This window comes from Sphingomonas sp. TZW2008 (assembly GCF_002117915.1).
GTDB lineage: Bacteria > Pseudomonadota > Alphaproteobacteria > Sphingomonadales > Sphingomonadaceae > Sphingomonas.
Genome location: NZ_BDJB01000014.1, coordinates 113,368 through 227,264 on the forward strand (window position 1 = coordinate 113,368; position 113,897 = coordinate 227,264).

The 113,897-nt window shown below is 67.3% G+C and carries 106 protein-coding genes and 2 tRNA genes (2 of these 108 only partly in view); 33 read left to right on the forward strand and 75 right to left on the reverse strand.

Translation table 11 applies throughout. From position 1 onward, the window contains the following. The 15 genes in view from B7L05_RS14850 to ndhC are tightly spaced (at most 39 nt apart) and all read right to left on the reverse strand, a layout consistent with a single transcriptional unit that may run on beyond the window. On the reverse strand, positions 1-1,067 hold the 5' portion of the coding sequence (locus tag B7L05_RS14850) for an NADH-quinone oxidoreductase subunit M (RefSeq protein WP_085811058.1). It extends 487 nt beyond the left edge of the window; the window shows 1,067 of its 1,554 coding nt (coding positions 1-1,067); the start codon lies at positions 1,065-1,067; the stop codon falls past the left edge of the window. Next, the gene (locus B7L05_RS17745) at positions 1,064-1,195 is read right to left on the reverse strand and encodes a hypothetical protein (RefSeq protein ID WP_256926779.1); all 132 of its coding nucleotides are present in this window, start codon (positions 1,193-1,195) and stop codon (positions 1,064-1,066) included. Before B7L05_RS17745 ends, B7L05_RS14850 begins: the two co-directional genes overlap by 4 nt. After that, entirely contained in the window at positions 1,192-3,297 is a 2,106-nt protein-coding gene (gene nuoL / locus B7L05_RS14855) for an NADH-quinone oxidoreductase subunit L (protein ID WP_085811059.1), read from the reverse strand. Before nuoL ends, B7L05_RS17745 begins: the two co-directional genes overlap by 4 nt. A gap of 7 nt (positions 3,298-3,304) precedes the next feature. Continuing rightward, positions 3,305-3,607, reverse strand: coding sequence for an NADH-quinone oxidoreductase subunit NuoK (gene nuoK, locus B7L05_RS14860; RefSeq protein ID WP_082746336.1), 303 nt, complete (start codon positions 3,605-3,607; stop codon positions 3,305-3,307). Positions 3,608-3,615: 8 nt separating this feature from the next. Then, positions 3,616-4,227: an NADH-quinone oxidoreductase subunit J gene (locus B7L05_RS14865; protein WP_085811060.1), complete on the reverse strand. Its 612-nt coding sequence runs from the start codon at positions 4,225-4,227 to the stop codon at positions 3,616-3,618. 39 nt (positions 4,228-4,266) lie between these two features. Further along, positions 4,267-4,752, reverse strand: a complete 486-nt coding sequence (nuoI, locus tag B7L05_RS14870; RefSeq protein ID WP_085811061.1) for an NADH-quinone oxidoreductase subunit NuoI — start codon at positions 4,750-4,752, stop codon at positions 4,267-4,269. Position 4,753: 1 nt separating this feature from the next. Then, the gene (nuoH, locus tag B7L05_RS14875) at positions 4,754-5,800 is read right to left on the reverse strand and encodes an NADH-quinone oxidoreductase subunit NuoH (RefSeq protein WP_085811062.1); all 1,047 of its coding nucleotides are present in this window, start codon (positions 5,798-5,800) and stop codon (positions 4,754-4,756) included. Position 5,801: 1 nt separating this feature from the next. After that, a complete protein-coding gene (nuoG, locus tag B7L05_RS14880) occupies positions 5,802-7,802 on the reverse strand; it encodes an NADH-quinone oxidoreductase subunit NuoG (RefSeq protein WP_085811063.1) in 2,001 nt (666 codons plus the stop codon). After that, positions 7,802-9,121 (reverse strand): NADH-quinone oxidoreductase subunit NuoF, encoded by a 1,320-nt coding sequence (gene nuoF / locus B7L05_RS14885; protein WP_085811064.1) that lies wholly within the window; start codon positions 9,119-9,121, stop codon positions 7,802-7,804. Before nuoF ends, nuoG begins: the two co-directional genes overlap by 1 nt. Further along, on the reverse strand, positions 9,118-9,813 hold the full coding sequence (locus B7L05_RS14890; protein ID WP_085811065.1) for an NAD(P)H-dependent oxidoreductase subunit E: 696 nt from the start codon (positions 9,811-9,813) through the stop codon (positions 9,118-9,120). Before B7L05_RS14890 ends, nuoF begins: the two co-directional genes overlap by 4 nt. Beyond that, on the reverse strand, positions 9,806-9,943 hold the full coding sequence (locus tag B7L05_RS17520) for a hypothetical protein (protein ID WP_179187235.1): 138 nt from the start codon (positions 9,941-9,943) through the stop codon (positions 9,806-9,808). The genes B7L05_RS14890 and B7L05_RS17520 overlap by 8 nt, the downstream gene beginning before the upstream one ends. Before the next feature lie 38 nt (positions 9,944-9,981). Further along, positions 9,982-11,259 (reverse strand): NADH-quinone oxidoreductase subunit D, encoded by a 1,278-nt coding sequence (locus B7L05_RS14900; RefSeq protein WP_256926780.1) that lies wholly within the window; start codon positions 11,257-11,259, stop codon positions 9,982-9,984. Further along, positions 11,256-12,101 carry an NADH-quinone oxidoreductase subunit C gene (locus B7L05_RS14905; protein ID WP_085811067.1) on the reverse strand — a complete coding sequence of 282 codons (846 nt, stop codon included), beginning with the start codon at positions 12,099-12,101 and terminating at the stop codon, positions 11,256-11,258. Before B7L05_RS14905 ends, B7L05_RS14900 begins: the two co-directional genes overlap by 4 nt. After that, a complete protein-coding gene (locus tag B7L05_RS14910; protein WP_256926781.1) occupies positions 12,098-12,682 on the reverse strand; it encodes an NADH-quinone oxidoreductase subunit B family protein in 585 nt (194 codons plus the stop codon). Before B7L05_RS14910 ends, B7L05_RS14905 begins: the two co-directional genes overlap by 4 nt. A 2-nt stretch (positions 12,683-12,684) precedes the next feature. Then, positions 12,685-13,059, reverse strand: a complete 375-nt coding sequence (gene ndhC, locus B7L05_RS14915) for an NADH-quinone oxidoreductase subunit A (RefSeq protein ID WP_085811068.1) — start codon at positions 13,057-13,059, stop codon at positions 12,685-12,687. A 144-nt stretch (positions 13,060-13,203) separates the two neighbouring features. Between ndhC and B7L05_RS14920 the strand changes: the two genes are divergently transcribed. The 5 genes from B7L05_RS14920 (at position 13,204) to B7L05_RS14940 (ending at position 19,244) form a co-directional block, all read left to right on the forward strand. Next, positions 13,204-14,418 (forward strand): hydrolase, encoded by a 1,215-nt coding sequence (locus B7L05_RS14920; protein WP_085811069.1) that lies wholly within the window; start codon positions 13,204-13,206, stop codon positions 14,416-14,418. A 62-nt stretch (positions 14,419-14,480) separates the two neighbouring features. Further along, the gene (locus tag B7L05_RS14925; protein WP_375601267.1) at positions 14,481-15,446 is read left to right on the forward strand and encodes an arginine N-succinyltransferase; all 966 of its coding nucleotides are present in this window, start codon (positions 14,481-14,483) and stop codon (positions 15,444-15,446) included. 34 nt (positions 15,447-15,480) lie between these two features. After that, a complete protein-coding gene (locus tag B7L05_RS14930; protein ID WP_085811071.1) occupies positions 15,481-16,734 on the forward strand; it encodes an N-succinylarginine dihydrolase in 1,254 nt (417 codons plus the stop codon). Between the two features lie 65 nt (positions 16,735-16,799). After that, positions 16,800-17,015, forward strand: a complete 216-nt coding sequence (locus tag B7L05_RS14935) for a hypothetical protein (protein ID WP_085811072.1) — start codon at positions 16,800-16,802, stop codon at positions 17,013-17,015. Between the two features lie 93 nt (positions 17,016-17,108). Beyond that, positions 17,109-19,244, forward strand: coding sequence for a TonB-dependent receptor domain-containing protein (locus tag B7L05_RS14940; RefSeq protein WP_085811189.1), 2,136 nt, complete (start codon positions 17,109-17,111; stop codon positions 19,242-19,244). Between the two features lie 3 nt (positions 19,245-19,247). Here B7L05_RS14940 and B7L05_RS14945 read toward each other — a convergent pair whose 3' ends face one another. The 4 genes from B7L05_RS14945 to hemB all read right to left on the reverse strand — a co-directional run bounded on the left by B7L05_RS14945 (position 19,248) and on the right by hemB (position 23,534). Continuing rightward, on the reverse strand, positions 19,248-21,440 hold the full coding sequence (locus B7L05_RS14945) for a fused MFS/spermidine synthase (protein ID WP_085811073.1): 2,193 nt from the start codon (positions 21,438-21,440) through the stop codon (positions 19,248-19,250). Then, positions 21,437-21,982, reverse strand: a complete 546-nt coding sequence (locus B7L05_RS14950; protein WP_307718270.1) for a GNAT family N-acetyltransferase — start codon at positions 21,980-21,982, stop codon at positions 21,437-21,439. The genes B7L05_RS14945 and B7L05_RS14950 overlap by 4 nt, the downstream gene beginning before the upstream one ends. Beyond that, positions 21,979-22,479, reverse strand: a complete 501-nt coding sequence (locus B7L05_RS14955) for a GNAT family N-acetyltransferase (protein ID WP_256926782.1) — start codon at positions 22,477-22,479, stop codon at positions 21,979-21,981. The genes B7L05_RS14950 and B7L05_RS14955 overlap by 4 nt, the downstream gene beginning before the upstream one ends. A gap of 62 nt (positions 22,480-22,541) precedes the next feature. Continuing rightward, a complete protein-coding gene (gene hemB / locus B7L05_RS14960) occupies positions 22,542-23,534 on the reverse strand; it encodes a porphobilinogen synthase (RefSeq protein ID WP_085811190.1) in 993 nt (330 codons plus the stop codon). Between the two features lie 76 nt (positions 23,535-23,610). Between hemB and B7L05_RS14965 the strand changes: the two genes are divergently transcribed. Continuing rightward, positions 23,611-24,507, forward strand: coding sequence for a diacylglycerol kinase family protein (locus B7L05_RS14965; RefSeq protein ID WP_085811192.1), 897 nt, complete (start codon positions 23,611-23,613; stop codon positions 24,505-24,507). Here the strand turns inward: B7L05_RS14965 and B7L05_RS14970 are convergent. From B7L05_RS14970 to B7L05_RS17025, 3 genes are all read right to left on the reverse strand, one after another. Continuing rightward, positions 24,504-25,961 (reverse strand): MATE family efflux transporter, encoded by a 1,458-nt coding sequence (locus tag B7L05_RS14970; protein WP_085811074.1) that lies wholly within the window; start codon positions 25,959-25,961, stop codon positions 24,504-24,506. The two genes, B7L05_RS14965 and B7L05_RS14970, sit on opposite strands and share 4 nt — an antisense overlap. A 373-nt stretch (positions 25,962-26,334) precedes the next feature. Further along, complete coding sequence (locus tag B7L05_RS14975) at positions 26,335-28,998, reverse strand: valine--tRNA ligase (protein WP_085811075.1); 2,664 nt, start codon at positions 28,996-28,998, stop codon at positions 26,335-26,337. Positions 28,999-29,182: 184 nt separating this feature from the next. Further along, positions 29,183-29,908, reverse strand: coding sequence for a hypothetical protein (locus tag B7L05_RS17025; RefSeq protein WP_144037318.1), 726 nt, complete (start codon positions 29,906-29,908; stop codon positions 29,183-29,185). 211 nt (positions 29,909-30,119) lie between these two features. Between B7L05_RS17025 and B7L05_RS14980 the strand changes: the two genes are divergently transcribed. After that, positions 30,120-31,001, forward strand: coding sequence for a hypothetical protein (locus tag B7L05_RS14980; protein WP_144037319.1), 882 nt, complete (start codon positions 30,120-30,122; stop codon positions 30,999-31,001). Between the two features lie 69 nt (positions 31,002-31,070). On the opposite strand, the gene B7L05_RS14985 is transcribed toward B7L05_RS14980, so the two are convergent. The 4 genes from B7L05_RS14985 to B7L05_RS15000 form a co-directional block, all read right to left on the reverse strand. Continuing rightward, positions 31,071-33,131 carry a S9 family peptidase gene (locus B7L05_RS14985; protein WP_085811077.1) on the reverse strand — a complete coding sequence of 687 codons (2,061 nt, stop codon included), beginning with the start codon at positions 33,129-33,131 and terminating at the stop codon, positions 31,071-31,073. Between the two features lie 67 nt (positions 33,132-33,198). Beyond that, entirely contained in the window at positions 33,199-33,714 is a 516-nt protein-coding gene (locus tag B7L05_RS14990) for a DUF2497 domain-containing protein (RefSeq protein WP_085811078.1), read from the reverse strand. A 39-nt stretch (positions 33,715-33,753) separates the two neighbouring features. Continuing rightward, entirely contained in the window at positions 33,754-35,259 is a 1,506-nt protein-coding gene (locus B7L05_RS14995; RefSeq protein ID WP_085811079.1) for a TolC family outer membrane protein, read from the reverse strand. Positions 35,260-35,313: 54 nt separating this feature from the next. Next, entirely contained in the window at positions 35,314-35,982 is a 669-nt protein-coding gene (locus B7L05_RS15000; protein ID WP_085811080.1) for a protein-L-isoaspartate O-methyltransferase, read from the reverse strand. 142 nt (positions 35,983-36,124) lie between these two features. On the opposite strand from B7L05_RS15000, the gene B7L05_RS15005 reads away from it, so the two are divergent. After that, positions 36,125-36,198, forward strand: a tRNA-Cys gene (locus B7L05_RS15005). A 126-nt stretch (positions 36,199-36,324) separates the two neighbouring features. Here B7L05_RS15005 and B7L05_RS15010 read toward each other — a convergent pair. From B7L05_RS15010 to dnaK, 5 genes are all read right to left on the reverse strand, one after another. Then, positions 36,325-36,915 carry an NADPH-dependent FMN reductase gene (locus tag B7L05_RS15010; RefSeq protein ID WP_085811081.1) on the reverse strand — a complete coding sequence of 197 codons (591 nt, stop codon included), beginning with the start codon at positions 36,913-36,915 and terminating at the stop codon, positions 36,325-36,327. 245 nt (positions 36,916-37,160) lie between these two features. Further along, positions 37,161-37,237 (reverse strand) — tRNA-Arg (locus B7L05_RS15015). Positions 37,238-37,293: 56 nt separating this feature from the next. Continuing rightward, entirely contained in the window at positions 37,294-37,665 is a 372-nt protein-coding gene (locus B7L05_RS15020) for a hypothetical protein (protein ID WP_085811082.1), read from the reverse strand. A gap of 35 nt (positions 37,666-37,700) precedes the next feature. Then, complete coding sequence (gene dnaJ, locus B7L05_RS15025; RefSeq protein ID WP_085811083.1) at positions 37,701-38,819, reverse strand: molecular chaperone DnaJ; 1,119 nt, start codon at positions 38,817-38,819, stop codon at positions 37,701-37,703. 185 nt (positions 38,820-39,004) lie between these two features. Further along, positions 39,005-40,909 carry a molecular chaperone DnaK gene (gene dnaK, locus B7L05_RS15030; protein WP_085811084.1) on the reverse strand — a complete coding sequence of 635 codons (1,905 nt, stop codon included), beginning with the start codon at positions 40,907-40,909 and terminating at the stop codon, positions 39,005-39,007. 224 nt (positions 40,910-41,133) lie between these two features. Between dnaK and B7L05_RS15035 the strand changes: the two genes are divergently transcribed. The 3 genes from B7L05_RS15035 to B7L05_RS15045 all read left to right on the forward strand — a co-directional run bounded on the left by B7L05_RS15035 (position 41,134) and on the right by B7L05_RS15045 (position 42,578). Next, complete coding sequence (locus B7L05_RS15035) at positions 41,134-41,583, forward strand: copper chaperone PCu(A)C (RefSeq protein ID WP_085811085.1); 450 nt, start codon at positions 41,134-41,136, stop codon at positions 41,581-41,583. A 9-nt stretch (positions 41,584-41,592) separates the two neighbouring features. Beyond that, positions 41,593-42,051, forward strand: a complete 459-nt coding sequence (locus tag B7L05_RS15040) for a vgr related protein (RefSeq protein ID WP_085811086.1) — start codon at positions 41,593-41,595, stop codon at positions 42,049-42,051. Between the two features lie 62 nt (positions 42,052-42,113). Continuing rightward, positions 42,114-42,578, forward strand: a complete 465-nt coding sequence (locus B7L05_RS15045; protein ID WP_085811087.1) for a hypothetical protein — start codon at positions 42,114-42,116, stop codon at positions 42,576-42,578. 64 nt (positions 42,579-42,642) lie between these two features. Here the strand turns inward: B7L05_RS15045 and gorA are convergent, their stop codons facing one another. After that, a complete protein-coding gene (gorA, locus tag B7L05_RS15050; RefSeq protein WP_085811088.1) occupies positions 42,643-43,995 on the reverse strand; it encodes a glutathione-disulfide reductase in 1,353 nt (450 codons plus the stop codon). Between the two features lie 101 nt (positions 43,996-44,096). Further along, a complete protein-coding gene (gene pgi, locus B7L05_RS15055) occupies positions 44,097-45,590 on the reverse strand; it encodes a glucose-6-phosphate isomerase (RefSeq protein WP_085811089.1) in 1,494 nt (497 codons plus the stop codon). 175 nt (positions 45,591-45,765) lie between these two features. On the opposite strand from pgi, the gene lepB reads away from it, so the two are divergent. Genes lepB through era form a run of 3 tightly spaced genes read left to right on the forward strand, consistent with a single transcriptional unit; the run spans position 45,766 to position 48,302 of the window. Continuing rightward, positions 45,766-46,644, forward strand: coding sequence for a signal peptidase I (gene lepB, locus B7L05_RS15060; RefSeq protein WP_085811090.1), 879 nt, complete (start codon positions 45,766-45,768; stop codon positions 46,642-46,644). A 4-nt stretch (positions 46,645-46,648) separates the two neighbouring features. Next, positions 46,649-47,368 (forward strand): ribonuclease III, encoded by a 720-nt coding sequence (gene rnc, locus B7L05_RS15065; RefSeq protein WP_085811091.1) that lies wholly within the window; start codon positions 46,649-46,651, stop codon positions 47,366-47,368. A gap of 43 nt (positions 47,369-47,411) precedes the next feature. Continuing rightward, on the forward strand, positions 47,412-48,302 hold the full coding sequence (gene era, locus B7L05_RS15070) for a GTPase Era (protein WP_085811092.1): 891 nt from the start codon (positions 47,412-47,414) through the stop codon (positions 48,300-48,302). A gap of 20 nt (positions 48,303-48,322) precedes the next feature. Here the strand turns inward: era and B7L05_RS15075 are convergent, their stop codons facing one another. After that, on the reverse strand, positions 48,323-49,024 hold the full coding sequence (locus B7L05_RS15075; protein ID WP_085811093.1) for an NAD-dependent deacylase: 702 nt from the start codon (positions 49,022-49,024) through the stop codon (positions 48,323-48,325). A 110-nt stretch (positions 49,025-49,134) separates the two neighbouring features. On the opposite strand from B7L05_RS15075, the gene dapB reads away from it, so the two are divergent. Beyond that, a complete protein-coding gene (dapB, locus tag B7L05_RS15080) occupies positions 49,135-49,863 on the forward strand; it encodes a 4-hydroxy-tetrahydrodipicolinate reductase (RefSeq protein WP_085811094.1) in 729 nt (242 codons plus the stop codon). A gap of 10 nt (positions 49,864-49,873) precedes the next feature. Beyond that, on the forward strand, positions 49,874-50,533 hold the full coding sequence (nth, locus tag B7L05_RS15085; protein ID WP_085811095.1) for an endonuclease III: 660 nt from the start codon (positions 49,874-49,876) through the stop codon (positions 50,531-50,533). A gap of 9 nt (positions 50,534-50,542) precedes the next feature. On the opposite strand, the gene B7L05_RS15090 is transcribed toward nth, so the two are convergent. The 4 genes from B7L05_RS15090 to B7L05_RS15105 are packed head-to-tail and all read right to left on the reverse strand — an operon-like array spanning position 50,543 to position 54,935. Further along, positions 50,543-51,310: an SDR family oxidoreductase gene (locus tag B7L05_RS15090; protein WP_085811096.1), complete on the reverse strand. Its 768-nt coding sequence runs from the start codon at positions 51,308-51,310 to the stop codon at positions 50,543-50,545. A gap of 21 nt (positions 51,311-51,331) precedes the next feature. After that, on the reverse strand, positions 51,332-52,531 hold the full coding sequence (locus B7L05_RS15095) for an acyl-CoA dehydrogenase family protein (RefSeq protein ID WP_085811097.1): 1,200 nt from the start codon (positions 52,529-52,531) through the stop codon (positions 51,332-51,334). Beyond that, positions 52,528-53,601 (reverse strand): acyl-CoA dehydrogenase family protein, encoded by a 1,074-nt coding sequence (locus B7L05_RS15100; protein ID WP_085811098.1) that lies wholly within the window; start codon positions 53,599-53,601, stop codon positions 52,528-52,530. The genes B7L05_RS15095 and B7L05_RS15100 overlap by 4 nt, the downstream gene beginning before the upstream one ends. Then, a complete protein-coding gene (locus B7L05_RS15105; protein WP_085811099.1) occupies positions 53,598-54,935 on the reverse strand; it encodes an NAD(P)/FAD-dependent oxidoreductase in 1,338 nt (445 codons plus the stop codon). Before B7L05_RS15105 ends, B7L05_RS15100 begins: the two co-directional genes overlap by 4 nt. Positions 54,936-55,042: 107 nt before the next feature. On the opposite strand from B7L05_RS15105, the gene B7L05_RS15110 reads away from it, so the two are divergent. Both B7L05_RS15110 and B7L05_RS15115 read left to right on the forward strand, forming a co-directional pair. Next, complete coding sequence (locus B7L05_RS15110) at positions 55,043-55,822, forward strand: SDR family NAD(P)-dependent oxidoreductase (protein WP_085811100.1); 780 nt, start codon at positions 55,043-55,045, stop codon at positions 55,820-55,822. Continuing rightward, entirely contained in the window at positions 55,819-56,709 is an 891-nt protein-coding gene (locus B7L05_RS15115; RefSeq protein ID WP_085811101.1) for an alpha/beta fold hydrolase, read from the forward strand. The genes B7L05_RS15110 and B7L05_RS15115 overlap by 4 nt, the downstream gene beginning before the upstream one ends. A 10-nt stretch (positions 56,710-56,719) precedes the next feature. Here B7L05_RS15115 and B7L05_RS15120 read toward each other — a convergent pair whose 3' ends face one another. The 3 genes from B7L05_RS15120 to B7L05_RS15130 are packed head-to-tail and all read right to left on the reverse strand — an operon-like array spanning position 56,720 to position 59,412. Further along, positions 56,720-57,550 carry an acyl-CoA thioesterase II gene (locus B7L05_RS15120; RefSeq protein ID WP_085811102.1) on the reverse strand — a complete coding sequence of 277 codons (831 nt, stop codon included), beginning with the start codon at positions 57,548-57,550 and terminating at the stop codon, positions 56,720-56,722. A 33-nt stretch (positions 57,551-57,583) separates the two neighbouring features. Then, positions 57,584-58,651: a phosphotransferase gene (locus B7L05_RS15125; RefSeq protein ID WP_085811103.1), complete on the reverse strand. Its 1,068-nt coding sequence runs from the start codon at positions 58,649-58,651 to the stop codon at positions 57,584-57,586. Continuing rightward, positions 58,651-59,412, reverse strand: coding sequence for an SDR family NAD(P)-dependent oxidoreductase (locus B7L05_RS15130; protein ID WP_085811104.1), 762 nt, complete (start codon positions 59,410-59,412; stop codon positions 58,651-58,653). The genes B7L05_RS15125 and B7L05_RS15130 overlap by 1 nt, the downstream gene beginning before the upstream one ends. Before the next feature lie 214 nt (positions 59,413-59,626). Here B7L05_RS15130 and B7L05_RS15135 point away from each other — a divergent pair, with 214 nt between their 5' ends. After that, positions 59,627-60,316, forward strand: a complete 690-nt coding sequence (locus tag B7L05_RS15135) for a 50S ribosomal protein L25/general stress protein Ctc (protein WP_085811105.1) — start codon at positions 59,627-59,629, stop codon at positions 60,314-60,316. Positions 60,317-60,458: 142 nt separating this feature from the next. Then, positions 60,459-61,028, forward strand: coding sequence for an aminoacyl-tRNA hydrolase (gene pth, locus B7L05_RS15140; RefSeq protein WP_085811106.1), 570 nt, complete (start codon positions 60,459-60,461; stop codon positions 61,026-61,028). Between the two features lie 3 nt (positions 61,029-61,031). Here pth and B7L05_RS15145 read toward each other — a convergent pair whose 3' ends face one another. Further along, the gene (locus tag B7L05_RS15145) at positions 61,032-61,736 is read right to left on the reverse strand and encodes a ZIP family metal transporter (RefSeq protein ID WP_085811107.1); all 705 of its coding nucleotides are present in this window, start codon (positions 61,734-61,736) and stop codon (positions 61,032-61,034) included. Between the two features lie 110 nt (positions 61,737-61,846). Here B7L05_RS15145 and proB point away from each other — a divergent pair, with 110 nt between their 5' ends. The 7 genes from proB to lptG all read left to right on the forward strand — a co-directional run bounded on the left by proB (position 61,847) and on the right by lptG (position 69,889). Continuing rightward, positions 61,847-62,947 (forward strand): glutamate 5-kinase, encoded by a 1,101-nt coding sequence (gene proB, locus B7L05_RS15150; RefSeq protein ID WP_085811108.1) that lies wholly within the window; start codon positions 61,847-61,849, stop codon positions 62,945-62,947. Further along, a complete protein-coding gene (locus tag B7L05_RS15155) occupies positions 62,944-63,825 on the forward strand; it encodes an NAD(P)-dependent oxidoreductase (protein ID WP_085811109.1) in 882 nt (293 codons plus the stop codon). Before proB ends, B7L05_RS15155 begins: the two co-directional genes overlap by 4 nt. 78 nt (positions 63,826-63,903) lie before the next feature. Then, the gene (locus B7L05_RS15160; RefSeq protein WP_085811110.1) at positions 63,904-64,146 is read left to right on the forward strand and encodes an acyl carrier protein; all 243 of its coding nucleotides are present in this window, start codon (positions 63,904-63,906) and stop codon (positions 64,144-64,146) included. 114 nt (positions 64,147-64,260) lie between these two features. Next, positions 64,261-65,523, forward strand: coding sequence for an aminotransferase class I/II-fold pyridoxal phosphate-dependent enzyme (locus B7L05_RS15165; protein ID WP_085811111.1), 1,263 nt, complete (start codon positions 64,261-64,263; stop codon positions 65,521-65,523). A 128-nt stretch (positions 65,524-65,651) separates the two neighbouring features. Continuing rightward, positions 65,652-67,502 (forward strand): ATP-binding protein, encoded by a 1,851-nt coding sequence (locus tag B7L05_RS15170; RefSeq protein ID WP_085811193.1) that lies wholly within the window; start codon positions 65,652-65,654, stop codon positions 67,500-67,502. A gap of 123 nt (positions 67,503-67,625) precedes the next feature. Further along, the gene (gene lptF / locus B7L05_RS15175) at positions 67,626-68,801 is read left to right on the forward strand and encodes an LPS export ABC transporter permease LptF (protein WP_085811194.1); all 1,176 of its coding nucleotides are present in this window, start codon (positions 67,626-67,628) and stop codon (positions 68,799-68,801) included. After that, positions 68,798-69,889, forward strand: coding sequence for an LPS export ABC transporter permease LptG (gene lptG, locus B7L05_RS15180; protein WP_085811112.1), 1,092 nt, complete (start codon positions 68,798-68,800; stop codon positions 69,887-69,889). Before lptF ends, lptG begins: the two co-directional genes overlap by 4 nt. A 4-nt stretch (positions 69,890-69,893) precedes the next feature. On the opposite strand, the gene B7L05_RS15185 is transcribed toward lptG, so the two are convergent. Then, entirely contained in the window at positions 69,894-70,973 is a 1,080-nt protein-coding gene (locus B7L05_RS15185; protein ID WP_085811113.1) for a fatty acid desaturase, read from the reverse strand. Positions 70,974-71,081: 108 nt separating this feature from the next. Here B7L05_RS15185 and B7L05_RS15190 point away from each other — a divergent pair, with 108 nt between their 5' ends. After that, the gene (locus tag B7L05_RS15190; protein WP_085811114.1) at positions 71,082-72,236 is read left to right on the forward strand and encodes a GNAT family N-acetyltransferase; all 1,155 of its coding nucleotides are present in this window, start codon (positions 71,082-71,084) and stop codon (positions 72,234-72,236) included. A gap of 182 nt (positions 72,237-72,418) precedes the next feature. Here B7L05_RS15190 and B7L05_RS15195 read toward each other — a convergent pair whose 3' ends face one another. The 10 genes from B7L05_RS15195 to B7L05_RS15235 all read right to left on the reverse strand — a co-directional run bounded on the left by B7L05_RS15195 (position 72,419) and on the right by B7L05_RS15235 (position 81,299). Then, positions 72,419-72,655 (reverse strand): hypothetical protein, encoded by a 237-nt coding sequence (locus B7L05_RS15195; RefSeq protein ID WP_085811115.1) that lies wholly within the window; start codon positions 72,653-72,655, stop codon positions 72,419-72,421. A 301-nt stretch (positions 72,656-72,956) separates the two neighbouring features. Continuing rightward, positions 72,957-73,727: an exodeoxyribonuclease III gene (gene xth, locus B7L05_RS15200; protein WP_085811116.1), complete on the reverse strand. Its 771-nt coding sequence runs from the start codon at positions 73,725-73,727 to the stop codon at positions 72,957-72,959. A 10-nt stretch (positions 73,728-73,737) separates the two neighbouring features. Continuing rightward, on the reverse strand, positions 73,738-74,076 hold the full coding sequence (locus B7L05_RS15205; protein ID WP_085811117.1) for an iron-sulfur cluster assembly accessory protein: 339 nt from the start codon (positions 74,074-74,076) through the stop codon (positions 73,738-73,740). Positions 74,077-74,116: 40 nt separating this feature from the next. Continuing rightward, complete coding sequence (locus B7L05_RS15210; RefSeq protein ID WP_085811118.1) at positions 74,117-75,313, reverse strand: M23 family metallopeptidase; 1,197 nt, start codon at positions 75,311-75,313, stop codon at positions 74,117-74,119. 127 nt (positions 75,314-75,440) lie between these two features. Then, positions 75,441-76,241, reverse strand: coding sequence for a ferritin-like domain-containing protein (locus B7L05_RS15215; RefSeq protein ID WP_085811119.1), 801 nt, complete (start codon positions 76,239-76,241; stop codon positions 75,441-75,443). Then, positions 76,238-76,684: a peroxiredoxin gene (locus B7L05_RS15220; RefSeq protein WP_085811120.1), complete on the reverse strand. Its 447-nt coding sequence runs from the start codon at positions 76,682-76,684 to the stop codon at positions 76,238-76,240. The genes B7L05_RS15215 and B7L05_RS15220 overlap by 4 nt, the downstream gene beginning before the upstream one ends. Continuing rightward, positions 76,647-79,253 carry a bifunctional [glutamate--ammonia ligase]-adenylyl-L-tyrosine phosphorylase/[glutamate--ammonia-ligase] adenylyltransferase gene (gene glnE, locus B7L05_RS15225; protein WP_085811121.1) on the reverse strand — a complete coding sequence of 869 codons (2,607 nt, stop codon included), beginning with the start codon at positions 79,251-79,253 and terminating at the stop codon, positions 76,647-76,649. The genes B7L05_RS15220 and glnE overlap by 38 nt, the downstream gene beginning before the upstream one ends. A 313-nt stretch (positions 79,254-79,566) precedes the next feature. Beyond that, positions 79,567-80,208: a sigma-70 family RNA polymerase sigma factor gene (locus tag B7L05_RS15230; RefSeq protein WP_085811122.1), complete on the reverse strand. Its 642-nt coding sequence runs from the start codon at positions 80,206-80,208 to the stop codon at positions 79,567-79,569. Between the two features lie 105 nt (positions 80,209-80,313). Then, positions 80,314-80,457 carry a hypothetical protein gene (locus B7L05_RS17525; RefSeq protein ID WP_179187237.1) on the reverse strand — a complete coding sequence of 48 codons (144 nt, stop codon included), beginning with the start codon at positions 80,455-80,457 and terminating at the stop codon, positions 80,314-80,316. 44 nt (positions 80,458-80,501) lie between these two features. Continuing rightward, the gene (locus B7L05_RS15235; protein ID WP_085811123.1) at positions 80,502-81,299 is read right to left on the reverse strand and encodes a response regulator; all 798 of its coding nucleotides are present in this window, start codon (positions 81,297-81,299) and stop codon (positions 80,502-80,504) included. Positions 81,300-81,578: 279 nt separating this feature from the next. Between B7L05_RS15235 and B7L05_RS17530 the strand changes: the two genes are divergently transcribed. The 3 genes from B7L05_RS17530 (at position 81,579) to B7L05_RS15245 (ending at position 83,724) form a co-directional block, all read left to right on the forward strand. After that, entirely contained in the window at positions 81,579-81,710 is a 132-nt protein-coding gene (locus B7L05_RS17530; RefSeq protein ID WP_256926783.1) for a NepR family anti-sigma factor, read from the forward strand. Between the two features lie 10 nt (positions 81,711-81,720). Then, entirely contained in the window at positions 81,721-83,307 is a 1,587-nt protein-coding gene (locus B7L05_RS15240) for a sensor histidine kinase (protein WP_085811124.1), read from the forward strand. A 282-nt stretch (positions 83,308-83,589) separates the two neighbouring features. Next, complete coding sequence (locus tag B7L05_RS15245; RefSeq protein WP_085811125.1) at positions 83,590-83,724, forward strand: entericidin A/B family lipoprotein; 135 nt, start codon at positions 83,590-83,592, stop codon at positions 83,722-83,724. Positions 83,725-83,784: 60 nt separating this feature from the next. Here the strand turns inward: B7L05_RS15245 and tatC are convergent, their stop codons facing one another. The 8 genes from tatC to argS all read right to left on the reverse strand — a co-directional run bounded on the left by tatC (position 83,785) and on the right by argS (position 90,094). Next, the gene (tatC, locus tag B7L05_RS15250) at positions 83,785-84,555 is read right to left on the reverse strand and encodes a twin-arginine translocase subunit TatC (protein WP_085811126.1); all 771 of its coding nucleotides are present in this window, start codon (positions 84,553-84,555) and stop codon (positions 83,785-83,787) included. Then, on the reverse strand, positions 84,552-84,956 hold the full coding sequence (gene tatB / locus B7L05_RS15255; protein ID WP_085811127.1) for a Sec-independent protein translocase protein TatB: 405 nt from the start codon (positions 84,954-84,956) through the stop codon (positions 84,552-84,554). The genes tatC and tatB overlap by 4 nt, the downstream gene beginning before the upstream one ends. 29 nt (positions 84,957-84,985) lie before the next feature. Continuing rightward, the gene (locus B7L05_RS15260) at positions 84,986-85,228 is read right to left on the reverse strand and encodes a twin-arginine translocase TatA/TatE family subunit (protein ID WP_085811128.1); all 243 of its coding nucleotides are present in this window, start codon (positions 85,226-85,228) and stop codon (positions 84,986-84,988) included. A gap of 26 nt (positions 85,229-85,254) precedes the next feature. Continuing rightward, positions 85,255-85,824: an SMC-Scp complex subunit ScpB gene (scpB, locus tag B7L05_RS15265; protein ID WP_085811129.1), complete on the reverse strand. Its 570-nt coding sequence runs from the start codon at positions 85,822-85,824 to the stop codon at positions 85,255-85,257. Next, entirely contained in the window at positions 85,821-86,546 is a 726-nt protein-coding gene (locus B7L05_RS15270; RefSeq protein ID WP_085811130.1) for a ScpA family protein, read from the reverse strand. Before B7L05_RS15270 ends, scpB begins: the two co-directional genes overlap by 4 nt. Further along, entirely contained in the window at positions 86,543-87,550 is a 1,008-nt protein-coding gene (locus B7L05_RS15275; protein ID WP_085811131.1) for a glycoside hydrolase family 3 N-terminal domain-containing protein, read from the reverse strand. Before B7L05_RS15275 ends, B7L05_RS15270 begins: the two co-directional genes overlap by 4 nt. 82 nt (positions 87,551-87,632) lie before the next feature. Continuing rightward, complete coding sequence (locus B7L05_RS15280; protein WP_085811195.1) at positions 87,633-88,364, reverse strand: SPOR domain-containing protein; 732 nt, start codon at positions 88,362-88,364, stop codon at positions 87,633-87,635. A gap of 5 nt (positions 88,365-88,369) precedes the next feature. Next, entirely contained in the window at positions 88,370-90,094 is a 1,725-nt protein-coding gene (gene argS / locus B7L05_RS15285; RefSeq protein ID WP_085811132.1) for an arginine--tRNA ligase, read from the reverse strand. A gap of 189 nt (positions 90,095-90,283) precedes the next feature. On the opposite strand from argS, the gene B7L05_RS15290 reads away from it, so the two are divergent. Further along, positions 90,284-90,559: a hypothetical protein gene (locus B7L05_RS15290; RefSeq protein ID WP_085811133.1), complete on the forward strand. Its 276-nt coding sequence runs from the start codon at positions 90,284-90,286 to the stop codon at positions 90,557-90,559. Between the two features lie 42 nt (positions 90,560-90,601). On the opposite strand, the gene B7L05_RS15295 is transcribed toward B7L05_RS15290, so the two are convergent. From B7L05_RS15295 to B7L05_RS15325, 7 genes are all read right to left on the reverse strand, one after another. Then, positions 90,602-91,753, reverse strand: coding sequence for a DUF1501 domain-containing protein (locus B7L05_RS15295; RefSeq protein WP_085811134.1), 1,152 nt, complete (start codon positions 91,751-91,753; stop codon positions 90,602-90,604). A gap of 3 nt (positions 91,754-91,756) precedes the next feature. Further along, positions 91,757-93,154 (reverse strand): DUF1800 family protein, encoded by a 1,398-nt coding sequence (locus B7L05_RS15300; RefSeq protein ID WP_144037321.1) that lies wholly within the window; start codon positions 93,152-93,154, stop codon positions 91,757-91,759. A 106-nt stretch (positions 93,155-93,260) separates the two neighbouring features. Continuing rightward, positions 93,261-94,040, reverse strand: coding sequence for a metallophosphoesterase (locus tag B7L05_RS15305; protein ID WP_085811197.1), 780 nt, complete (start codon positions 94,038-94,040; stop codon positions 93,261-93,263). A gap of 67 nt (positions 94,041-94,107) precedes the next feature. After that, complete coding sequence (locus tag B7L05_RS15310) at positions 94,108-94,362, reverse strand: hypothetical protein (protein WP_085811135.1); 255 nt, start codon at positions 94,360-94,362, stop codon at positions 94,108-94,110. A 59-nt stretch (positions 94,363-94,421) separates the two neighbouring features. Next, positions 94,422-95,987, reverse strand: a complete 1,566-nt coding sequence (locus tag B7L05_RS15315) for an efflux transporter outer membrane subunit (protein WP_085811136.1) — start codon at positions 95,985-95,987, stop codon at positions 94,422-94,424. Between the two features lie 5 nt (positions 95,988-95,992). Then, positions 95,993-99,199, reverse strand: coding sequence for an efflux RND transporter permease subunit (locus B7L05_RS15320; protein WP_085811137.1), 3,207 nt, complete (start codon positions 99,197-99,199; stop codon positions 95,993-95,995). Positions 99,200-99,202: 3 nt separating this feature from the next. Next, positions 99,203-100,393, reverse strand: a complete 1,191-nt coding sequence (locus B7L05_RS15325; RefSeq protein ID WP_085811138.1) for an efflux RND transporter periplasmic adaptor subunit — start codon at positions 100,391-100,393, stop codon at positions 99,203-99,205. 164 nt (positions 100,394-100,557) lie between these two features. On the opposite strand from B7L05_RS15325, the gene B7L05_RS15330 reads away from it, so the two are divergent. Beyond that, positions 100,558-101,142: a TetR/AcrR family transcriptional regulator gene (locus tag B7L05_RS15330; RefSeq protein WP_179187239.1), complete on the forward strand. Its 585-nt coding sequence runs from the start codon at positions 100,558-100,560 to the stop codon at positions 101,140-101,142. On the opposite strand, the gene B7L05_RS15335 is transcribed toward B7L05_RS15330, so the two are convergent. The 7 genes from B7L05_RS15335 to B7L05_RS17535 form a co-directional block, all read right to left on the reverse strand. Continuing rightward, positions 101,125-103,200 (reverse strand): TonB-dependent receptor domain-containing protein, encoded by a 2,076-nt coding sequence (locus tag B7L05_RS15335; protein WP_085811140.1) that lies wholly within the window; start codon positions 103,198-103,200, stop codon positions 101,125-101,127. The two genes, B7L05_RS15330 and B7L05_RS15335, sit on opposite strands and share 18 nt — an antisense overlap. Next, positions 103,197-104,585 carry a trehalose-6-phosphate synthase gene (locus B7L05_RS15340; RefSeq protein ID WP_085811198.1) on the reverse strand — a complete coding sequence of 463 codons (1,389 nt, stop codon included), beginning with the start codon at positions 104,583-104,585 and terminating at the stop codon, positions 103,197-103,199. Before B7L05_RS15340 ends, B7L05_RS15335 begins: the two co-directional genes overlap by 4 nt. Continuing rightward, positions 104,582-106,378 carry a glycoside hydrolase family 15 protein gene (locus B7L05_RS15345; RefSeq protein ID WP_085811141.1) on the reverse strand — a complete coding sequence of 599 codons (1,797 nt, stop codon included), beginning with the start codon at positions 106,376-106,378 and terminating at the stop codon, positions 104,582-104,584. The genes B7L05_RS15340 and B7L05_RS15345 overlap by 4 nt, the downstream gene beginning before the upstream one ends. Then, positions 106,375-107,106: a trehalose-phosphatase gene (gene otsB / locus B7L05_RS15350; RefSeq protein ID WP_085811142.1), complete on the reverse strand. Its 732-nt coding sequence runs from the start codon at positions 107,104-107,106 to the stop codon at positions 106,375-106,377. The genes B7L05_RS15345 and otsB overlap by 4 nt, the downstream gene beginning before the upstream one ends. A gap of 57 nt (positions 107,107-107,163) precedes the next feature. Beyond that, positions 107,164-108,159: a bile acid:sodium symporter family protein gene (locus B7L05_RS15355; protein WP_085811143.1), complete on the reverse strand. Its 996-nt coding sequence runs from the start codon at positions 108,157-108,159 to the stop codon at positions 107,164-107,166. Between the two features lie 157 nt (positions 108,160-108,316). Then, positions 108,317-109,123 carry a hypothetical protein gene (locus tag B7L05_RS15360; protein WP_085811144.1) on the reverse strand — a complete coding sequence of 269 codons (807 nt, stop codon included), beginning with the start codon at positions 109,121-109,123 and terminating at the stop codon, positions 108,317-108,319. 64 nt (positions 109,124-109,187) lie between these two features. Beyond that, on the reverse strand, positions 109,188-113,897 hold the 3' end of the coding sequence (locus B7L05_RS17535) for a type I secretion C-terminal target domain-containing protein (RefSeq protein ID WP_085811145.1). The gene runs 13,836 nt beyond the window's last position; only the last 4,710 of its 18,546 coding nucleotides appear in the window; its start codon lies beyond the right edge, outside the window; its stop codon occupies positions 109,188-109,190.

Consider the following 113,897-nt stretch of genomic DNA (forward strand, 5'->3'; position numbering starts at 1 on the left):
TAGCGCGCGATCTCGCGAGTGTGTAGGCGATCGTAGATCACGCCGACGCACAGGAACAGCGCGCCAGAGACGAGCCCGTGCCCGAGCATCACCATCATCGCGCCCTCGATCCCCTGCGCGTTGAACGCGAACAGGCCGATCGTGACGATCGCCATGTGCGCGACCGACGAATAGGCGATCAGCTTCTTCATGTCCGACTGCACCAGCGCGACGAGGCTGGTGTAGATCACCGCCACCGCCGACAGCGCGAAGACGAGCCAGACGAGCTGCGACGACGCCTCCGGGAACATCGGCAGGCTGAAGCGCAGGAAGCCGTAGCCGCCGAGCTTCAGCAGCACGCCCGCCAGGATCACCGATCCCGCCGTCGGCGCCTGGACGTGCGCATCGGGCAACCAAGTGTGGACCGGCCACATCGGCATCTTCACCGCGAAGGAGGCGAAGAAGGCGAGCCACAGCCAGGTCTGCACGTCCGGCGGGAAATCATACGCCATCAGCGCCGGGATCGACGTCGTGTCCGCAGTGATGCTCATGTAGAGCATCGCGATGAACATCAGCAGCGAGCCGAGCAGCGTGTACAGGAAGAACTTGTACGACGCGTAGATGCGGTTCGCACCGCCCCAGATACCGATGATGAGGAACATCGGGATCAGGCCGGCTTCGAAGAAGATGTAGAACAGGAAGATATCCTGCGCCGCGAAGGTGCCGATCATCAGCACTTCGGTGAGCAGGAACGCCGCCATGTATTCGGGCACGCGTTTTTCGATCGCGTCCCACGATGCGCCAATGCAGATCGGCATCAGGAACACGCTGAGCGCAATCAGCAGCAGCGCATAGCCGTCGATGCCAAGCGCCCAGGCGAAGCGGCCGAACAGCGGCGCATATTCGACGAACTGCCACTGCGCGCCGCCGACGTCGAAGCTGAGCCACAGGATGACGCCGAGCGCCAGATCGGCGAGCGTCGCCGCCAGCGCGAGCCAGCGCGCGCTCTGTGCCGACAGGAAGAGGCAGGCGACCGCGGCGAGCGCCGGGATTGCGAGCATCAGCGAGAGGATGGGAAAACCGGTCACTTCGCCCCCAGCAGGCCGTTCGGGCCGCGCGCCGATGCGCCACGCCCTTCCCCGAACAGCGGGGCGATGAGATCAAGCGTTGCGGCGCGAGCGGCCGAAACGCGCGTGGTGGTGTCCGCGCGGATCATCCTGCGATCACCCAGGTCGCCGCGGCGGTGAGCCCGATCAGCATGACGAAGGCGTAGGTGTAGACGTAGCCTGTCTGCACCCGGCCGGCGACCCGGCTGGTCACCTGCGTCACCCAGGCCGCGCCGTTCGGGCCGAAGCGGTCGATCGTGCCCTCGTCGCCCTTGTGCCACAGCAGGCGGCCGATCGCGAATGCCGGCCGGACGAACAGCAGGTTGTACAGCTCGTCGAAATACCATTTGTGCGCGATGAAATCGTACAGCGCGTCGAACGTCGTCGTGAAGCGACGCGGCCAATCGGTACGACGGATATAGGCCATCCACGCGCCGAACAGACCGATCAGCATGACGATCGTCGCGGCGAGCTTCACCAGCAGCGGCACGGCGTGCATCTCGTGCATCAGATGTTCGTTGAACGCGAGGCTGCCGCGCCAGAACCGCTCGCCCGCCTCGGGCTCGATGAACCAGCCATGGAACACATAGCCGGCGAACACGGCGCCAAGCGACAGCACGATGAGCGGCACCAGCATCGACACCGGGCTCTCGTGCGGATGGTAGCCCGCGGTGCCCGTCGGCACGGACTCTATGTCGCGGCCGTGGGCGTGCGGCGCATGGCCGGCGTCCTCCGCGGCGGGATCATCATGCCCGTGCGCCTCGTGACCGTGCGCATCGTGGCCATGCGCGTCGGGGCCGTGACCATGCGCGTCGTGGACAGCGTGCTGGATATGCTCGGACCCGGCCCAACGCGGTGCGCCCCAGAAGGTGAGGAACATCAGACGCCACGAATAGAAGCTCGTCAGTAGCGCGGCGATCGTGCCGACCCAGAACGCGCCCTGCCCGCGCCCCGACGCCCAGGCGACCTCGAGGATCGCGTCCTTCGAATGGTAGCCGGCGAAACCGCCGACGCCGTAGATGCCGACGCCGGTGATCGCCAACGTACCGAGCAGCATCGCCCAGAAGGTGATCGGGATATGCCGGCGCAGGCCGCCGTAGAAACGCATGTCCTGCTCGTGATGCATCGCGTGGATCACCGAGCCCGCGCCGAGGAACAGCAGCGCCTTGAAGAAGGCGTGCGTGAACAGGTGGAACATCGCCGCGCCATAGGCGCCGACGCCCGCGGCGAAGAACATGTAGCCGAGCTGCGAGCACGTCGAATAGGCGATCACGCGCTTGATGTCGGTCTGCGTCGTGCCGATCGTCGCGGCGAAGATACACGTTGCGGCACCGATCGCAGTGACGACGTGGAGCGCAGTCTGCGAAGTTTCGAACATCGGCGATAGGCGGCAGACCATGAATACGCCCGCGGTGACCATCGTCGCGGCGTGGATCAGCGCCGACACCGGGGTCGGGCCTTCCATCGCGTCGGGCAGCCAGGTGTGCAGGCCAAGCTGCGCCGACTTGCCCATCGCGCCGACGAACAGGAGCAGGCAGAGCACCGTCATCGTATCGAAGCGGTAGCCGAGGAAGCCGATCGTCGATCCAGCCATGCCGGGCGCAGCCTCAAGGATCGCGGGGATCGAGACCGTGTCGAACACGAGATAGGTGCCGAAGATGCCGAGCATGAAGCCCAGGTCACCGACGCGATTGACGACGAACGCCTTGATCGCGGCGGCGCTGGCGCTCGGCTTCTTGAACCAGAAACCGATCAGCAGGTAGCTAGCGAGACCGACGCCTTCCCAGCCGAAGAACATCTGGATGAGGTTGTCCGCCGTCACCAGCATCAGCATCGCAAAGGTGAACAGCGACAGATAGGCGAAGAACCGTGGCTGATCCGGATCCTCCTCCATATACCCCCAGCTGTAGAGGTGAACGAGCGCCGAGACGCTGGTGATGACCACCAGCATGACGCTGGTCAGCGCATCGACGCGCAGCGCCCACGACACGTCGAAGCTGCCCGAGGTGATGAAGTGGAGCACCGGCGTGACGGAGGCCGAGAGGCTGCCCGTCATGAAGCCGATGAAGATCGGCCACGACAGCGCGCACGCGATGAACAACGCGGCGGTCGTCACACCCTTCGCAGCGACGTTGCCGATCGCACGATTGCCGAGCCCGGCAATCGCCGCCGCGAGCAGCGGCAGGAAGACGATGAAGAGGATCGAGGTCACGGGTCGTTCAGCCCTTCATCCGGCTGGGATCGTCGACCGAGATCGAGCCCCGACCGCGGAAGAAGATGACGAGAATGGCGAGCCCGATCGCCGCCTCACCGGCAGCGACGGTCAGCACGAACATCGCGAAAACTTGCCCGACGAGATCGTTCAACGCCGCCGAGAAGGCGACGAGATTGATGTTCACCGCGAGCAGGATCAGCTCGATCGCCATCAGGATGACGATGATGTTCTTGCGGTTGAGGAAGATCCCCAGCACGCCCATCGTGAACAGCAGTGCCGCCACGACGAGATAGTGGATCAGGCCGATCGCCCCGGTCACAGCTGCACCCCCTGCCCGATTTCCGGCCGCATGTTGCGTGTCGCATCCTGCGGGCGGCGTGCGATCTGCGCGGCGATGTTCTGCGGGCGCACGCCGTGTCGCTGGCGGTGCGTCAGGACGATCGCGCCGATCATCGCGACGAGCAGCACGAGCCCCGCGCCCTCGAACACGAACAGGTAGCGCGTGTAGAGGAGGTTGCCGATCGCCTGGATGTTGGGCAGCGTCGCGTCGGTCGGCGCCGCACGCCGCGCGAGATCGACCCCGCCCGCGCTCCATGCGCCGACGCCAATCAGGATCTCGCACACCAGCGCCACCGCGAGCACCAGCCCCAGCCCGAAATACCGCACGAAACCAGCGCGTAGCTCAGCGAAGTCGATATCGAGCATCATGACGACGAAGAGGAACAGCACCGCGACCGCCCCGACGTAGACGATGACGAGAAGCATCGCGATGAACTCAGCGCCCACCAGCACCATAAGCCCGGCGGCGTTGAAGAACGCCAGGATCAGCCACAGCACGCTGTGCACCGGGTTGCGCGAGCCGATCGTCATCGCGCCCGACACGAGCACGACGACGGCGAAGAGATAGAAGGCGATGGCCTGGATCATGCCATCACCACGGGGGTGCGGTGAATCATCGCGCGTCGCCTACCGATATGCCGCGTCGGCGGCAATGTTCGCCGCGAGCGCCCGCTCCCAGCGGTCGCCGTTGTCGAGCAGCTTGGCCTTGTCGTAGATCAGTTCTTCGCGCGTTTCGGTCGAATAATCGAGGTTCGGCCCCTCGACGATCGCGTCGACCGGGCAGGCTTCCTGGCACAGGCCGCAGAAGATGCACTTCGTCATGTCGATGTCGTAGCGCGTCGTGCGGCGGCTGCCGTCGTCGCGCGGCTCGGCCTCGATCGTGATCGCCAGCGCCGGGCACACCGCCTCGCACAGCTTACACGCGATGCAGCGTTCCTCGCCGTTGGGATAGCGGCGCAGCGCGTGCTCGCCACGGAACCGCGGAGAGAGCGGGTTACGCTCGAACGGATAGTTGATCGTCGCCTTGGGCTTGAAGAAATACTTCAAGGTCAGCGCGTGCGCCTTCACGAACTCCCAGAGGGTGAAGGCCTTGATCGTCGAAGCGATACCCATATCAGATCCCAACCCGGTTCAGCATCAGCACGCCGGACACGAGGAACACCCAGAACAGCGACACCGGCAGGAACACCTTCCAGCCCAGCCGCATCAGCTGGTCGTAGCGATAGCGCGGCACCGTCGCCTTCACCCAACTGAACAGGAAGAAGAAGAACAGGATCTTGGCGAACAGCCAGATGATCCCCGGCACCCAGTAGAGCGGCGCCCAGTCAAGCGGCGGCAGGTAGCCGCCCCAGAACAGCGTCGCATTGAGCGTGCACATCAACAGCACGTTGGCGTATTCGCCCAGCCAGTAAAGCGCGAAGCTCATCGACGAATATTCGGTCTGATAACCCGCGACGAGTTCCGATTCCGCCTCGGTCAGATCGAACGGCGCGCGCTGCGTCTCGGCCAGCGAGGAGATGAAGAACATCACTGCCATCGGAAACAGCAGCGGGTTGAGGAAGAAGCCGTTGATCGGCGTGCCCAGCACGCTGCGCTGCGCCTCGACGATCCCGGTGAGGTTAAACGTGCCCGCCCACATGATGACCGAGATGAGCACGAAGCCGATCGCGACTTCGTAGCTGACCATCTGTGCCGCGGCGCGGATCGCCGAGAAGAACGGATATTTCGAGTTCGACGACCAGCCGGCGAGAATGATGCCGTAGACACCGAGCGACGAGGCGGCGAGAATGTAGAGCAGACCGACGTTGATGTCCGCCAGCACGACGCCGACGTCGAACGGCACCACCGCCCACACGATCAGCGCGACGGTAAAGGTGATGATTGGCGCGAGCAGGAACAGGCCGCGGTTTGCCGCGGTCGGCACGATCGTTTCCTGGAGGAAGACCTTAAGACCGTCGGCGAACGACTGCAGCAAACCGAACGGACCGACGACGTTGGGGCCGCGGCGCAGCGCCATCGCCGCCCAGATCTTGCGATCGGCGTAGATGATCATCGCCACCGCCAGCATCAGCGGCAGCGCGATGACGAGAATACCGATGATCGTGGCAAGGAACCACGCCCAGCCGTAGTCCATGCCGTAAGAAGTGAAGAACTGCGTCATGTTATTCCGCGGCCTCCGCGAAGGTCTCGCCGTGAACGAGTTCGGCCGAGCAGCGCTGCATCGTCGGCGAAGCGCGGCAGATCGCGTTGGTCAAGTAGAAGTCCTTGATCGGATAGCCGTCGAGCACGCCCTGCGCCGTGGCGGACAAGGCCGGAGGGTTCCACGCAAAGGTCACCAGACCTTCGTACGCAAGATCGGGACAGTCGAGCGCCATCGCAGCGCGCAGCTCGCCGAGCGTGTCGAACGGCAGCGGGCGGCCAAGTGTTTCGGACAGCGCGCGGAAGATCGTCCAGTCCTCGCGCGCGTCGCCCGGCGCGAACACCGCGCGGTTGCCGCGCTGGACGCGCCCTTCGAGGTTGACCCAGGTGCCCGACTTCTCGGCATAGGTCGAACCCGGCAGCACGACGTCGGCCGCCGCGGCACCCTTGTCGCCATGGTGGCCGACATACACCTTGAAGCCGGTGAAGCGCGCGAAATCGCATTCGTCGGCACCTAGGAAGAACGCGAGCTTCGCGTCGTAAAGCGCCGATATACCGGCCTTTTGCGCGTAGCCGAGCATCAGCCCGCCCATCCGGCTTGCGGCCATGTGGACGACGTTGAACCCGTTCCACCCATCCTTGACGAGGCCGAGCGTGTCGACGAGCGAGAGCGCCGCGCCGTGCGCACCCTTGAGCGCGCCGCCGCCGACGATCACCATCGGCCGCTCAGACTTGCCGAACGCCTCGGTCAGGGCGTCCGGCAGATCGCCGAGTACCGCGAGATCGTTGCCGAGCCAGGTCGCCTTGTAGGTAAGGTCGGTCTCCGGGCCGATCGCCCACACCTTCGCGCCGCGCTTGATTGCCTTGCGGATCCGCGTGTTGACGAGGCTCGCTTCCCAGCGGAGGTTGGTGCCGATCAGCAGGATCGCGTCGGCGCGCTCCACCCCGGCGATCGTGGTGTTGAAATTGACCGCGGCAAGGCTCGACGTGTCATAGTCCATGCCCGTCTGCCGCCCCTCGAGCAGCGACGAGCCCATATCGCGCAACAGCGCCTTGGCGGCGAACATCGTCTCGCAATCGACGAGATCGCCGGCCACGGCCGCGACGCTGTCGCCGGCTGCCTTGGCGACATCGGCAATCACTGCGAATGCCTCGTCCCACGTGGCGGGGACGAGCTTGCCGTCACGCCGCACATAGGGCCGATCGAGCCGCCGCCGGACGAGGCCGTCGACCGCGTGACGCGTTTTGTCGGTCGCCCACTCCTCGTTGACCTCGTCGTTCACCCGCGGGAGCGCGCGCAGCACCTGCCGCCCACGGCTGTCGAGCCGGATGTTGGTGCCGACCGCGTCCATCACGTCGATCGTCAGCGTCTTGTTCAGTTCCCACGGCCGCGCCTCGAAGGCGTAGGGCTTGCTCGTCAGCGCGCCGACCGGACACAAATCGACGACGTTGCCGCTCAGCTCGCTCGTCACCGCCTCTTCGAGGTAGGAGGTGATCTGCATGTTCTCGCCGCGATAGATCGCGCCGATTTCCTCGACGCCAGCGACTTCCTCGGCGAAGCGGACGCAGCGCGTGCACTGGATGCAGCGGGTCATGATCGTCTTGACGATCGGACCCATGTACTTCTCGGTGACGGCGCGCTTGTTCTCCTGGAAGCGGCTGTGGCCGCGCCCATAGGCCATCGCCTGATCCTGCAGGTCGCACTCGCCGCCCTGGTCGCAGATCGGGCAATCGAGCGGGTGATTGATCAGCAGGAATTCCATGATGCCCTCGCGGGCATGCTTGACCATCGGCGAGGTGGTGAAGACCTCCTGGTTGTCCGCCGCCGGCAGCGCGCACGACGCCTGCGGCTTGGGCGGCCCGGGCTTCACCTCGACCAGGCACATGCGGCAGTTGCCGGCGATCGACAGCCGCTCATGGTAACAGAAACGCGGGATCTCCTTGCCGGCGATCTCGCACGCCTGCAGCACGGTGGCGCCCTGCGGCACCTCCACTTCGATCCCGTCTACCTTCAGCTTGGGCATTATTCTGCAGCTTCCTGCATGGGGGCAAGGCCGCCGCCCTGACGTTCGATGATACGGCGCTCGAGCTCGGGGCGGAAATGCTTGATCAGGCCCTGGATCGGCCATGCCGCCGCGTCGCCGAGCGCGCAGATCGAATGGCCTTCGACCTGCTTGGTGACCTGTTGGAGCATGTCGATCTCGCCGATCTCGGCGTCGCCGGTGCGCAGCCGCTCCATCACGCGCCACATCCAGCCAGTGCCTTCGCGGCACGGCGTGCACTGGCCACAGCTTTCATGCTTGTAGAAATACGAGATGCGGCTGATCGCGCGGACGACGTCGGTCGACTTGTCCATGACGATGATCGCCGCGGTGCCAAGCCCGGAGCCGACCGCCTTCAGGCCGTCGAAGTCCATCGGCGCGTCCATGATGTCCTTCGCCGGTACCAGCGGCACCGACGAGCCGCCGGGGATCACCGCGAGCAGGTTGTCCCACCCGCCGCGGATGCCGCCGCAATGCTTTTCGATCAGCTCGCGGAACGGGATGCTCATCGCTTCCTCGACCACACACGGCTTTTCGACGTGCCCGCTGATCTGAAACAGTTTGGTGCCGCGGTTGTTCTCCGCACCGAAGCTCGCGAACCATTCCGCGCCGCGCCGCAGGATCGTCGGCGCGACCGCGATGCTCTCGACGTTGTTGACCGTCGTCGGGCAGCCGTAGAGGCCGGCGCCGGCCGGGAACGGCGGCTTCAAGCGCGGCTGGCCCTTCTTGCCCTCCAGGCTCTCGATCATCGCGGTCTCTTCGCCGCAGATGTACGCGCCGGCGCCACGGTGGACGAAGACGTCGAAGTCGTAGCCCGAGCCGCAGGCGTTCTTGCCGACGAGGCCCGCGTCATACGCCTCCTGCACGGCGGCAAACAGCGTCTCGGCTTCGCGAATATATTCGCCGCGGATGTAGATGTACGCGGCGCGCGCACGCATCGCGAAGCCGGCGACCAAAGCGCCCTCGATCAGCTTGTGCGGATCGTGGCGGATGATCTCGCGGTCCTTGCACGAACCAGGCTCGGATTCGTCGGCGTTGATGACCAGGAAGCTCGGCCGCTCGGGGCTCGGCGTCTTGGGCATGAACGACCATTTGGTACCGGTCGGGAAGCCAGCGCCGCCGCGACCGCGCAGGCCCGACGCTTTGGTCACGTCGATGATCTTGTCCTGCCCGAGATCGAGCAACGCCTTGGTATTGTCCCAATCGCCGCGACCGCGCGCGGCCTGCAGCGTCCACGGCTGATAGCCGTAGAGATTGGTGAAGATGCGGTCCTTGTCCGTCAGGGACGTGATGACGCTCATGCGCTCGCTCCCACGGCAGGCGTGTTCCATTCGGAACGGTAATCGTGATTCTCGCTCACCATCGCGGTCAGCGTCGTCGGCCCGCCGAGCGGCTCGACGGTGTGGCGGCCAGGCTCCTGCGTGCCTGTCTTGGGCTGCTCGCCGCGCGCCAGCGCGTCGAGGATCGCGACGGTGCGATCGTAGTCGAGATCCTCGTAATTGTCGTCGTTGATCTGGACCATCGGCGCCGAGGCGCAATTGCCCATGCACTCGACCTCGGTCAGCGTGAACAGGCCGTCGGGCGTCGTCTTGCCCTTGATCAGCCCCTTGTTCTTGCACGCCGCCAGCACGTCGTCCGATCCGCGCAGCATGCACGGCGTAGTGCCGCAGACCTGCACGTGGAAGCGGCCGACGGGGGCAAGATTGAACATCGTGTAGAAGGTCGCGACCTCATAGACGCGCATATACGGCACGCCGATTTCGCGCGCGACGAATTCAATCACCGGTACCGGCAACCAGCCCTGCGTCTGCGTTTCTGCGCCCACTTGCCGCTGCGCGAGATCGAGCAGCGGGATCGAGGCGGACTGCTCGCGCCCGGCCGGATAGCGCGCGAGGATCGCGTTGCGCTTGGTAATGCTTTCCTCGGACCACTGGAACCCGTTCCAGCGGGCACGGACCTCGGCCTCGTCGGGGATCTGGGGGGCGTCAGCCACGGTACGAACGGCTCCTGAGGAAGAAGGCGCAGCCGATCGAGACGGCGCCCAACAAGACAAAGGCGATCAGGCTCTGCCGGCCGCCCAGAACATCATTCACCGCGCTGATCATGATCAGCACCAGCCCCATGATCCAGCACGCCTTTGCCGGCCCATGAAAGTTAAAATTCACCGGTCGCATTCCCCGAACACGATGTCCATCGCACCGAGGATCGCGGTGGTATCGGCGAGCATGTGGCCGCGGCTCATGAAGTCCATCGCCTGAAGATGGCTGAACGCGGTCGGGCGGATCTTGCAGCGGTACGGCTTGTTGGTGCCGTCGCTGACCAGATAGACGCCGAACTCGCCCTTGGGGCTTTCCGTCGCGACATACACTTCGCCCGCGGGCACGTGATAGCCCTCGGTGTAGAGCTTGAAGTGATGGATCAGCGCTTCCATCGATTGCTTCATCTCGCCGCGCTTGGGCGGCACCACCTTTCGATCGAGGCTGGCGATCGGGCCCTCGGGCATCTCCGCCAGACACTGTTTCATGATCCGCGCCGACTGGCGGACCTCCTCGACGCGCACCATGAAGCGGTCGTAGCAATCGCCGCGCGTGCCGACCGGCACCTCGAAATCCATCCGCGCGTAGACGTCGTACGGCTGTTGCTTGCGCAGATCCCACGGAATGCCCGCGGCGCGGATCATCGGACCCGAGAAGCCCCAGCGCAGCGCATCGTCGCGCGAGACGATACCGATATCGACGTTGCGCTGCTTGAAGATGCGGTTGTCCGCGACGAGGCTGATCGCATCCTCGAACAACACCGGCAGGCGGTTGTCGAGCCAGTCGGCGATGTCGGTCAGCAGCTTGAGCGGCACGTCCTGGTGGACGCCGCCGACGCGGAAGTAATTGGCGTGCATCCGCGCGCCCGACGCCCGCTCGTAGAAGCCCATCAGGTCTTCGCGCAGCTCGAACAGCCACAGGTTCGGCGTCATCGCGCCGACGTCCATCACGTGGCTGCCCAGGTTGAGCATGTGGTTCATGATGCGCGTCAGTTCGGCGAAGAACACGCGCAGATACTGCGCCCGCAGCGGCACTTCGAGGTCGAGCAGCTTCTCGATCGCGAGCACGAACGTGTGCTCCATGCACATCGGCGAGCAGTAATCGAGCCGATCGAAATACGGGATCGCCTGCTGATACGTCTTGTACTCGATCAGCTTCTCGGTGCCGCGATGCAGCAACCCGACGTGCGGGTCGATCCGATCGACGATCTCGCCGTCGAGCTCCATCACCAGCCGGAGCACGCCGTGCGCCGCGGGATGCTGCGGCCCGAAGTTGATCGTATAGTTCTGGATCGCGACCTCGTCGGCGGTCGGGCGGCCGTCCGCGTCGATGTGCGCGATGCGCTCGACCGCAGGGTCGATCCGATCGTTCAGCACGTTATCGGTCATCACCGTGTCGGTCACTGGTTCTGTCCTCCCTTGCCGGGAACGACATCGGGATCGGCAGGCTTGGGTGTGCCCTCCGGATGCGACTTCCCGGCGCCGGTCTCGGCGGTGCTCTTCGCGTCGGCCTTGGCATAAGGCTCGCTCGACGCGGCGGGCGCCTTCGCCTTGCTCTCGCTGGCGTCCGCCTTCTGGATCTGGTCGGCGGTGACGGGGGTCTGCGCGCCCTTCTGCTGCGGCAGCGCGCCCTTCTCGTCACCCGGCAGGACGTATTCGGCGCCGTCCCATGGGCTGGTGAAATCGAAGGTGCGGAAGTCCTGCGCGAGCGAGACGGGCTCGTACATCACGCGCTTGGCTTCCTCGGAATAGCGCATCTCGACGTGGCCGGTGAGCGGGAAGTCCTTGCGGAACGGATGGCCGCGAAAGCCATAGTCGGTGAGGATTCGGCGCAGATCGCGGTTGCCCGCGAACAGCACGCCGAACATGTCGTACACCTCGCGCTCGAGCCACCCTGCGACCGGCCACAGATCGGTCACCGACGATACCGGCGTATCCTCGCTCGCCGCGACATGGACGTGCAGCCGGTGGTTACGCGTCACCGACAACAGGCAGTAAACGACCTCGAACCGCTCGGGACGCGAGGGATAGTCGACCCCGGCAATCTCCATCAGCTGCTGGTATTCGAGCCCTGGCGTGTCACGCAGCGCGCTCAGCGCGGGCACCAGATGGTCGCGATGAACGTGCAGCTGCACCTCCCCAACCTTAGCGAACGCGTCGACCAGCCCCGCGGGGATCGCGGCGCGCGCCGCATCGATCGTCGCGTCGTTAAGGTCGGCGGCGAAAGCGGGAGCGGGCGCCCTCAACGCTCAATGCTCCCCGAGCGGCGGATCTTACGCTGCAGCTGCATGATGCCGTAGAGCAGTGCCTCCGCGGTCGGCGGGCAGCCGGGCACGTAGATGTCGACCGGCACGATCCGGTCGCAGCCGCGCACGACGCTGTAGCTGTAATGATAATAGCCGCCGCCGTTGGCGCACGAGCCCATCGAGATAACGTATTTGGGCTCGGACATCTGATCGTACACGCGGCGCAGCGCGGGCGCCATCTTGTTGCACAGCGTGCCCGCGACGATCATCACGTCCGACTGGCGCGGCGAGGCGCGCGGCGCGGCGCCGAACCGCTCCAGATCGTAGCGCGGCATATTGACGTGGATCATTTCCACCGCGCAGCAGGCGAGCCCGAACGTCATCCACCACAGCGAGCCGGTGCGCGCCCACTGGAACAGTTCCTCGGTCGAGGTGACGAGGAAGCCCTTGTCGGTCAGCTCGCCATTCAGATCGTTGAAGAAGCCCTGGTCGGGCGCGATCACGCTCGACGCGCTCGCGTCGCGCGGCAGCTCGACGGGGCCGGACGTCGGCAGGCCGGAATTAATGGGGCCGGAGTTCATGGTCATTCCCAATCCAACGCGCCCTTCTTCCAGGCATAGGCCAGGCCGAGCGCGAGTTCACCGATGAAGATCATCATGCTGATCCAGGCCGTCCAGCCGAGTTCGAACACGCTTACCGCCCAAGGATATAGGAACGCGGCCTCGAGATCGAAGATGATGAACAGGATCGCAACCAGATAAAATCGCACGTCAAATTGCGCGCGGCTGTCCTCGAACGCGGGGAAACCGCACTCGTATTCGGACAGCTTCTCCACCGTCGGCTTGTGCGCGCCCGTCAGCCGCGCGACTGCCATCGGCAGGAACACGAAGGTGCCCGACAGCAGCAGCGCGACGCCCAGGAACATCAGGATCGGCAGATATTGCGACAGATCGACCATGGGCGCTCTCGGGTTTCTCGCAGGTGCGAACGGATGGGGGGCGCTTTAGGCTCCGAGCGTCATGACGGCAAGGCGCAGGAGGGTTGAGAATCATTCGCAGACATGCGGGGTGGCCGTCACGACAGAGGTGCGCTAGCAACATTCATGGTCGTATCGCCTGAAACTGGATTGCGTTACGTTGAGAGGGCCGCGGTCGAGCGAACCGCCGCCGCACCCTCCCTTGAACGAACCTGTCGCTGGGCGGCGGTGAATAGCGGCACAGGCAATCTTTCCGGCCTCTCGACGGTCGCGCAGCAACTCGCCGACGCCTTCTCCACCCTCCCCGGCGACGTGCGGCTTGTGCCGCCGGCACCGGCGGAGCGCGTGCGGGAGGACGGCACGGTCGTGGCGCTCGATCACGGCCACCATCTCCACCTGTCGGTGCGTCCCCAAGCAACGCGGCGGCTGCTGCTGACCGGGCACATGGATACCGTCTACCCGGTCGATCACCCGTTCCAAACGATCACCGATCGCGGTGACGGGACGATCAACGGCCCTGGCGTCGCTGACATGAAGGGCGGACTTGCCGTCATGCTCGCCGCGCTTGAAGCGGTTGAGGCGGCGGGCAGCGCGATCGGCTATGACGTCGTCATCAATTCGGACGAGGAGACGGGCTCCTTCTCCTCGTCCGCACTGATCGAGCAAGCGGCGCGAGGGAAGCTCGCCGCGCTGACGTACGAGCCCGCGCTTCCTGACGGCACGCTCGCCGGCGCGCGTAGCGGCACGGGCAATTTCTCGATCGTCGTCAGGGGGCGCGCTGCCCATGCGGGACGCAACCCGGAAAACGGCCGCAACGCAGTCACGGCCGCCGCCGCGCTGACAATTATGCTCGAGCAGGCAAAGGGCCCGCGGCTCGCGGTCAACCCGGCGCGGATCGATGGCGGCGGACCGAACAACGTGGTGCCCGACCTCGCGGTATTGCGCGTCAACTTCCGTCCGAAGGATGCCGCCGAGATCGCCCGCGCACGTGCGGCGATCGATGCCGCCGTCGCCGAGATCGCGGCAACGCGCGACGTGCGGATCGCGGTGCACGGCGGGTTCAATCGTCCGCCCAAGCCGATCGATCCCGGCGCCGCGCGCCTGTTCGAGACGGTCCGCGTTGCGGGGGCGGACCTCGGCCTCGCAATCGCGTGGCGCGACACCGGCGGCGTGTGCGACGGCAACAACATCGCCGCCGCTGGCACCCCGGTGATCGACACGATGGGCGTGCGCGGCGGCGCGATCCACTCGTCGGACGAATTCCTGATCGTCGACAGCCTCGCCGAGCGCGCCGCGCTGTCAGCGATCACCATCCTGCGGCTGGCGGAGAACGGTTTGTGACGGCCCCGAACACATTCGTCGTACGCGCTGCGCGCGACGAGGATCTCGCGCACCTCTACGAGATGGCAAAGCTGACCGGGGGCGGGTTCACCAATCTTCCGCCCGACCGCCGCGCGTTGAAGGCGAAGCTCGATCGCAGCCACGCCGCCTTCGCGCGTGACACCGACAGCGTCGAGGACGAATTGTTCGTCCTCATCCTGGAGAACCTCGCGACGGGCGAGGTGCGCGGCACCTGCCAGATCTTCACCCAGGTCGGTCAGCGCCACCCCTTCTACAGCTATCGCATCAGCACGCTGACGCAGCACAGCAGCGCTCTCGACCGCACCTTCCGCGCGGAGATGCTGTCGCTGACCACCGATCTCGAAGGGTCGAGCGAGGTCGGTGGGCTGTTCCTTCATCCTGGTGAGCGCGCGGGCGGGCTTGGGCTGCTGCTGGCGCGCAGCCGGTACTTGTTCATCAAGGCGCACCGCGCGCGCTTCGGCGAGCGGATCCTCGCCGAATTGCGCGGCGTGATCGACGAGGCTGGTGGCTCGCCGTTCTGGGACGGGCTCGCCGGGCGATTCTTCGGCATGAACTTCCAGGATGCCGACGCCTTCAACGCCATTCACGGCCACCAGTTCATCGCCGATCTGATGCCCAAGCACCCGATCTATACCGCGATGCTGTCGGACAGTGCGCGCGCCGCGATCGGCCTCCCCCACCCCTCAGGGCGCGCGGCGATGCGGATGCTGGAGAACGAGGGGTTCGCGTTCGAGAAATACGTCGACATCTTCGACGGCGGGCCGACGATGACGGCGCGGATCGATCAGGTGCGCACCGTCCGCGACGCGCGCGCACGGCGGATCGTCGCGCTCGACCGTGACGGCGGCGGCGAGGCGCTGGTTGCGCACGGCAGCCTGCCCGATTTTCGCTGCGCCTACGGCACCGTCCGCGAGGTCGGCGACGAGACGATCGTCCTCGATCCGGGCTGCGCCGCGCTGATCGGCGCCACGGAGGATGCCGCGGTCCTGCACATTCCCAGACTGTGAAGGGGTTCGGCCAGTAAATGCAGGAGGGATTGGCGTGATCCGCGAGATCAACTTCGACGGCATCATCGGGCCGAGCCACAATTACGCCGGGCTCAGCCCCGGCAATCTGGCGGCGACGCACAATGCCGGCGCGACCGCCCGTCCGCGCGCGGCGGCGCTGCAGGGGATCGCGAAGATGCGCGCGAACCTCGCGCTCGGGTTGGTCCAGGGCATCCTGCCGCCGCATGCGCGCCCCGACGATCGCTGGCTCGCGGCGCTGCATACCAACTATGCCGCTGCGCCGGCGCACCTTAAGGCGCGGAGCTTCTCCGCCTCGCCGATGTGGGCGGCCAATGCGGCGACGGTCTCGCCGGCGCCCGATACGGCGGACGGCCGCTGCCACCTTACCGTCGCGAACCTCGTGACGATGCCGCATCGCAGCCACGAATGGCCTGAAACGCTCGCGCAGCTCCGCCTTGCCTTCGCGCATCCGGGCTTCGCGGTGCATCCGCCCGTCCTCGCGCCGTTCGGCGACGAGGGGGCAGCGAACCACATGCGCCTCGCCGCGTCGCACGATGCGCCTGGCATCGAGATCTTCGTATACGGCGAGAGCGGCGGGCGCTTCCCCGCGCGGCAGCATCGCGAAGCCTGCGAGGCGGTAGCGCGCGCGCACCGGCTCGATCCCGCACACGTGCTGTTCGTCGAGCAATCGCCCGAGGCGATCGCCGCGGGTGCGTTCCACAACGATGTTGTCGCGGTCGCGAACGAGCGGACGCTGTTCGCCCACGAACAGGCTTTTGCGGATCGTGACGGCTTATACGCGGCGCTGCGCGCGCGGATGCCGGCGGTGGAGATCGTCGAGGTTCCGGCGGTGCGCGTCAGCCTCGAGAACGCGATCCGCTCCTATCTGTTCAACGCGCAGCTCGTCACCGCCGCGTCGGGCGCGCAGACGCTGATCGTCCCCGCCGAAGCGCGCGCGAACGCCGCCGTCTGGTCGTGGCTGCAGGATCATCTGTGCGGCAACGGGCCGATCCGCGCGGTCGAGGTGGTCGACGTGCGCGAATCGATGGCGAACGGCGGCGGCCCGGCGTGTCTGCGGCTGCGCGTCGCCTGCGACCCCGCGCTGGTCGATCCGCGCTTCCTGGTCGACAATGGGAGGCTCGACGCCATCGCTGCCGTGATCGAGGCGCATTGGCCCGAGCGAATCGAGGCGGGCGCGATCGGCGATGCGGCGCTGATTGATCAGGTCGTCACCGCGCGGCGCGCACTGCTTACCGCGCTCGATCTTGTCGAGTTAATTGACAGGTAACCATGAATGGTAACGCCGGAATGGCGCAAATCCGCCGTTGGCGCGGGATTTGCGTAAGTTCCGGCATGTTCGATCGTATCGCCCGGCTGTTCACCATCACCACCAAGTTCGAAGCCTTCATGGTGATCTACGGGCTCGGGCTCGGCGCGACCGAGCGGGGAGCGCACTATCTTCGCGATTATCCCGGCGTCGGCGGTTGGATGCTGTTCGCCGTCTGCCCCGTCGCCGTTTTCATGGCGGGCGCGCGGATCCTCGAGTCGGTCGAGCGCAACGGTCAGTAGCCGAATGACGAAGCTCAACCGTCGTTCGACGAAAGAGGCTTGATACGATGTAACATCCTGCTTACCCGGCACATGTTCCTGCCGGAGATATCGATGCTTCTTCTCACCGCCAATCTTGCCGCACTGACGCTGGCAGCGAGCGCCGCGACCGCCGCCGCAGACGACGCCGCCCCCGACGTCGATCGCCCCGTCGGACGCGACATCATCATCACCGCGCCGGTGCGGCAGAGTGAGCGTGACGTCCTGCAGGGCACGTCGGTGCTCGATGGCGAAAAGCTGGATCGTGAGCTGCGCCCGACGATCGGCGAAACGCTCGCGCGGCTGCCCGGCGTCTCGGCGACATCGTTCGGCCCGGGTGCCTCGCGCCCGGTGCTGCGCGGCTTCCAGGGCGACCGGGTGCGCGTGCTGACCGACGGGATCGGCTCGTTCGACGCCGCGAACAGCTCGGTCGATCACGCAGTGGTGATCGACCCGCTCCTCGCCGACCGCGTCGAGGTGCTACGTGGCCCGGTAGCGCTGCTGTACGGATCGTCGGCGGTCGGCGGCGTCGTCAACGTCCTCGACGCGCGCATTCCGCGCACCGTCCCGGCGGAAGGATACCGGCTCAACGCGATCGCCGGCTACGGCTCGGCCGCGGACCAGCGGAACGTCGCCGGCTCGGCCGACGTGGCGGTGGGGCCGCAATTCGTCGTCAACGTCAACGGATCGTATCTCAAGGCGGACGATCTGCGCATCGGCGGGCGCGTCCTGTCGCGCCGCGCGCGCGAGGCGGCGCTGGCCGCGGGTGTGGAGGCCGGCGACCAGGCGGGCGTAGAGGAGCCGATCGACTACGTCGGCCCGACGCGGCTGCGCGGCCGGCTGCCCAACAGCGCGATCGAGACGTGGAACGCCGGGATCGGCGGCGCGCTGATCACCGACGGCGGATCGCTCGGCGTCGCCTACAGCCACTATGACAGCCTGTACGGCATCCCGCTGCGCTACGCGACGACGGTCGGCCAGGAGGTCGAGGCGCCGCGGATCGACGTCGCGCAGGACCGCGTCGATCTGCGCGGCGAGGTGAAGACCGGCGGCGGCTTCCTCGACGCGATCCGGCTGCGGCTCGGCCATGCCGACTATCGCCACTACGAGCTGGAACCCGACGGCGAGATCGGCACGACGTTCCTCAACAAGGGCACCGAGGGTCGGCTCGAGCTGGTGCAGACCGACAAGGGCGGCTGGTCCGGCGCAAGCGGCGTCCAGTATCTCGATCGCAAGCTGCGCGCGATCGGCGAGGAGGCGTTCCTGCCGCCAGCCGAGACCGAGCAGTTCGGCGTCTTCACGCTGCAACAGCTGACGCTCGGCCGCTTCCGCGCCGAGGGCGGCGCGCGCTACGAGCGGACCGGGCTCGACTCGCGTCCGCCGTTCGGCGACGATCGCTATCCGCGCGCCAAAAAGCGCGTCGACGCCTTCTCCGGGTCGTTGGGCGCCTCCTATGCAATCGGCGAGGAGACGCGCATCGGGCTCAACGCGTCGCGCACCGAGCGCGCGCCATCGGCGGAGGAGCTGTTCTCCAACGGCAATCACGCCGGCACGCAATCGTACGAGCTCGGCAACCCGAATTTCCGCACCGAAAAGAGCTGGGGCCTCGAAGCGACGTTCCACGCGCACTCGGATCGCTTCAGCCTCGACGCATCGGCGTATCACAATTGGTTCGACGATTTCATCTACGAGAGCCAGGTGCCGCAGGGCGTGTGCGAGGCGGCGGCCGGCCCTGACGCGGACGAGATCCTGCCGTGCTTCGCCTATTCGCAGTCGAAGGCGCGCTACTGGGGCTTCGAAGTCGACGCCTCTGCGCGGCTGGCGACGATCGGTGGCTATGCGATCAGCGCCGATGTCGTCGGCGATTACGTGCGCGCGACGATCACCGGGACCGGCCCCGCCCCGCGCATTCCGCCGCTGCGGCTGCTCGGCGGGATCGAGGCGCAGGGGGATCGCGCGACCGGCCGCGTAGAGGTGGAGCGCGTCTTCAAGCAGGATCGCATCGCCGCATTCGAGACGCCGACCGACGGGTTCACGATGGTCAACGCCTCGCTCTCGTTCCGTCCGTTCGCGGACAATCCGCGCACCGCGATCCTGGTGAGCGCCAACAATCTGTTCGACGTCGACGCGCGGCGCCACGCCAGCGTGCTCAAGGATTTTGCGCCGCTCGCCGGGCGCGATATCCGTGTCAGCCTGCGGCTCGCGATCTGATCCTCACCGGTGCAGCAGCGGCAGGATAGACGCATAATCGTCGCTCCAGCCGCTGTAGCCGGGAGAGTGAGCGAGGCTGACCCACCCGGTACCGATGCCGCGCAACTGCCGGATCGCGGCGGGATCGCGTGACAGGGCGATCCAATGCGATATCGACCCTGCCTCCTCGCGCGTCAGGGGACGGTCGACCAGTTGGATCGCGTGCCATCCACCTGCCGCCGCCGCGGCGGCGACCACCGGCGAAAGATCGAGATAGCGGTTCGAGATGTGCACCAGCAACAGCCCCTTGGGCTGGAGCGCGCGGCCGTAATCGGCGAACGCCTCGCGCGTCAGCAGGTGGATCGGCACCGCATCCGACGAGAAGGCATCGAGCGCGAGGAGGTCGAAGGCACCGCGCGGCGCCCGCGCGATCGACAGTCGCGCATCGCCGAGCGTGATCGTCGCGTCGGGCGCGCAGGTGCGGACGAACGAGAACCGCGTCCGGGCCAGGTCGACCATCGTGGGGTCGATCTCGAAGAACGTCCAGCGCTGCCCCGGCCAGGCGTAGCAGGCGAGCGTCCCCGTCCCCAGCCCGACGACGCCAATGCGGCTCTCCGGCCCGTAGAGCGCGGGCGCGAGCGTCATCGCGCGGCCGACCCCCGAGGAGGGCACGTAATAGGTCGTCGGCGTCTGCTCGCGCGCCGGGCTGCCGAGCAGCTGGACGCCATGCAATGTGGTGCCGTGCGCCAGCGTGCGTTTGCTCGCCTGCTCATCGACGCTGTAGACGCCGAAATAGCTGCGCGTGCGGATCGTACCGGCGAGCGAGATTTGGATCGCGGTGATCCCGCCGAACAGCAGCAGCGCGGTGCCGAGCACCATCATGTACGCGCGGCGTTGCCCGACCGTCAGCAATCCGACGATCGCGATCGTGACGAACACGATGCCGGTATGATCCTCGCCGAACAGCGCGTCCGGACCCCAGCGGCGCAGCGCGAGCAGCGCGGCGAGCACGATCGTGACGGCGACGAAGGCCGGTAGCCCACGGCCGCGGTTCCACAATGCGCGGACCGGATGCGCGAGGAACACCTGCGGCACCAGCGCGCCCGCCGCAAGGATCAGGATTGGATATTCCCACGTCCAGTCGAACAGCGCCGGCGCGACGAGCCCGGCGAACAGCCCACCAATCGCACCCCCGACCGACATCGCGAGATAGAAGCCCGTCAACCGCTCGGGCGCGGGGCGCAGCCGGTAGAGCGCGGAGTGCAGCGCGACCGACGCCATGAACAGAAGCACGATCGCCAGTGCGAGCCCGAAGAACGGCTGGACCGAGAAGCCGCCGATCATCACGCCGCCGAACAGCAGGATCGTCACCGGGGCGATGCGCACGATCAGATCGGCGACGCTGCGATCGTCGGCGAAGGCGATCGTGAAGCTGAGCAGATAGACCCCGAGCGGGATGACCCACAGCAGCGGCATCGCGACGATATCGGTCGTGATATAGGTCGATGTCGCGAGCATCAGCCCCGACGGCACGGCGGCGAGCGCGATCCAGTGCGCGACGCGCCATGGCCCGGCGGGGGTGGCAGCGACCCGCGCCGCCGGCTCGCTGGCGGCCGCTGCCGGGCCGCTGCGCGGCAGGCCGGTCGCGATCACCGCGACGAGCGCGACGAGCACCACGTAGCCCGCGCTCCACAGCCAGCGCTGCCCCGCGACGGGCAGCAGCGGCTCGACCGCGAGCGGATAAGCGATCAGCCCGGCGAAGCTGCCGAGATTCGACGCGGCGTAAAGCCGATAAGGATCCTCGTCGGGGCGGGCGGCGGCGAACCAGCGCTGCAACAACGGCGCCTGCGCCGAGACGATCACGAACAACGGGCCGATTGAGGCGGCGAGCAACCAGGGCACCCACCATTCGGGCGCGATCCCTTCCGGCATCGGCCAGGCGAGCACGCCGATCGGCAGCCATAGCATCGCCAGCAAAAGCAGCGCGAGGTGAACGCCCGCCTGCTGCCGGACGGCGAGCCGCCCGAGGCCGTGTGCGTAGCCGTAGCCCGCAAGCAACAGCGCCTGGTACACCAGCATCGCCGAGTTCCACACCGCCGGCGCGCCGCCAATCCGCGGCAGTGCGATCCGCGCCACCATCGGCTGGACGAGGAACAGCAGGAACGATCCGGTCAGGATCGTCGCGACGAACAGCCCGCGGCTCGACCGCGCGATCATTGCGGGCGATCGATGGTATAGTGGACGTGCCGGCGCAGCGGATCGCCTTCGGCGAGCGCGGGATGATCGAAATCGCCGTCGGTGACGCGGCGCATACCCAGTCGGATCATCAGCCCCCAGCTCTGCTCGTTCGCGGCAACGGTGATCGCGTGAACCCGCGCCGTGCCGCGATCCCATGCACGTGCAAGACACGCCGCGGCCGCCTCGCGCGCGTACCCCTGCCCCCAGGCGTCGCGCGCTAGCCGCCAGCCGATTTCCGGCGCGTCGGCGATCGGCGTGCCCGCCGGCCCGGGCTTGATGCCGCAGAAGCCGATGAACGCGCCGTCGGCGCGGCGTTCGAGCGCCCAGAAGCAATCCCCCGCGGCGTCGGCGAGCGCGTTCATCCGGGTGACGGTGGCGGTGCAGGCCGCCACGTCCATCGGCGGGCCAAGGTAGCGCATCACCGCTGCGTCCTGCCCCATCGCGTGGAACGGCACGACATCGGCATCGCGCCACCGCCGGAGCACAAGGCGCGGCGTCTCCATCACAATCGCCTCGGTCACCGACGATCGATCCGATAGGTGACCGTCCGCCGGCGCGGGTCGTCGAGCGCGAACGCCGGGTGATCGAACGTCATCGCCGGATCGTGCCGCATGCCCAGCCGCGCCATCAACGCGCGGCTCTTCGCGTTGCGCTCGGCCGTGATCGCGACGATCGCCGGCTCGTCGCGCGTGGCCCAACCCCAGGCGAGCGTCGCGGCGGCTGCCTCGCGGGCATAGCCCTGCCGCCAGTAATCCGTTGCGAGCATCCATCCGATCTCGAGCATGCCAGCGATCGGCGTGTCGGATGCGCCGGGCTTGAGGCCGCAGAAGCCGATCGCCGCGCCGCCATCGCGCAGTTCGACCACACGGAAGCCGAGCGGCGCGTAGGCGGCATGGCGGGCAAGCGCCGCGTCGCTCTCGGCCGCCGATTTGACTGGGCCTAGATCCGCCATCACTCGCGGGTCCGCCCACATCGCGTGCAGCGCGGCGCGATCACGCGGCTCGGGTACGCGAAGCATCAGCCGCTCCGTCACGATCGGGGCATCGTCGAGTGGCGGCATGATGGACAGACCCGCCGGGTTCACGCGCCCAGCAGACGCGCGGCATGCACCGCATGATAGGTCAGCACCCCCGACGTTCCCGCGCGCTTGAACGCGGTCAGCGTCTCTAACACGATCGCGTCGCGATCCGCCGCGCCGGCCGCGACGGCCGCCTCGATCATCGCATATTCGCCCGACACCTGATACGCGAACACCGGCACCTCGAAGCGCTGCTTCACTCGCGCGACGATATCAAGATACGGCAGCCCTGGCTTCACCATCACGCTGTCCGCCCCCTCGGCCAGGTCGAGCGCGACCTCCCGCAGCGCTTCCTCGGCGTTGCCGTGATCCATCTGATACGTTGCCTTGTCGCCTTTCAGCAGCCCGCGACTGCCAACCGCGTCGCGGAACGGGCCGTAGAAGGCGCTGGCGTACTTGGCGGCATAGGCCATGATCTGGACGTTGGCGTGGCCGTCCGCCTCCAGCGCCGCGCGGATCGTGCCGACGCGCCCGTCCATCATGTCCGATGGCGCGATGATGTCCGCCCCTGCCGCCGCTTGGTTGAGCGATTGGCCGACGAGGATCTCGACCGTGGTGTCGTTGACGACATAGCCCGCCGCATCGACCAACCCGTCGTGTCCGTGCGCGGTATAGGGATCGAGCGCGACATCGGTGAGGATGCCGATATCGGGTACCGCCTCCTTCACCGCGCGGATCGCACGGCATATCAGATTGTCGGGATTGAGCGCCTCACGCCCGTCCTCGCTGCGCAGATGGGCCGGCGTGTTGGGGAAGAAGGCGAGGCACGGAATGCCCAGCGCCTGCGCCTCGCGCGCGCGCGAAACGATGCCGTCGACCGACCAGCGCGACACGCCGGGCAGGCTGGCGATCGGCTCCTCGACGCCCTCACCCTCGGCGATGAACAGCGGCCAGATGAGGTCTGCCGGGGTCAGCGTCGTTTCGCGGTGGAGGCGGCGGCTCCACGCGGCGGACCGGGTGCGGCGTAGGCGTAGCGCGGGGAACGGGGCGTGCATGCGTCCGCCTTGCGCCGCGGCGTTCGCCATCGCAAGCGTTACGGGGGCGAAACTGCCGCTCGCGCGTTTGGCGGGCATGAACGAGATCAAGTCCGCCGCGCTGGTCGTCAACGCCAAGTCCCGCAAGGGACAGAAGCTGTTCAAGCGTGCCTGCGCCCGCATGCGCGACCTGCCCTTTCCGGTGGACGCGCATGCCGTGAAGAACCCCGAGCATCTCGAGCGCACGGTGCGCCGCGCACTGGAGAAGAAGCCCGATCTCGTCATCCTCGGCGGCGGAGACGGGACGATCAGCGGGCTCGTCGACCTGCTCGTCGGGCACGACGTGATCCTCGGCGTGCTGCCGCTCGGCACCGCCAACAGCTTCGCGCGCACGCTGGGCCTGCCGCTCGGCATCGACGGGGCGATCGACGTCTTTCGCACCGGCGTCCCGCGGCGGATCGATCTCGGCATGATCGACGACGATTATTTCGCGAATTGCGCCGCGATGGGCCTCTCGCCGCAGATCGCCGAGACGGTGCCGCACAATCTGAAGAAGGTGTTGGGGCGCGTCGGCTATCTCGGCTGGGCGGGCGTGCAGTTCGCCAAGTTCCGCCCCTTCATGCTCACCGTTGACGATGGGACAGGTGAGCAGCGCATGCGCGTGGTGGAGGTGCGCATCTCGAACGGACCGTATCACGGCGGCACCTGGCTGGTGGACGAGGCGCACGTCGATTCGGGCAAGATCGTCGTCCAGGCGGTGACCGCGCGCTACAAGCGCACCTTGTTCAAGAACTGGTTCACCAGCTTCTTCGGGATGGAGGCGCGGCATCAGGATACGGTGACCTTCACCGGCTGCGATCTGAAGGTCGACACGCGGCCAAGCCTGCCGATCTCGATCGACGGCGAGGTGCTGGCGCATACCCCGATCCGCGCGAAGATCGCCGCCGGGGTGATCCGCGTGATGGTCCCCGCGCCCCCCGAAGCCGCCGCCTAGCTTACCGGCTTCAACTGGCCGGCCGGCTCGATATCCGCGTGGCTGCGTTCCTCGCAGTGATCCTCCGGCACCAGCAGCCCGCCTTCGCGCCAGCCGCCGTAGCGATAATATAGCGCGGCGAGCGCGACGTTCGCCGCCGATCCGACCGGGAAGCTCCACCACAGAGCGTCGGATCCGAGCAGCGGCTGGAGCGCGAACGCGACGCCTAGCCGCACCGGGAACATCGCGATCGTCAGGATCGCGAGCGGACCCCACACCGCGCCGTTCGCGCGCACGACGCCGAACAGCACCATCGTGCCGCCGAACATGATGAACCCCCAGGTGGCGAGCAGGTTAATATGCTGCGCGATCGGCAGCGCCGGGCTGCCGCCGGGAATGAACAGCCCGATGATCGTGGTGTCGAAGAGCAGCACCAGCGCCACCGTTACCCCGGTCAATCCGATGTTGTAGAAAAGGCCGGATCGCGTGATCCGCGCGACGCGATCCCATCGACCCGCGCCGATATTCTGCGCCGCCATCGCCGATACCGCCGCGCCGATCGCCATCGCCGGCATCTGCACATAACCCCACAATTGTTGGACAATGCCGTAGGCGGCGACGGTATCGATGCCATTGCGGTTGACGAGGCCGACCATCGCCAGCGCGCTGGTCGACAGCACCAGCATCTGCGCACCGATCGGCAGCCCCTTGCCAACGATCGTGCGCACCAGCGTGCGTTCGGGCAGGATGTAGCGGATCTCCGCCCCCTTCAGCCGCAGCGGCAAATCGCGCCACGCGATCCAGCCGACCAGCGCGCCGAGCGCGACGATGTTGGCGATCAGCGTCGCGGTGGCAGAGCCCGCGATGCCCATCCGCGGAAACGGCCCCATGCCGGCGATCAGCAGCGGATTCATCCCCGCGTCGATCACCACGGCGAGCCCCATGAACCACAAGGGCGTCACCGAATCGCCCGTGCCACGCAGTCCCATGAACATCAGCACCAGCAGCATCGAGGCCGGCAGCGCGAGAAAGATGACGCGCAGGTAATCGAGCGCCGGGGTGAACGCATCGGCCGGTGTGGCAAGCGCGGTGAGGATCTGCGGCGCGAAGATCCAGCCAAGCGCGCCGACGATCACCGATCCCGCGAGCACGAGGCCGATCGCCGAGCCGAACGCGCGCCGCGCCGCCTCGATGTCGCGCCGCCCCCAGCTCTGCCCGACGATGATCGTCGCCGCCATGCCGAAGCCGAACACCGCGCCGAACATCAGGAACATGATGATGTTGGCGTTCGAGGTCGCCGCCAGCGCCCCTTCGCCCAGAAAGCGCCCGACCCAGATCGCGTTGATCGATCCGTTTGCCGATTGCAGCACGTTCGACGCCAGTGTCGGCAGGGCAAACATCAGCAGCGCCGATCCGATCGGCCCGGTGGTGAGATCGCGCTGGCCGGGGCGCAAATGGGGAACCGGTTCTTCCATCACGCTCCCCTAATCCCCGGCGCCGGCATTGTTCCGGTCGCGATCCACCTTGCGGCACGTGCGCGGGCACGACAAGCCGCAACTGGATCGCGGCGGCAGGCGGGAACGCCGGCGCCGCCCCGGGAGCGCGCGCGCCAGCTTCAGTCGCGCGTTGCGTCGAGCCGTCGCATCGTCGAGGGCCGGCGACACGGCCGCGCCGCCTATCCGGATCGGCTACCGATTGGCGGGACGCCCGCGGCGGCGCACGGACGATACCAATCTGTGCGAAGCTGAACCGGGGCGATGCGCGGCGACGCGCCACCGCGCACATCAGGCGCGATGGTGCAGTTGGCCCGCCATCGTCGTGAAATCGTCGGAAACGTTGCCCGCCGGCTTAGCCCAGCCGGTTAAGCGCAGCCGTCAACCGCTCAGCCTCCGCCGCCTTCTCGGCGTGGTCGGCGCGCGCCTTCTCGACCGCCTCGGGCTTCGCGCGCTCGACGAAGCTCGCATTGCCGAGCCGGCTAGCGAGCGCGTTGCGCTCCTTCTCCGCTGCGGCGATCGCCTTGGCGAGACGCGCGCGCTCGGCGGCGAGATCGATCACGTCGCCCAGCGCGAGGCGGAAGGTCGCCTCGTCCACCACAACCTGCGCGGTCCCGCCGACGACTTCGCCTGGATCGATCCGCGCCAGGCGCGCGATCGTTGCAGCGTTGCGATCGAGGCGTGCCTGCGTCTCGGCGTTCGCATCCGCCACCGCATAAGGCAGCCGCGCGCCCGGCGGCACATTCAGCTCGGTGCGGCTGGAGCGCACTTCGCCGACGAGGCGGATCAGCCAGTCGATCTCCTGCGCGGCGGCCGGATCGATCGCGCGTGCATCGGCCATCGGCCAGTGTGCGACGATCAGGTCATGATCGCGGTCGCTGAGCGCGTGCCACAGCTCCTCGGTGATGAACGGCATGAACGGGTGGAGCACGACCAGGATCTGGTCGAGCACCCAGCCGGCGACCGCTTTGGTCTCGTCATCGATCGAACCCTTGATGAGTTCGAGATACCAGTCGCAGAACTGGCTCCAGACGAATTGATAGATCGCGTTCGCCGCAGCATCGAAGCGATATTCGCCGAGCGCGAGGTCGACCGACTGGATCGCCTTGATCGCCTCGCCGACGATCCATTTGTTGACCGCAGAGGTTGCCGCCGGCGGCTCGAGCGTGGTCGATCCGCCGATGCCGTTCGCTTGGCAGAAACGACTGGCGTTCCACAGCTTGGTCGCAAAGTTGCGATACCCCTCGACCCGCTTCTCATCCATCTTGATGTCGCGGCCTTGGCTTTCCATCGCCGCCATGAAGAAACGCAGCGCGTCCGCGCCATATTTGTCGATCAGGCCGAGCGGATCGACGGTATTGCCCTTGGACTTGGACATCTTCGCGCCGTCCGCCGCGCGGACCAGGCCATGCAGGTAGAGCGTCTTAAAGGGCACGTCCTTCATGAAGTGCATGCCCTGCATCATCATGCGCGCATCCCAGAAGAACAGGATGTCGAAGCCCGAGATCAACACGTCATTGGGATACCTCCCGCCGAGCGTAGGGTCGCTGTTCTCCGGCCAGCCCATCGTGGCGAAGGGCCACAGCGCGGAGGAGAACCAGGTGTCGAGCACGTCGGGATCGCGCGTGAGGGCGACGCCCTCGCCCGCTTGCGCCTGTGCTTCGGCCTCAGTTTCGGCGACATAGGCCTTGCCGTTGGCGTCGAACCACGCCGGGATCTGATGGCCCCACCACAGCTGGCGCGAGACGCACCACGGCTGGATGTTCTCCATCCAGTTGAAATAGGTCTTTTCCCATGTCTTGGGGACGAGGCGGATCGCGCCGGACCGGACCGCCTCGATCGCGGGCTGCGCCAGCGTCTTGGCGTCGACATACCATTGGTCCGTCAGCCACGGCTCGATCACGACGCCTGAGCGATCGCCGAACGGCGTTTGGATCGTGCGCGGCTCGGCGTCGTGCTCGACGCCTTCCTTGTCGACGTGCGGCACGAGCACCCCGTCGGCCTTCAGCCGCGCGACGACCGCTTTGCGTGCTTCTGCCGTCGACAGGCCGAGCAGATCGGCTGGGATCAGCCCGTCGGCCACCTGGACGATGTTCGCCTTGGCATCGAGCATGTTGAGCATCTCGCCGGCCTTCATGCCTGCGCGCTTTCCCACCTCGAAGTCGTTGAAGTCGTGCCCTGGGGTGATCTTCACCGCGCCCGACCCAAGTTCCGGATCGGCGTGTTCGTCGGCGACGATCGGGACCAGGCGGCCGGTGATCGGCAGGCGCACGTTCTTACCGATCAGCGCAGTGTAGCGCTCATCCGCCGGGTGCACCGCCACTGCCATGTCGGCGAGCATCGTCTCGGGCCGCGTCGTCGCGACCTCGATGAACCCCGAACCGTCCTCGAGCGGATAGCGCAGCCGCCAGAAGTTGCCCTTCACCTCGCGCGTCTCGACCTCGAGATCGCTGATCGCGGTACCGAGGCCGGGATCCCAGTTCACCAGCCGCTTGTCGCGATAGAGCAGGCCCTGGCGGTGGAGCTCGACGAAGACCTTGAGCACGGCCTTCGAGAAGCCCTCGTCCATCGTGAACCGCTCGTTCGCCCAGTCCATCGAGCAGCCCAAGCGGCGCAGCTGGCCGGTGATCTGCCCGCCGCTCTCCGCCTTCCACTCCCACACCTTGGCGACGAATTCGTCGCGGGTGAAATCGGTGCGCTTCTGCTGGCGGAGCGCAATCTGCCGCTCGACCACCATCTGCGTGGCGATGCCGGCGTGATCGGTGCCAACCACCCACAAAGCGTCCTTGCCCTTCAACCGCGCGTGGCGCGTCAGAATATCCTGCAGCGTGTTGTCGAGCGCGTGGCCGATGTGCAGCGAGCCGGTGACGTTGGGCGGCGGATTGACGATCGTCCACGGCTCCGCGCCCGGGCGATCGGGGCGGAACAGGCCATTCTCCTCCCAATGGCTGTACACGCGGGATTCGATCGTGGCGGGGTCGAAGGTCTTGGGGAGACTAGATTCGGAAAGCGCGTTCATTCCGCTGGCCATAGCTGCGCGCCGCGTGGAACCCAAGCGTTGGATATCGGCTGCGACAATATATGACTAGAACGACAACGCTAATAAAAAGAAACATCGTCGCTCAAACCCACAATAACCAATATATCAAGGCGACTTATAAAGAACCGTATGCATCCAGCTGCCAGACTGCCTGATACACGTTTCATTCGTTCGCGTCCCAAGCCGCTTGGTAGTCACCTTGTTGGGGCCACCGCGCTTCGAATGGACGCACATGCTCAACTTTCCTTGCAATATAGTACATAGTCGTAAGCCAACGAGTTATGCCTATTTCTCCCCGCTTGCCTGCCGCACCCGCATCAAAGATTTCCTCGAGCGGTGTTCCATCCATATGCGACAGAAAAACTGCCTCGGCAACGAAGCCATTCGACGGTGCAAATATGCGAAAAACCCACTCAGGCGAGAATTGGTAGAAACCGTGGCCCAGCCAATTGTTTGCTGGCGTCATCCCCATGACATGCCCCCCGACGCGCGTCATTCGCATTAGATTGGACACCGCAACCGGAACGTTGAAAATGTGTTCTAGCGATCCCCCGTCAATGACAGTATCGAACCTTTCATCGAACTGATCCGGTATCGGATCATTAAAATCGTGAATGATCGCGGCTTGCTCGAATGTCGAAGCATCTAACGAAATCGTTTCGGACGCGCCAAAGCGCGAAAATAAACGATTATCGGCGTAGAGATCCTTGCCGCTAGCTTCCTCAAGCGAAATTCCGATGCCACTCGTCCTTATCATTTTATCTGCAAACGGGATATCCCCTTCCGAGAAATGCAGTCCCTGCCTACCGAGGGTAGCCAACTTCCGGAATGGACCTGTTCTTTTGTGAGCTTCAATCAAAAACTCTAGATTATATCTGTCAATACCCATCGCTTACCACCAATACGAGCAAATCGTGACCATCATAACGGCCTTCCAGTGCGCGTCCAATTAATGTCAAGGTTTATTGTACCCGCCTCAGACGCTACGTAATCTGCAATGACATCTTGATTTGATACTTCCACGAAAGAAGGGTTGCGGCGGTTCGGATTGCCGACCAGGACCATGTTACATGTGTTCAACGATCGATGTGGAACCTGCGATGGATATCACCTTCCTACAGACAGCCGATCCATTAAATTACAATGAAATGATGCTTGCAACCAGCCAGACAGTGATACGATTCTGCAAAACCAATGCCTGCCGCTATGAAAGTTATACAGGTATCAAAAAAGGTTATTTTTCCTGGCATTCTACGTTCAACCGTTGTTACATGCTGAAGGAGTTAATGGACCGTGGGTATAAAGGCTGGGCTGTATACCTGGATGCAGACGCCTATATTGCTGACTTATCGTTTGATCTTCATAGCTTTTTGGCAAGCAAGCATAACTTTGCCGCTATCATGGCAATATCCGATGACAACGAGCGGTCTTGGTGGGACGTTAACGCGGGTGTTGTCATGCTAAATTTTGCTGAGCCGCTTGCCCGTCTCATTGTTGAGCGATGGCATGCGCTGACTGAGGCGATTCCCGACTCCCGAATGCGGGCAGCCAGAAATTTCTCGCAGGACGGGTTTGACGATCAGATTTTTCTACAGTCGATTCTGCGTGACGAACCTTCGCTCGAAGAGTCTATCTACAACCCTCCGATTTCACTCATCAACTCTCCCACCGCTACCTTCATTAGACAGTTCTTCCGCGCAGCGGACAGCAATCTTGAACGCAGGACCGCAAACATCGCGCGCGAAGTACGCCAAATCTTGCAACATCACGACCCCGCAGCCGGCAACTATCGACAAAACGACGATGCCGAGACTGCTCTGACCCATGCGCTCTACAACGCTATACTTCACCGGCCGGCAGACACCTCGGGACTTCAATCCTTTGTACCGTATCTCCAACAGTTGGGACTGGTGGACGGCGCGGGCTTCCTTGCGCGTGAACTGGTCAACAGCCGCGAGTTTGCGAGTACCTATGGACGATAGGGTATGATCAGTATTCTATTGAATGAATTCCATTTCATACGCTAACTTATCGTCGTATTATTCCACGCTTTATCTTTGTTGTGGGGCCGTCCACTTGTCCACCCAACCAATAACCTCGCGATACCATTGCCGCGAGTTCTTGGGCTTGAGCACCCAGTGGTTCTCGTTCGGGAACACCAGCAGCCGCGACGGAATCTCGCGCCGCTGGAGCGCGGTGAACGCCGCCAGCCCCTGCGTATAGGGGATGCGGAAGTCCTTCTCACCGGTGATGACGAGCTGCGGCGTCTTCCACTTGGCGACATGGTTAACCGGGTTCCACTTCTCGAACGCGGCCGGATCCTCGTAGTACGTCTTGCCGCCGTGCTCCCACTCGTCGAACCACAATTCCTCGGTCTCGTACGCCATGGCGCGCGCGTCGAAGACGCCGTCGTGCTGGACGATACACTTGAACCGATCAGGCCACTGCCCCTCGATCCAGTTCATCATATAGCCGCCGTAGGAGGCGCCGAGCGCGCAGGCATTGTCGCCATCGAGCCAGGTGAACTTGGCGGTCGCCGCGGCAAGTCCCTTCTTCAGATCCTCCAGCGGCCAACCGCCCCAATTGTTGCGGATCGCGTCGGTGAAGGCCTGACCGTAGCCGGTCGAGCCGTGGAAATCGACCGCGACGAGGCCATAGCCGGCGCTCGCGAATACCGCCGGGTTCCAGCGATAGGACCAGCTGTTGTTGCTCGATCCCTGCGGCCCGCCGTGGACCATATAGGCGATCGGCACCTTACCCGCGGCATCTGCCGGCTTCACCGCATAGCCCCAGACGGTGTCGTTGTTCGCCCCAGTGAAACTGAACCGCTCGACCGTCGGCATCGCGATGCCGGCGAGCTTCGCGGCGTTGACGCTGGTGAGCCGCTGCGGCGCGGCGGTGCCCGCGACGCGGTAGAAATCGGCCGGGGCAATCAGCGAGTCGATCGCCACCACCGGCCCGGTCGGCGTCACCGCCACTGCCGACACATGTCCCTGCTGCGTCAGCCGCTTGACCTCGCCCGTGGCCGCATCGACGCGGAACAGCGGTGTTTCCTGCGTATCGTCGGCAGTGACGTAGAGGCTGCGCGAATCGGGAGCCCAGGCGATCGAGCCGACCGAGCGATCCCAGCGCGCCGTCAGCGAGGTGACCTGCCCCGACGCGAGATCGCGCAACGTCAGCACTTGGCGGTCAGCCTCGTACCCCGGCCGGCGCATCGCGAAATAGGCGAGCTTGCGGCCATCGGGCGACACGGTCGGCAGATTGTCAGTCGCGCCGTTCGCATTGGTCAGCTTGACCGGCGCAGCGCTGCCGTCCGCCGGCACCGCGAAAATATCGAGGTTGGTCGAGGTCGCCTCGATCCGCCCCGCCTCGCGCAGCGCGAAGTAGAGCGTGCGGCCATCGGGGCTCCACGCCACTTCCTCCGCCCCGCCGAACGGCTTGGACGGCGTATCGCCGACGAGCGCGCCGACGACCGCCTTGCCGTTGCCCGGCGCGCCCGCCGCGGTCAGCGGCAGGACGAAGAGCTGCTGGCGCGTGCCGTCCGCCCACGTATCCCAGTGGCGCACGAACAGCTTGTCATAGGTCCGACCCACGCCGGCATCGGCACGCTTCTTGATCATCGGCTGCTCGAGGCTCGGCGCACCGGGCAGGCGATCCGCCCACACGACGATCCGGTCACCCGTCGGCGCGACCTTGAAGCCGTTGAACCCGCCGGCGAAGCTCGTCAGCTTGCGCGGCGTACCGCCAGCGACGGGGACCGACCAGATCGCATCGTCCATCGTGAAATACACCATCGCGCCGACGATCTGCGGATCGTTCTCATCCTTCTGCGGGTCCGCCAGCAGCTTCTGCGGCGCGGCGCCGCGACGCGACAAGTCGAGGCGCCACAGATCGAAGCGGCCACGATCGGCGTCGATGTCGGTCTCGCGCTGCGCCCACACCATCCAGCGCCCGTCCTTCGAGACGGTCGGCGCGCCGATGCGGCTTAGCATCGTGACGTCCTCGATCGTCAGTGGGCGACCGGCCGTCTGCGGTGCAGTGACACCCGTCGTTTGAGCGGCAAGCGGGGCGGCGGCGAGCGCGATCAGGCTCGCGTAAAGGAGCATTCTCATGGCGCGCGACTAGAGCAGATCGTATCGGACGCGACAATCGCCGATCGCCGCGCGGACGCGCCGGAGCTTACTGACCGCGCGTGATCTTGGTGATCTCGCGTGCGACCAACGTTTCGACCAGCGACGGCAGGTTCGCGTCGAGCCACTCGCGCAGCATCGGGCGAAGCATCTCGCGCACCAGACCCTCGAGCGTGCCATCGCTCGGCGCCTCGGGCTTCACCAGCAGGCGGGAGAGCGAATCAAGCGTGCTACGCGTCGCCTGCGCGGTCTGTTCCGACACGATCGTCGGCTCGGGAGTCGCGGCAGTGGCAGACGAAGGCAACGGCGCCTCGCGCAGTGCCGGTTCGCGCGTCGGCGAAGCGGCGGCACGCGGTGCAGTGCGCGCGGTGGGCGGGCTCGGCGGCATAGGATCGCTCAGCTCGAGCACCTCCTCCGCCTCGTCGTCGACAGCATGGAGCGCGGCCCCGCGCGGCGGCGCCTGGCGCCGCGGGCGCGTGGGCCGATCGTCGCCGTCCTCGGCGATGATGCGTTTGATCGAGGACAGGATGTCCTCCATCGACGGCTCGGCGCTGACATCCCCCATGCGCGCAATCCACCCCAGGTCCCGCGAAGCCGCTGACGATCAGCGGTTCGGTGCGTTCTCACCTGTCGTCAACGCCGGCGTCCTGTCAACATCGCTCTTCAGCGCCGGGTCGAGCGGGCGGGTGACGGTGGCGTTCTGCGCCGGGATGTTGCGCGTGCCGGGCGCTTCCGCCTGCGGCTGCGGGCCGTCGCGGAAGTCGGAGATACTGCGGCGGACCTGCCCGTAGTTTACCGTCGGATCGTACAGCGGGCCTCCGTCGAGCCCGAGGTCGCGCGCCTCCGCTTCGCCCATCGCGGCGAGCAGGGCGAAGCCAGCGACATAGGCGTCGCGCCGCGCGGTAACGAGCGTCACCTGGCTGTTAAGCAGCTCCTGCTCAGCGTTTAGGATGTCGAGGATAGTGCGGTTGCCGACGCTGTTCTCGGCGCGCACGCCTTCGAGGCTGAGCTTGTTCGCGTTGACGGCGGTTTCGGCCGAGGCGATCACCTCGAGCGAGGAGCGCCAGATCGCATAGGCCGAACGGGCCGAGGCGATCACCTGCCGCTCGGTCGCGGTCGCGTTCTCGATCGCCTGCCCGCGCAGCGCGCGCGCCTGGCGGATCTGCGCCGAGACGCGCCCGCCCTGAAAGATCGGCAGCTGCAGCTGCAGCCCAAGGGTGGTCGCCGCACCAGACTGGACGGTGGTGAACCCCTGCCCCGCACCGAGCGACCCGAGAAAGTTGTTGTACTGCTCGCCAACCGTCACGCCCACCTGCGGCAATCGACCGGCCTGCGCCACGCGCACGTCATAGGCAGTGGCGTCGCGCGTCTTCTGCGCGGCGAGCAGCGCAGGGTTGTTCTGGAGCGCCACATCGACCGCCGCGTCGGGCGAGTTGGGCAGATTGGGCAGCGGCGGCGGCGGCTCGAGCACGCCCGGCGCCTGGCCGACGAGGCGCACGTAATTCTCGCGGCTCGAGACGAGGTTCGCCTGCGCCGATTGCAATTGCGCGCGCGCCAAGCTCAGCCGCGCTTCGGACTGGGCGACGTCGGTGCGCGTCAGATCGCCGACCTGGAACCGGTCGCGGCTGGCGCGCAAATTGGTGTCGAGCACGCGCACGTTCTGCGTGTTGAGGCCGACGATCGCCTCGTCGCGCAGCACGTTGTTATAGGCCGCGACGACATCGGTGAACGTCGTCGCCTCGGTGCTGCGCAGCCCCGCCTGTCCCGCCTCGACCCGCGTCTCCGCGGCGCGTACCGAATTCTTCACCGCCCCGCCCTGGTAGACGGGGACGGTCACGCCGGCGAACGCGGTCAGCTGGCGCGCCGGGTTGGTCAGCGAATTGCCGGTCTGCAGAAAATTCTCGTTGTAGCCCGCGTTCGTGCCGAGCGTCGGGATGCCGGCGGCGCGTGCGATCGGCACCGTTTCGTCGGTCGCGCGCTGCTGCGCGCGGCTGCCGGTCAGCGTCGGGTTCTCGCGATAGGCGCGCGCGAGCGCCTCGCGCAGCGTGTCGGCGGCCGCGGGCGTTGCGGCGAGCGAGAGCAGGGCAGCAAGGGGGACGGCGCGCTTCATCTTGGTCCTTACGCGGGCAGGCGAGGAGGGATCGACGTCAACCGAAAATCGACGTCAGAAGGTGAATTTGGGCGGAGTGGCGAAGCCGGGCAGGATCGCGCAATCGATGTCGGCAAAGTCGATCATCGCGAAACCGCCCTCGCTGCGGCGCCCGGCGGCGAGCCGCGTCACGCCGCGCTCGACCAGCCCACCGACGATCCGGCCTCCCGGCACGACCTGCGTTACCAGCGTCGACGGAATCTCCTCGACCGCGCCGTCGATGATGAGCACGTCGTACGGGCCGTCCGCAGCATGGCCGCGCTCAAGCGGCGCCTCGATCAGGGTGACGCGGTGCTCCCCCGCCAGCGTTCGCCGCGCGACCGCGACCAGTGCGGGATCGACCTCGACCGCCACGACGTGTGCGACGAGCCGCGCCAGCACTGCGGCGGTGTAGCCGCTTGCCGCCCCGATCAGCAGCACGCGATCGCCGGGCTGCAGCCGCGCTTCGGTGAGCAGCCGGCCGGTCGCGATCGGCAGATTGGCCGTCCGCCCCTGCCCCAGCGGCAACAGCGCGTCGCGATAGGCGACGCTCGCCTGCGCCTCGGGCACGAACCGCTCGCGCGGCACGTCCGCCATCGCGGCGATCACGCGCGGATCTGACACTGCATTGGGGCGCAACTGGCTGGCAACCATCGCGATGCGCATCGCAGCGAAATCTTCGGGGCGTTCGATCGTCGTCGTCATCGGTTCACCTGTCGCACAGCTGTTTTATCATGGCAATACACGTCGTCGGAGGGCGTGCTTTATCGCGGCGGCAGCGTTGCGCCAATGGCGCGCTTGACAGCGAAGCGCGCGCGCCGCATCAGCCCGCCCTCGCTCGCATCGAGGCCCGATGGCGGAGTGGTGACGCAGAGGACTGCAAATCCTTGCACCCGGGTTCGATTCCCGGTCGGGCCTCCATTCTCTTACCAGGCACGATTAACGACGCTTTGTGGTCGAAGTCGCCCGTTGATTACGGGTGGATGATCCGCCGGGACAATCGATGTTATTCCGCGCAGGGCGCTTCCGCCGCGATCGCGTGCCATGTCAATACGGCGGGTCGCGCCGGATACGCTGCGCGCAGGCCGCCTCGGTCCACCACGCGAGATCGTCGGCGAAGCGCGGAAAGGCACGAGCCAGCGACGCGCCGCCCTCGCCGGCGGGCTTGCCGTCCGCGTCAAAGACATGGCCAATCCCGCCGACCGCGAGCGCGCTCGATATCACCACCATACCCATCTCTGACAGCGTGCCGTGCCACTGCAACCCGGCCCGCGCGCCGGCGAACCGGCCCGCCGAGTAGCTGGCGATCGCGGCAGGGCGCCAGAACCACTCTTCCAGAAAGTGATCGGTTAGATTCTTGAGCCCCGGCTGGACGCCCCAATTGTACTCGCCGGCGACGAAGACGAACGCGTCGGCCGCCTTGATCTTGCCCGCCAGTGCCTCAAGTTTCGCCGGCGCGTCGCCGCTGGGATACTCCTTGTACATGCGGTCGAGCAGCGGCAGGTCTATTGCCTTCGCGTCGATCAGTTCCGCGTTTGCCCCGCGCGCGGCGAACGCGTCGACCAGCCACCGGGCGAGCTTGATCCCCTGCCGATCGGATCGATACGAGCCGTAGAAGATCAGGATGTTGTCGCTCATCGAACCTCGCGATTGGATTGACGTGGTGCAACGCCGGCATGGCGCAACGGGCAAAATTCTACCGATCAATCCCGCACGGCCAAGCCCACCTCACGCGCACCGCGGTGGCAGCGTCGTGATAGCTACCGCCGGTAGTTGCAGCGAGGTTTCGGTGAAGCCGTACATGCCGCGCGCAGCCGCGCAAGACACGCGCACGCACGGCCGCAACGTACCGCGGCCCGGGCCTCATGCGATTATACGAAACTTGGCGCACCCGACAGGATTCGAACCTGTGGCCTCTGCCTTCGGAGGGCAGCGCTCTATCCAGCTGAGCTACGGGTGCGTGGCGCTTCGCCTAGCAGGCGCGATGCGTGCGCGCCAGCCGGTTTTCGGGCAGCGTCACTTGGCGAGCGTCACCGGCTGGAATGGCGCGAGGCCGCAGCTTGGCCCCGCCATCACCGGCGTCGTCTGCAGCACGGTGATGATATCCTGCGCGCAGAGCTGGCTTAACGACGTCGCGTAACTGAAGCGCCGCTCGAAGCCGAGCTGCGGGCAGCCGCGGTCGAGCGTGACGCGATAGTAGCGATTGCCGTTCATCCGGAAATCGATGATCCGGTCGCTGCGCACCAGGCTCTCGCGGATGCTGCGGATCGGGATGCAGTTCTGCGGCTTGCCGACAGGCGTCGCCGCGGGGATCGCGTTACGATCCCGCGCGGCACCGGGTGCGGCGATGATCGCGACGGCGATCGCGAGAGGGAACAGCATACGCATCGGTCCAACTCCTTCGCGCCCTACCCTGATCGACGCTACTCGCCGGCGAACGCATTCTTCAAACGCGCGAAAAAGCCTTGCGATGCAGGGCATTCGTCGCCGGTCTCGGTCTCACGGAATTCCTCGAGCAGCGCGCGCTGCCGCGTCGTCAGCTTGGTCGGCGTCTCGACCTCGATCTGGATCACCAAGTCGCCATGGCCGCGGCCCTGCAGCACCGGCATGCCTGCGCCGCGCTGACGCAGTTGCTTGCCCGACTGGATGCCGACGGGGATGCGCACCTCGTGATTGCGCCCGTCGAGCCCAGGGATCGTCAGCGACCCGCCAAGGGCCGCAGTGGTGAAGCTGATCGGCGCGCGCGCGAACAGCGTCGTCCCCTCACGCTCGAACAGCGCGTGCCGCTTGACGTGGAGGAAGATGTACAGGTCGCCCGGCGGCGCGCCGCGCGCACCCGCCTCGCCCTCGCCCGTCATCCGTACGCGCGTCCCCTCGTCGACACCCGGCGGTATCTCGACCGTCAGCGTCTTGGTCCGCTCGACGCGCCCGTCGCCGCGGCAATCAGGGCACGGATCGTCGATCACCTGACCCGACCCGTTGCACACCGGACAGGCGCGCTCGACAACGAAGAAGCCCTGCTGCGCGCGTACCTTGCCATGCCCGCCGCAGGTGTTGCAGGCGTGCGGGCGGCTGCCAGCGCGCGCGCCCGATCCGTGGCACGTATCGCACGCGGCAGTGACATCGACGGTTATCTCCGCCGACTTGCCGTGATACGCCTCCTCGAGCGTGATCTCCATGTCGTAGCGCAGGTCGGCGCCGCGGCGGACCTGGCTGCGGCCACCAGCGCGCCCGCCCATGAACTCGCCGAACACGCTTTCGAAAATGTCGGAGAAGCCCGAGAAATCCTGACCATGGCCGCCGCCCCCGCCGCCGTTTCGGAACGCGGCATGGCCGAAGCGGTCGTAGGCGGCGCGTTTCTGCGGATCCTTGAGGCAATCGTACGCCTCGCTCACCGCCTTGAACTTCGCCTCGGAGTCCTTGCATCCGGCGTTCTTGTCCGGATGGTATTTCATCGCGAGCTTGCGGTACGCCGACTTGATCGTGCCCGCATCCGCGGTCCGCTCGACTTCGAGCAGTTCGTAGAAATCGACTTCGGTCACTGATCCGCCCCCGCAGATACGAGCAGCCGCCCGCCCCGATCCTGCCGAGCGCCGCTTCCGCGCGCCGCCGAAGAGGCGGAGAATGGGAACGGTGCGTCGACAGGCGCGGCACGGACGGGCTTATGCATCGCTTACGCCTTCACTTCGTTCGGCCGCCCCCTCCCTCACGGGAAGGGGCGAACGCCTTACGCCTTCTGGTCGTCGACTTCCGAGAATTCGGCGTCGACCACATCATCCTGCTTCGGCGCGTCGCCGGCATCGGCGTTCGGGGACGCCTCTGCCTGCTGCTGCTTCTCGTAGATCGCCTGGCCGAGCTTCATCGCGACCTGCGCGAGCGCCTGGCTCTTCTCGTTCATCGCATCGGGATCGCCACCCTCGACCGCCGCCTTGGCAGCGTCGATCGCGGTCTGGATCTCACCCTTCAGCGCTTCATCGACCTTGTCGCCATTGTCGGCCAGCTGGCGCTCGGTGGTGTGGATCAGGCTCTCGGCGTTGTTCTTCGCCTCGGCGCCTGCCTTGCGCTTCTTGTCCTCCTCGGCGAACTGCTCGGCCTCGCGCACCATCTTGTCGATGTCAGCGTCCGAGAGACCGCCCGACGCCTGGATGCGGATCTGCTGCTCCTTGCCGGTGCCCTTGTCCTTGGCCGAGACGTTGACGATGCCGTTGGCGTCGATGTCGAACGTCACCTCGATCTGCGGCACGCCGCGCGGCGCCGGCGGGATCCCGACGAGATCGAACTGGCCGAGCATCTTGTTGTCGGCCGCCATCTCGCGCTCGCCCTGGAAGACGCGGATCGTCACCGCACCCTGATTGTCGTCAGCGGTGGAATAGGTCTGCGACTTCTTGGTCGGGATCGTCGTGTTGCGATCGATCATGCGGGTGAACACGCCACCGAGAGTCTCGATGCCCAGCGACAGCGGCGTTACGTCGAGCAGCAGCACGTCCTTGACGTCGCCCTGCAGCACGCCCGCCTGGATCGCCGCACCCATCGCGACCACCTCGTCGGGGTTCACGCCGGTGTGCGGATCCTTGCCGAAAAAATTCTTCACGGCTTCACGCACCTTGGGCATGCGCGTCATGCCGCCCACCAGCACCACTTCGCTGATGTCGCTGGCCTTCACGCCGGCATCGGCGAGCGCCTTCTTCATCGGCTCGATCGTGCGCTGAATCAGGCTGTCGACCAGCTTTTCCAGATCGGTGCGCGTGATTGTCTTAACGAGATGCTTCGGCCCGTTCTGGTCGGCAGTGATGAACGGCAGGTTCACCTCGGTCGACGCGGCCGACGACAGCTCGATCTTCGCCTTCTCGGCCGCTTCCTTCAAGCGCTGCAGCGCAAGCTTGTCCTTGGCGAGGTCGATGCCCTCGTCCTTCTTGAAGCCCTCGGCGAGATATTCGACGACCTTGTTGTCGAAGTCCTCACCGCCCAGGAAGGTGTCGCCGTTGGTCGACTTCACCTCGAACACGCCGTCGCCGATCTCGAGGATCGAGACGTCGAAGGTGCCGCCGCCGAGATCATAGACCGCGATCGTCTTGCCGTCCTGCTTCTCCAGGCCATAGGCCAGCGCCGCCGCGGTCGGCTCGTTGATGATGCGCAGCACTTCGAGGCCCGCGATCTGGCCGGCGTCCTTGGTCGCCTGGCGCTGCGCGTCGTTGAAGTATGCCGGCACCGTGATGACGGCCTGCGTCACCGTCTCGCCGAGATAGCTCTCGGCGGTTTCCTTCATCTTCTGGAGCGTGAAGGCGCTGATCTGCGACGGCGAATAGTCCTTGCCGCCGGCCTGCACCCACGCGTCGCCGTTGCCGCCCTTCACGATGTGATAGGGGACCAACTCGGTGTCCTTCTTGGTGATCGGATCGTCGAACCGGCGGCCGATCAGGCGCTTCACCGCGAAGATCGTGTTGTCGCCGTTCGTCACCGCCTGGCGCTTCGCCGGCTGGCCGACCAGCCGCTCGCCGTCCTTGGCGAAGGCGACGATCGACGGCGTCGTGCGCGCGCCTTCCGCATTCTCGATCACCTTGGGCTTGCCGCCTTCCATCACTGCGACGCAGCTGTTGGTGGTGCCCAGATCGATACCGATAACTTTTGCCATGAGTGCTCTTCTAGCCCCTGCTTGAACAAAAAAACTGTGCCGCCGCGTCCCGTTACGGCGACGCAACAGCGTTGACGAAGCGCGATATAGGTGGCGCTTGGCGTGCCGCAAGACACGTGCCGAAGCGCGCGGCGTCCCTCCGCCGGACACCCCGGGCGCATCTTGTCGCACACCCGGCGCGGGCGTAGCGTGGCGGCTGTTCCAGCGCTTTTCAGGAGAGTTCCATGTTCCGCGCCGCCACCGCGCTTCTCGCCACCACAATCGCGCTGGCGGGCTGCGCGCAGGAAAAGCAGCTCTACGTCAGCGATGCGTGGGTGCGGCTCGCCGCGGTCGAGGGGCGGCCGGCAGCGGGGTATTTCACGATCTACGGCGGGCCGACCGACGCGACGCTGGTCAGCGTCAGCACCGATGTCGCGATCCGCACCGAAATCCACGAATCGATGGCTACCGGGAACGGCGCCATGACGATGAACGCGGTTCCCCAGGTGCCGGTGCCCGCCAAGGCAAAGGTCGCTTTCGCGCCGGGCGGCAAGCACGTGATGGTATTCGATCTCAATCCGGCGGTGAAGCCTGGCGGCACGATCACCTTCACCTTCACTTTCGCCGATGCAACGCGGATCCAGCAGGACGCGCGCGTCGTCGCCGCCGGCGATCCCCCGCCCGCCACCAAGTGATCTGATCCAATGGGGGCGCGGCCTCTCACCGCGGGCGAGGTGGCGCTCGCCCGCACTGTCTATGGCGACACGATCGACTATGCGCGCGTCGAGTTGTGCGATCACAAATGGGCGTTCTTCCAGCCGCGCCACGTCGTCATGGCGCCGCGCGGGCGGATCCATTTCCATCCGCACGGCGATCTCTACCGCGACGATTTCGCCGCCGCCCCGCTCGGCGAGCAGGGCCTGTTCATTCACGAGATGTGCCACATCTGGCAGCATCAGCGCGGCATCTTCCTGCCGCTCGCCCGCCACCCCTTCTGCCGCTACCATTACAGCTTCGTCCCGGGTCGCCCGCTTGCGCGCTATGGCATCGAACAGCAGGCGGAGATCGTGCGCCACGCCTTTCTGCTGCGCGCCGGGGCACGCGTGATCGGCGCGCCCGAACTCGCCCGCTACGAGAGCGTCCTGCCCTTCGGCACACGCTGAGCGGAACGGATCGCCCCGCGGCGGCTTTCCCCTGGCTAGCGGGCGATCGAGGAGAGCGGATCATGAACAGGCGCAACGCGGCGATCGCCGGCGGGATCATGGCGGGGATCGTGACGACGGCGGCGATGTGGGCAGGGCGGCGCAGCGGCGTGCTTGGCAAGACGCTCGATCGCGACGCGGTCGACTGGATCGACCGCACCACCGGCTCGCGCGAGGCGATCGGCGACACCGGCACGAGCGCGGTCGAGTTCGTCAATCACCTCGGCGCGTCGGCCGCCTTCGGTGGCTTCTACGCGCAGCTGCGCGAATGGGCGCCCAACGTGCCCCCGGCGGCGCTCGGCGTCGCCTTCGGCACCGCGCTCTACGCGGTCAACATCGCCAGCGTCGCGCCGCTGCTCGGCATCACCGAGGGCGAGGTGGAGGCAGGCCCACGCAAGGCGTCCGAACGCTGGGCGATCCACGTCCTGCAATCGGTCGTCACCGCGCTCGTCGCCGAGCGATTAACGACCGAGCCGGACGCCGCCTGACGCGGCGCGCCCCGCCCAACGCCGGAACCGGGCGGGGTCACGCCCCCGCCCACGTCGACACGCGCTATTTAAGCAGCACCAGTTCCTCGGCCATTGTCGGGTGCAGCGCGACCGTCTGGTCGAACTGCGCCTTGGTCAGCCCCGCCTTCACGCACACAGCCGCCGCCTGGATGATCTCGGGGCAATCGGGCCCGATCATGTGAATGCCGACGACGCGGTCGGTCTCCGCGTCGCACACCATCTTGTACAGCGACCGTTCGTCGCGGCCGGCGAGCACATTCTTCATCGGCCGGAAATCGGACGAGTAGATCCGCACGGATCCCAGCTTCTGCCGCGCCTCGCTCTCCGTCATGCCCACGCCGGCGATCGGCGGGTGGCTGAAGCAGGCGGCGGGCACGCAATCATAGTCGACGCTCGCGCCCCCCTTGCCGAACATGTTGTCGGCGAACGCCTGCCCCTCGCGGATCGCGACCGGAGTCAGCTGGATGCGGTTGGTGACATCGCCCAGCGCCGAGATCGACGTGCAGCTGGTGCGGAAATCGTCGTCGATCGGGATCGCGCCCTTCTCGTCAACCTCGATCCCGACGCGCTCGAGCCCGAGCCCCTCGGTGTTGGGCAGCCGGCCGGTCGCATAGAGCACGCAATCGACGATCACCGGTTCGTCCTGCCCGATCATGTGCACTTCGAGGCAGCCGTTGTCCTGCTTCACGATCTTCTCGAACGTCGAATCGAAGCGGAAATCGAGCCCCTTCATCATGCTGATCTGCAGCAGCCTGTCGCGGATCTGGAGATCGTAGCCGCGCAGGATGTCCTTCGTCCGGTTCATGACGATGACGTGGGCACCGAGCTGGTGGAAGATGCCCGCGAATTCATTCGCGATATAGCCCGCACCCGCGATCAGCACCCGCTTGGGGATCGCGTCGAGATGAAAGACGTCGTTCGACGTGATGCCGTGCTCGCAGCCCGGGAAATCGGGCACGTGCGGGCGTGCGCCCGTCGCGACGAGGATGTGGCCCGCGGTCTTGGTGGTACCGTCCGCCAGCGTCACCTCGTTCGGGCCCGTGATCGTCGCGCGCTGGTGGATGATCTCGGCGCCGTTCGATTCGAGCGTCGTCGTGTAAGCTAGATTGATCCGATCGACCTCGCTCAGCACATTCTCCTGCAGGCACTTCCAGTCGAACGCCAGATCGTCGGGCACGCGCCAACCGAAGCGCTGCGCGTCCTTCAGATCCTCGGCAAAATGCGCGCCGTAGACGAGCAGCTTCTTTGGCACGCAGCCGCGAATGACGCAGGTGCCGCCGACGCGATATTCCTCCGCCACCGCGACGCGCGCACCATGCGCGCCGGCGACGCGCGAAGCCCGCGTGCCGCCCGATCCCGCACCGATCGTGAATAGGTCGTAATCGAAATCGGGCATCGCTTCACTCCGGTGGCGTGGTGCGCAGGCGTCACGCTCGCGCCAGCCGCAGATATGGCCTCGCGCGGCAAGACGAAAGGATCAACCGTGCGCCAACGCCGTCAGCCGAGGCCAGCGCGGGCGATCAGGTCGGTGGTCGAAGGATCGAAGTCGCCGCCACCCTTGGCCGCCGCCTTCGCCATTTCCTTGCCCAACTCGACGCCGAACTGGTCGAACGAATTGATCCCCAGCAGCACGCCGTTCACGAACACGCGATGCTCGTAGAAGGCGATCAGCGCGCCGAGCGTGCGCGCGTCGAGCACGTCGAGCAGGATCGTCGACGACGGCCGGTCGCCCGGATAGGCGCGCGCGGGATCGTCGGGGTTCGCCTTGCCCTTCATCAGCGCGGCGCCTTGCGCGAAGGCGTTGAGCAGCAGCTGGCGGTGATGCTCCTCGGGCAGCGTGTCGCCCGCCTCGATCACTGCGAGGAATTCGACCGGCACCAGATGCGTGCCCTGGTGGAGCAGCTGGAACACCGCATGCTGCGCGTCGGTCCCCACCCCGCCCCAGGTGATCGCCGCAGTCGGCCGCCCGACCGGCTCGCCGTCGACCGTCACGCCCTTGCCGTTCGATTCCATTTCGAGCTGCTGGAGATAGCTCGGCAGCAGCCGCAGCCGCTCGTCATAGGCGAACGGCGCGCGCGTCTCGGCGCCGCGCACCTGCGTATAATAGAGGTCGGCAAAGGCGGCGAGTGCGGGCGCATTCTCGTGCAGCGCCGACAGGCGGAAGTGACGGTCCATCTCCGCCGCGCCTTCCAGCAGCTCGGCGAACTGATCCCAGCCGAGCTTGATCGCCGCAGGAAAGCCGATCGACGACCACAAGGAATAGCGTCCGCCGACACCTTCCGCGAACGGCAGCACGCGCGTCTCGTCGACGCCCCATTCGACCGCCTTCTCGGGCGCCGCGGTCAGCGCGATGACGCGGCCGTAGGGGTCGTCGACATCGTGCTCCTGCATCCAGGCGATGACGCTCTCTGCATTCATCATCGTCTCGGTGGTGGTGAACGTCTTCGACGCGACCAGCAGCAGCGTCGCACCGGGATCGAACCGCTCGAACACGTCCTCCAGCGCCATCCCGTCGACGTTGGAGACGATCGCCACCTCGTAGCGGTCGCTGTCGCGTCCCAACGCGTCGACCAGAAGATGCGGCCCCAGCGCCGATCCGCCGATGCCGACTTGCAGGACATAGCGTACGGGTCCGAACGCCTCCGCCTCGATCGCATCGACCATCACGCGCATCCGGGCGTGATAGTCGGCCGATCGCCGCACGCTCTCCGCCTTGCCCTCGCCACGCTCGGCGGTGTGCTCGACGGGGCGGTCCTCGGTCACGTTGACGTTCTGGCCGCCGAACATCGCCTCGCGCTTGCCGGCGAGGTCCTGCGCCTTCGCCAGTGTCTCGAACGCGGCGATCGCGTCGGGCGTCAGGTGCGTCTTGGACCAGTCGAAGTGGATCCCGGCGACGTCGAGCGACAGCTTCGCGAGCCGATCGGGATCATCGGCGAACAGTTGCTCGAGCGTCGTTCGGGGCAATGCTTCGATCGTCGACCAATCGGCCATGCTGCAATCTCCATTCGGGCGTCGCGCCGCCGCGCACGCGCGGGTTCGGCAGCGTCAAGACACAAAGCGTCAGCTGCGGCAAGCACGCGCCGCGGCCGGGTGAAGCGCGAACGGAAGCCGGGTTCGATCGTTCCCCAGCTTGACGCGCCGCAGCGCTTGCGCGACGCCGCGGTTCATGGCCGAAGTCGATACCAACGCCCCCGCCCCCGTTCCGCCGCAAGCGCGCGTCACGCCGCCGGCAAAGAAGCGGTCGGAGCTTTCCGAAACGCTGCGCTTCCTGCTGAAGCTCGCGCTGGTCGTCTGGCTGTTCCGCAGCTTCGTCTTCGCGCCCTTCTCGATCCCGTCGGAATCGATGCTGCCGCGGCTGCTGATCGGCGACTATCTGTTCATCTCGAAGTGGAATTACGGCTATTCGCGCTGGTCGATGCCGTTCGGGCAGCCCGCGGTGCCCGGCCGACTGTTCGGCAGCGTGCCTGCGCGCGGTGACACCGTGGTCTTCCGCTCCAAGGGCGCCGACGATCACGACGTCATCAAGCGCGTCATCGGCCTGCCCGGCGATACGATTCAGATGCGGCGCGGGCAGCTGATCCTCAACGGCCAGGCGATCCCCAAGCAGCGCATCAACGATTTCAGCGTGCCGCTTTCGCCGAACTTCACGACGCGCGAGTGCGACGCCGAATTCGTCCAGCCGACCCCCGGCGGCGCCGATTGCCGCATCCCGCGCTATCGCGAGACACTGCCCGGCGGGCGCAGCTACGAGGTGCTCGACCAGCGCTACATCCCCGATGCCGACGATACCGCCGTCTACACCGTGCCCGCGGGCAACGTTTTCCTGATGGGTGACAACCGCGACGATTCGGCCGACAGTCGCTTTCCGTCGGCGGAGGAGGCGCTGCCCGGCCAACCGCAGGGCATGGGGTTTATCCCGCTCGAACGCGTGCAGGGCAAGGCGGTGATCATCTTCTGGTCGACCGACGGCTCGGCGAACTGGCTGCTGCCGTGGACGTGGTTCACCGCGGCGCGCTGGGACCGGCTGGGGCGCGGCTTTGACTGATCGCATGGCCGCCGCGCAGGCCCGCGATCTGGCGGCCTGGGTCGAGCGGACGTTCGATCACCGTCCGCACGATCTTGCCGACTGGGAACGCGCGCTGACGCACGCCAGCCGGGCTGCACCCGATTACGAACGGTTCGAATTCCTCGGCGATCGCGTGCTCGGGCTGAGCATGGCCGAATGGCTGTTCGAGACGTTTCCGGCGGAACCCGAAGGTGCGCTGTCGAAGCGCTTCAACACGCTGGTGACGGGCGCCGTCTGCGCCGAGATCGCGCGCGAGATCGGCGCGACCGCGCATCTGCGGCTCGGCAAGCAGGCGCGCGACGACGGGGCGGGCGACAGCGACAATATCCTCGGCGACGTGCTAGAGGCGCTGCTCGGCGTCCTCTATCGCGAGGCCGGTCTCGACGCCGCCCGCGCGATCGTCCGCCGCCTGTGGGCCGATCGCATCCACGCCGAAGCCGCGGTACCGCAACATCCCAAGTCCGCACTGCAGGAATGGGCCGCCGCCAATCAGCGCAAGCCGCCGGTGTACGAGATCATCGAGCGCGCCGGCCCCGGCCACGCGCCGCGCTTCACCGTTCGCGCGAGCATCCCCAAGCTCGCCGAGACGACCGCAACAGGCGGCAGCAAGCAGGAAGCCGAGACCGCCGCGGCGACTGCACTGCTCAACGAAGTCAGCGTCGCCCCGCCGAAGAAGCGGCGCGCGCCCTCCGCCACCGGCTGATCGCGTGACGCCCGGCACCCCCCTACCTTCCGAAGGAACCCCGATGACCCGCTGCGGCCTCGTCGCCGTGCTTGGCGCCCCCAACGCCGGCAAGTCCACCCTCGTCAACGCGCTCGTCGGCCAGAAGGTCGCGATCGTCAGCCCGAAGGCGCAGACGACGCGTACGCGCCTGCTCGGCGTCGCGATGGAGGGCGAGGCGCAGCTGCTGCTCGTCGATACGCCGGGAATCTTCGATCCCAAGCGCCGCTTCGATCGCGCGATGGTCGCCGCCGCCTGGGGCGGGACGGAGGGCGCCGACGTGCTCGCGCTGGTGGTCGATGCCAAGGGCGGGCTCGGCCCCAAGGTGACCGATATCGCCGAGCGGATCGCCGACCGCCCCGAACGCAAGTTCCTCGTCCTCAACAAGGTCGATCTCGCCGACAAGCCCAAGCTGCTCGTCCATGCCGAGAAGCTCAACGCGCTGGTCGCGTTCGAGCACACCTTCTTCATCAGCGCGGCGACCGGCGACGGCCTGCCCGAGCTGAAGCGGACGCTGGCCGCTGCGATGCCGGAGGGGCCGTGGCACTTCCCCGAAGATCAGGTGTCCGACGCGAGCGAGCGCACGCTCGCCGCGGAAGTGACGCGCGAGCAGCTCTATCTCCAGCTCCACGCCGAGCTTCCCTATGCGGCAGCGGTCGAGACCGAGAAGTTCGTCGACCGACCCGACGGCGCGGCGGAGATCCACCAGCAGATCCTCGTCGAGCGCCCGACGCAGCGCGCGATCGTGCTGGGCAAGGGCGGCGCGCGGATCAAGGAGATCGGCGCCCGGGCCCGCGCCGAGTTGACGACGCTGCTCGACCGCCCGGTGCACCTCTACCTCCACGTCAAGGTGAAGCCCGGCTGGGACGAGGACCGCGGCGTCTACCGCGACCTGGGGCTCGATTGGGTCGACTAGCCACAGGGGTACTGGCGCAGTCAGGCCGCGAGCACCTCGTCGACCCAGGCCGGCACCAGCGCCGTCGCCGCACCGCGCCGGCTCTCGTCGAACCAGCCGCTGCCGCCCGACGGCTCGAGATTGAGCTCGAGCGTCGCGGCGCCATAATGGTTCGCGAGTTGCACGAAGCCCGCGGCGGGATAGACCGCGCCCGACGTACCGATCGAGACGAACAGGTCGCAAGCTGTCAGCGCGCGCTCGATCCGCTCCATCTGGTACGGCATCTCGCCGAAGAAGACGATGTCGGGCCGCAGCGCCGCCGCCCCGCACGCCTGGCAGATACTGCCCGGCGGCAGTGCAAGCGGCGACGGTGCACGCTCGCCGCACGCGGCGCACAGCGCCGACATCAGCTCGCCGTGCATGTGCAGCAGCCGGCGCGCGCCGGCGCGCTCGTGCAGGTCGTCGACGTTCTGCGTCACGATCAGCAGCTCGCCCGGCCACGCCGAATCGAGCCGCGCCAGTGCGGCGTGCGCCGCATTGGGCGCGACGTCGCGCAGCGCCGCACGGCGCAGATCGTAAAAGCGGTGCACCAGCGCCGGATCCGCCGCCAGCGCCTCGGGCGTGCACACGTCCTCCACACGATGCCCCTCCCACAGCCCGCCAGGCCCGCGGAACGTAGCGAGGCCGCTTTCCGCCGAAATGCCGGCGCCGGTCAGCACGACGATATTGCTTGGGTTCATCATGACGCCGGCATAGGCGATCGCGCGTCGGCAGGCGACCGCAGCGGGTCGCAGCCCCTCGACGCATTCCGGCGCGCCGGGTAACGGGGCGCGAACGAGCGGGAAGGACGCACATGGCCGCGATCGGCATCTACGGCAGCGCGGGGCGGATGGGTCGCGCCATCGCGACCATCGCGCACGACGACGGGGTCGCGATCGCCGGCGGTGCCGACGCGTCGGACGACGCGGTGGCGCTCGCGCACGCCGCGGACGTCCTGGTCGATTTCTCCACTCCGGCAGCGCTCGAGGCGCATCTCGCCGCCGCGACCGGCGCGCGCACGCCGATCGTCGTCGGTACCACCGGGCTTAATTCGACGCACCATGCGCTGCTCGATCGCGCGGCGGAGACGATCGCGGTGCTGCAGACGGGAAATACCTCGCTCGGCGTCACGCTTCTCGCCAATCTGGTACGTGAGGCGGCGGCACGGCTCGGGCCCGACTGGGACATCGAGATCGCCGAGATGCACCACCGCCACAAGGTCGATGCGCCGTCGGGCACCGCGCTGCTGCTCGGCGATGCGGCGGCGAAGGGCCGCGGCACGACGCTGGGCGAGGAGCGGGTCGACAGCCGCGCCGGGCTGGTCGGCGCGCGTACCGAGGGCACGATCGGCTTCGCGTCGCTGCGCGGCGGATCGGTGATCGGCGACCACATGGTGGTCTTCGCCGGCGAGGGCGAGCGGATCGAGCTCGGCCATCGCGGCGAGGATCGCACGATCTTCGCGCGCGGCGCGATCAAGGCCGCGCTGTGGCTCGCGGACAAGCCGGCCGGCCGCTACGGGATGAGCGAGGTGCTCGGCTTTTGAGGCAGCAGCCGTGAAGAAGGCGGACGTCTTCGAATTCTTCCGCCGCCTCGCCGAAGCGAACCCGCATCCCGAGACCGAGCTTGAATCGGGCAACACCTATCAGTTGCTCGTCGCGGTCGTCCTGTCCGCGCAGGCGACCGACGCGGGCGTCAACAAGGCGACGCGGCGACTGTTCGAGATCGTTCGCACGCCGGCCGAGATGCTGGCGCTCGGCGAGGACGGGCTGAAGCAGCACATCAAGACGATCGGGCTGTTCAACGCCAAGGCGAAGAACGTCATCGCGCTCAGTCAGGCGCTCGTCGATCGCCACGGCGGCGAGGTGCCGGCTGATCGCAATGCGCTAGAACAGCTCGCCGGCGTCGGGCGCAAGACCGCCAACGTCGTGATGAACACCGCATTCGGCGCCGAGACCTTCGCCGTCGACACGCACATCTTCCGCGTCGGAAACCGTACCGGGCTGGCCAAGGGGAAGACCCCGCTCGCGGTCGAACTGAAGCTGGAGAAGGCGGTGCCGCAACCGTTCCGCCTCCACGCGCACCACTGGCTGATCCTGCACGGGCGCTACGTGTGCAAGGCGCGGCGCCCCGAATGCTGGCGCTGCGCGGTCGCCGATCTGTGCGCGTTCAAACCCAAGACCCCTGCGCCGAAGAGCGCGACGCCCGCAGCGTAGGGCGATCGATCAGGAAGCGAACGCCGCCTTCATCCGCTTGCGTAGTCGGCCGGGCATGAAGCGGCGCGCGAAATGCGCCTGCCGCCCGGCCTTGCCGACGATATACTCGCGCTCGCGGCCGTGCACCGCGCGCCACACCATCTCGGCTGTCTCCTCGACGGTGTAAACGGGCGACTGGCCAATCGCGTCGCGGATCGTGCGGTTGCTGCCCTTCGAGCCTGCATCGAGGATCGGCGTCTCGACGAAGAACGGCATCACGCAGGTGACGTCGATGCCGTGCCGCGTCCATTCCGCGTCGAGCGCTTCGGTCAGCCCGCGTACCGCGTGCTTGGTCGCAGAGTAGGTCGCGAGCCCGGGCGAGCCGACGATCCCCGCCACCGACGCGACGTTGACCAACCGGCTGCCGCGCACCTGCTTGAGGTGCGGCAGCGCGGCATAGGCGCCGTTGACGACCCCCTTCACATTGATGTCGATCTGCAGATCAGATTCGTCGGGCGTCACTTCCTCGAACATGCCGTAGCGCGCAATCCCGGCATTGTTGAGCAGCACGTCGAGCTTGCCCGCGTGCGCGACGAAGCCGTCGAGTGCCGTGGCCCATTGCGCGCGGTCGCGCACGTCGAGCATTGCAGTGAACACGCCGAGCTCGCCGGCGACGCGCTTCATGCCCGCCTCGTCGATGTCGCCGATTCCGACCGTCCAGCCCTCGCGCTTGAAGCGGCGCGCGGCGGCGAGCCCGATGCCCGATGCCCCGCCGGTGATGAAGATCGTTCGCGCCATGCCGTGTCCCCCCTTGCCTGTTCAGCCCGCCCGCACGTCGCGGAACGGGATCGTGCGATCGATCTCGGGCTCCCTGGGCAGGCCAAGCACGCGTTCGCCGATGATGTTGCGCTGAATCTGATCGGTGCCGCCGCCGATCGAGGTGAAATAGGCGTTGAGCGACAGGAAGTTGGCGTCCTCCGCACGCGGATGCTCCGGCCCTTCGAGCAGGCTTTCCGGCCCAAGCAGCATCGTGCGCACGCGCGCCTCCTCGTGCAGGATGCGGCTCATCGCGAGCTTTCCGAGCGACATGATCGGCGAGGACGTGCCCTGCGCCATATCGGCCTTGGCGCGCTGCGTGTTGAGCTTGTTGAGCACGCGCCAGGCGATCACCTGCGCCACGTCCTGCCGCACGATCGGATCGTCAAGCCGCCCCGCCTCCTGCGCAAGACCGAGCAGCGAATAGTCGCCCTTCGGCCCGCCCGCCCCCGACCGGGGCCCGCGCGCGGCATCGCCCATCACTGACCGTTCATAGGCGAGCGCGGTCTGCAGCACCGCCCAGCCGCCGTTAAGCGGCCCAAGCAGATTCTCCTCGGGGACGAAGGCGTCGGTGATGAACACCTCATTGAAGTGCGATTCATCGGTGATCTGGCGCAGCGGGCGCACTTCGACGCCCTCCTGCTTCATCGGCAGGAAGAAGAAGCTGATGCCGCGATGCTTGGGCACGTCCCAATCGGTGCGCGCGATCAGCATGCCGTAATCGGCCACCGCCGCGCCGCTGGTCCACACTTTCTGCCCGGTAACGCGCCAGCCGCCCTCCACCTTGTTGGCACGCGTGCGCACCGCGGCGAGATCGGATCCCGCGCCCGGCTCCGAATAAAGCAGGCACATGCCGACTTCTCCGGCGAGCAGCTGCGGCACGATCGTCCGCTTGAAGCTGTCGGTGGCATGCGCAAGCGCGGTGTTCGCCCATAGGTTCGATCGGTCCTGCCCCGCGCCCGGCGCGCCGACCGCCGCGAAGGCGCGCTCGACGATCCTGGCCTGCTCGTTCGACAAGCCGCGGCCGTGCCATTCGGCGTCCCAGCGCGGCGTCGCCCAGCCGGCGTCGCGCACCTTGGCGAGCCATTCGCTGCGCGGATCGCGCCCGAAGCTCTCGTGATGCGCCGGCAGCCCGGTCCAATTGTCGGCGAGCCATGCCGCTACCTCGGCCCGCAACGCCTCGTCGGTGATCCCGCTGCTCATGCCTGCGCCTCCAGCGCCTGGATATATCGTTCGCGCCAGTGATTGCCGTCGCCCAGCAGCTGCGCGCCGGACCGCGCACGACGCAGATAAAGGTGCGCCGGATTGGTCCAGGTGAAGGCGATGCCGCCGTGCATCTGGATACCGTCCTTGGCGACACGGACGAAGGCGTCGGCACAGGCAAAGGCGGCGAGCGCAATCGCCGCATCCTTGGTTTGGCTGCCCTCGGCAAGCTGCCGCGCCGCGTCGCGCGCTGCGGAGGTTGCGGACTCGCTCTCCAACAACAGGTCGGCGGCCATGTGCTTGATCGCCTGGAAGCTGCCGATCGCGCGGCCGAACTGGTGCCGCTCGGTGGCATAGGCGACGGTGCGCTCGAGCATGCGCCGCGCGCCGCCAGCCTGCTCGCCGGCCAGCGCGACAATGCCGATGTCACGCGCGGTGGGGACGCATGAACTGTCACCAATCCGGGTCGCCGGCCCATGAAAGGCGACGTCCGCCATTCGGCGCGTCCGATCGAAGACGGGCAGCGGCGTGATCGTCACGTCGCAGCGCTCGACAACGAACACGCCGTCCTCACCCGCGACGACGATCAGGTCCGCGATCGCAGCATCGGGTACGAAGCGCGCCGTTCCCGTCAACCGATCGCCGGCGACGCGGACGTCGCTGCGCCCGGCCCAGTCGTACGCGCCGACGAAGGCGACGGCGGCGATCGTCGAGCCGTCGGCGATCTTGGCCAGTCGCTCGCCATCGAGCAGGACGCTCGCCATCGCGGTCGAGATCAGCGGCGCCGGCAGCAGGGCGGCGCCGGCCTCCTCCATCACCAGTTCGAGCTCGACCGGCCCCAATCCCGCCCCGCCGTGCTCTTCCGGCACCGTCAGCCCGACGACGCCAAGTTCAACCAGCGCGCGCCACAGCGCGGCATCGTGACCGCTCTCATTGTCCATGATGCGGCGTACGTCGGCTTCGGTGCAGCGATCGGCGAGCAGCCGCCGCACGCTATCGCCCAACGCCGCGCGATCGGCGGCGTCGAGCGTGGCCGGCGCCGTGTCGGGACGCACCAACGTGTCGGTCACGCCGCCACCTTGCCCGTCTGCGCCTTTGCGCGCCGCTCACCCTTGGGGATCTCCTTATGAAGATCGGCGACGTAGCGCGCGAAATCGACCTGGATCGTGTGACGCGTCGACTGATAATAGTCGCCGAGCTCGGTCGCCTCGTCCTCGGCGGTGATGCGGCGCATCTCGTCGACCGACGGCAGCGCGTAGCGTCCGGTCATGAAACCGGCGACGAGCTTCGACTGCTGCTCGGCGAAATTGACCAGCGTCGGCAGCGGCTGTGCCAGCCCCATGAAGAACAGGTCGTGGATGCCCGGGATCACCATCCGCTTGAACAGCGGGAAACGATTCTGCGCATCGGGCAACAGCGCCGGATCGTCGAAGAACGGGAAGCTGATCTTGTAGCCAGTCGCGTAGATGATCGCGTCGACTTCCTCGACGCTGTCGTCCTCGAAGCGGACGCGCGTCCCTTCCAACGCCTTGATGTTGGGCTTGAACTTGATGTCGCCGCAGCTCGCCCGCGTCAGGAACTCGCCCGAAACGCTGGGATGCGCGTCGAGCGGCTCGTGATCGGGCTTGGGCAGGCCGTAATCCTCCATCCGCCCGACCATCTTCTTGATCATGCGGCGGGCGAGCGCCTTGCCGAGCTTGCGCGGCATCCACGTCGGCATCGCGGATTTGTCCATCGGCTTGCCGCCCGCCATCTTGGGCAGCACCCACACGCCCCGGCGCGCCGCGACCCACAGGTTCTTCGCCAGGTGTCGCTGCGACAGTTCGCTCGCGACATCCATTGCCGAATTGCCCATGCCGACGACGACGACGTTCTTGCCGCGCAGGTCGACCGGGTCGTACGGATCGCGATAGCTGTGGACGTGGAAATGCGGGTTGTCAAAGCTGCCCGGATAGTCGGGGATCTTGGGATCCCAATGGTGTCCGTTGCAGACGAACAGCGTCTCATACTCGCGCGTTTCGCCGGTCGACAGCGTCACCTGCCACCCCCCGCCGGGCTTGCGCGTCGCGCGGGTCACCGCGGTATTGAACGTGATCAGCGGGCGCAGGCCGAAGTGATCGACGTAGTCGCGAAAATACTGCCACAGCTGCGCGTGGCTCGGGAAATCGGGCCAGTTCGCCGGCACCGGATAATCCTCGAACGCGAGCCGCCATTTCGACGTGTCGATATGCAGCGACTGGTAGCAGGCCGACTTGCCGTTGGGGTTCTTATAGTACCAGTTGCCGCCGATATCGTCGGACATCTCGAAACAGTCGAACGCGATGCCTTCGTCCTTCAGCCGCTTGGCGGTGGTGAAGCCCGAACAGCCTGCGCCGATGATGCAGGCGCGCTTGCCCGTCGTCATTGATCCCTCTCCCCGGCCTACCATTTCCCAGCAGCCATAACGAAAGTTATGATGGCCTGAAGCGCGCGCCGAATCAACCGGCGACCGGCGGACAGGGGAGAGCGACAATGCGGTTCACGGACAGGGTAGCGGTGATCACCGGCGGCGGATCGGGCATCGGCGCGGCGACCGCGCGGCTGCTGGCGCGCGAAGGCGCGAAGGTCGTGCTCGTCGATCTTAACAGCGACGCGGCGCAGGCGATTGCCGCGGAGACGGGCGGGCTGGCGCTCACCGCCGATGTTTCGGATCGCGAGCAGGTCGATGCCTTCGTGGCGCAGACCGTGGCCGCGCACGGACGGATCGATATCCTCCTCAACAACGCCGGGGTCGGCATCTTCGGCAAGACACCCGACGTCGATCCCGACACATGGGACCGCGTCGTCGCGATAAATCTTCACGCCGTCTTCTACGCCTGCCGTGCGGCCATTCCGCACATGACCGGCGGCAAGGCCGCGATCGTCAACACCGCGTCGATCTCCGGCCTTGGCGGCGACTATGGCTTCACCGCCTACAATGCCGCGAAGGCTGGGGTCATCAACTATACCCGCAGCCTCGCCGTCGACCATGCCCGCGACGGCATCCGCGTCAATGCGATCTGCCCGGGGCTGATCGTCACGCCGATCACCGCCGGGGTGCAGATGATGCCAGGGCTCGAATCGGCCTGGCACGACACGATCCCGATGGGCCGCCCCGGCCAGCCAGAAGAAATGGCGGAGGTGATCGCGTTCCTCGCCTCGGACGCCGCCTCCTACGTCACCGGCACCATCATGGTGGCGGACGGCGGGCAGACGGCGTGGACGGGCCAGCCCAACCTCTTCCGCTACGCTACCGAAGGCAGCAACGCGTGACGCCGAGCTGGCAGCCGCCGGCGGATAGCGGCATCACCGTACGCGAGGTCGCCGCCAACGGCCTCACCTTCGAAGTGGCCGAGGCGGGCAGCGGGGATCACCTCGCGCTGTGCCTCCACGGCTTTCCGGAGCTCAATTACTCTTGGCGCTACCAGATGCCGCTGCTGGCCGAGATGGGATATCGCGTCTGGGCGCCCAACCAGCGCGGCTACGGTGCCTCGTTGCGGCCCAGCGGCGTCGCCGCCTATAGCGCGGACCGGATCGTTGCGGATGCCGCCGCCTTGTTCGACGCGAGCGGGGCGACGAAGCTGACGCTGATCGCGCACGACTGGGGCGGCGCGATCGCGTGGCTGTTCGCGATCCGCCGCGTCCGCCCGATCGAGCGGCTGGTGGTAATGAACTTGCCCCACCCCGCCTGCTTCGCGGAAGCGCTGAAGCATGGGCCGCAGCGCCGCCGCAGCTGGTACATCGCCTTCTTCCAGATCCCGCGGCTGCCGGAATGGTCGATGGGGCGCCGCGACGCGCGCGGCATCCGCGAGGCATTCCGCGGCATGGCGGTGGACAAGAGCCGCTTCCCGCGCGACGTACTCGATGTCTATGCGCGCGCCGCGCAGCGCCCCGGCGCGCTCACCGCGATGATCAACTGGTATCGCGCCGCAGTGCGCCACCGCACCGCGCTCGACATCGGCGACGGCCGCGTCGACGTGCCGACGCTGATCGTATGGGGGGAGGAAGACAAGGCGCTGGGGCTCGAAACGCTCGACGGGACCGAGCGCTTCGTCGCCGACCTGACGATCCGCCGCCTCCCCGGCGTGTCGCACTGGGTTCAGCAGGAAGCGCCCGAGGCGGTAAACGCGATCCTCGCCGACTGGCTGCCGCGCGCTTAGCTGGCGCGGCTCAGCGCGGCTTGGGGATCGTCACCAGGCAGTGGCCGCTGCCCGTCGCCAGCGCGCGTCCGTCCGCGCTCCACATGCGCACCCGGCCGCTGATTAGCCCGTCACCCGATACGTCGCTATCCGCCTCGCTCAGCAGCCAGTCGCCCGCCGGGCGAAGACCGTGGAAATAGACGGTGAGATCGAGCGACGGCGCGAGATACGCCGCGCTCTCCGTCAAGCGATGCCAATGCCCGGGCCAGATGCCCAGATCGATCAGCAGCGCGCTGCGCATCGCGTCGAAGAAAAGATCGTCCGCACCGTCCGCTGGCCAATCGCGAAAGCGCATCCAGCGAAATTGCTGCGGTACCGGGGCGGGCGGATCGCTGTGCAGCCGGAAATGCACCGGCCGGCTTTCCAGATTGGTCCAGAAGCGATTGTTCGCGATCCCGCGCTCGGCCGCGATCGCCTCCTGATCGCGCAACGTCTCCGGGCGCGGCACGTCGGGCATCGTCGGCGTCACGGGAAGCGACGCGTCGGCGCGTGACGTCGTCCACACCTGCGCGAGAAAGACCGGCCGCCCCTCCTGCGACAGCGTAACGGCGTAGAGCGCGGACGCTCCCTCCTTGATCGCCTCGACGGCGACGTCGAGCGTCTCCCACCGCGCGACGCGCACGAACTGCCCGGTGATCGTCACCGGCCGATGCCCGGCGGCAGCGCGCTCGCGCACCGCACGCAGCGCGATCGCCGCGATATAGCCCCCGGCCGGCCCCCAGATCTCCCAGTCGCGATCGAGCGCGACGGTGTAGCCCGAGCCGCTCGGCGTCAGCGCCGTCGCAGCAACCAATCCGCCCATCGCTCGCCCTTCCCCTCGTACCAACCGTTCGCGTCAGGCGATCAGCGCGAGCGCGTCGCAGTCGATCGCCTGCGCGCAGCCGCCGCGCGCCATGGCAAGGAACATCGCGTCGCCGCGCTCAGTACGCTTGGTCGATGCCGACGCGAAGATCGCGGTCGACACGCCCGACAGCAGCGTCAGCCGATAGTCGCGATAGAGATCGTCGTAGCCGTAATCGCGCACGCCGTAGCCGCGCAGCTGCTCGAGATAATAGTCGAGCAGATGCTTCTCGTGGCTGCGGCGGTTCTCGATCGACAGCGCCATGCCGAGGAAATAGGCGACGTCGACCGCGCCCAGCCCGATCGCCGGCGATTGCCAGTCGAGCACCGCCAGCGGCACGTCGCCGCCGCGCGCATCGAACAGCATATTGTCGAGGCGGAAATCGCCGTGCGTCAGCGTGAAGCTCGTCGGCTCGTGATTGTGCGCGTTGGCGACGAGTTCGCCGTAGCGATCACACACCGCCATATATTCGGGCTCCAGCACGCCGTCGTAGCGGCGATGGAATTCTGCCAGGCAATCGGGAAACACCTGGATCACGAAATCGCGCGCGCCGGTCATGTTGAGGAACGCGTGGTCGCGCAGGCTGGCGTCGTTCCACCGCGGGCCGTGCAGCGCCGCCGCCTGTTCCATCGCGCGTTCAGCATCGGGAATGTCGCATCCCGTCAGCTGGTTGCCCGGTCGGGCCGGCGTCAGATCCTCCAGCAGCAGTGCGAAGGTCGCGTCGGCGGGATCGTATTCCGCCGAGACGCAAGCCGGCGAGCGGATCGCCACCGTATCGGCGAGGTGGCGGTAGAATCCCACCTCGCGTTCGTACAGGCCAAACCCGGCGCCCGTCTGCCGACTGGTCGGATCGGCGCTGGCGAACTTGCCGACGAACGAGCCCGGCGCGCCTTCCTCCCGGTCGTAACTGACGACGTAGCGGATCGAATCGCCGAGCATGCCGACGCCCACCGGCGTGGCCTCGACGTCCGTCACCTTTGCATCGCGCAACACGCCTGCGTCGCGCAGCCGCTTGGTGAGCCAGGCGGCGTCGACCGACTGCGCTTCCAGATCGGCGGCCATCAGCAGCCACCGTCGCAGCGGATGACGGTGCCGGTGACGAAGCTCGACGCCGGGCTCGCCAGGAACAGCGCGCTGGTGACGATCTCCTCCGGGCGACCGGGGCGGCCCGCGGCGCTGTCGGTCGTCTCGCGCGCTTCCTCGGTCCACGCCTTGGCAATGTCGGTCAGGAAGGGTCCGGCGGCGATCGCGTTGATCCGCACCTTGGGCCCGTATTCGTGCGCCATGCTCGTCACCATCGCGTTGAGCGCCGCCTTGGCCCCGGCATAGGGCACCACCTGCGGCGTCGGGCGCAGCGACGCGATCGACGAGGTGGCGAGGATCGTGCCCCCCTCGCCGTCATTGGCATCGGGCTGGCTCATGCGGTGCGCGATGTTCGCCATCAGCCGGAACGGCCCCTTGAAGTTCAGGCCGACGACGCTGTCGAACAGCGCCTCGGATACCTCGTGGCTCGGCACCAGCGGCCCCATGCCGGCATTGGCGACGAGGATGTCGAGCCGGCCGAAGGTATTCCACGCCGCCTCGGCCAGCGTATCCATCTCGTCCCACTTGGCGGCGTGCGCGGGGATCGCCGCGGCGCGCCGGCCCTTTGCCTCGATCTCCTTCACCACCGCCTCGCACGCGTCCGCCTTGCGGCTGGATACGATCACGTCGGCGCCGGCATCGGCGAAGGCCAGCGCCATCTCGCGGCCAAGCCCGCGCGAGCCCCCGGTAATCAACGCGACCTTGCCCGACAGATCGAACAGGGGGTGCGGTCCGGCCATCCTTCTCTCCTCGCATGTCGGCATCGTAAGCCGGCCGACTTAGCCGCTGTTATGCCGATTGACCGTCGCGCCGCAAGCACCGCGGCGCCGACCCGTCCGATCGGCGCGCTGCCTTGCCTTTCGGCGCCTCCGCCGCTATGCGCGGCCGCTTCCGGCCATGGTCATCCCTGGAGGCGTGGCGCGGAAGGCACATCTATTCGTTTCGGAGAATGCAATGAGCGACCAGTTGACGCTCGCAGCCGAGACGCGTGACCGGGTTGGCAAGGGAGCCTCCCGGGCGCTGCGTCGTGACGGCCGCGTCCCCGCCGTGATCTACGGCCAGAACAAGGAACCGACCTCGATCCACCTCGAGGAGCGCGCGCTCGTCAAGGCGCTCGGCACCGGCCACTTCATGAACACCGTCGTGATGATCAACGGCGAGCGCACCCTGCCCAAGGACGTCGCGTTCCACCCGGTCAGCGATCGCCCGGTTCACGTCGATTTCCTGCGCATCTCGGCGCACGCCACGGTCACCGTCGCGGTGCCGGTCGTGTTCACCGACGAAGAGGATGCACCCGGCCTGAAGAAGGGCGGCGTGCTCAACATCGTGCGCCACGAGCTCGAGCTGACCTGCGACGCGTCGGATATCCCCTCGGAGATCGTGATTTCGCTCAAGGGTCGCGATATCGGCGATACCGTGCACATCTCGGACGTCACGCTGCCCAAGGGCACCGAATCGGCGATCGACGACCGTGACTTCACCATCGCGACGCTCGTCGCGCCGTCGGCAATGAAGGCCGAGGCGCAGGAGCAGGCCGAGGAAGAGGCCGCGCTCGCCGAGGCCGCATCGGCCGAAGCCGCTGCCGAGGCGGAAGCCGACGCACCGGCGGACGATGCCGAGGGCGAGGACAAGGCCGAGGGCTGATCGCCTGTCGCCGCCCCGCGGGGCGGCCGGTTTGCGAAGCGGGCGGGAGGCGGCAACGCCACCGCCCGTTTTTCGTTGAGCGCGCTGGCTGGAAGCGGCCAGCGCCATTTCCGATACGTCGGTCGCTGATGGGAGACGCAACGTGCAGCTATGGGTCGGCCTCGGCAATCCGGGCCCGCAATATGCGATGCACCGCCACAACGTCGGCTTCATGGCGCTTGATGCGATCGCCGAAGTGCACGGCTTCGGTGCCGATGCGAAGAAGTTCCAGGGTTGGGTGCGCGAGGGGCGGCTCGGCAGCCACAAGGTGCTGCTGCTCAAGCCCGCGACGTTCATGAACGAGAGCGGCCGCAGCGTCGCCGAGGCGCTGCGCTTCTACAAGCTCGGCGTCGAGGCGCTGACGGTGTTCCACGACGAGCTCGACCTCGCACCGATGAAGGTCAAGGTGCGCCACGGCGGTGGGCTTGCCGGGCACAACGGCCTGCGCTCGATCGATCAGCATCTCGGCCCCGATTTCCGTCGCGTACGGATCGGAATCGGCCATCCCGGCCACAAGGATCGCGTCACCGGCCACGTCCTCGGCAATTACGCCAAGAGCGAGATCGATCCGCTCAGCGACCTGCTCGGCGCGCTCGCGGCGGAAGCACCGACGCTCGCGGCGGGGGACGAGGTGCGATTCATGAACGACGTGGCGCTGCGGCTGCAGGACTGAGGCTTAACCTCCACCGAGGCTGCCGAGCGCGAAGGCGAGGATCGCGCCAAGCGCGGTGGCGATGCCGGCCCAGTGCTGGTCTTCCTTGAACGCCTTGGGAAAGACTTCGGTCGCGAGGCTGGCGATCACCGCGCCGGCCGCAACGCAGCGGATCGCCGCGAGATGCGATTCACTCGCGCCTTCGAGCAGCAGGTTGCCCGCGATCGCCGCCGCGGAGAGCAGCGCCGCCGTCGCCGCCCACAACGCGAGCACCCTGCCCTTCGACTTCCCGTCCCCCGCCATGTCGCGCGCGCCGCCCGCCGCCTCAGGCAGGTTCGACAAGAGGATCGACCCGGCGAGCGCCGCGACCTCGCTCGGCCCTGCGCCGATCAGCGCGACGCCGAGCGCAAGGTTCTCCGGCACGCCGTCGAGCGTGATCGCGGCGAGCAGCCCGCCGCCCGAATCCGCGCCCCATTTCTCGTCGATCAAATAATCCGCCGCGGTGAACAGCGCGGCGCCCGCCGCCACGCCGAGCGCCGCTACCCACAGCGAGCTCTCCTCGATCGACGGCTGGATCAATTCGGACGTCGCCGATAGGAGCAGCGCGCCGCCCGCCATCGCCACCAGGAAGCCGTCGAGACCCGACGGCAGCTTGCCGTAGATGCCCCACGCCGCGCCGATCAGCAGCGCGCCGGAGACGATCAGCACGACGATCAACGTCATCAGCATGGCCGCACCAACCGAGCATCGCGCGCGCCGGTTCCGCCGCCCGGACTGCGCCAGGTGCCGCCTCCTCCCGCCTTTCGCGACCGCCGCGATCGCTCTAACGATGGCCGCCCATGCTTTTTCCCCCCGCCTCCTGTCAGCGCCTCGTCGTCAAGATCGGCTCCGCGCTGCTCGTAGACCCGGCGGGATCGGTGCGCCGCACGTGGCTGGAGGGTATCGCCGCTGACGTCGCGGCCCGCGTGCGTGCTGGTCAGCAGGTGGCGATCGTCTCGTCGGGCGCGATCGCGCTCGGCGCGCGCCGGCTGGGGCTGGCGCGTGGGGGCCGGGCGAGCCTGGAGGATGCGCAGGCCGCCGCGGCGACGGGGCAGATCGCACTCAGCCGGACGTGGGCGGACGTGCTCGACGCGCAGCAGATGACGGCGGCGCAGATGCTCGTGACGCTCGACGATCTCGAGGATCGCCGCCGCTACCTCAACGCCGCGGCGACGCTCGGCCGGCTGCTAAAGCTCGGCGTGGTGCCGATCATCAACGAGAACGACAGCGTTGCCACCGCCGAGATCCGCTTTGGCGACAACGATCGGCTGGCGGCGCGCGTGGCGCAGGTCGCGGGCGCGCACGGCGTGCTGCTGCTGTCCGACATCGATGGGCTGTACGATCGCAACCCCTCCTTGCCCGGCGCGACGCATATTGCGGAGGTGTCGAAGATCGATGCTTCGATCGCGGGCATGGCCGATACGGGATCCGCCTCCGGCATGGGATCGGGCGGCATGGTCTCCAAGATCGAGGCGGCGCGGATCGCGACGGGCGCAGGGGTCGCGCTGGCGATCGCCTCGGGTCGGGTCGATCGGCCGCTGTCGATCGCGGGGCGCCACACGATGTTCCGGCCGGAGCGGCGCTCCGGCGCGCGGCGCGCGTGGCTCTCGGGGCGATTGACGGTGAAAGGGACGATCCGCATCGACGCCGGCGCGGCTAGCGCGCTCGCCGCCGGGCGCAGCCTGCTGGCGGCGGGCGCGACGGCGATCGACGGGCGGTTCGTGCGCGGTGACGTGGTCGCGATCGAGGGGCCAGCGGGGGTTATCGCACGCGGCCTGGCGGAATATGACGCGGCGGAGGTGACGCTGCTGCTCGGCCGGCGGAGCGAGGAGCACGAGGTGCTGCTCGGCTACGCCCCGCGCGCGGCGCTCGTCCACCGCAACCACATGGCGCTGCTGTGATCCTGGCGATCACGGGGGGCACGGGCTTCGTCGGGCGGGCAACAATCGCGCGCGCGCTCACCAACGGCCACACGGTACGCGCGCTCGCCCGCCGCCCGCAGCCGGCACGATCAGGCGTCTCCTGGATCGCAGGCGCGCTCGACAATCCCACCGCGCTCGAAGCGCTGGTCGACGGGGCGGACGCGGTCTTGCACGTGGCCGGCGTGGTGAACGCCCCCGATCGTGCCGGCTTCGTCGCGGGCAACGTCGCCGGCACGAAGGCGATGCTGGCGGCGAGCGGCACGCGCCGCTTCGTCCACGTCTCGTCGCTGTCCGCGCGCGAGCCGCAGCTGTCGAACTACGGCTGGTCGAAGCGCGAGGCCGAAGCCTGCGTGATGGCGAGCGCCGCGGACTGGACGATTGTGCGGCCGACCGGCGTCTACGGCCCGGGCGATACCGAGTTGCGCGACATGTTCCGGCTCGCCCGCGCGGGGCTCGCGCTGCTGCCCCCTCCCGGGCGCGTCTCGCTGATCCACGTCGACGATCTCGCGCGGCTACTCGTCGCGCTCTCCGAGCGGCCGGGGGAGCGCGCGGTGTACGAAGCGGACGACGGTAACGCGTTGACGCATGCCGCGCTCGCCGCCGCGATTGGTCGCGCGGTCGGCCGCCGCGTGCTGCCGCTGCACCTGCCAAGAGCATTGCTGCAGGTCGGTGCCCAGCTCGACGGCGCGATCCGCGGTGCGGGCGCGAAGCTGACGTCCGATCGGGTCGGCTATCTGAGCCATCCCGACTGGACCGCGCACGCGGCGTGCCGGCCGCCGGCTGAGCTCTGGACGCCATCGATCGCGCTCGCCGACGGCCTTGCGGAGACCGCGCGCGCCTACGACATCGGGCGCTAGCACTCAGTTCCGCACGCGGCGACCACGCTTCCGCCGCATTCGATTGGCACCCCCGCCGCGAGCAGCTAAGGACCGGGCATGAGCGACCGCGACAGCATTCTCGACACGATCAAGAGCCAGATCGAACCCTTCAACAAGAAGGGCGCCACCGTGACCGAGGCGACGACGTTCCAGGGCGATCTGGAATGGGATTCGCTGACGGTGATGGATTTCGTTGCTGCGATCGAGGACGAGTTCGACATCATCATCACGATGAACATGCAGGCCGAGATCGAGACGGTCGGCCAGCTCGCCGATGCTGTCGCCAAGCTGAAGGGCTGATCACCACCAACCGCCGTTCGCCGTCCGCATCGCCGAGTGCGGATGGCAAAGGGTTCGGGAGCAGGCCTAGATACGCTCGGCCTTCCCCGCCCGGACGGGTGAAGGAATGAGACGATGACCGAGACCGGCCTCCAGGCTGAAACGCTGCCTCTCGATCCCGCGCCCGCCGCGGCTGAGCGCGACCTGTTCGACAAGTTCGATCCCTTGATCGCCGAGCGCCAGGCGCTGCGCGATTCGGGGCTGCGCGATCCGTTCAGCATTGTCATGGAGGAGGTGAAGAGCCCCACCGTCGCGACGATCAAGGGTCGCGAGACGATCCTGCTTGGCACCTACAATTACATGGGCATGACGTTCGATCCCGACGTGATCGCGGCGGGCAAGGCCGCGTTCGACCGCTTCGGCAGCGGCACCAACGGCAGCCGCGCACTGAACGGCACGTTCCACGACCATATGGAGGTCGAGCAGGCGCTGCGTGACTTCTACGGCACCACCGGCGCGATCGTCTTCTCGACCGGGTACCAGGCGAACCTTGGCGTGATCTCGGCGATCGCGGCGAAGGGCGAATATATCATCCTCGACGCCGACAGCCACGCCTCGATCTACGACGGTTGCGCGATGGGCAATGCCGAGATCGTGCGCTTCCGCCACAATTCGGTCGAGGATCTCGACAAAAGGCTCGGCCGGCTCCCCAAGGAGCCGGGTAAGCTCGTCGTGCTGGAGGGCGTCTACTCGATGCTCGGCGACATCGCGCCGCTCAAGGAAATGGTCGCGGTCGCCAAGAAGCACGGCGCGATGGTGCTGGTCGACGAGGCGCATTCGATGGGCTTCTTCGGCCCCAACGGCCGGGGCGTCTACGAGGATCAGGGGCTGGAGGATCAGGTCGATTTCGTGATCGGCACCTTCTCCAAATCAGTCGGCACCGTGGGCGGCTTCTGCGTGTCGAACCATCCCAAGTTCGAGATCCTGCGCTTCGTCTGCCGCCCTTATATCTTTACCGCCAGCCTGCCGCCCGCGGTGGTCGCGTCCGCCGCCGCGTCGATCCGCAAGCTGATGCACGCGCACGACAAGCGCGCCTCGCTGTGGGCGAATACGCGCCAGCTGCACGCCGGGCTCAAGCAGCTCGGCTTCCGCCTGCCGACCGAGACGCCGGAATCAGCGATCGTCGCGGTCGTGCTCGACGATCAGGAGCAGGCGGTGCGCATGTGGCAGGGGCTGCTGGAGGCGGGGCTGTACGTCAACGTCGCGCGGCCGCCGGCGACGCCCGCGGGGATGTTCCTGCTGCGCTGTTCGGTGTGCGCCGAACATACCAGCGCGCAGATGGCGCGCGTGATCGAGATGTTCGCGGCGGCCGGGCGCGCCACCGGGGTGATCGGCTGAGCGCCGGCGGGGGCGCGGCTTTTGTGGCCATCGGCGATCTGATATAGCGCCGGACCGTGGACGCGGACGCGAATTGGGACGCCGCCGGGGGGCAGGCCTGGGCCTGGCGCACCATCACGCTGGTCGTGATGGGCATCCTAGGCGTGGGCGTGCTGGTCGCGCTGATCCTGACGCTGGGCGAGGCCAATCGCCAGCGCGACCGTGCGATCACGCTCCAGTCGCACAGCTACGACGTGATGATCCTGTCGCGCACGCTAGCGGGCACGATCGCGCGATCGGAAGCCTCGCTCGGACGCTACGTCATTTCGGGCGACAAGCAGCTGGGCCGGCTCTACTATGAGGATTGGCGGCGCGCCGGCGATCAGCTCGCGCGGCTCGAGGCGCTGACGCGCGACAATGACGAACAGCAGCCGCTGATCGATCGACTGCGCGACGCCTATCGCTCGCGCGGCGGCGAACTGTCACTGACGGCGCTGTCGACCAATTACGGCAAAAACGCGCAGGCGCTGTCGCGCTACTATCAGTCGCGCAAGGCGGCCTCGCTGGCCGAAATCAACGACGTGCTCGATTCGATCATCGCGGGAGAGCGCCGGCTGCTCGATCGCCGCACGCGCGCGGCGATGGCGCTGGTCGATCGGTCAACGCGCGCGGCGTTCGTGCTGTCGGCGTTCGGCGTGCTGCTGCTGCTCGGCGCGATCGCGCTCGGCTGGTTGAGCGTCACCGCGCTGACGGAGCGTGCCACGGCGCGCGCCGAGGCGGATGCGGAGCGCGCGCGGGCGGAGGAACTGAGCCGCGCGGTCGCCGCCGCGACCGACGAGCTGCGTGTGCAGGAGGCGCGGCTGCGGCAGGTGCAGAAGATGGACGCGGTCGGCCAGCTGACCGGCGGCATCGCGCACGATTTCAACAACATGCTTGCGGTCGTGATCGGCGGACTCGAGCTGGCGCGGCGCGCCGCCGCGGCGGGGTCGGGCGAAGTCGACAAGCATCTGGCGAGCGCGAGCGAGGGGGCCAATCGCGCCGCCGACCTGACGCGCCGCCTGCTCGCCTTTGCGCGCGAGGACGCGATCAACCCAGAGCCGATCGAGGTCGGTGCGCTGATCGCCGGGATGCGCGATCTGATGGATCGCACGCTGGGGGACGGCATCCGCGTCGAGATCGTCGATCGCGCCGCCCGCGCACGTGTGCGCGCCGATCGCGTGCAGTTGGAGAACACGCTGCTCAACCTCGCCGTCAACGCGCGCGACGCGATGGAAGGTCGGGGTACGCTGACGATCACCGCCGCGGTCGAGCATGCCGAGGCGGCCGAGTTCCTCACCGTTGCGGTGGCCGATACCGGCTGCGGCATGACGCCAGAGGTGGCGGAGCGGGTGTTCGAGCCGTTCTTCACCACCAAGCCGGTCGGCAAGGGGACCGGGCTCGGGCTCAGCCAGATCTTCGCCTTTGTGCGCCAATTGCATGGTGAGGTGACGATCGATACTGCGCCCGGCGCGGGCACGGTCGTGCGGATGAAGCTGCCGCGTGACACCAGCGCCGCCCCGCTAATCGCGGTCCCCGCGGCTGACCATGCCGACGAGCCGGCGGTCGCCGCGCTGACGGTGCTGGTGGTTGAGGATGATCCCCGGGTACTCGCCGCGACGACCGGAGCGCTGGAAGAGCTTGGCCATGAGGCGATCCGCTGCGACGATCCGCTCGAAGCCCCGGCGCTGCTCGCCCGCCATCCGCACGTCGATCTCATCATCAGCGACGTGCTGATGCCAGTGCGGACCGGGCCCGAGATGATCGCCGCGCTCGATCCCAGCCACGCGCACGTCGCGGTGCTGTTCGTCACCGGCTTCGCGGGCGAAACCAACGAGGCTGGGCTATTCAACGGCCATCACGTCCTGCGCAAGCCGTTCACGCTGGTGGGGCTGGAACGCGCCATCGCGGAAGCACTGTCGCGCGCACGGCCCGAGGCGCCGCATCGCATCGCTGCCGAGTAGCCGCGGCGAAGCGCGGTCGGCGTGCGTAGGGGCTGGCGCGCGCACGCGGCTCGCCTATACCGACGCTCCCGCCCCACAAAGGAAGCCGCCGCGCCGCCGCCCATGAAATCGATCGACCGTTACATGGCCCGGCTGATCGCATTGCCGCTGTTCTCGACGCTGATCCTGTCGGCGATGCTGCTGGTGCTCGACCGCATGCTGCGGCTGTTCGATTTCGTCGCGACCGAGGGCGGGCCGGTCAACGTCGTGTGGAAGCTGCTCGCGAACTTGCTGCCCGAATATCTCGGGCTGGGCATTCCGATCGGGCTGATGCTCGGCATCCTGCTCGCCTTTCGCCGGCTGGCGACCTCGTCCGAACTCGACGTGATGCGCGGCGTGGGGATGAGCTACGGACGGCTGCTGCGCGTGCCGTACATGTACGCGACGGTACTCGCACTCGCGAACCTCGCTATCGTCGGCTACATCCAGCCGCGCGCGCGCTACGCCTACGAAGGCTTGCGGTTCGAGCTGCGCACCGGTGCGCTCGGCGCGTCTATCAAGGTCGGCGAGTTCACCCATCTCGGCGATCGGATGACGCTGCGGATCGAGCGCAGCCGCGACAAAGGGCGCGAGCTGTCGGGCATCTTCGTGCGCGCGCAGACGCCAAAGGGCGACTGGATCGGCGTCACGGCGCAGCGCGGGCAGTTCCTCGCCACCGACGATCCCAATACGATCATCTTCCGGCTGACCAACGGCACGCTGATCCACAACCGGCCCGAATTCGCGACGCCGCGCGTGCTGACGTTCAGCGCGCACGATCTGCCGATCGACCTCCCGCGGTTCGAGAGCTTCCGTGCGCGCGGTGGACGCAATCTCGAATATACCATTCCCGAGCTCGCGCGGCTGGGGAAGAGCGGTAGTAGCGAGCAGGCGCGCGACAGCAGCCAGGCCGAACTCTATTTCCGCCTGGCGGAGGTGCTGACGATGTTCCTGCTGCCGCTGCTGGCGGTCGCGCTCGGCGTGCCGCCCAAACGTTCGACCTCGGCGCTCGGCGTCTTCCTGTCGATCGTGATGGTCGTCGCCTATCACAAGGTAAACCAATATGCCGCGTCGATCGGCGAGCTAGGCCGGGTCGATCCGTTCATCGCCCTGTGGACGCCGTTCGCGATCTTCGCCGGGCTGATCGTCTGGATGTTCTACACGCTCGCCTATGTCCCCGGGGGGCAGCCGATCGGCGCGCTCGAACGCGTCGCGGGCAAAGCGCTGAAGGCGATCACGCGGCGGCTGCCCGGACGCCGCCGTCGGGAGGCGCGCGCATGACCTCGTTCTTTCCCTCGCGTACCGTGTCGCTTTACATGGGGCGCATGTTCCTGACGCGCACGTTCGGCATCCTTGCCGGGCTCGTGCTGGTGCTCCAGGCGCTCGATCTGCTCGGTGAATCGGGCAAGATCCTCGCGGTGCCGGGCAACGGGGACGCCGAAGTGTGGCGCTACATGTCGCTGCGCGTGCCCGAGATCATTGCGCGCTTCCTGCCCTTCTCCGTCCTGCTCGGCACGATCCTGACGCTGATCACGATGAACCAGAACAGCGAGATCGTGGCGCTCAAATCCTCGGGCATGTCGGCACACCAGGTGCTCGCACCGCTGATCCTCGCCAGCGTCGGTGTGGCGGTGCTGAGCTTCGCCTTCAACGACCGGATCGTCGCGCGTGCCACCGCGACGCTCGATCAGTGGCAGAAGGTGAATTATGGCGCGCTGCCGATCGATCGCGGCGATCGCGGCAACGTGTGGGTGCGCACGGGCGACGATCTGGTGCAGGTCGATCAGATCAAGGGGCGCGGCGATGCGGCGCAGCTCGGCAGCATCACGCTGTACGAGCGCGAAGGCGGCAGCCTACGCGGGATCGTCACCGCCCCCACGGGTCGACGCAGCGGCGACGGTTGGGCGATCGGCCCGGCACGCCGCTTCGACGTGGCGAGTGGCAAGATCAGTCAGCTGGGGACGACGGTGATCGCGCGCGGCGTGACGCCCGATCAGTTCACGCTGGCGACGGTCGATGCCGACGGCCTGTCGTTCCGCGCGCTCAACGCCGCGATCGACGATCTCGCCGCGGCCGGGCGGCCGACCAAGGCGCTCGAGGGCGCGCTATGGCACAAGCTGTCGGGGCCGCTGTCTTCGGTGCTGATGCCGCTGCTCGGCGCGGTCGCGGCGTTCGGTATCGCGCGATCGGGCAAGCTGTTGGTCCGCGCGGTGATCGGCATGGCGCTGGGCTTCGCCTATTTCGTCGCCGACAATTTCGCGCTCGCGATGGGCAATCTCGGCGCTTACCCGCCGTTCCTAGCGGCGTGGGCGCCCTTCCTCCTGTTCCTGCTGATCGGCGAAGCGGTGCTGCTGCGCACGGAGGAATAGCGCCTCAGCGCGGCAGCATCGTGCTCCGCGCGATCTTGGCGACGAGCCCCGGCATTCCGGCGTAGCTCGCGCGGTGATACGGCGAGGCGGGATCGAGCGCGGCGCTGATCCGGCGATGCGCCTCACCCAGCGCGTGATACGGTACGCCGGGGATCAGGTGGTGCAGCGCATGGTAGCGCAGTCCGACCGGTGCCCACAGTGCGGGCAGCGTCGCGGGCGGCGGCACGTTGACGGTGTCGAGATACTGGGCGGTGACGGTCATCGCCTCGCCCTCGTTCTCCCACAGGTGCGCAACCAAGGTACGCAGTTGGTTGACCACCGCTACGCTCGATGCGACCGCGATGACGATCGCGAAGGTCCGCAGCGGCATCGTGCCGCTCGCAACAAGCGCGATCAGCGTCATCGCCCAGACCGCGCAGGCCGCCTCAATCCGGTTCCACTGCGCCCTCGCCGCGCCCTCAGGCATGCGGCGGCGGAAATGCGGGTTGATCGCCAGCGCGGAGTAACGCTCCACCACGACGCGGCGCAGCGGCGGCACAATCACCGACAGCGGGGCGAGCACACCGAAGCGGACGATCAGCGCAATCGGCGCCAGCGCCGCGATCAGTACGAATAGCGGCAGCGACCACGGCTTCATCAGCGCGAGCGGCAGATATTCGGGATCTTCCGACGTGCCGTAGCGCGTGCGCGCGTGATGGAGGTTATGTACCCCTTCGTACATGAACGACGGCACCAGCATCGGCACGCCGATCAGGGCGTTGTAGCCGGTACGGAAGCCCGGCAGCGATGCATGTTTCACGTGCGTCAGCTCGTGGATGAAGCTCATCCCGCGATAGAGCGCGAGCATGGCGATTAGCGCGGCGAGCACCGTCGCCCACAGCGGCGTCGCGACGATCGCGACAACCAGCGCAGCGTATCCAACGACGGCGGAGGCGACGAGATCAGCCCAGTAGATCGCCGGGCGTGGCGCGGAGAGGTCGCGCGTCAGATCAGCCGCCGCCTTCAGCATCGCACGGTCGTCGGCGATCGGCGATCGCGGCGCGGCCGGCGCGGCACCCGCACGGTCGAGCGTCATCGTATTCATGGCTACAGACATAGACCAAAGATAGTGGCGAGAGCGTGACAGCAACAGACCCGGCGCGCGTGGAAAGGCCGCTCGCCATGATCGCCTGCGGCGATTACACGGCGACACATGGCAGCTGCGATCACCATCCGCCCGATATCCTCCAAACGCGACCGCAAGACGTTCGTCGACCTGCCGTTCCGCCTATATCGCGACGATCCCAACTGGGTGCCGCCGCTGAAGGGCGAGGCGCTGGGGCTGATCACGCCCGAGAAAAACGGCTGGTACAGTCACGCGAAGGCACAGCTCTTCCTTGCCGAGCGGGGCGGCCGCGTCGTCGGCCGGATCTCGGCGCATATCGACACGCTGGCGCAGCAGATGCCTGCCGCGCAAGGCTTCGGCCACGGCAGCGGCCAGTGGGGGCTGATGGAGGCGGAGGAAGATGATATCTTTCGCGCGCTTCTCAACAAGGCGGAGGAGTGGCTACGCGCGCAGGGCGTGACGCGCGTGCTCGGCCCCATTTCGCAATCGATCTGGGAGGAGCCGGGCCTGCTGATCGAAGGCTTCGATCATCCGCCGACGGTGATGATGGGGCATGCGAAGCCCGCCTATCGCGGCTGGATCGAGGCGGCGGGATATCACCCGATCAAGCAGGTGATGACCTACGAGCTCGACATCCGGCCCGATTTCCCACCGATCGTGCAGCGGATCATCAAATCGGGCGAGAAGAACCCGCGGATCGTCGTGCGCGAGGTGGACAAGCGGCGCTTCGACGAGGAGGCGGCGATCATCCTGTCGATCCTCAACGATGCGTGGGAAGCCAATTGGGGCTTCGTGCCGCTGACCCCGCCAGAGATCCGGGACGTGGGCGTCAAGCTGAAGCCGATCGTGTTCAACGACCTGATCCGCATCGCCGAACTCGACGGCAAGCCGGTAGCGTTCATGATCACCCTGCCCGATCTCAACGAACCGCTGGCAGGGCTCAACGGCTCGCTGCTGCCGTTCGGCTGGGCGAAGCTGCTCTTATGGCTGCGCAAGCCGAAGGTGCGCACGATGCGCGTGCCGCTGATGGGGGTGGTGAAAGAGCTGCAATCATCGCGCATGGCGAGCCAGCTCGCCTTCATGATGATCGAATACATCCGGCGGGCGTCGGTGACGCGCTACGGCGCGACGCGCGGGGAGATTGGCTGGATTCTCGACGACAATCAGGGGATGCGCTCGATCGCCGAGACGATCGGCAGCCGCGTCAACAAGACCTATCAGATCTACGGCAAGGAATTGTAGCCGAGGCGCCAATGCCGTTGAGGGTGAGCAGCGGCGAGCGCAGTCGAGACAGCAGATGCCGGAACGCCGGGGTGGCGGGCGGGGCGCTGCGGCCCCGCTTTCCTTCCGCTGCCGGGGCCGCGATGCCCCGGCGTCAGCATCAACTCATCGTGGGTCGTGCTTTCGTGGTATTGCAGCGCCACTCAGCGCGCCGACAGCGGGTCGGTGCCCTGCGCGACCCAGACGGCGCGGGTCTGGCAGGTCTTGCGGGCGATCGGCGTGCCGCTGCGCGTGTCGACGATGCAGACGCGGCGGTTGTCGCTGCCGGGCTCGAGATCGCTGGCCGACTGGGTGACGGCGACCTGATCCGACGAGGGGGCAACCGGTGCAGCAGCGGCGGTGCCAAGAGCAAGGGCAGCGGTGAGCGCGAAGAGGGTCATAGCATAGTCTCCTGGTCGGGCGGGGCTTGAGTGCGCCGCCTGCCAGATGCTTTGCATCGAGCGTGCCAGTTTTCTGATGCTTGTTATTTCAATGACTTAGCCCGACCAATATCCCCACGAGGCTTTCCGCCCGGTGCGATACGCCAAATGCCGGCGCATCTTGCTACGCCATGGGTGTCCGCAACCGAACGGCATGCACAATGCTGTCCGTAGCCGCACGCTGCGCCCCCGCTATGTCGACGCACACGAGCTTTCTTGTGGCGCCCCCGGACCATGACGACGAACGCCGCCGCGGCGTCGTTCAGCGCAGGCGCACCCAAGTCGGCGCGTGGTCGCTCGCCTTCTCGCGGCCGCGATAAGCCTTGTCGACTCCGGCCTCGATCAACCGGTCGGCGACAGCAGGCGACAGCAGCAGGTGATCGATGCGGAACCCCGCATCACGCTGCCACGCGCCCGCCTGATAGTCCCAGAAGGTCCACACGCGCCCGGCGGGATGCCGCACGCGCAGCGCATCGGTCCACCCCTGCGCGAGCAGCGCGCGGTAGCCGGCGCGGCTCTCGGGCTGCATCAGCGCATCGTCCGCCATCGCGCGCACCGAAAACGTATCGTCGTCATTGGCGATGACGTTGTAATCGCCCGCGAGCACCGCCGGCACTTCCGCCGCCAGCAGGACGCGCGCACGCGCCGCGAGCCGTTCGATCCAGCGCAGCTTGTAGTCGAACTTCGGGCCGGGCTGCGGATTGCCATTCGGCAGATAGATCGACGCGACCGTTAGCCCGTTCACCTCGCATTCGAGATAGCGGCTGTGATCGTCCTCGGGCTCACCGGCGAGGCCGCGCTGCCGCTCGACGGGATCAGCGCCCTTGGCGAGCACCGCGACCCCGTTGAACCCCTTCTGCCCGTGCCACACCGCACCATAGCCGGCGGCGCGAATCTCCGCCTCGGGGAAGGTCTCGTCGCTCGACTTGAGCTCCTGCAGACAGACGATATCGGGCTGCTGCTCGGCGAGATATTCGAGCAGGCGCGGCAGGCGCGCCTTGATGCCGTTGACGTTGTAGGTGACGATCTTCACGCCACGCTGCTTACACCGAGAAGCTGGTGCCGCAACCGCAACCCGATGCCGCGACGGGATTGTCGACTCGGAACGCCGCGCCGCCGAGCGATTCGACATAGTCGACCGACGCGCCGCGAACGAGATCGAGGCTGATGTCGTCGACGACCAGGCGGACGCCATCGGTTTCGGCGATCGTGTCGCCGGCCTCCGGCGCGGCGGCGAACCCGAATTTATACTGGAAGCCGGAGCAACCGCCGCCCTCGACCGACAGGCGCAGGATCGCGGGCTTGTTCTGCTTGGCGGCGATCGCCGCAACCCGCGCGGCGGCAGACGTGGTCAGCGAGATATCGGGTGCGAGCGTTGCCATGGCGTCGAGATAAGCGCGCCCTGCCCCGCCCGCAACCGGATCAGAGGCCGTCCTGCGCCGCCGGGCCAGTCGCCGAGACCGGGATCTGGCCGACCGAACGATCCTTCGCCGCGAGCAGGTAATCCGCGGTGGTGAGGAATGGCACCGGATTGACCGCATGGCCGTCGATGCGGACCTCATAGTGGAGGTGCGGGCCGGTCGAACGGCCGGTCGAGCCCATCAGGCCGATGATCTGCCCGCGACGTACCCGGCCGTTGGCAGTGACGATGATCTTCGACAGGTGGCCGTAGCGGGTGGCGATGCCCTTGCCGTGGTTGATCTCGACCATGTTGCCGTAGCCGCCCTGGCGCTCGGCGTGGCTGATGATCCCGTCGGCGGTGGCGTAGATCGGCGTGCCCGTCGGGCCGGGGATGTCGACGCCGGCGTGCATCGCCGCCGAGCCGCGGAACGGATCGCTGCGGATGCCGAAATTGCTGGTGAAGCTGAGGTGCTGGACCGGCTGGACCGAAGGGATCGCGATCACGCCCTGCTCGAGCGTATCGAGCTTCTTCCAGGTCATGAACAGCGACCGGAACTGAGCGTCGGCGCTGAGATCGGCGGTTGCCTCGGCGCTCGCCGCCGGGATCAGCGGGCCGCCCATCGCCGCGCTCTGCTTCACGATGCGGTCGGGACGCAGCCCGAGCTTGCGGATCTCGCGCGTCGCCATCGCGTAGCGCTGCTGCAATTGACGCGTGGCTTCGCCGGCGAGCGTCGCCTGACGCTGCTCGAGCTTGCCGAACGGCGCCACGACATAGGCGGCGAGGCGATCGTCGGTTGGCTGGAGCTTGAGGGTCGCCAACGCGAGCTTCTTCTCGTCACCCTCGCCCGTCAGCGCGGCGGCGAGCAGCGCCTGACGCTGCTCGATACGCGCGGCATGCTGCTCGGCGGTCTCGCGGATCGTCGCGACGCGCGCCTGCATGCGCACCAGCTTGCGCTCCATCGTCGCGAGGCGCTGCTCGCTTTGCACCGGAGCAGCGAGACCGGCAGCGACCGCTGCGTCACCAGTTGCGCTTGCTGCGCCGTAGCCGGCGAAGGCAACGACAGTAGCAGCCACGCCCGCTGCCAGACTCTGGGACACGCCGCCGAGGCGGATCCGGCGGATCGACTGGCCATCGTGGAAGATCACGTGCCGCGGGGCGAACACCGCACGGGCGCCGGCGGCAAAGCGGTTAACAGACGCGGTAAAAATCTTGGTCATCGAACCCCGGACGAAATCGTTGCAAACGACGTACGCCGAGGCGACCCGACGCGCTTAATTCCAATCACTGGTCTGGATTGCGGCCCCCCGCATCCCGACGCGCCATTACTGGGCCCGGCCCGGCGCTTTAGGCAAGGTCGGCGTAGAATTCGCGCGTCAGGCCGGCAGAGTCGCGCGCCGAGCCGTTGAACGGCGCTTTCACAATGCCGCGAAACCGCGCCAGGATGAGCGACCGCCAATGCGCGACAGGAGCGAATCCGTTCGCCTCGCACGCGATCGCGAACCACTTGGTGCCGAAGCCGACGTGGCGGATCTCGTCGTGGTAGATGCGCTGGAGGATTCGGGCACTGGCCACGTCGCCGGCCGCGACGAACCGCTCGACTGTTGCCGGCGTGACGTCGAGCCCACGCGCTTCGAGTGCCATCGGCACGACCGCGAGGCGCGCGACCACGTCGTCGCTCGTCGCATCCGCCGCTTCCCACAGCCCGGCGTGTGCCGGGAGCGCGCCGTAGCCGCTGCCGAGTGCGCGCAGCCGCCGGTCGAGCAGCGCAAAGTGGATCGCCTCGTCGGCACCTACCGAGATCCAATCGTCGACGAAGCTGCGCGGAAAAAGCGCTCCGAAACGCCCGACAAGATCGAAAGCGAGATCGATTGCGGTGAATTCGATGTGCGCCAGCGCATGGAGCAGCGCGATCCGCCCGCGCTCCGATCCTGCCTTGCCGCGTCGTGGCATCCTCCCCGGCGACAGCAGTTCGGGTCGATCTGGCCGCGCGGGCGCGGCGGGCATCGCCGTGTCGAAGCAATGCGCGAGATAACCCTGCCGCCAGGCCCGTGCCGCGCGCCGCGCCGCCTTGATCTTCGCGGCGGGCTCGGCGGTTTCCAGCACCGTGCGCGCCGCTGCTGCGACACTAGGCGATGCGATCGTCACAGTGCGCGAGCAGCCTCGAGCACCGCGGCGGCGTGGCCGGGCACCTTCACCTTGCGCCACGCCTGCACGAGCGCGCCGTCGGAACCGAACAGAAAGGTCGATCGCTCGATTCCCATATATTGCCGGCCGTACATCGATTTCTCGACCCATACGCCGAATGCGGTGCAGGCAGACCCATCCTCGTCACTCGCCAGCGGCACGGCGAGATCGTATTTGGCGGTGAAGTTGGCGTGACGCTTGGGCGTATCGCGCGAGATGCCGAGCACGCCGACTCCCGCATCACGGAAATCATCGATCAGCGCAGAAAATTCCTGCGCCTCGCGCGTGCAACCGGCGGTATCGTCCTTTGGATAGAAATAGATGACGATCGGGCGCGGCTGATCGTGCAGGCGCAGGGGCGCACCGTCAGTTGCGGTCACCGTCACGTCGGGCAGTTGGTCCATCGGTCACTTCCTTCCACGCGTCGATCACCTCCTGCCGGGCCGCATCGAAGGCCGCAACCACCGCGTCCCAGTCGGGCAGGCCGAGCGCGCGGGCGATCAGCGCGCGGGTCGCCGGCGCATCGGGGGCCGCTGCGTCGGGCGCGACGAGGCGTAGCGTGACGATGAGCCGTGTGAGCAGATCGTGCGCCTCGGCAATCCGGGATGGTAGGCCGAGCGCCGCGATCGCCTGTGTCAGATCGGGGTGGAAGCCGGTGCGGCGCGTCAGCTGCGCGACATGGACGGCAAATTCGAGATCGACGAGGCCACCGGGCAGCAGCTTGGCATCGAGCGCGCCCGCGGGCGGCTTGTGCGCCGCCATCTCGGCACGCATCGCGATCGCATCCGCGACGACATCGCGCTGCGGCCGGTCGCCGGCAAGCACATGGCCGATCACGTCCGTCACCGCATCGCGCGCCGATCGCGTGCCGAACACGACGCGCGCGCGGGTGAGCGCCATATGTTCCCACGTCCACGCGCTCTCACGCTGATACTGCGCGAACGACGCGAGGTTGACGACTAGCGGCCCCTGCGTACCAGACGGCCGCAGCCGCGTGTCGATCGGGTACAGCGGCCCGGCCGCGGTCGGCACCGACAGCGCCGCGGTCACGCGCTGCGCGAGCCGGTTGTAGTAGAGCGTCGCGCCGAGCGGCTTGGCGCCGTCCGACTCGCCCGCGAAATCGCCGGTGAAGAGGTAGACGAGATCGAGATCAGACGCGTGCGTCAGCGCGCCGCCCCCGAGCCGGCCGAGCGCGACGATGACGAACTCGCTGTCGGGCACGTGGCCGTACGCGCGCGCGAATTCCGCGATCGTGGCCTCGGTCAGCACGGCGATCGCTGCTTCGGCGACGCGTGAATAGCCGGCTGCGACTTCGAGTGGGTCGGAACTGCCCGCCACGATCTGCGCGCCAAGCGCAAAGCGGCGATCACCGACGACACGGCGCACGTGCTCGAGCTGCGCCTGATAGTCCGCGCCGCGCTCGCGCAGCGTCATCTCTCGCGCGAGATCGCCGACATCGCCGACCGGATCGAAGGCGGAAGCATCGATCAGCCCGTCGAGTAGATCGGGGCGCCGCGCCAGCTCGTCGGCAAGCGTCGTCGCGTGGCTGAGCAACTGCGCCAGCAGCGTCGCGAGTGCCGGGCGCGCTTCGAGCAAGCGAAAGATGTTCACCGCGCTCGGCAGTCGTTCGAGCAGGCGGTCGAGGCTCAGCAACACCGCCTGCGGCACGGCTGCCTCAGCGAAGGCCGAGACGAGGCCAGGCAGCACCGCCTCGAGCGCCGCCTGCGCCGCGGCGCTACGCAGCGCAGGGTAGCGCGCCGCACGCCACGCCGCGATCCGCGCCGCGGCTCCTTCGGGCGCATCGAAGCCGAGCGTGGCGAGGTGCGCCGTCAGGGTTTCCGTGTCGAACGACAGGCCGGCGGGCACGGGCGGCGCGAGCCGATCGAAGATCGCCGCGACGCGCGTGACGTGCGGACGAAGGTGATCGAGCAGCGCGGCCCCGTCCACGCGCCCATCGAGTTGCGAGACGCGGTCGAGCGCCGCACCGGTCGGCAGATGATGCGTCTGGCGATCGTCGATCATCTGGACGCGATGCTCCGCCGTCCGCAGCGCGACATAGGCGTCGATCAGCGCCGCTGCGTCGTCGGGCGCGATCCGCCCGGCGTCGGCGAGCGCGCGGAGCGCGGCGCGGGTGTCGGCGACGCGCAGCGCCGGCTCGCGACCGCCGTGAATCAGCTGGTGGATCTGCGCGAAGAATTCGACCTCGCGGATGCCGCCACGGCCGCGCTTCAGATCGTACCCCGGGCCGAATGCCTGTCCTTGCGCGTGATGATCGCGGATGCGGCGGGTGATCGCGACGATCTCACCGATCGCCCCGAAATCGAGGCTGCGCCGCCAGATGAACGGCCGGATGGCGTCGAGGAACGACTTGCCGAGAGCGATGTCGCCTGCCGCAGCTCGGGCGCGGATGAACGCGGCGCGCTCCCACGGCAGCGCCTGCGATTCGTAATAAGCGATCGCCGCGTCGATCGGGAGTGCGATCGGTGTCGCTTCGGGACTTGGACGGAGGCGCAGATCGACGCGCAGGACGTAGCCGTCACCATCGGGCTGTTGGAGAAGCTCGATCACCCGTCGCCCGATCCGCACCGCCGCATCGACCGGCTCTTCGTTGGCGCGGTGGGGCAGCGTTTCGGGGTCGAACAGGAAGATCGGATCGATGTCGGACGAATAGTTGAGCTCGCCGCTGCCCTGCTTGCCGAGCGCGATTGCGGCGAAGCCACGCGGCTCGGCATCGGGATAGCGTTCGGTGATCGCCGCCGTGATCGCGCGATCGAGTGCGAGATCGGCGAAGTCGCTCAGCGCGCGCGTGACGCCCGAAAGATCGAGGCAGCCTGCGAGGTCGCCGATCGCGACCTGAAGCGCGAGGCGCCGACGTGCGAGTCGCAGGGCCCGGGGGAGCGGCTCGGCGGGGTCGATCTCCACCGATCGCGCCACGGTCGCCGCAGAAAAATCAGGCTGGCGGCGAAGCAGCATCGCGAGAAACGGGGCGTGCAACGAGGCGCGGTCAATCGCACCGGCGACAGCAGCAGCCTCGCATTTTTTGCTTGACAAAATCCCAATAGCCATTCCGCGACGAAACCCTTCCCTCGTCGCGACGTTCTATCGCCCATGATGAGCAGTGACCATAAGACGCAGAATGCGCCGGCTGCCGGATATTTCGTCCGCCGGCCGCGTGCTACCGACGCACTTGGAGAGGCGCTACGGCGTGCTTACGGCGACGCGCGCCGTTCGCCGCCGGAGCTTGAGAGCTACCTTGCCGATCTAGATCACGCGACCACGCACTAGCTCAGCGGTCGCGGCTGAGCTCGTCGACTTCGTCCATGATTTCGTCGAGCGTCGCCTTGGTACCGACGACGGTGTGATCAGTCCGCGACGTCATGTCGCTGCCGCTCATCAGATTTTCCAGCGCGACGCGGCCGCGTGCGACGCGGCTCTTGATCGTGCCGACCGCGACGCCGCAGATCTCCGCCGCCTCTTCGTAGGCAAACCCGCCCGCGCCAACGAGGATCAACGCCTCGCGCTGCGGTTGCGGCAGATGAAGCAACGCGCGCTGCATGTCGGCAAGCTCGACGTGCTTGTCCTGGCTTGCCGGCGCGGCGAGCAGGCGATCGGCGACGAGATCGTCCCACTCGCCCTTGAAGCGCGCGCGGCGCATCTGTGACAGATACAGGTTGCGCAGGATGATGAAGGTCCAGGCGCGCATGTTGGTGCCCGCCTGGAAACGCTTGCGCGCAGCCCACGCCTTGAGCAGCGTTTCCTGCACCAGATCGTCGGCGAGATCGCGGTTGCCCGACAGCGAACGACCGAAGGCGCGAAGGTGCGGGATAACCTGCGCCAGCTGCGCCTTAAATTCGGGATCGGATAGCGCGACGTGCTCGACCGGCGCATCGACGGCCGCGACATCGTCGCGCGGTTCAGCTTGCGTCATGTGTAGTCGATCATTCCCCGCGCCGGGCGTTTCCGACGTTGTATTCGCAAGATAGGTGGAGCCAGCCCGATTTGCCAGCCGGTCGGTCAACATTGTCGAGCAGCCTTACTGCCGCGCGAACAGCAAGGCCGCAAATATGACGATCACTAGGATCAGCGAGATCGGGAGGATGTAGCGCGTCATGTGCGGGGTCGATCCCGCACGCGCCTCATCGGTGGTGACTTCGACCCGTTCGTTTTCATTCGCCATAATCGCTCAACCCCCCAACACCGTTTTGGCTCCGTATCGATTGATCACGCGCTCGGCGTGGTCGACTGGTCGAAGAACAGCGCCTGGCTGATCGCCGCCTTTACGGTGGACCGCTGGAACGGCTTGGTGATGAGGAAGGTCGGCTCCGGCCGCTCGCCGGTCAGCAGTCGCTCCGGGAAGGCCGTGATGAAGATCACCGGCACCTGGAATTCGGCGAGAATGTCCTTCACCGCATCGATCCCCGACGAATCGTCGGCGAGCTGGATGTCGGCGAGCACGAGACCGGGACGATCCTCCATCGCTAGCGCCACCGCCTCGTCGCGGGTGACGGCGACGCCGGTCACCTCATGGCCGAGATCGCGCACGATCGTCTCGATATCCATCGCGATGATCGGCTCATCCTCGATGATCAGCACGCGGGCGCGCGTCTGGTTCTCGATCTCGGCAAGTGCGTCGGCGACCAGCGCCTCTACCTCGGACGGCGTCACGTCGATCAGGTATGCCGCATCCTCGGTAGTGAAGCCTTCCATCGCGGTGAGGAGCAGCGCCTGGCGCGACAGCGGCGTCATCCGCGCAAGCCGCGAGCGCGCAACCGCTTCCTGATCGTCGACCTCGCCCGGGTCCGCCTGCTCGTCGTCGTTGGTCGAATTCCAGATCGCCTGAAACGTCCGGTAGAGCCCGAGCCGGGGATCGACGTCGCGCGGGAATTCGCCCGGCGCCGCCACGATCGCCTCGAGCGTCGCGCGAACGTACTTGTCGCCGTGCGACTGGCTGCCGGTCAGCGCGCGGCCGTAACGACGAAGAAAAGGCAGGTGCGGTGCGAGCTGTTGTCCAAGCGACATGAGACGGAAAGACTCCCTTGAAAGTATCGGCCCGACAGCTGCCCGCCGGCCGTGATTGATCAACTCCGTCGATGACCCCCGCAGGCGACCCGACCCCCGATGATGGTATTCATCGCCGGGCATGGAACAATCGAAGCGCTTTTTGGTTTCACCGTCGCTGGCACGCCCTGGCGGATCGGTTCATGGGCCCATATTCGGCCATGAGAGCCACAGTCTTGGCGCATTGGGTGATTCAGGGGGTTAGCGTTGAGTTCTGAACGGGAAGCGCCAGAGAAGCGGGTGAAAGCGAAGAAAGCCGCCGTCCAGTCCAAGGATCGCGACATGGGTGCGGCGCTGCGCTCGATCTACCAAAAGACCGTCGACGAGAATGTGCCGGACGAGATGATTTCACTGCTCGGCAAGCTCGGCTAGACACGATGCGATGACAAAGGCGGCGGACGATTCGCGCGTCGGCGCGACGGCGTCTTCGCTTATGATGCGCTGGCCGACCGGCGCGAAACTTCTGGTGATCATCTCGATCGCGCTGCTGCCGCTCGCCGTTATCGCGCTGTTCGCGACGCTGCGCATCACCCAGATCGCCGACAATGAGGCGCGCTCCGCGCTGCGCGTCGCCTCCGCCGAGAGCAGCCGGGCGCTGGCGATCGAACTGATCGGCGACATGACGGCGCTGCGTGTCGCGGTGGACGCGCTGGAAAACGATCCCAACGATACGCCCAGCTGCGCACGGGCGAAGGGCGTGTTCGCGCAGCAGGCGAGCAACGGCGCGGTCTTCGCGATCTTCAACGGCAGCGGGCGCGTGATCTGCGGAGCGGAGTTCATCGGTTCGCGCGATACGGCGCGGATGGCGCGCGACGCGGCCGTCTCGGCGCAGATCGCGCCGGGGCGCGGCCTGTTGCTCGGCGTACTCGGACGATCGCGCCGGGTCGCGGCCGCGGCCTATTTTCCGACCGGCCTGCTGACCGAGTTGAGCCGGCCGAGCGGCTTCACTCCGGCCTATTCGGCGACGCTGATACGCGACGGCGAGGCGCTTGAGCTGCACAAGCTGGAGCGGGAAAATGCGTTCGAGCGGCGCGAGCGTAACCAGATCGATCTGGGGATCGGCGAGCTGAAGCTGGCGATGGAGGTGCGCACCGCGCCGATCACCTCGCCGCTGGTGATCGCGCTGCTGCTGCCGCTGGTGATGTGGGTCGCGGCGGCCGGAATCGCCTGGTTCGTCGTCGATCGCCTGCTGATCCGGCCGCTACGCCAGTTGCGCGCGCACGTCGCGGCTTTCACCCCCGGCGACGAACCCGACATCGCGATGATCCGGGCGCTGCCCGCACAGGAGCTGCGTGAGCTGGGCGACACGTTCCGCGCGCTGACCCGTACCGTCGCGATCCACGAGGCGGGGCTCGCCGACGGGTTGGTGCGGCAGACGAAGCTGACGCGCGAAGTGCACCACCGCGTCAAGAACAACCTGCAGGTGATCTCCAGCCTGATCAACTTCCACGCGCGCGGCTCGAAGACGCCCGAGGCAACCGAGGCCTATTCATCGATCCAGCGCCGCGTCGATGCGCTGGCCGTGGTGCACCGCAATCACTTCGCCGAAATGGAGGAGAACCGCGGGTTGCAGCTGCGCCCGATGCTCGGCGAGCTCGCCTCCAACATTCGTGCCACTGCCGCCGAGGGATCGCAGCTGCGCATCCAGCTTGACATCGATCCGTATCTGGTGACGCAGGACGTCGCGGTGGCGGTAGCGTTCCTCGTCACCGAGATGATCGAGCTGGCGCTGACTTGCGACCCGGCCGCGCAGCTGCGCGTATCGGTGAAGGAGGGCGCGGACCCAAACCGTGCAACGCTGCGCGTCTCATCCCGCGCGCTGATTGAGAGTGCCGCGCTGCGCGATGGCCTGTCGACGCGGTTCGGCCGCGTGATCGAGGGCCTGTCGCGCCAGCTGCGCGCACCGCTGCACCACGATCCGCTCGCTGGGGCGTACGAGATCAGCGTTGCGGTCACGGGCAAGGATTGAACCGTCGACGCACCAGTCCGGAGGTAGCGAAAAAAATTCGCGCGGACACATCACAGCTCGGAACCGCCGCGGTTAAGCGTCGTTCTGTTCTTCGGATAGCGACTTTATGCCCCCCCGCTCTCGCTATCCACGACATAGGCCCGGAAGCGTCAACCCTCCCCCCCCCCGGTGACGCTTCCGGGCCTTATTCTTTTCCGGCGAGCTGTTCTTACGTTGACGGAACGATCCGCCTGACCACGCATTTGCGTGTCGGCAGCTCCGCCGTGTTCAGGAGAATTTCACATGAAGAAGATGATCGGGATGTTCGTGGTGGCCGGTGCGCTGCTGGTGTCGGCCTGCAACACCGTCGAGGGTGTCGGCCGCGACGTATCCTCGGCCGGCGATACCGTTGCCGATACGGCGAACGGCGCGAAGTAACCTTTCCCATCGATTGCCGACGACGGCGGGCGCGGCCTTGGGGCAGCGTCCGCCGTTTGCTTATTCGCCGACGACGGCCTCGGCAGTCTCGCGCGCGCGGCGGCGCTCGGTGAACCAGATACCGATCAGCGCGAGCTCGTAGAGGATACAGAGCGGGATCGCGAGCAGCAGCTGCGAGCCGACGTCGGGCGGCGTCAGCACCGCAGCGATCGCGAACGCGCCGACGATTGCGTAGCGCCGTGCGGAGACCAGCTGGCGCCGAGTAACGATCCCGCCGCGTTCAAGCAGCATCAGCAGCACCGGCAGCAGGAAGGCGATGCCGAAGCCGAACAGGAACTGCATGATGAACGACAGGTAATTGCCGATCCCCGGCAGCGCTTCCTGACTGATCCCGCCGACGTCGCCCTGAAAGCTGAGTAGGAAATGGAGCGCCATCGGCACGGCGATGAAATACGCCATCGACGCGCCCGCGACGAACAGGACCGGCGTTGCAAGCAGGAAGGGCAGGAGCGCGCGCTTCTCATTCCGGTACAGGCCCGGCGCGACGAACTGCCACAGCTGATTGGCGATCACCGGGAAGGCGATCATCATCGCGGCGAAGAACGCGACCTTCACCTGGACGAAGAACGCCTCAAAGATCTGTGTGTAGATCAGCCGCTTCTGCCCCGCCGCCAGCAGCGGCTGGACCAGGAACGAGAAGATGTCCTGCGCGAAATAATAACAGACCGCGAAGGCGACGATCACCGCGGCGATACAATATAGCAACCGCCGGCGAAGCTCGACGAGGTGATCAAGGAGCGGCGCGCGCGTGTCGTCGAGATCGTCGCTCACGAGGCGGCCTTGTCCTGCGGCTGCGGTTCGGCGGGAAGCTGGGCCGGCGTCACGACAGGCTTCTCCACCATCACCGGCGCGGCGTGATCGTCATGCGGCGTTTGGTCCGTCTCAGGCGCCGGATCGGCATCGGGAAGCGCGGGCGCGACGGCCGATGGCGACAGCGCAGGATGCTCGCGCATGATGCGCTCGTTCTCCGCCTGCCACTTCTTCTCCATCTCGGCAAGCTCCGCCTCGCGCACCATTTCATCGAAACCGGCGCGGAACTGGCGCGCTACACCGCGCGCCTTGCCGACCCAATAGCCGATGACGCGAAGCGCCTTGGGCAAATCCTTCGGGCCAATCACGATGAGCGCGACGAGCGCGACCACCGCCATCTCGGAGAAGTTGAAATCAAGCATGACGGATCAGCGACGCCGCGCCGTTCGAATTAGCGCGCGACCTTGTCGTCGTGCACCACCGTCTCGGCTGCCGGCCGGGCGGCCTGCTGCGCCTCGATCCGCTGCGCGGGCTTGCCTGCGGCAACGTCGTCGTCGTCCTCGGACATGCCCTTCTTGAAGCTCTTCACGCCCTTCGCGACGTCGCCCATCATGCTGGAGAAGCGCCCGCCGCCAAGCAGCAGAATGGCGACGATCGCGAGAATGAGGATATGCGGGAGGCTGAAGCTGCCCATGGGGATTCTCCTGAAGTCCCGTCCATCTAGTCGTCCTCGTTGGCCTTTTCTACTGCTCGTTCCACCGCGAGATCGACGGGATCGAGCAGGCCCGCCGCACGCAGATCGTCGATGCCCGGCAGATCGCGGCGCGTTTCCAGGCCGAAATGTGCGAGAAACGCTGGAGTGGTGGCGAACGTCAGCGGGCGACCGGGGATCTCGCGGCGCCCGGCGGGACGGACCCAGCCCGCCTCCATCAGCACGTCGAGCGTGCCTTTCGAAATCTGCACCCCGCGGATCGCCTCAATCTCAGCGCGGGTGACGGGCTCGTGATAGGCGATGATCGCCAGCGTCTCGATCCCCGCGCGGCTCAGCCGGCGTACCTCCTCGCGCTCGCGTCGCAGCAGATGCGCCAGATCGCCGGCAGTCTGGAAGTGCCAGCGTTCGCCGCGCCGGACGAGGTTGATGCCGCGGCCGGCATAATCACTCACGAGCCGATCGAGCGCGGCACGCACGTCACCCGCGACATAGGCGCGCATGCTGTCGACCGTCATCGGCTCGGCGGCGGCGAAGAGCAGCGCCTCGACCGCGCGCACGGTGTCGTCGAGCGGGGTCACGCGGGGGCGCGAAGGTAGAGCGGCGCGAACGGCGCCGCCTGTTGCAGCTCGACCCGACCCTGGCGCGCGAGTTCGAGCGCGGCGAGAAAGCTCGACGCCAGTGCCGAGCGCCGAAACGCACCGGTGGCGTCGTCGGGCAGGAAGCGCTCGATCGCCGTCCATGAAACATGCGATCCGACCATCGCGGCGACGCGCGCGATCGCCGCGTCGAGGGTCATCACCGCGCGATCCTGGACGACATGCATCACCGGCCGCGTTCGCGCGCTCACACGCCCGTAGCCGGCGATCAGATCGTAGATCTCCGCCGACCAGCGCGGCGTTCGGATCGTCCGCAAACCTTCGGCTGCCGCCCGCCTGAACACGTCGCGGCCCAGCCGATCGCGCGCCATCAGCCGCGCCCCGGCCTCGCGCATTGCCGCGAGCCGCTCGAGCCGTAGCTGCAGCCGAAGCGCGAGTTCCTCGGGATCGGCATCCGCCACCGGATCGCGCGGCAGCAGCAGCGCCGATTTTAAATAGGCGAGCCAGGCGGCCATGACGAGATAATCGGCCGCGAGCTCGAGCTGCAACGTGCGCGCGCGTTCGACATAGCCGAGATATTGCTCGACCAGCGCGAGGATCGAGATTCGCGTCAGATCGACCTTCTGCGCGCGCGCGAGGTTGAGCAGCAGGTCGAGCGGGCCTTCCCACCCGTCGAGGTCGAGCGTCAGCTGCTCGCCCGTCACACCGCCGCCAGGGCGAGTAGCGCGTCGCGCTTCTCGATCAGCGCGGCGAAATCACCTTCGGGCGCCGCGACGCTGGCCATTGCGCGATCGAGCCGCGCGCGCCCGATCGGCGTGATATCGCCCAGCCGCCCCGCGATCTCGACCATCTCGTCCATCCGCGCCCAGCAGTCGAGCACGACGTCGCACCCCGCGGCGATCGACGCCGCCGCCTTCTCGCCCGGCGTGCCCGACAGCGCCTTCATATCGATGTCGTCGGTCATCAGCAGGCCATCGAAGCCGATCCGGCCGCGTATCACCTGCTCGATCACCGTAGGTGAAAGCGTTGCGGGAAGGTCGCGATCCCACGCCTCGAAGACGATGTGGCTCGTCATTCCCATCGGCGCCCCGGCGAGCGCCCGGAACGGGGCGATATCGTCCTCGAGCTCGGCATCGGTCGCAGTGACGGTGGGCAGATGATGGTGCGTGTCGACGATCGCGCGGCCGTGCCCCGGCATGTGCTTGACGACGCCCACGACGCCGCCGGCGGCCAACCCTTCGAGCGTCGCGCGCCCCATCGCGGCGACGCGCATCGGCTCGTGGCCATAGGCCCGGCTGGTGATCGCCTCGGTCGTCTCGGGCCGTGCGACGTCGAGTAGCGGCAGACAATCGACGGTGATGCCGACCTCGGCGAGCATCAGGCCCAGCGCCGTGGCGTTGGCGCGTGCGGCCTCGATCGCGGAGATCGGCGCGCGTTCGTACAACGCGTCGAACGCCGGCCCGGCGGGAAAGCTCGGCCATTCCGGCGGGCCGAGCCGGGCGACGCGTCCGCCCTCTTGATCGACGAGAATCGCGACGTCGTCGCGCGCTTCGAGATCGCGCAACGCATCGGTGAGCGCGCGCAGCTGCGCCCGATCGACGACGTTGCGCTTGAATAGGATATAGCCGGCGGGACGCGCCTCGGCGAAGAAGGCGCGCTCGTCCGCCGTGAGTACCGGGCCAGACAGACCGAAGATGACGGGTTTCATCGCGGCGGATTAGCCCAAGGCTGCGCGATTTTCACCCCCGGGGTGCGCGAACCGCCGGCTGGACGGTCCGCCACGCTATCGATTAGCTAGTGACGAAACACTTCTCGCCCGCGACCGCCAGCCGGCCGCAGATATCCGCAGCAGCACCGGCGCTGCCGGCATTGACCTTGAGGCGGAAGACCTTGCGGCCGTTGACGTCCGCCTGCTGGACCGACTTGCCGAGCGTCGCAACATAGCCGAAGCGCTTGGCAATCGCGCTCCACGCCGCATTCGCCGCCGCCTCGCTCGGAAACGCGCCGAGCTGGACGAGCGACCCGCCCGATGCGGCGCCGGGCACGGGGCCCTTTGGCGCGGTCATCGGCGCCGCCGCAGTGAGCCGGCCGCCCGAGCCGGGGACTTCGGCGTTGGTGCGCGCGGCGCCCGCGGTCGTAGCAACCGACGGCGCGGCATTGGGCACACGACGCCCCGTGATCGGCGCCTCGGGCACGGCCTTCAAATCGATCGCGGCCGAGCCGTTCGCACCAGCGCTGGCGGCGATCGCCGAATCGCCCTCGCCCTCAACCTTGAGGCCACCGGGATCATCCGGCTTGATCTTATAGTCGCCTTCCTGCGCCGCGATCAGCTCGCCCTGCCCATCGGGCGCGCGGTTCTGCATCTTGAATACGCCGAAGACGATCGCGGCGAGCAGCGCGAGGCCAAGCAGCACCAGCACGACGACGCGCAGCACGCCGGGGCTGTCGGGCTCATCGGGTTCGACCGTCTCGAGCCACGGCAGACGATCCTCGTCCCTCAGATCGATTTCGTCGCTCGCCATGGCCATCACATCTCCGAAACCGCCTCCACGCCCATGATGGAGAGGCCGTTGCGGATAATTTGCCCGATCCCGTCCGCCAAGGAAAGACGCGCGGCGGTTGCGCCATGGTCGTCGACTTGCAGGAAGCGGCGATCGGGACGATCGTTGCCGACGTTCCACAAGGCATGGAATGCGGCAGCCAAGTCGTACAGATAAAAGGCAATTCGATGCGGCTCGCGTGCGGTGGCAGCGGTTTCGACGACCCGCGGGAACTGCGCGGCAAGCTTCACCAGCGCGAGTTCCTCCGTATCAAGCCGGGACAAATCGGGCGCGTCCACGGCGATATTCGCCTCAGCCGCGCGGCGGCGGAGCGAGGCGATCCGCGCGTGGGCATATTGGACGTAGAATACCGGATTGTCCTTCGACGCCTCGACCACCTTGGCGAAATCGAAGTCCATCTGCGCGTCGGCACGGCGCGTCAGCATCGTGAAGCGCACGACGTCCTTGCCAACCTCGCGCACTACGTCCGCAAGCGTGACGAAATTGCCCGCGCGCTTCGACATCTTCACCGGCTCGCCGTTGCGCAGCAGCCGCACCATCTGGACGAGCTTAACGTCGAAGCGCGTCTTCCCCTCGGTCAGCGCGGCGACCGCTGCCTGGATTCGCTTCACCGTGCCCGCATGGTCGGCGCCCCAGATGTCGATCAGTTCATCGGCCGATTGCGCCTTCTGGAAATGGTAGGCGAGGTCCGCGCCGAAATAGGTCCACTCGCCAGTCGACTTCTTGATCGGACGATCCTGATCGTCGCCGAATTGCGTCGAACGGAACAGCGGCAGTTGCACCGGCTCCCAGTCCTCGGGCGTCTCGCCCTTGGGCGCCTCTAGCACGCCGTCGTAGACGAGATCGCGCGCCCGCAGCCACGCCTCCGCCGCCTCGGGCTTGCCCGCCGCCTGCAACTCGGCCTCGGACGCGAAGACGTCGTGATGGATGCCCAGTAGCGCGAGATCTTCCTTGATCCGCGCCATCATCGCATCGACGGTGAAGACGCGGAACGTCGCCAGCCATTCGCTCTCGGGCGCGTCGACGTAGCGACCGCCGAACTCGGCGGCGAGCGCCGCGCCGACGGGCACGAGATAATCGCCGGGGTAGAGTCCTTCCGGGATATCGCCGATCGCCGCGCCCAGCGCCTCGCGGTAGCGCAGATGCGCCGACCGGGCGAGCGTCTGCACCTGGCTGCCGGCATCATTGATGACATATTCGCGGATCACGCGATGCCCGCCGAACGCAAGCAGGTTGGCGAGCGCATCGCCCACCACCGCGCCGCGGCAATGCCCCATGTGCATCGGGCCGGTAGGGTTCGCGGAGACGTATTCGACGTTGACGACGGTGCCCTGCCCACGCGTCGAACGGCCGTAGTCGTCGCCCGCCGCCGCGATCGCGGCAAGCTCGCCGCGCCAGCTGTCGTCGCTAAGGCGCAGGTTGATGAAGCCCGGCCCCGCGATCTCAACCGTGGCGACCTCGTCGATCCGACGAAGCGCGTCGGCGATCTTCTCCGCAAGCGCGCGCGGATTGGTCTTCGCTGCCTTGGCGAGCACCATGGCCGCGTTGGTGGCAAGATCGCCATGGCTCGCGTCGCGCGGCGGCTCGACGGTGACGTTGCGACGGTCGATCGCGGCATCGAGATCGCCAGTGGCGACGAGGCTGTCGAGCGCCGCATCGACGTGCGCGGCGAAACGGGAATAGAGCGTCATGGCAACCGATCGTGGGGATGGAACGGCGCCGATAGACGATGGTGCGCCCCGCGACAAATCGCCTGCGATGATTGCACCGATTGCATCTGGGCTACCGCTTTTTGCGTTCGCAATGCCGCAGCGCAGCAAATATCTTGTGCATAAGCGAAGAAAGGGAGGGGTGCCGGGGTTCCAACAGAGGAATTACCGATGCGCAATCTGATCACTGCCGCTGCCGCTCTCGCCGTCCTCGCCCCCGTTGCCGCGCAGGCGCAGGACCGGACGACCTTCGAACATGGCCGCAACACCTACGTCTACGAAACCGAAACGCGTGACGGCGCTACGATCATCACTGGCCGCCGCATGGGCGGCGAGCGCTTCCGCCTCGTTCACAAGGGTCAGCGAGTGACCGGCAACGTCGGTGGCACGCCGGTGTCGTTCCGCGCGCCGCAGAGCGGCGCGGTGACGGTGCTCACCGCCAACTGATCCATTGGAAGGGGCAGCTCACCCGAGCTGCCCCTTCGATCCTCAGGCGACCAGCCCCGCCAGCGGCGTACGCTGGCCTACGAGCGGGAACAGCGTCGCTGCCGTGCGCGCTGGATCGAGCGCAAAATGCTCGGCCACCGCGCCCGCAATCATGTCATCGAGCCGCGTCGTCGGGCGCAGATCGCGCCCCTCGTAGAGCGCGTTCGGCGCGAGGCCGGGCCAGTCGCCCAGCACGCGCCCGCCCTTAACCCCGCCGCCGAGAAGCATCGCCGCCGCGCCGGTGCCGTGATCGGTACCACCGGTGCCGTTGAGCGCGACGGTGCGGCCGAACTCGGTCGCGACGAGCACCAGCGTTTCGCTCCACACTGCGCCGAGCCCCGTTTGCAGCGCCGCGATCATCGCGTCGAGGCCCGTCAGCTGCGCCGCCAGCCGCCCCTTCTGCGCGCTGTGCGTGTCCCATCCCCCCGTCTCGATCATCGCAACGCGCGCGCCGTCCGCAGGAATCAGCAACCGCGCCGCGAGCGTCCCCGTCGCGGCGGCGTTGCGCCCGTTGTCCTGCGCCAGGTCGCCCGCCAGCTGCCGCGTTTCGAGTGCTTCCGCCCACAGGCCGTGGAGCTGCGCGTCTCCTTGGTACAGTGCCGTCACGCGCTGCAGCAGATCCTCCGACGCGTCGGGCAGCAGCGACGGTGCGTAGCTCGCGACCTCCCGCGCGCCGCGCAGCGCGGCGGGCACCGTCGCCGATACCGCGATCGCGCGCGCGCCGTCCTGCGGCAACAGCCCGAGCAGCCGGTTGAGCCACCCGTCCTTCGCTTGGAACGCCTGCGCCCCGCCCGTCTCAAGCACATTCTGACCGTCGAAGTGCGACCGGTCGCGATAGGGCGAGGCGACGGCGTGGACGAACAGCGCGCGTTGCTGGCGATAGAGCGCCGCGGCGTTCGCGAGCGCCGGATGAAGAGCGAAGGTGGCATCGAGCTTCATGCCTTGCGCCGCCTCGGCAAGGAAGGGCGCGCGCACCGCGGGAAAGGCCGGATCGCCGACCGGCATGATCGTCCCTAGCCCGTCCGCGGCGCCGCGCTGGATGATGAACACGAAGCGGCGATCGGTCGCGGCGCGCGCGAACGCCATGCGCGGCGCGAACCCGGCCACGAGCGTTCCCAGCGCGCCGCGAATCAAGAACGAACGACGGTCAAGCATCGTCTACCTCCGCAACATTTCGGGCGCGACGAGCAGCAGCGCGAGCGCCTGGCCCGGGCTGTCGGCGCGTTGAAACGCCGCCGCGGTGGGGGCGGTGAGCGCGTCGGGGAACAGCGACTGAGCGAGCGCGCGGGCATCGACTGGCCCGGCGCGCTGCGCGAGCCGCTCCGCCGCCTCGACGCGGCGCATCAGCGCATCCGGCCCCGCCCAAGTCGCGGCCGCATCGTCGAACCCGTTGGGCTGCCCGGGCTTCCACACCTGTTGCCCGAGCTGTGCCTGAAGGCCGCTGCCCGAGCCGGGCGCGATCGTCGTCGTGCCGAGCGCGCGTATAGCGGCGATCGACCATTCCCACGGCGTGCGGAACTTGAGCGGCTGCGGCACCCACGCTTCGGGCGAGTCGATGATCGCGCGATAGACCGTAGGCAGATCACCGCTCGAGCCGATGAACGCCGTTTCGAGCCGCGCGACCATAGTCGCGGGCGGCGTATCGCCCGCGAAGTGCACCGCGAGCTTCGTGGCAAGGTGACGCGCCGTCGCCGGATGAACCGCCAGATCGGCGAGGATCGCGTCGACCTGCGCCGCGCCGTCCTGCGCATAGCGCTTGCCGAGCAGCGTCCGCACCCCTGGTTCGTGGCGCTGCGACTGGAAGGCCGCACCGTCGGCATCGTCCATCGCGCGAATACCGGGGACCGTCCAGCCGGTCAGCGCGCGCGCAAGCTCGGTGACATCGGCCTGCGTGTAGCCGCTGCGCGCGCCGAGCGTATGCAGTTCGAGGATTTCGCGTGCGAGGTTCTCGTTCAGGCCGCGCTGCCGCCCAGCCCCGGCCTGCCGCTGTGCCACCGGGCTGTTCGGGCCGAGCGACCGGAACTGGTCGAGGTACAGCAGCATCGCCGGGTGCGTTTCGGCGGCTTTCAGCAAATCGCCGAAACGCCCCATCACGTGTGGGCGGATTGCCTCGAACTCGAACGCCCCGGCGAGCGGCACGACGTTGATCTTGTCCACCGAGATCGCGAAGTGATTGGCCCAGAAGTGCACCAGCCGCTCGGCGAACGGCGTCGGGGTGGTCAGCGCGGCGACGATCCGCGCGTCGACCGCGTCGTTATAGTGGCGGCGCAGCACGCCGCGGGCGTCGCGCCGCATGAGCAGTGCGGCCTCGTTGGGTGACGACGTGCCATTGGCATCCGCTGCGCGCTTGTCCTGCCGGACGTCGCGGTAGATCGTCTGCAACTCGCCGATATCGCGCAGGATCGCGGCGCTGCTCGTCGTCGAAGCGAGCGCCGCCGGCCATGGATCGTAGGCACTGATCTGGCGCGTCAGCCAGTCGCGACCCGCTTCGTCGCCGGTTCGCCTTGCCGATGCCCCGAGCCCGAAGCGGTTCAGCGCGATCGATCGCTCGTTCATCCCGCCCTCCTTCGCAGCACTGATCGCCGAAAATTGTCGCACGATTGTGCCAACCTCGGCTGAACGGATGTGCGGCGCGACGGCTCGATGCGCTGACGGGATCAGATCAGGGCGTGACGCCCGAATCGGCGGTTTCACTGATCGGGTGCTTCGGCTCGGACGACAGCGTGCGAGCGAGCGTCTCGAAGCGATTGCCGATGATGTGGATCTCGTTGAACGCGGGCGGCGACTGACGCGTCCGCTTCGACAGCGTGCCAGCTCCGATCAGGCGCACCGTCCAGTCGCGGCGATGATAGGGCACGTCGAACGGATCGTGAACGTGGCCGGACAGCACGGCGTGCGCACCGGCATCGGCGAGCGCAGCGAGCGCGACGTCGCCGTTGCGCGTCTTGGCGGTGCCCTTCGTCGGGCCCTCGATCAGCGGATGATGGCCCGCAACGAAGACGAGATTGCCCTTGGGCACCTGCGCGACGAGCGCCAGCGTCTTTTTCAACGCGCCGTCGCTGACGTTGCCCTTGGACCAGTTCCACCGCCACTGCGCTCGCGCCGTGGTCTTAAGGGGGATGATCGAGACACCGGGCAGATCGAGCGGCTTCTCGATCAGCCGCTCAGCGGCGCCGTATCGCTTATACGGGCTGAACAGGCGACGCAGCGGATCCCAATAATAGGGAATGTCATGGTTGCCGACCTCGATCGTGACCGGAACGCCGAGCGAGCGCAGCCACTTGCCACCGGCATCGAACTCGCTCGGTCGGGCGCGCATCGTTAGGTCGCCGGTCATGATCACTGCATCAGGGCGTTCGTCGGCAACGCACCGCTCGAACCAGGCGAGCGCAGCAGGATCCTCGGCACCGAAGTGCACATCGCTAACGTGGAAAAGCTTCATCGACATGGCGAACGCCGTGCCAGCGCATTGGTTCGCCGGCAATCGTCGTTGCCGCTATCGGCGGCGCTCAACCCCGGCGATGCTTCCCGCCGTAGGTCCGCCCAATATAGCCACCGATCCGCGCCATCTCGTCCGCCGCGGCGCGCGCTGCCTCGCTGCAGCAGGGCAGCGGATCGCGCTCCGCCTGCGTCGCGCGCATCGCGACGCGCTCGCACAATGTTTCGATATCGGCGCGGGTGAGCACGTTCTTTTCTCGCAGCAGGCACAACAGGCTCTGCAGGATGACGACGGCCTCATCGCTCGCGCTGCCTTCAGTCAGCATCGGCTCTCTCCTATTTATAGGACGAGAGAGTAGTCGATTCGTTCCGCCGTGCAAGCAGCTCAGTTCAGCCCGCCGCCAAGCCTGGTGTAGAGTTGGATGAGGTTGGTGGCGCGTGCCTGGCGCGTGGTGACGAGCTGCTGCTGCGCGGCATAGGCGACCCGCTGCGCATCGAGCGCGACGAGAAACGAATCGACGCCGGCGCGATAACGCGCGTCTGACAGCCGCGCGGCGACGCGCGCCGCTTCCGCCCGCGCAGTCTGCGCTGACACCTGCTCGCCGATAGTGCCGCGCTGCGCGAGCGAATCCGCCACTTCGCGGAACGCCGTCTGGATCGCGCGTTCGTAGGTAGCGACGGCGACCTGCTGTGACGCGCGGGCATAGTCGAGGTTGCCCGCCCGGCGGCCGCCGTCGAACAGCGGCAGTCCGATGGCCGGCGCGCCGGTGTAGGTGAAGCTGCCGCCGCCGAACAATCCCGACAGCGCGGTAGAGATCGTGCCGATCGTCGCGGTGAGCGAGATCGACGGGAAGAACGCCGCGCGCGCAGCGCCGATATTGGCGTTCTCCGCGATCAGCTGATGCTCCGCCTGCAGCACGTCGGGGCGCCGCAGCAGCACGTCGGATGAGAGGTTGCCGGGCAGCGCATCGCGCGTCACCGGCTGGGCGCCGAGCGTCGCGGGCAGCTGATCGGCGGGGACGGTGGTGCCCGCCAACAGGTTGAGCGCGTTCTGATCCTGCGCGACGCGTGTCTGCAGCGTCGCGATATCGTTGCGCGCCGCTTGGTAGTTGGTTTCCGCCTGCCGTGCCTCGAGCTCGGACGCGACGCCGATGCGGAATTGCGCGCGCGTCAGGTTGAGCGATTGCTCGAACGTCTTCAGCGTCTCGCGACTAAGACGGAGCAGCTCCTGGTCGGCTGCCATCGTCAGCCACGCGGTGGCGACTTCGGAGATGAGGCTGATGCGCGCTGCGCGCTGCGCCTCCTCCGAGGCGAAATATTGTTCCTGCGCCGCGCGCGAAAGGTTGCTGACGCGGCCGAACAAGTCGAGCTCGAACGCCGAGAAGCCGGCATTGACCGAGTAGAATTCGAGGTTCGACGACGACGAGCCGATCCCGGCGCCCGCACCGACCCCCGTGCCACCGCCGGCACCACCACCTACCCCGCCGCCAACGCCGCCATTACCGCCGCCGGTACCTGTACCAGTGCCGGTGCCCGTCCCGGTACCACCGCCGACACCGCCCGCGCCGGCTCCGCCGCCCGCCCCACCGGCCGCGCCGAAGGCGTTGTTGGTATAGGTAGCGGATCCCGACAGCGTCGTCGTGGGCACCAGATCGGCGCGTTGCACACGATATTGCGCCCGCGCCTGGAGCACGTTGCCCGCGGCGATGCGCAGATCACGGTTGTTAGCGAGCGTGGTCTCGATCACCTGCCGCAGCCGCGGATCAAGGAAGAAATCGCGCCAGCCGATCTGCGTGACGTCGGGGGCGTCGGTGGCTGCGCGCGGATAGACGCCGCCTTCGGGCAGCGCGGGGGGCACGGCGCCGCCCGGCCGCTCGTACTTCGGCGCGAGGTTGCAGCCGGACAGCGCGGTGGCGGCGGCCAGCGCGATCAGGAGAGGGCGACGGGTCATGGCAGTCAAGCTCCCTGCGGCGCGGGGCCGCGGTCGTCGTCGCGGCCGCGGTCGCGCAGCGGTTCGTAATTGTTGACGGTCACATCCTTGCCGTCGTCGTCGTCATGCTTGCCGTGGCCGAACAGCCGCGAGATCACGACGAAGAACATCGGCACGAGGAAGATCGCGAGCACCGTCGCCGACAGCATGCCGCCCACCACCGCGCGTCCGATCGCATTCTGCCCGCCGGCGCCAGCACCGGTGGAGATCGCAAGCGGCAGCACGCCGAAGATAAAGGCAAGGCTGGTCATCAAGATCGGGCGCAGGCGAAGCTTCGCCGCCTCCACCGCCGCGTCGAACGGGCGCATGCCTTCCGCGATCCGCTCCTCCGCGAATTCGACGATCAGGATCGCATTCTTCGCCGACACGCCGATCGTGGTGATGAGGCCGACCTGGAGGTAGATGTCGTTGTTGAGGCCGGTCAGCATCGCGGCGAGCAGCGCCCCGATGACACCCAGCGGCACCACCAGCAGCACCGAGATCGGCACCGACCAGCTCTCGTACAGCGCAGCGAGGCACAGGAAGACGATCAGCAGCGACAGTGCGTAGAGCGCTGGTGCCTGTCCGCCCGACAGGCGCTCCTCATAGGAGAGGCCGGTCCATTCGAGCTGCGTGCCCGGCGGCAGCTTGGCATGCATCTCCTCGATCGCCTCCATCGCCGCGCCGGTGCTGAGCCCCTGGCCTGGCGACCCCTGCAGCTGCATCGCGGGCTGGCCGTTGTAGCGCGTGAGCTGTACCGGCGCGTTGGCCCATTCGATCGTCGAGAAGCCGGTGAACGGCACCATTTGCCCCGCGTCGCCGCGGACATAGAAGGAGGCGAGATCCTCCGGACGCAACCGGTAAGGCTGATCGGCCTGCACATACACGCGCTTTACACGGCCGCGATCGATGAAGTCGTTGACGTACGATCCGCCCCAGGCTGTGGCGATGGTCGAATTGACGACGCCGAGATCGAGCCCGAGCGCGCGTGCCTTGTCCTGATCGACATCGATCTTGAGCTGCGGCGCGTCCTCCAGGCTGAGCGGGCGAACCTGCGCGACGCGCTTGTCCTGGCTCGCCATCCCGAGCAGCATGTTGCGCGCCTGGACCAGCTTCTCGTGCCCGATGCCCGCGGTGTCGACGAGCTGCACGTCGAAGCCCGTCGCGTTGCCGAGCTCCTGTACTGCCGGCGGCACCAGCGCGAAGATCATGCCGTCCTTGTACTGCGAGAAGACGCCCATCGCCCGGCCGGCGATCGTCTGCGCCTTATTCTCGACGCCCTCGCGATCCTCCCACGGCTTGAGGCTGACGAAGGCGAGACCGGCGTTCTGCCCCTGCCCGGCGAAGCTGAAGCCGTTGATCGTAAAGACCGACTGGACGCCCGGCTCGGCCAGAAAGTGACTGCGGATGAGGTCGAGCCCCTTATCGGTTCGCGCCGATGTGGCGCCCGCTGGCCCCTGCACGAGCGCGATCACCGTGCCCTGATCCTCGTCGGGCAGGAACGCACTCGGCAGTCGTGCAAAGAGCAGCACCATGCCGCCAACGATCAGGACGTAGACCAGCATTGAGCGCTTCCAGCTCCGCGCCGTACGCTTCACGCCCTTCTCGTACTTCGCCGTCCCCTTCTCGAAGGTACGGTTGAACCAGCGGAAGAAGCGCGCGAAGATGCCGTTGCCTTCGGGCTTGGTCTTGTCGTGGCGCTTCAGGATCGTCGCGCACAGGGCCGGCGTCAGGATCAGCGCGACCAATACCGACAGCACCATCGCCGAGACGATCGTGATCGAAAACTGGCGATAGATCACGCCGGTCGAGCCGCCGAAGAACGCCATCGGCAGGAATACCGCCGACAGCACGAGCCCGATGCCGATCAGCGCGCCTGAAATCTCGTCCATCGACTTGCGCGCCGCGTCCTTGGGGCTGAGCCCCTCGTCGACGATCAGCCGCTCGACGTTCTCCACCACGACGATCGCGTCGTCTACGAGCAGGCCGATCGCCAGCACCATGCCGAACAGCGTCAGCGTGTTGATCGAATAGCCTGCGAGCGCCATCACGCCGAACGTGCCGAGCAGAACGACGGGCACCGCGATCGTCGGGATGATCGTCGCGCGCCAGTTCTGCAGGAACAGGAACATGACGAGGAAAACGAGCACCACCGCCTCGACCAGCGTGTGGATCACCTGCTCGACCGACAGGCGGACGAACGGCGTGGTATCGTACGGATAGACGACCTTGACGTCCGCCGGGAAGCCGCGCGCGATCTCCGCGGTGCGCGATTTCACCGCCTCGACCGTATCGAGCGCGTTGGCCCCGGCGGCAAGGCGCACGCCGAAGCCGGCGGCGGGCTTGCCGTTGTACTTGGCGTCGAAGCCGTAATTTTCCGCGCCGAGCTCGACCCGCGCGACGTCCGAAAGGCGGACGACCGCACCCTGCTGCGACGTCTTGAGCCGGATCGCGCCGAACTCCTCGGGCGTCTGCAGGCGCGACTGCACCGATACCGTCGCGTTGAGCATCTGCTCCTTGGGCGCGGGCTGGGCGCCAATCTGGCCGGCGGAAACCTGCGCGTTCTGCGCCTGCACCGCCGCCGTCACGTCCGCGATCGTCAGCTGGTAGCTGTTGAGCTTGAGCGGATCGACCCAGATACGCATCGCATATTGCGAGCCGAACACCTGCAGCTCGCCGACGCCTGTCACGCGGCTGACCGGGTCCTGCAACCGCGAGACGACCATGTCGGCAAGGTCGGTGCCGCTGTGCGACCCGTCGGTGGAATAAAGGCCGACGACGACCAGGAAGCTCGCGGCGGACTTCTGCACCTGCAGCCCCTGCTGCTGCACTTCCTGCGGCAGCAGCGGTGTCGCGGCCTGAAGCTTGTTCTGCACCTGGACCTGCGCGATGTCGGGATCGGTGCCCTGCTCGAACGTCAGCGTGATCGTGAGATTGCCCGACGACGAGGAGGAGGAGGAGAAGTAGCGCAGATTGTCGATGCCGCGCAGCTGCTGCTCGATGATCTGCGTCGTGGTGCGCTCGAGCGTCTCCGCGTCGGCACCGGGATAGATCGCGCTGATCGTCACCGCGGGCGGCGCGATTTCCGGGAACTGCGCGACTGGCAGCGAGCGGATGGCGAGGCCGCCCGCCAGCATCAGGACGATCGCGATCACCCATGCGAAGATGGGTCGATCGATGAAATAGCGTGCCATGGCTTATTGCTTCGCCTGCGCGCCCTGCGGCCCGGCGCCCGGGGCTCCCGCCGCGGGCTTCGCATTGGGGTTCCAAGGGCTCGGCTGCACCGCCATGCCAGGCCGCAGCATGCCGCCGCCACCCTCGACGATCACGCGGTCGCCGGGCTTCAGCCCCGCGGTGACGAGCCAGTTGTCGCCGATCGTGCGAGAGGTGGAGAGCACGCGCGGCTCCACCTTGTTGCCGCGCCCGACCACCATCGTCGTCGCGCGGCCCTGTTCGTCGCGGCTCACCGCGCGCTGCGGGACCAGCAAGGCGTCGCCCTGCGTTCCCTCGACAAGTTCGGCGCGCACGTACATCCCCGGCAGCAGCAGGCCGCGCGGGTTCTGGAAGATCGCGCGGATCGCCTGCGTGCCCGTTGCCGGATCGACGCTGACGTCGGTGAACTGCAGCGTTCCCTCGATCGGATAGATCGAATTGTCCTCCAAGCGCAGCCGCACGCGCGCGGCATTGCCGCCGCGCGACAGAGCGCCGGCGGTAATCTGCTGGCGCAGCCGCAACAGGTCCGCGCTCGATTGCGGCACGTCGACGTAGATTGGATCGAGCCGCTGGATCGTGGTGAGCGCGTTGGTCTGCCCCGCCGTCACCAGCGCGCCGGTGGTCGCCTCGGCCCGCCCGATGCGGCCGGAGATCGGCGCGCGGATCGTCGTGCGGCCAAGATCGATCTGCGCCGAACGCAGCGCCGCCTGCTGTGCGGCGACGTCCGCCTGCGCCTGCTGCGCCGAGGTGATCGAATTCTCATATTCCTGGCGTGCGATCGCGTTGATCTTGACCAGTTCGCCGTAGCGCCGTTGCAGCGCCGCGCTCGACGCGATCGCGGCCCGCGCACGCGCCAGCGAGGCGCGCGCACTCGCCACCGCGGTGACATAGGGTTGCGGATCGATGCGGTAAAGCGCCTGGCCGCGGCTCACCTGATCGCCCTCGCGGAACAGCCGCTCGATGATCAGCCCGTTGACCTGCGGGCGAACCTCGGACGTCTCATAGGGCATCGTGCGACCGGGCAACGTCGTCGTCAGCGTCACCGCCTGCGGCTGCACCGCGACGAACCCGACCTGCGGCGGCCCCGCCGGCGCCTGCTGTGCTTGCTCGTTCTTCCCGCACGCGGCAACGGAGGCCAGCAGCAGCGCCGTGAGCGCGACCCTCTTGAATGACATTCGATTCTCTGTGATTATCGTGAGCGATCGTTCACTCACTTATTTGCTGCTACTGCGAAGTGCAATAAGCGTCAAGCAGGCGCGTTCATTGGAGAGCAATCATCGAAGACTGTTGTACCCTGCCAAGCGCGCGCGCTGACCGGGCCAACGCCCGACGCGAGAAATTGATCCAGGTTGCGCGCGAAGCCTTTGCTGCCAACGGATTCCACGCGACCGGCATCGCGCAGATTGCAGACGCGTCCGGGATCCGGGTCGGCCAGATCTATCGCGATTTCGCCAACAAGGAGGCGATCGTCGCCGTGATCGTGGCGCGCGACCTGGAAGATTTCCTGTCCGAACAGGGGCTGTGCGCGGCGGGCGCGAGTGGCGATACCGACGCGGTGCGCGCGTGGATCGCGCGGTTCGTCGCATGCGAGAATCCAGAAGGCGGCCGGCTGATCGCCGAGATCATGGCGGAGGCTTCGCGCAACGCGCGGATCGGCGAGATCGTGCGCGATGTGCACGACAGCATGGGGCGCGAACTCGCGGCGGCGCTGCGCCTGCTCGTTCCCTCGTCGGTATCGCCCGAACGCTTCGCCTGCGTCGCCGAAATGATCCAGACGATTGCGATGGGGGTGTTCCAGCGCCGCGTGACTGAGCAGGGGCATCTGTCGAACGACGTGATCGAGGCGCTGATTGGATGCATCAACGCCGCGATCGATCGCTTGCGCGATGAGGCAACCGAAGACGCGTCAGCCGCGCAAGCGTAAGCCGAGCCAGATCGTGCGCGGGGTTGCCCGCTCGATGATATCGGCACCGCTGATCCCCGCTTCGACACGCTCGTCAAAGAGGTTCTCGGCCCGCGCCTCGACGGCGATCGCCTGCGTCAATGGCAGCGCCAGATAGGTGTCGAGCGTCGTCGCCGGCGCGAGGCTGCGCGTATTCTGATCGTCCTCGAACTGGCGCGCGACGTGGCGCAGCGTGGCCGAGGCGGACAGCGCGTCGCGGCGCCAACCGAGCGTCGCCGACACCTGATCGCGCGGCGTCTGCGCCGGCCGCAGCCCGTCAAGTGGTGCGGCGGCGCCCGACGCGCGCACGCGCGGATCGACGTGGCTCCACGAGGCGAGCGCGAAGATCGGCCCCGATTGCCACCGCGCATCGATCTCGATCCCGCGCGAGCGGATGGCGTCGAGATTGCGCCGCACGCGATAGACGCCCCCCGCCGCGACGAATCCAACGCCAGGGAAGGTGCCCGCGCCGCGCCCGGCGGTGACGTTGGCGATCGCGTTGTCGAGCCGGTTCCAGAACAGCGTCGCGCCGAGCGAGAGGTTCAGCGCCGGCGTGATCGTGACGCCGCCGTCGACACCCCACAGTCGCTCGGGATCGAGCGCGGCGTTGGCCGCCGTCGCGTCTGCTCCCACGCGGAACGGGCGATAGAGTTCGTTCAGCGTCGGCAGCCGCCACCCGCGATAGCCGCTCGCCCGTAGCGTGATTGCCCCTATGGGAGCATAGGCGATGCCCACTCGCCCGGTCCATTCGGTGCCGCGGCGCGACGGAAAGGACAGGTCGGTCAGCGGAGCGCCCGTCGCCAGCGTATATTCGTCGAGTGCACCGTCGACGATCCGCCAGCGATCGACCCGCCCGCCCAGCGTCAGCGTGACGCCGCCCGTCTCGACGCTGGCATCGGCGAAGAGGCCCGCCGTCCGGCTGCTCCCGCCCGCCAGCCGTCGCCGCGTCGGCGCGCCGGCGACATAGGTGTAATTCTCCTGCGTCCGTCCGCTGACGTCGCGCACGTCGGCGCCGATGCGCAGTTCCCGCCCAGCACCGACCGGCGGCACCAGTTCAACGCGGGCACCGAGTCCAGTCGCCGGAGTATTGTACTGGTCCAGCGTTTGCGTGGCGGCGACGCGCCCGGCGGACACGCTAGCGAATTGCGAGGCAAAAGCGCGCGCCTGGACGTAGGCGAGCGCGGAGAAGCCCCAGCTGCCACGTCCGACGAGGCGCAGGCTGGCGTCCGCCCCCTCGCTGCGGTTGCGGGTGAAGGCGGTGCCGCGGTCGCGCGTATCGGTGAAGGCGCTGACATTGGCCTGCAGCTCGGTCACGTCAGCAACGCGGATGACGCCGCGCAGCGCCGCCGACGCCTGCTCGTACGCCGCCGGGCGATCGGCGGGGCCGCGCTGTGCGGCGATCACCGGTGTGAAGCCGTCGCCGCGCGCGTAGGCAGCGGAAGCAGTGGCGAAACCGGCGCCTGCGACGAGCGCGGCCGACGCGCGCGCGTCGAGCGAATCGCGGCTGCCATAGGCGACGCTGCCGAGCAAAGGTGTGTGATCGCGAGGATCGGCACTGTCGAGCTCTACCGTGCCGGCAAGCGCGCCCGGCCCGAAATAGCCGCTGCCCCCGCCCCGCGTTACGCGGATGCGCCCGATACGATCGGTGGCATAGGCGGGGAACGGCACCCAGCCACCGAAGGGGTCCGCCTGCGGCACGCCGTCGAGCACTAGCAGCGCGCGGCTCGACGCGTTACCGCCGATGCCCCGCAGCGAGATGCCCTGGCTGGTCGGATTGGCGGATCGCGAATCGGCGCGACGAAATTGCTGCAAGCCCGCCACGTCGGCGAGGACACTCTCGAGCCGACCGCTGGCGTTGGCCGCGATCTGCGCAGCGTCGATCGTGACCACGTCCGCCGTGCGATCGCCGGCCCGCTCGGCAAGACCGCGGCCGGTGACAACGATGTCGGGCGCGGCAAGCTGCGCCGCAGCGGGCGCGGCAAGCGCCGGAAACGGAAGCAACAGGGCGCCGAGCGCGGCGCGGTGCGGCGCGCTACTCACGCCTCCGCCTCGTGCAGCGCGACCGCCGCGAGAACGGCGGTGAACCGCTTGCGCCACCAGATCACGTCCTCCTGCCGCACGTTCTCGAACATCGGCCGCCAGCGTGCGATCCGCTCCTCGCGCGACATGGCGAGCGCCTGCTCGATCGCATCGGCCATTTCGTCGGGGCTGTAGGGATTGATCAGCAGCGCACGATCGAGCTGCGCCGCGGCACCGGCGAAGCGCGACAGGATCAGCACGCCCGGATCCTCGGGATCCTGCGCGGCGACGAACTCCTTCGCGACTAGATTCATGCCGTCGCGCAGCGGCGTGACGAGCCCGATCTTGGCCGCGCGATACACACCCGCGAGCACGCTGCGCGGCAGCCCCCGATTGACGTAGCGCAGCGGCACCCAATCTATTTCGGCGTGCGCGCCGTTGATCCGCCCGGAAGCGGCGTCGAGCGCGGCACGAATGTCGACGTAGCTCTGCACGCTCGCGCGCGACGGCGGCGCCACCTGAAGCATCGACACCTTGTTACGCGCGTCGGGCCGGGTTTCGAGGAAGCGCTGATAGCCGTTGAACCGCTCCTCCAACCCTTTGGAATAGTCGAGCCGGTCGACCCCGACGATGAGCCGGCGCCCGTCGATGCTGTCGACCATACGATCATGCGTGCGCGTCGCCTCGGCGCTGGTCGCGCTGGCGATGAACTCCTTGGCGTCGATCCCGATCGGGCAGGCGATCGCGCGGATCGTGCGGCCGCCGACGGTGACGAGATCGTCCGGTCCGATCGAGCCGCCCATCTCGCGCACGACATAGTCGTGGAACGTCTCGAGCCATTCGGCGGTCTGAAAGCCGACGACGTCATAGGCGAACAGCGCTTCGACCAACCGGCGATGCTCAGGCAGGGCGGTGAGCAGGCGCGTCGGCGGCCAGGGAATGTGGAGAAAGAAGCCGAGGCGGTTGCGCAGCCCCTGCTGACGCAGCAGCCAACCGAGCGGGATCATGTGGTAATCATGCACCCAGACGAGATCGTCCGGCTCGACATGCGGGCTGATGACATCCGCGAACAGCCGGTTGACGCGTTCGTACCCGCCCTGGAAATCGCGCTCGAACTCGGTCAGTCCGAGACGATAGTGGAACAGCGGCCAGAGCGTGCGATTAGCGTAACCGTCGTAATATTCTTCGACGTCCTGCTCGGGCAGATCAATCGTCGCCGAGGTGACGCCGTCGTAGGTCTTGAACGCGAGTTCGCCGGTCTCGCCGGTCGCGCCTGACCAGCCGAACCAGATGCCGTCCGCTTCGCGCAGCGCGGCGGTGAGCGCCACCGCGAGCCCGCCCTGCGCGGTCGGCTGCTCCGCCGTCGGCGCGGAAACGCGGTTCGAGATGACGATCAGCCGGCTCACCGTATCGCGCTCCACGGCTTGCTCAGCAGCACCGCGCAATTGATGACGCCGACGAGCGAGTAGGTCTGCGGGTAATTGCCCCACAATTCGCCGCTGACCGGATCGATATCTTCGGACAGCAACCCCGCCGGCGTGCAGCGCGCCAGCATCTCCTCGAACAACGCGCGGGCGTCGGCATCGCGCCCGGTGAAGTGCAGCGCCTCGATCAGCCAGAAGGTACACACGTTGAACGCGGTGTGCGGCAGGCCGAAGTCGTCCTCGGTCGCGTAACGCAGCATGTGCGAGCCGCGCCGCAGCCCGCCCTCGACCGCGTCGAGCGTGCGGCGGAAGCGCGGGTCGTCGGGCGACAGGAAGCGCAGATCGAGCAGTTGCAGCAGGCTCGCGTCGAGATCGTCGCCGCCGAAGGTTGCCGAGATGCGCTGCGTCTCGGGGCGCCATGACGCCGCCTCGATCCGCGCGCGCATGCGATCGGCGCGATCGCGCCAGAACGCTGCGCGGTCGGCAAGCCCAAGCGCGTCGGCCGCGTTCGACAGCCGATCGCACGCTGCCCAGCACATCGCCGCCGAATAGGTGTGGACGTGGCTCTTGGTGCGCAATTCCCAGAGGCCCGCGTCGGACTGATCGTATTTCTCCCATGCGCGGTCGCCAATCGGTTCCAGCGCCTTGAAATCGTCGATCCCCGCGACGCGCAGCAGGCGATGATCGAAGAAGGCCTGCGCGTTCGACAGGACGATCTGGCCGTAGGCGTCGTGCTGGATCTGCTCATACGCCTGGTTGCCGACGCGCACCGGCCCCATGCCGCGATACCCGCTGAGTGCGGGCGCCTCGCGCTCGACCAGCGTCGCCTCGCCGCCGACACCGTAGAGCGGCTGGATGTGCCCGCCCGTCGCATTATCGACGATGTTGCGTAAGTATTCGAGATAGCCCTCAAGCACGTCGAGCGCGCCGAGCCGGTTGAGCGCCTGCACGGTATAATAGGCGTCGCGCACCCAGCAGTAGCGGTAGTCCCAGTTGCGCTGCGATCCGGCATGTTCGGGGATAGAGGTGGTGAGCGCGGCGACGATCGCGCCCGTCTCTTCGTGCTGGCAGAGCTTCAGCGTGATCGCCGAGCGGATCACCGCCTCCTGCCATTCATAGGGCGTGGCAAGGCCGCGCACCCAGTGGCGCCATTCGTCGCAGGTGCGATCGTGCATCGTTTCGAGCGCGGCGGCGATATCGTCCGAGAAGCTCTCGTCGGGCCCGAGAAAGAAGTGCAGCGGCCGCTCGACGCGAAACAGCCGCTCATCCTCGATCCAGCCGACCGGTGCGGTGGTGGAGAGGCGCATCACGCTGTCGTCGAGCAGATAGCGGATATGATTAGACCCGCGCGTCGTCGCCGCCCCGCGCGACCCCCATTGCACCGCCGGGCGCAGGCGGACGCGGATGCGCGGGCTGCCCGCAACGGGGCGCACGATGCGCACGAAGGCGACCGGGCGATACATTCGCCCGCTGCGCTTGAAGCGCGGGCAGAAGTCGATCACCTCGATCGCGTTGCCGTGCACGTCCTCGTGCCGGGTGACGAGGATCGGCGTGTTGCGGCGATAGGATTGCGTGGTCGACGCCAACTGGTCGATGTCGATCTCCCAGAAGCCGAACGCATTCTCGCCCGCCGGCGGCTTGTCGTCGAGCAGCGAGCAGAAGGCGGGATCGCCGTCGACGCGCGGGGTACAGCCCCACACGAAACGGCCGGCGCGATCGACCAGTGCGGAAACCTGGCAATTGCCGATCGGCCACAGATCGAGCGTAGCCGTCATGCTGCCTGCTCCAGCCACCGATGCACCGCTGCCACATCCACCAGGCGATGGCGCGCGGCCGTGGTGCGAGCAGCCCCGACTAGAACGCCCGCACCGCCGTGCGCGGACGCCGCGACGAAACCGGCCTCGTCGGTGACATCGTCCCCCGCGAAGATCGGCACCGCACCGCTGAACGGCGGTTGCGTCAGGAGCGCGGCGATGCCGCTGCCCTTGTCGTGCCCGCCGGCGCGCAGTTCGACCATCATCTTGCCCTCCTGCAGCATCAGGCCATCCTGCCCGGCGAAGCGTTCAGCAACGGCGCGCGCCGCTGCGGCCCGCTCGGGCGCCATGCGATAGTGGATCGCCATGCCAAGCGACTTAACCTCGATCACGATACCGCCCTCCCCTTCGAATGCGGCGCGTGCCGCCCGTTCGGCCGCGACCAGCGCCGCCGGCCGCTCCGGCGCGATCGCCCGGCCGCCGATGCGCAGCTCGGCACCGTGACTGCCGACGAGCGCCAGATCCGGCACTCGGCCCGCCAGAAAACCGTCGAGCTGCGCCACCGATCGACCGCTGACCAAGGCGATACGGCCGGCAAAGGTTCCCGCAAGCCGCATCAGCAGCGCCGTCAGGCGATCATCGAGCACGACCGCGTCGGGTCGATCGACGAGCTCGACGAGCGTCCCGTCGAAATCGAGCAGTAGCGCGTCACGGGCGGGGTCGAGCGGCGGCGGCGGCGGGAGCGACATGACGCTTCCTCTACCTTGATCGCGCCGCCGCACCAGCGTGCTGACGATCGCGTCCGATCAGCTGGCCAGAACCGGATCCTCGGGCGGCGTCGCCGGCGTGCCACGGGCATAGCGCTGCGCAATGACGGCGCAGGCGAGCAGCTGCAGCTGGTGAAAGATCATCAGCGGCAGGATGATGGCGCCGACCTGCGCCGCCGGGAACAGCACGCCCGCCATCGGCACGCCCGAGGCGAGGCTCTTCTTCGACCCGCAGAAAACGATCGCTATCTCGTCCGCACGATCGAAGCCGAGCGCGCGCGCGACGCGCTGCGTCCCGACGAGCACGATCGCGAGAAGCAGCACGCAGAGGAGCGTCACGACGAGCAGCTGCCACGCCGGCACGCGGCTCCACAGGCCCTCGACCACCGCAGCGCTGAAGGCGGTATAGACGACGAGCAGGATCGAGCCGCGATCGACGAGCGACAGCACCGCCTTGTGCCGCTCGACCACGCGCGCGGTGAGCGGACGCGACAGATGCCCGGCGACGAACGGCAGCAGCAGCTGTAGCGCGATCGCCTCCACCTGCCCGGCGGAGACCCCGCCGTTGGTGGTTCCCATCAGCGCCGCGACGAGCAGCGGCGTCAGCGCGATACCGATCAGGTTCGATGCCGACGCACTGCACACCGCCGCGGGCACGTTGCCGCGCGCCATCGACGTGAAGGCGATCGACGACTGGACGGTCGACGGCAGCAGCGTGAGGAATAGCAGCCCGGCGGCGAGCGCCGGTGCGACAACGTAGGCCGAGGCGGCACTGAACCCGAGGCCGAGCAGCGGAAAGGCGCCGAACGTCATCGCGAAGACGAGCAGATGCAACCGCCAGTTGGTCATCCCCGCGACGATCGCGTCGCGCGACAGTTTCGCGCCATGGAGGAAGAACAGAAGTGCGATCGCCGCAGTCGTCACGACGTCGAACGCCGCCGCCACCCGCCCGCGGCACGGCAGGATCGATGCGACGATTACAGTCGCGACGAGCAGCAGGCTGTAGCGATCGATCCGTCTGACAAGGGCAAGCATGGCATACTCCGCTGGTACGCATGCCCTATCGCGCTACGTGCGATCTGCGTACCCCTGTAGCCCCGATGCAAGGCCGCAACGATCGAACGCCCGATCCGGTGGTAACCATGTTTCCGCTCGGATCCGATCCGGAGCGGGCGGGAGATCGTGTTTCGTGTCAGCTGACGGTACCGGCCGGTGCCTTCTGCCGCTTGCGTTCGAGCAGCCTTGCCGGGCGGCGTGCCTGAGCCACCTTGAAAAGTGAGAAGGTGCGATCGACGTAGTTCGCGACTGCGCTCAGCCCTTTCAGATGGTCGTCGAGCTCAGGCGTTCGCTCCGCCTCGAACAACCGTACGGGGCGAGATGGATCATTGGTCTCGAAGCGGACGTAGAACCACGGCTCGTCGCGCTTCAGCACCAATTCCTTCGCGGTATCGTACCATTCGAACGCCCACATCATCTGGCGCGGCCACAGGTGGATCGGCAGCCGCCCGCCGATCATCGTGCCGGGCCAAGGATCGGGGCGATAGTGCGAGATGGGGGGCATCTGCGTCATCCACACCGGCTCGTCGGCGACGAAGACATATGGCGTGATGATCTGGATCACCGGCCGCTCGGGGTGGCGCCACTCGCGCTGCCCGACGATCGAGATCATCTGGTTGAGGTGTTTCGACCGGACCGACGAGCGATCGCCGTCGGCGTTGACGAGTACCGGCTGCCCCTTCTCGTTACGCCGAAAACGCAGCCTGACGTCGATCGGGCACGGCACCTCGAACATGCGCGCCTCGTGGTCCAGCACCGACGGGCAGTAGTTGACCGATTTTGCATGCGTGGGCGGCGGGTCGCCGCGACGGATGCGGCGGGGATCGGCCCATATGAAGCGCGCCTTGTCGGTATCGAGCAGCCAGCCGACGTCGACGCCACGCCCGGTACCCGCGCGAAGCCATGGCCGATCAACGACCATCGCCTTCAACCGCTCGAACATGCGATCCCCTCCCGCCCCCGCGCAAATCTGTTTGACCCGAGACGCGCGCGGGATGCAACGACCCTCAGAGCGTGAAGTCGGACGCGGCGAGCGTTCCCGCTCCGGCAACGACGAAGCTGAAGTCGGCGATGCCGTCTCCGTCGAAGTCGCCCGACACGATTCGGTCGCCGCCGATCACCTCGTAGCGCAGCTGCCCCGCGCCGCTGAAGGCGGCGGTGCCGATGAAGGTGAATGCCTGATCACCCGCCGTCCCGGCGTCGACGTCGATCGCTGACAAGTCGATACGGTCTCGCTGCGCCGAGGAGAAGTCGAGTACGCGATCGAGCGTCCCGGTGCCAAAGTCACCTAGCGCTTCGAAGATAAAGCGATCCACGCCGTCGCCGCCCGAGAGCAGATCGGCACCGGCGCCGCCGACGAGCTGATCGTTATCGGCCCCGCCTATCAGCGTATCGCTGCCTGCCCCGCCGTACAGCCGATCGTTGCCGGCGTTGCCGACAAGTTGATCGTCGCCGTCGAGGCCGTACAGCGCATCGCGGAGCGCCCCGCCGGTGATGATGTTGGCTTTTGCATTGCCCGTCAGATCCGAACTCTGCGATCCTGTATAGGTCAGGCCCTCGATCTCCGCGAAAGCCTCGATCGAATAGTTGCGGATGGTGGTCTCCACGGTGTCGAAGCCATTACCCGCGAGTTCTACCAGCTGATCGGCATCGTCGGTGACGACATAACGATCGTCGCCGGCGCCGCCGTTCATCACGTCGCCGCCGTCACCGCCGTCGAGCAGATCGTTGCCGCTACCGCCGAATAACCGGTCTCGTCCGTCGCCGCCGTAGATCGCGTCGTCGCCGCCCGCGCCGACGATCAGATCAGCGCCGTCCAGCCCGCGCAGAACGTCGGCGCCGTCGCTGCCGGTAAGCCGGTTGTTGAGCGCATTGCCCGTTCCCGACAGTCCCGTCGCGCCGATCAACGTCAGATGCTCGACATCGTCACCCAGCACCCAATCGATCGATGCGATGACCTCGTCGAACCCACCGCCCGGCTGCTCAGACACGACATCCCCCACGTCGTCGACGTGGTAGGTATCGTTGCCCAGGCCGCCACGCATCACGTCCGCGCCGCTGCCGCCATTTAGGTCGTTGCGGCCGTCATTGCCGACGAGCTCCTGCGACAGCTCGTTGCCGGTCAGCGCGATCGGCCGGCTGCCCGCCGCAGCCTCGAGCCGTTCCACCGCGCTGCCCGCGCCGAGAACGAAACTTGCTGCCGCGATCACGGTATCGTTGCCTTCGCCCGCGGCTTCGAACACCTGATCGCCGCCGTCGCCGACGTAGAACACGTCGTCGCCATCGCCACCGTAGAGACGATCCGCGCCGCGCCCGCCATCGAGCGTATCCGCTCCGCCACCGCCGTAGATCCAGTTGTCGAGCGCGTTGCCCGTGCCGGTAAAGGCGCCCCCACCGGTGTAGCGCAACACTTCGATCCCTGCGCCGAGCGTGTAGGAACCAAGCGCCGTCTCGATTGCATCGGCACTGCCGCCGGTATCCACCACGACATCACCGGCATCGTCGATGCGATAGACGTCGTTGCCGGCCCCGCCGCGCATCGTATCCGCACCCAGCCCGCCGTCGAGGATGTTGTCCTCCTCGTTGCCGACGATCAAATTGTCGAGATCGTTGCCGGTCGCCGCAATTGCGCCGGATCCGCTCACGAGCGTCAGATTTTCGACATGCGCCGCCAGCGTATAGCTTGTCGTCGCCCGGACGAGATCAGTGCCGCCGTCCGCGGCTTCGATGACCAGATCAGCGCTGTCGTCGACATAGTAGATGTCGTCACCGGCAAGTCCGACCAGGCGGTCGGCACCTGTGCCACCATCGAGGATGTCGTCTGCCGCGCCGCCGGTGATGACGTTCGCCGCGGCGTTGCCGATGCCTGCGAACGACAAGGCACCGACGAAGGTTAGATTCTCGACGTTCGCGTGCGTGGCGAGCGAGAAACGTCGCAGTTCGGTCTCGATCGTGTCGATACCGCCATCGACGTCCTCGACGACCGTTTCGTCGGATTGTGACACGACATAGGTGTCGTTGCCGGCGCCGCCGTCCATCGTGTCGTTCGCCGCGCCGCCGTCGAGCACGTCGTCGCCATCCCCACCGAACAGCTCGTCACGCCCGCCGCCGCCGTAGAGCGTATCGTTGCCCCCGCCGCCGTAGAGCGTATCGAAGCCGCCGAAACCATAAGCGGTGTCATCACCCGTGCCGCCGGTAAATACATCACGGTTGTCGGTTCCGTTGAAGAACTTGCCGGTGTTTTCCGTGGTCGGCACGAATAGCTGGTCGAGGAACTGGATCGCCTCGACGCCGATCATCCGATCCTCGCCGGTATCGCCGCGCAGCTCTGGGAAATTGTCGACGAGAATATAGCCGCCTGCGCCGTCCTGGCTGATCGTATATTCGGCGCGAAGCCCGTTGACGTAGACGATGTCGTACCCGGCGCCGCCATCGATCGTGTCATCGCCGAGGTCGCCCGTAATTTGATCGTCACCATCGCCGCCGGCGATCACGTCATCGCCGCCGCCTGCCAGGATCACATCGTTGTCGGCGCCGCCATCGAGCGTATCGATCGCGTCGCTGCCAGTCAGTTGATCGCGGCCAGCGCCGCCGGACAGGCTACCGGAACCGTTGATAACATCGTCCCCGGCATCGCCGCTGAGCGTGCCGTTCCCGGTCAGCGCGTCGTCGCCATCGCCGCCGTACAACAGCCCGTTCGCCACAATCGCATCGTTGCCGGCGCCGCCGTACACCGTCGTCCCGCCGATATCGGAATCGCTTATCGTATCGCTGCCGTCACCGCCGTAGAGGATGTCGACACCAAGCCCGCCGATCAGCGTGTCGTTGCCGTCATCACCCGAAAGCGTGTCATCGTTGGCGCCGCCGTCGAGCGTGTCGTCGCCACCGTCGCCGTGAAGGTCGTCCGCTCCGAACCCGCCATAGACAGCGTCGTCGTCGGCACCGCCGCTTGCGCGATCGTCACCGTCGCCGCCGAACAGCTGATCGGCGCCGCTGCCGCCCTGCAGCGTATCGCTACCGGTGTTTCCAAAGACGACGTCGTCACCCTCGCCCGCATCGATCGTATCGTCGCCTTCATAGCCGTCGAGCCGATCGTTACCCTCGTTACCTGCGATCACATCCCCTGCGCCGGTACCGAAGAACACATCGTCGTTGGCGGTGCCGGCATAGGTCTCGCCGATCAGCGACCCGCGCCGATCGAGATGGTCGCCGCCGAGCAGCGCCGCTGCACCACTGGCGAAGGAGAGCGCCTCAACCGCCGTCAGGACGTCTTCGCCGCCCGCACCGCGATTGTCGATGACGTGATATCCATCCACCGCCAAAGCGACGGTGTAAGAGTTGCGGGTGCCAGCGAACGTCACGGTATCGCTGCCTTCGCCGCCATCGATCACGTCATCGCCGGCACCGCCGGTGAGCGTATCGTCGCCACTGCCGCCGAAAAGTTCATCGCTTGAGCCGGCGCCGGCCAGCACATCGTTGCCGTCACCGCCGTAGAGCCGCCCGGCGCCCGTCACGATATCGTCGCCCGCGTCGCCGTACAGGCGATTGGCGCCGTCGACGTCGCTGATCAGGTCCGCGCCATCGCCGCCGTAGACCGCGTCGTCGCCCGCCCCACCGTCGATCGTGTCGTCGTCAGCCTGGCCATAGAGACGATCGTCGTCGGTGCCGCCGTAGATCGTGTCGAACCCGTCGCCGCCGCGGACGAAATCCTCGCCGGCATCGCCGTGAAGCTCGTCGTCGCCGGCATCACCCGAGATGCCATCATCGCCCTGGCCGCCGACGATCACGTCGCGATCGCTACCGCCTTGTATCTCATCGTCGCCATCGTCGCCGAACAGCGTGTCGATGCCTGCGCCGCCGTAGATCAGATCGGCTTCGGTGCCGCCGTGAACCTCGTCGTCGCCCTCCTCGCCATAAAGCGTATCGCTACCCGCAAGGCCGTAAACCACGTCATTGCCGCCGCGCGCCATGATGGTGTCGTCGCCCGACCCGGTATCGGCAAGCGCGTTATTGCTATCATCCGAGATGACGTCACCAGCGGCCGTACCGATGATCTCGACGCCGTAGTTCGGTACGGCGGTATAATCCGCGTCGGCAAAACGGAGCGTGTAGATGCCGTAGAGTTCGTCGAACCCGTCCGGCGAGCCGACGCGATTGTCGAACACCGTGACCTTCGAGCCGACCTGGACGACGGTATAGTCGTTCCGCGAACCCGCATAATAAACGATGTCGGGATTATCGTCGGTGCTCCCGCCGCCATAGATCTTGTCGTCGCCAGCGCCGCCATAGAAAGCGTCGCCGCCGCTGCCGCCATAGAGCGTGTCGTTGCCGTCTCCGCCCGCCAGCACGTCGTCGTCCGCGCCGCCGTCGAGCACGTCGGTCCCGTACCCACCATATATCGCGTCGGCGCCGGCGCCGCCCGAGAGCAGCTGATCGCCGCCGTATATCTCTGCAATCGTATCGTTGCCGTCGCCGCCGTCGACGATGCTGTCGCCATAGACAGTGATCGCGTCGTTGCCGTCGCCGCCGTAGAGCGCGCCATCGCCGAAGATACTGTCGTTTCCGGCTTCGCCGTAGAGGTTTCCGCTACCCGATACGCGATCATCGCCGCTGCCGCCGTACAGGTTCTGACTTCCCGTGACACTGTCGTCGCCGTCACCGCCGTAGAGCGATCCAGCCCCGGAGAGCTGATCGTTCCCATCGTCGCCGAAGAGCGT

What these genes read in the sequence shown, in the direction of transcription:
- B7L05_RS15040 (WP_085811086.1), top strand. Translation starts at nt 41,593, where the DNA reads ATGGGGGCGCGGCCTCTCACCGCGGGCGAGGTGGCGCTCGCCCGCACT.
- B7L05_RS15230 (WP_085811122.1), bottom strand. Translation starts at nt 80,208, where the DNA reads ATGACGCAAGCTGAACCGCGCGACGATGTCGCGGCCGTCGATGCGCCG.
- B7L05_RS15360 (WP_085811144.1), bottom strand. Translation starts at nt 109,123, where the DNA reads ATGTTCGAGCGGTTGAAGGCGATGGTCGTTGATCGGCCATGGCTTCGC.
- argS (WP_085811132.1), bottom strand. Translation starts at nt 90,094, where the DNA reads ATGACGCTCTATTCCCGTTTCGCCGCGCACGTCGATGCGGCGCTCGAC.
- B7L05_RS15125 (WP_085811103.1), bottom strand. Translation starts at nt 58,651, where the DNA reads ATGGCCGCCGATCTGGAAGCGCAGTCGGTCGACGCCGCCTGGCTCACC.
- B7L05_RS15045 (WP_085811087.1), top strand. Translation starts at nt 42,114, where the DNA reads ATGAACAGGCGCAACGCGGCGATCGCCGGCGGGATCATGGCGGGGATC.
- B7L05_RS17525 (WP_179187237.1), bottom strand. Translation starts at nt 80,457, where the DNA reads ATGGCGAATGAAAACGAACGGGTCGAAGTCACCACCGATGAGGCGCGT.
- B7L05_RS14980 (WP_144037319.1), top strand. Translation starts at nt 30,120, where the DNA reads ATGGATATCACCTTCCTACAGACAGCCGATCCATTAAATTACAATGAA.
- B7L05_RS14955 (WP_256926782.1), bottom strand. Translation starts at nt 22,479, where the DNA reads ATGCTTCGCGTACCCGAGCCGCGTGATCGCGCCGCGCTGCACGCGATG.
- B7L05_RS15300 (WP_144037321.1), bottom strand. Translation starts at nt 93,154, where the DNA reads ATGAACGAGCGATCGATCGCGCTGAACCGCTTCGGGCTCGGGGCATCG.
- B7L05_RS14910 (WP_256926781.1), bottom strand. Translation starts at nt 12,682, where the DNA reads ATGAACTCCGGCCCCATTAATTCCGGCCTGCCGACGTCCGGCCCCGTC.
- B7L05_RS15205 (WP_085811117.1), bottom strand. Translation starts at nt 74,076, where the DNA reads ATGGCAACGCTCGCACCCGATATCTCGCTGACCACGTCTGCCGCCGCG.
- B7L05_RS15095 (WP_085811097.1), bottom strand. Translation starts at nt 52,531, where the DNA reads ATGAGCAGCGGGATCACCGACGAGGCGTTGCGGGCCGAGGTAGCGGCA.
- B7L05_RS15355 (WP_085811143.1), bottom strand. Translation starts at nt 108,159, where the DNA reads ATGCTTGCCCTTGTCAGACGGATCGATCGCTACAGCCTGCTGCTCGTC.
- B7L05_RS15170 (WP_085811193.1), top strand. Translation starts at nt 65,652, where the DNA reads ATGGGCATCCTAGGCGTGGGCGTGCTGGTCGCGCTGATCCTGACGCTG.
- B7L05_RS15320 (WP_085811137.1), bottom strand. Translation starts at nt 99,199, where the DNA reads ATGGCACGCTATTTCATCGATCGACCCATCTTCGCATGGGTGATCGCG.
- B7L05_RS14935 (WP_085811072.1), top strand. Translation starts at nt 16,800, where the DNA reads ATGTTCGATCGTATCGCCCGGCTGTTCACCATCACCACCAAGTTCGAA.
- B7L05_RS17745 (WP_256926779.1), bottom strand. Translation starts at nt 1,195, where the DNA reads ATGATCCGCGCGGACACCACCACGCGCGTTTCGGCCGCTCGCGCCGCA.
- B7L05_RS15310 (WP_085811135.1), bottom strand. Translation starts at nt 94,362, where the DNA reads ATGCTGACTGAAGGCAGCGCGAGCGATGAGGCCGTCGTCATCCTGCAG.
- B7L05_RS15260 (WP_085811128.1), bottom strand. Translation starts at nt 85,228, where the DNA reads ATGGGCAGCTTCAGCCTCCCGCATATCCTCATTCTCGCGATCGTCGCC.
- B7L05_RS14975 (WP_085811075.1), bottom strand. Translation starts at nt 28,998, where the DNA reads ATGAACGCGCTTTCCGAATCTAGTCTCCCCAAGACCTTCGACCCCGCC.
- B7L05_RS15120 (WP_085811102.1), bottom strand. Translation starts at nt 57,550, where the DNA reads ATGGGCGGATTGGTTGCTGCGACGGCGCTGACGCCGAGCGGCTCGGGC.
- B7L05_RS15345 (WP_085811141.1), bottom strand. Translation starts at nt 106,378, where the DNA reads ATGACGGCTACGCTCGATCTGTGGCCGATCGGCAATTGCCAGGTTTCC.
- B7L05_RS15105 (WP_085811099.1), bottom strand. Translation starts at nt 54,935, where the DNA reads ATGACGACGGGCAAGCGCGCCTGCATCATCGGCGCAGGCTGTTCGGGC.
- B7L05_RS15165 (WP_085811111.1), top strand. Translation starts at nt 64,261, where the DNA reads ATGACCGAGACCGGCCTCCAGGCTGAAACGCTGCCTCTCGATCCCGCG.
- gorA (WP_085811088.1), bottom strand. Translation starts at nt 43,995, where the DNA reads ATGCCCGATTTCGATTACGACCTATTCACGATCGGTGCGGGATCGGGC.
- B7L05_RS14985 (WP_085811077.1), bottom strand. Translation starts at nt 33,131, where the DNA reads ATGAGAATGCTCCTTTACGCGAGCCTGATCGCGCTCGCCGCCGCCCCG.
- B7L05_RS14920 (WP_085811069.1), top strand. Translation starts at nt 13,204, where the DNA reads ATGGTCGTATCGCCTGAAACTGGATTGCGTTACGTTGAGAGGGCCGCG.
- B7L05_RS14940 (WP_085811189.1), top strand. Translation starts at nt 17,109, where the DNA reads ATGCTTCTTCTCACCGCCAATCTTGCCGCACTGACGCTGGCAGCGAGC.
- B7L05_RS15190 (WP_085811114.1), top strand. Translation starts at nt 71,082, where the DNA reads ATGGCAGCTGCGATCACCATCCGCCCGATATCCTCCAAACGCGACCGC.
- B7L05_RS15295 (WP_085811134.1), bottom strand. Translation starts at nt 91,753, where the DNA reads ATGCTTGACCGTCGTTCGTTCTTGATTCGCGGCGCGCTGGGAACGCTC.
- nuoI (WP_085811061.1), bottom strand. Translation starts at nt 4,752, where the DNA reads ATGGGTATCGCTTCGACGATCAAGGCCTTCACCCTCTGGGAGTTCGTG.
- tatB (WP_085811127.1), bottom strand. Translation starts at nt 84,956, where the DNA reads ATGCTTGATTTCAACTTCTCCGAGATGGCGGTGGTCGCGCTCGTCGCG.
- B7L05_RS14970 (WP_085811074.1), bottom strand. Translation starts at nt 25,961, where the DNA reads ATGGAAGAACCGGTTCCCCATTTGCGCCCCGGCCAGCGCGATCTCACC.
- B7L05_RS15195 (WP_085811115.1), bottom strand. Translation starts at nt 72,655, where the DNA reads ATGACCCTCTTCGCGCTCACCGCTGCCCTTGCTCTTGGCACCGCCGCT.
- B7L05_RS15110 (WP_085811100.1), top strand. Translation starts at nt 55,043, where the DNA reads ATGCGGTTCACGGACAGGGTAGCGGTGATCACCGGCGGCGGATCGGGC.
- B7L05_RS15240 (WP_085811124.1), top strand. Translation starts at nt 81,721, where the DNA reads ATGACAAAGGCGGCGGACGATTCGCGCGTCGGCGCGACGGCGTCTTCG.
- B7L05_RS17520 (WP_179187235.1), bottom strand. Translation starts at nt 9,943, where the DNA reads ATGGGGCTGGTGCTGATCATGATCAGCGCGGTGAATGATGTTCTGGGC.
- B7L05_RS15000 (WP_085811080.1), bottom strand. Translation starts at nt 35,982, where the DNA reads ATGACGACGACGATCGAACGCCCCGAAGATTTCGCTGCGATGCGCATC.
- B7L05_RS15290 (WP_085811133.1), top strand. Translation starts at nt 90,284, where the DNA reads ATGCGCAATCTGATCACTGCCGCTGCCGCTCTCGCCGTCCTCGCCCCC.
- B7L05_RS15035 (WP_085811085.1), top strand. Translation starts at nt 41,134, where the DNA reads ATGTTCCGCGCCGCCACCGCGCTTCTCGCCACCACAATCGCGCTGGCG.
- pgi (WP_085811089.1), bottom strand. Translation starts at nt 45,590, where the DNA reads ATGGCCGATTGGTCGACGATCGAAGCATTGCCCCGAACGACGCTCGAG.
- era (WP_085811092.1), top strand. Translation starts at nt 47,412, where the DNA reads ATGACCCGCTGCGGCCTCGTCGCCGTGCTTGGCGCCCCCAACGCCGGC.
- B7L05_RS15145 (WP_085811107.1), bottom strand. Translation starts at nt 61,736, where the DNA reads ATGCTGATGACGTTGATCGTCGTGCTGATCGTCTCCGGCGCGCTGCTG.
- rnc (WP_085811091.1), top strand. Translation starts at nt 46,649, where the DNA reads ATGGCCGCCGCGCAGGCCCGCGATCTGGCGGCCTGGGTCGAGCGGACG.
- B7L05_RS15135 (WP_085811105.1), top strand. Translation starts at nt 59,627, where the DNA reads ATGAGCGACCAGTTGACGCTCGCAGCCGAGACGCGTGACCGGGTTGGC.
- B7L05_RS15160 (WP_085811110.1), top strand. Translation starts at nt 63,904, where the DNA reads ATGAGCGACCGCGACAGCATTCTCGACACGATCAAGAGCCAGATCGAA.
- ndhC (WP_085811068.1), bottom strand. Translation starts at nt 13,059, where the DNA reads ATGGTCGATCTGTCGCAATATCTGCCGATCCTGATGTTCCTGGGCGTC.
- B7L05_RS15075 (WP_085811093.1), bottom strand. Translation starts at nt 49,024, where the DNA reads ATGATGAACCCAAGCAATATCGTCGTGCTGACCGGCGCCGGCATTTCG.
- B7L05_RS15090 (WP_085811096.1), bottom strand. Translation starts at nt 51,310, where the DNA reads ATGGCGCGAACGATCTTCATCACCGGCGGGGCATCGGGCATCGGGCTC.
- proB (WP_085811108.1), top strand. Translation starts at nt 61,847, where the DNA reads ATGCTTTTTCCCCCCGCCTCCTGTCAGCGCCTCGTCGTCAAGATCGGC.
- nuoG (WP_085811063.1), bottom strand. Translation starts at nt 7,802, where the DNA reads ATGCCCAAGCTGAAGGTAGACGGGATCGAAGTGGAGGTGCCGCAGGGC.
- B7L05_RS14865 (WP_085811060.1), bottom strand. Translation starts at nt 4,227, where the DNA reads ATGATCCAGGCCATCGCCTTCTATCTCTTCGCCGTCGTCGTGCTCGTG.
- B7L05_RS14925 (WP_375601267.1), top strand. Translation starts at nt 14,481, where the DNA reads ATGGCAAAGCTGACCGGGGGCGGGTTCACCAATCTTCCGCCCGACCGC.
- nuoH (WP_085811062.1), bottom strand. Translation starts at nt 5,800, where the DNA reads ATGACGCAGTTCTTCACTTCTTACGGCATGGACTACGGCTGGGCGTGG.
- B7L05_RS15130 (WP_085811104.1), bottom strand. Translation starts at nt 59,412, where the DNA reads ATGGCCGGACCGCACCCCCTGTTCGATCTGTCGGGCAAGGTCGCGTTG.
- B7L05_RS15315 (WP_085811136.1), bottom strand. Translation starts at nt 95,987, where the DNA reads ATGACCCGTCGCCCTCTCCTGATCGCGCTGGCCGCCGCCACCGCGCTG.
- B7L05_RS15235 (WP_085811123.1), bottom strand. Translation starts at nt 81,299, where the DNA reads ATGTCGCTTGGACAACAGCTCGCACCGCACCTGCCTTTTCTTCGTCGT.
- lptF (WP_085811194.1), top strand. Translation starts at nt 67,626, where the DNA reads ATGGCCCGGCTGATCGCATTGCCGCTGTTCTCGACGCTGATCCTGTCG.
- B7L05_RS14990 (WP_085811078.1), bottom strand. Translation starts at nt 33,714, where the DNA reads ATGGGGGATGTCAGCGCCGAGCCGTCGATGGAGGACATCCTGTCCTCG.
- B7L05_RS15010 (WP_085811081.1), bottom strand. Translation starts at nt 36,915, where the DNA reads ATGAGCGACAACATCCTGATCTTCTACGGCTCGTATCGATCCGATCGG.
- B7L05_RS15210 (WP_085811118.1), bottom strand. Translation starts at nt 75,313, where the DNA reads ATGACCAAGATTTTTACCGCGTCTGTTAACCGCTTTGCCGCCGGCGCC.
- lepB (WP_085811090.1), top strand. Translation starts at nt 45,766, where the DNA reads ATGGCCGAAGTCGATACCAACGCCCCCGCCCCCGTTCCGCCGCAAGCG.
- otsB (WP_085811142.1), bottom strand. Translation starts at nt 107,106, where the DNA reads ATGTCGCTCCCGCCGCCGCCGCCGCTCGACCCCGCCCGTGACGCGCTA.
- B7L05_RS17025 (WP_144037318.1), bottom strand. Translation starts at nt 29,908, where the DNA reads ATGGGTATTGACAGATATAATCTAGAGTTTTTGATTGAAGCTCACAAA.
- glnE (WP_085811121.1), bottom strand. Translation starts at nt 79,253, where the DNA reads ATGCTGCTTCGCCGCCAGCCTGATTTTTCTGCGGCGACCGTGGCGCGA.
- B7L05_RS15020 (WP_085811082.1), bottom strand. Translation starts at nt 37,665, where the DNA reads ATGCGTATGCTGTTCCCTCTCGCGATCGCCGTCGCGATCATCGCCGCA.
- B7L05_RS14995 (WP_085811079.1), bottom strand. Translation starts at nt 35,259, where the DNA reads ATGAAGCGCGCCGTCCCCCTTGCTGCCCTGCTCTCGCTCGCCGCAACG.
- hemB (WP_085811190.1), bottom strand. Translation starts at nt 23,534, where the DNA reads ATGCACGCCCCGTTCCCCGCGCTACGCCTACGCCGCACCCGGTCCGCC.
- B7L05_RS15325 (WP_085811138.1), bottom strand. Translation starts at nt 100,393, where the DNA reads ATGTCATTCAAGAGGGTCGCGCTCACGGCGCTGCTGCTGGCCTCCGTT.
- B7L05_RS15220 (WP_085811120.1), bottom strand. Translation starts at nt 76,684, where the DNA reads ATGGACCAACTGCCCGACGTGACGGTGACCGCAACTGACGGTGCGCCC.
- dapB (WP_085811094.1), top strand. Translation starts at nt 49,135, where the DNA reads ATGGCCGCGATCGGCATCTACGGCAGCGCGGGGCGGATGGGTCGCGCC.
- dnaK (WP_085811084.1), bottom strand. Translation starts at nt 40,909, where the DNA reads ATGGCAAAAGTTATCGGTATCGATCTGGGCACCACCAACAGCTGCGTC.
- B7L05_RS15275 (WP_085811131.1), bottom strand. Translation starts at nt 87,550, where the DNA reads ATGAAACCCGTCATCTTCGGTCTGTCTGGCCCGGTACTCACGGCGGAC.
- B7L05_RS14945 (WP_085811073.1), bottom strand. Translation starts at nt 21,440, where the DNA reads ATGATCGCGCGGTCGAGCCGCGGGCTGTTCGTCGCGACGATCCTGACC.
- B7L05_RS14965 (WP_085811192.1), top strand. Translation starts at nt 23,611, where the DNA reads ATGAACGAGATCAAGTCCGCCGCGCTGGTCGTCAACGCCAAGTCCCGC.
- B7L05_RS15305 (WP_085811197.1), bottom strand. Translation starts at nt 94,040, where the DNA reads ATGAAGCTTTTCCACGTTAGCGATGTGCACTTCGGTGCCGAGGATCCT.
- B7L05_RS15280 (WP_085811195.1), bottom strand. Translation starts at nt 88,364, where the DNA reads ATGGCGAGCGACGAAATCGATCTGAGGGACGAGGATCGTCTGCCGTGG.
- lptG (WP_085811112.1), top strand. Translation starts at nt 68,798, where the DNA reads ATGACCTCGTTCTTTCCCTCGCGTACCGTGTCGCTTTACATGGGGCGC.
- B7L05_RS15185 (WP_085811113.1), bottom strand. Translation starts at nt 70,973, where the DNA reads ATGAATACGATGACGCTCGACCGTGCGGGTGCCGCGCCGGCCGCGCCG.
- nuoF (WP_085811064.1), bottom strand. Translation starts at nt 9,121, where the DNA reads ATGAGCGTCATCACGTCCCTGACGGACAAGGACCGCATCTTCACCAAT.
- B7L05_RS15245 (WP_085811125.1), top strand. Translation starts at nt 83,590, where the DNA reads ATGAAGAAGATGATCGGGATGTTCGTGGTGGCCGGTGCGCTGCTGGTG.